Raw genomic sequence first — 115,343 nt, 5'->3', positions numbered from 1 at the left:
GCAGCAGCAAGGCATCTGCACCAAGGTTGCTTGCAAGTAGGGCGCTTGCCGCATCTTTGTCGATCACGGCCTCAATGCCAACCAAGCTGCCATCAGCACGCCGGACCACTGGAATGCCGCCACCTCCGGCACAAATCACGATGACCCCTTGGGCGAGGAGTAGCTGCAATACGCGCATGTCGGGGATTTCTATAGGCTTTGGTGAGGCCACGACGCGTCGCCAATGGTCCCCGTCTTTAGCGATTGACCATCCCGCTGATTTGGCCCGTTCTTCGATGTCTTGTCGCTCATATATAGGGCCAACAAACTTGGTCGGGGACTGAAATGCAGGATCCTGGGCATCAACTACCACTTGGGTCAAAAGAGTTGCGACAGCATGGTCGTGACCCAAGACATTTTCGAGTTCCTGTTCGATCAGGTAACCGATCATACCTTCAGTCTCGGCGCCAAGAATGTCGAGCGGATAGGCTTCTTCTGGTTTATAGGCAGCGCCCTGCAAGGCCAATAGACCAACTTGGGGTCCATTGCCGTGCGTGACAATCAATTGATGTCCCGCACGTACGATTTGGGCCAATGCCGCGGCCGCTGTTGCGACATTGGCGCGTTGCGCTTGGGCCGTTAACGGTTGACCTCGTTGCAGCAGCGCGTTGCCACCAATGGCTGCGACGACCAGCATTTTATGCTCCCAAACTGGCGACAAGAACCGCCTTGATGGTGTGCATTCTGTTTTCTGCCTGATCAAAAACGATTGAAGCGTCGCTCTCAAAAACTTCTTCGGTGACCTCCATCGCGTCGATGCCAAATTTTGACTTTATATCAGCGCCGACTGACGTCTCAGTGTTGTGGAAGGCCGGTAGGCAATGCATAAAGCGCGCGCGCGGATTACCTGTTTTTTGCATGACCGCTGCATTGACCTGATAGGGCATGAGAAGCTCAATGCGCTCAGCCCATTTTTCGTCTGGTTCGCCCATTGAAACCCAGACGTCGGTATAGACAAAATCGACGCCTTTCACGGCGAGGTCCAGATCTTCAGTTATGGTGATCCGCGCGCCTGTTTGTTCGGCGATTTTTTTGGCGTCGTCGATAATCTCCGGCGCCGGCCAGCAGGCTTTTGGGGCACAAAGGCGGACGTCCATACCCATTTTTGCGCCGCCGATGAGAAGGCTGTCGCCCATATTGTTGCCCGCATCTCCTAAAAATGCGTAGGCAACCTCACGCAAGGGCTTATCAACATGCTCTTGCATGGTGAGAAAATCCGCCAAGATTTGCGTTGGATGAAATTCGTTTGTTAAGCCGTTGAAAACTGGTACCCCGGCGTGCGCGGCGAGTTCTTCGACGATATTCTGGCCAAAACCACGATATTCTATGGCGTCGTAAACGCGCCCGAGAACGCGTGCAGTGTCCTTGACGGATTCTTTGTGACCAATGTGCGAGCCGGTTGGTCCCAAATAGGTCACGCGCGCCCCTTGATCATAAGCTGCAACCTCAAAACCGACGCGCGTGCGGGTGCTGTCTTTTTCAAAGATCAGTGCGATGTCCTTGTCTTGCAGTCTTCGTACCTCTGTGCCTGCATATTTGGCCGCTTTTAAGTCAGCCGCAAGCTTTAAGAGGAAAGAGATCTCCCGCGGTGAAAAATCGCGCAGGGTTAAAAAACTTCGATTTCTAAGATTGAATGACACAAGTGTCTCCTTCGCTAAATTGCATCACGGATGGTTGGGCAGCTCATGCACCGCCCGCCGCCGCGTCCACGACCCAACTCGGCTCCAGGCACTTCAAGGACTTCAATCCCGTTGGCGCGCAGGGCCGCATTGGTGTCGTCATTTCGATCATAACCAACGACTACGCCGGGCCGTAGCGCGAGCACGTTGTTGCCATCGTTCCATTGTTCGCGTTCTTGTTCGGCAAGGTTGTTGCCGCCGGTCGGCACGATGTTGAGTTTTGGATAGCCCAAAATTTCAGCAACGATGTCGAACACATTTCGAGAATCCTGATGAAATTTAAATGGTGTGTCGTCGTCACTTGGATAGAGTTCGAAACATGTCATCTCGTCGGCAACTTCTTTGAACGTCGTCACAACGTCCCCGCCGCAAAACGTGAAAACTGTGTCCAAATGCATGGCAGAGCGTGTCTTTGGCATACGACAGGCAACAATTCGATTGGCTTCGCCAGATTGAAACAAAGATTTTGCCAGAAGGCCGACGCCCTGTGGCGATGAGCGTTCTCCCATGCCGATGAGCACGGTGCCATTGCCGACAGGCATGATATCACCGCCTTCCAAGGTTGCATGGCCGTGATCAATAGTTGGATCGCCCCAATGCACATTGACTTGCTTTTCGAATTTTGGATGAAACTTGTAGATGGCTGTTGTTAGGATCGTTTCGGGTTTGCGCGCCGCCCAATACATAGGATTAAGTGTAACACCGCCATAGATCCAGGCACTGTTGTCTCGGGTAAACAAGAAATTTGGCAAGGGAGGTAATATAAAACCGTGCTGACCCAAATAGTTGCCGAATAAGCCGGTTGGCGCGAATGGCAGATCTTCAACTTCGAGACCACCAACCATGTACTCTGCCAGTTTTGCGGATGGAAGTTCTTGCATCCATTGGCGCAGTTGGCGCAGCATACCCACCCCAATTTCGTTCGGGGTGATCCTTTGTTCTAACACCCATTGACGGGCGTCGGGACGTTCAAAAATGTCGGCAAGCAGGGTGTTAACATCGAGTACCTCTACGCCTTCGTGCCGCATTAATTGTGCGAATTCGTCGTGATCTTTTTGCGCCTGTTTGACCCAAAAAACGTCATCGAATAACAGTTCTTGGCAGTTAGAGGGTGTCAATCGCCGATGGGCTAAACCCGGACGGCAAACGATGACTTGTCGCAATTTTCCTGTCTCGGAATGTACGCCGAGTTTTGGGAGTGACATTGGTTGGTTTCCTTGTACGTCTTAAAGTATGGCGGCAATGCTGAGGCCAGCCGATATGAAGAGGGTTAAGATCAACAGAAGTGGCCATATGAAGGCGATCCATTTGTCAAACGAAATGCGCCCGATGGCCAAGCCGCCGATAACCACAGCCGAGGTCGGCGTGATAAGATTTACGAGACCACTGGCAGATTGGTAGGCGGTGACGACAAGGTCGCGGTTGACACCTGCAAAGTCGCCGAGTGGGGCAAGGATAGGCATCGATAAAACGGCGAGACCAGAAGAGGATGGGACGAGAAAGCTCATCGCGATTTCAATCCAAAGCATGACGTTGATAAAGGCAATATTTGACAGCGCGCCCAATGTAGCCGCTGCACTGAACAGAATAGTGTCTGCGATCAATCCTTGTTCCATAACCACAACGATGCCGCGTGCTAAGCCGATGACTAAGGCGACGCCGAGTAGGTCTTTTGCACCGTCAACAAAAGTTGTTGTGAGTTGTTTTTCGCCCATGCGCGCGACAAGGCCTATGACGATCGCCATGCCAAAGAACAATGCACCCATGCGTGCCATCCACCAACCTTGGCTGGAGACGCCCCAAATCATAACCGCGAAGGTTGCAAAGAACAGAACTAAGATTAGTTTTTGAGTGCCAGTCAGAACAGGCGCACTATCTTTGCCATCTGCGTTTTTAAGGAAGATATTGCGGTTCTCTTCGCGCTGTGCGGCTACAATTGACCGGCTGGGATCAGCTTTTACACGTGCGGCGTAGCGCATTACAAACGCGATACTGATAAGGAGGCCGCCGATGAGGAAAATAAACCGTAAGGCCATGCCATCGGTGAAGGGAATGCTCGCAGCGTTTGATGCGATGACCGTTGCAAAAGGGTTGATCGTTGAACCAAGCGTGCCAATACCCGCGCCAATCATAATGATGGCAACGCCCGTGATTGCGTCAAAGTCAGCCGCAAGAACTACCGGGATTAACAATGCGTAGAAAGCCAAGGTTTCTTCTGCCATGCCGTAGGTTGTGCCACCGATAGCAAACAGGGTCATTAAGAGCGGGATCATCCAGATTTCCCGTCCCTTCATGCGCCGCATGGCGGTTTGTATGCCGGTGTCAATGGACTTGGTCGCATTTACGACACCCAAAAAACCACCCAGAAACAGAACAAATAACGAAACATCAATTGCATTGGCTGCATAGCTGTCTGGATCATAAAATCCAGCAACCGGTGCAAGCATGACGTCCATGAAGCCTTGTGGGTTTGGATCGACTGTTTGATATGTGCCAGGGACAGCGATTTCGCGCCCAACACTATCGCTCATCACGCGGTCATATTGTCCGGCCGGGATGATCCAACTCAGCGCGGCAACGATAATGATCAAGAAAAACAGAATGGTATATGCGCTGGGGAACCAGGATGCTATTCCTTTGGCGTCCGATTTGTGAGAAATAGGCTGATTGCTCATGACATTGCTCCTTCGGGAAGCTCCAATGAAAACTCACGCCCTTAAAGGTCGTCTACACATATAGACGCCGCCCTGATCAATTCATTACATTTGAATTGCCTGTAGATTTGCAGACACTTTGTCCCCTGAAACTGAGGACAGGGGAATATGTTGGGTAAAAAAAGATTTGGTGAGATTTTAAATCAGGATGCTATTGCGCAAAAGATTGGCACAAGGTGTGTGCCAAACTACGCGCACGCGATCAAGAATGCGGACAAAATTTGGCCAGAATTGAGAAATGGTGTTCCAGACCTTAATCAATATCGGGGATTTCACCGGATCGGAACAACTCAACTGGTTCACCATATTCGCCAATGGCGGGATCAGCTTCGCGTGACCATGCCAACACACCGTCATGATCTGCTGCCAACAGTTTGGCCCGACTAATGGCCGCGCCTTCGCTGGTCGCCTGGAGGGGTTCCATTGCAGCCAATAGCTCCCCATCTTCATTTCGCTTAAATGCCATGACCACGACTAACTTTGCCATCTCACTCTCCACTTCGTCGATCAAGCATAATAGCAAAATTTGATCAATGTCCATATTGGTTGATCAAGTCGGTTCCCCATGTCTGCCCCGCAACTCTATCCATAGGTTTTATGAGATGTGAACGAACAGTTCAGCAACGCCAAGCTGCTATTGCCGATAGGCTGGCTCGCGCGCGGGTATTTGTTGTTTGGAGCCGAAATTTGCTTTGTTGCCAGAAATAACTATGTTGGTTTTTGCGCTGGATAGGCCGCCTGATTGGCGTACGATGCCCACATTATCACCTGAATTTTCCTGGTTTAACAAGAAGTTTGACCGAAACTGGTCAGACGTCAATTTGCCGTCATTTCCGGACACATCCAAAATCGCACCATAAAATTCGATGGCACCGGCATTGAGCAAAATATCCGCTGTCGTTGGGCCAGAATTGGTTTGGCCAATGTTAGCTGTAAACTCGTGCACGTTTCCATCCCCCGTTAGGGTGATCGCGTTGCCAGATACAATAGATGTGTCAAGCAACAAGGTTCCTTTGCCAACATTGACTGTTGAATAGGCTGTGGCAATGCCAGTTTGTAATTGGGTAATCGTTGCGCCACCATCTTGAAGATCGGCGATGACCTGATTGCCCACCGCCAAGGTGGTGTCCTTGATGTAGGTGCCTGAAAAATCTTCAACATTGATGATATTTTCAGTGAATTGCGTCCCTGTATGCGTTTGGTCTAGCGTCAATTGGCCATTTAAGTCTTGCGCATAGATTGTTGATGACAAGCATATGACTGTCAAAAGTGAGCCGAATAGCCTGATCGAATTTGCGACATTGATCGCCTGTTGCCAACTAGCCACTGAAATAGTCATATTTGCTGTCTGCGAAGTTGAGGCATTGTGCAATTTCAACCTGATAGATTTTGCTGCTCATGTCCAAGACACTACGTTCAATAACCGAGCGAACAGCCCACTGGATTGGCTCCAAGGCGCGATCGCCGCCGCCAATGTCAAATATTTGCTTGCCAAATAGGAAGGCGAAAACGCCGCCTGAAACTTCTCGGCCAAGAATTTGTTTTTGCAATGAAACTGTGTCGACCACGCGCAGCGATTTTGAGTCCACCAGCCGCAGGTCGAGCCCGACATTCATTACGTAAGTTTTGCCTTTAAAGGCGGCTTTGATGCCTTGCACTGAGCTGTCATTGTAAAAGCCATTTATGCCCTGGGACGAAATATTGTAATTGAGCTCGGTGATGCCACCCAAAAGCAAGAAGTCAGAGCCTTCAATCATGCCCGCATTGATCGGGCGATAAGGCGACTTGGCCGCATTAGGGTTCAATCTTGGGTCACCGCCCGCGTCACCGATCAGTTTATTGTTGGCCAGCTTAAGTTCAGCCTCAGGGATGCTCATGTCAAACCGTTCGACAAGATTTGCACCCGCTTTGGAAAACGCGCTCATGGCCATTAATGATGCGCCTTGAGTGACTTTCTTGCCGCCATCTTCGTCGGCTTTTTGCGTGTAGTCTGAAATCGATCCGACCGCGATACGTGGAATGATGGCGCCATTCGCCTTCGCCGCTTCGGCCATACAGGTCAGTGCGCTTGAATAGATTGTGCCGTTCTTTGTAACTTGTGAACCGCCGATGGGTTGGGCATAGCCAAGTTTCGAACTGCCCACTGGGCCAGCACAGCCTGCGACCAGGGTTAATGCTGTGAGTGCTGATATCAGTTTTTTCATGTGTTTACTCAAAATAGAAGGTTGCCGTTCAGCTCAATGGTGCTTGACTGGTCGCCGGTGTTTGTTTGGTCCGCATCCACAATCACAGTGTTGTTGATGCCAGAGGTAATGACATTCATGATGTTGCCGCCAACCGTGACATTGATGCCGCCGCCGGTTGATCCATTGTTGCCATTTTGATCAATTGTGCCGGTAGACAGAACGCCATAATCAAATACAGTGCCGTTCCAAAAGCCGCTAAATGTGTTGGTGAAAGTCACATTGCCGTTGCTGTCGCGAAGGCCAAATTTTGAAATTGATTTTTCTTCATCATCGGTCCAACCAAAATTGTCTTCTGCCCAATCCATGCCCGGACTGGAAAGATCTTCAGCGAAGACTGATTGGTTGGTTGATGCCAGAAGGGCGGCAATCAGAAAGCTGATACTCGTTACTCGCACGTGAGAATCCCTTATTGGAGCTGAGGATTGCAGTTGTTGGCGCTTAAAGTAAACAAGTTTGGTTAATTGAATGCTAAACAAAAAAGGGGCAGCGATCGCTCGCTACCCCCTCTTTGGTCAACCAAATGTGTTGATTAGTCGGTGCTTGGGAACACGTTAGAAATGTTCACTGAGTTGCCGATTGCAGCTGATGTTACTTTAACACCTTGTAGCGCTTCTTGGATATTGACGTTGGCGTTTGACGTTGTGATTGCACCAGCACCTTGAGTTGATGTGATGTCCAAAATGGCACCAGGTGAGGTTACTTTAAACTGGTTGTTTGAAGCCAAGTTTGTGAGTTCAAACGCACCATTTGTCGTGCCAATGTTTATGTTGCTGATCGCGATTGGATCAATCGGACGTGGCGGAACAGCTGGTGGTGGAGTGATGAATGACTGATCGTTGTTGATTGTTACAACGTGAGTTCCCAAGCATTCGCCGCCAAAATCACATGGGTTTGCTGACGTTTTGATGTCAACATTTGAGCCGATTGCAAGGTTCGCGATTTTTGTATCACCCCAAACTTCACCAACGTTAACGTTGACAGTTGAGCGCACGTCAGAACCAAAAGCTTGCGTTGTTTCGATGTTCACATTGCCAAGCAGGTTTGCTTGGAAGTCGTTACCGATTGCCAATCCTGTTACTTCCAAATCCTCTGCAACAGAACCGATATTGATATTGGTGTTTTGCGTTACAAGAGCGGGCGATGTTTGGGTGTTGGTGATGTATGATGTCAACTCCCAAGCTGATGCGCTAATTGTTGTTGTTGCGAGTGCGAATGCTGCTACTGAGATAATTTTTGCTGTGTTATTCATAATAACCTCTATTTGCTTGACCAAATTGGCCGCCCTGTTGCGGTTGCCAAATAGAGTGCAATGAGTATGCCAGTTTTTTTGGGTCATTTTGGTGCACAAATTGGGTATTTAGGTTCCATTAATTATTAACGTAAACCCCAATTTGAAACTGGTGTTCCAAAACAGCCCAGATAGATAAAATTTTATCTATTTGCGTGCCAAATGGATCGCATGAGTTGGGGCGTTATGCATATGGAGAACATTGCGATGGGAATTGCCCGGCAATGCGAGCTTTGAACATCCGAAAAACCTTCAGTGTGGGGTATTTGGCTGCGCAATGATTTTGTGCGAACTAAATGTTTTGAACTTAGTGACCCGTAATGGGATGAGAACTGACCCAAAGTTCAACGGTTTCGGTATCGCTTACTACTTTAGAAAAGTGTTTTTGTGTCGTGTCATGGTGGATGCTGTCGCCAGCAACCATGTGGTGAACCGCATCGCCAAGATGGTATTCAAGTTCCCCTTCGATTAAATAGCAAAACACTTCACCTTTGTGATTCATGTGCTCTGAAACATGTCCGGGAGGTCGATGGATGATGCACGGATAAAACAGTGCGCCTGAAAATCCCGGCCCGAGCTTTTCATACCAACGGCCCGCTTCACCTAAACTATAGCTTTGGCGGTGCTTTGCCTTCGTCAACGGCTCAAAGCTTTCAGAAACGTTTAACAGTTGCTCAAGGCTCGTATTGAGCGATGATGCGATCCGCATAAATGAAGACAGTGAGGGCGCACAAATGCCGCGCTCAACTTGCGAGATAAAGCCAACTGTTAATTCTGCTTCGTCGGCAACTTGGACAAGCGTTTTGCCGAGCGCCTTGCGACGCCGTCTAATTGACTTGCCAATTTGTTCATTGCTCAATTCCGGGCTTTTCTTGGTCAATATTTTCCCGCCCTTCGATTAAACACCAGCCATTGACTCACTTGGTGGGCAATCTGCACCGCGTTGCGATGCAAATCAAGTCCGATTGAATTGTTACTTCAATAAATTATAGTTTGACTTCAATTGTGGATAGTGCAAGTTTCGAAATTGGATACAATCTCCAAAGGCGTTCAGGCGCTTCTCATCTGCAAGGGAGGAAATGCACGATGAAAAAATTTCTTATGGCCACCGTCGCGGTGACGGCAATGATGTCAGCGTTCCCAGCGATTGCGCTGGAGCGAGGCGGGTCACTGACTTTTGCTCGCTATGACGATTCAACTTTGATTGACCCGATCTATGCGGATCGAAATCCTGATATCTGGATGGTCACCAATCTTTACGATACTTTGTTGCGCACTGAGGCGGACGGCAAAACCGTTACAGCGGGCCTCGCATCGGATTACTCGGTTGCCGCAGATGGCATGAGCGTTTCATTGACAATGCGCGACGGCATCAAATTTTCTGACGGTTCGCCGATTGAAGGCAAAGACGTTGTCTTTTCACTTCAACGTGCAGCCAACCCAGACTTGAGCCCTTGGGCAGGACTGCTGGCTTCGGTTGATGAGGTATCGGCTGAGGGCAACAACGTCACGATAAGTCTCAAAAATTCCGATCCAACAATCGTCTTGATGCTCGCAACGTTTAATACAGCCATTGTATCTGCTGATGCGTTTGAAGCGGCGTCCGGGGAAACCGATCAGGACAAAGCCAAAGCGTTGAGCATTGATGGTTTTGTTGGTTCAGGGCCGTTTGTAATGCAGTCGCATCAACGTGGTTCAATGATGCAATTCGCAGCCAATCCACACTATTGGCGTGAAGGCGAAGACGGTAAACCATTGCCTTATATTGACGGCATCAACTTTCTTGTCATTCCTGACGATGCAACGCGCATCTTAAAGCTACAAGCTGGCGAAGTTGATGGGGCTGAATTCATTCCGTTTGCACGGGTCTCAGAGCTGGAAGCAGATCCAAATATCAATATGGAGCTGTTCCCATCAACCCGGATCATTTACTCGCCGATCAATACCCGGAGCGAACGCGCCGATGGTAGTGCAAACCCATTGTCGGATGTAAGACTTCGCCAGGCATTGAACTATGCAACAAACAAAGACGCGCTGGTTCAACTTATATTGCACGGTGCGGGCAAGCCAGTAACCTCTGGTCTGATGGCCTCTACCACGCAGCTTGCGACCGATAATGGGCCGCTTTACCAGTATGATTTGGACAAAGCCAAAGCGCTGATTGCCGAAGCTGGAGTGGCCGCAAACACTGAGATTACACTCACCACATTGGCGGGGTCAGCTGATGATGGGATTATTCTCGCTGCTTTGCAACAAATGTGGTCTGACATCGGCATCAAGCTAAATGTTGCTCAGGTTGACGGCCCAACACGCGGTGCGAAAAACCGATCCGGCGATTTTGACATTCACACCTATGGTTGGGTGAATGATGTCAACGATCCGGCTCAAGTTGCAGGCTGGCTTGGCTATTTCCCGACGGCGAAGGCTGTTGGTACGGGCTGGAACAATGATGAGTTTAACGGCCTTTATGAGGCATCGAATACAGAAATGGATCCGGCAAAACGCGCTGAGCAATATGCGCGTATGCAAGATATCTACGCGCAAGCTGCGCCGCTCTTGTTCATGTACGAAACGCCATTTGCTGTTGCGCTTTCGCAAGACGTGAAAGGCTATTTGCAAACGCCGCTCGGTAACAATGAATTCGCGACTGCGTGGATTGATCGTTAAGTTCTTCCCCTCGACTAACCCTCATACGGGCGCTACGGCGCCCGTATGAAATCGGGATCGCCCATGTCATCAATTTCCTATTTTATCTCCAGAGTGCTGCAGATTATCCCTACATTTCTAATTGTGATGGTCATCATATTTTTGCTGGTCCGGGCCTTGCCGGGCGACCCGGCAATCGCCATGGCAGATGCGAAGGCCACCACAGAGCAGCTTGAACAAATCCGTCAACGGCTTGGTTTGAACGAGCCGATTTGGGTGCAATTTGGCTATTTTGTGAAAAACACCCTCACTGGAAATTTAGGAGACTCTATTCTCCTTAAAGCACCGGTGACCGAAGTGATTTTTGAACGGTTGCCAGCGTCAGGCTTCCTTGCGCTTTATGCTGTGTTGTTCTCTTTGCTGATTGCCGGACCACTGGCATTTGTCGCCGCGCTTAACCGCAACAAATGGCTGGATGTCACCATCCGCTCGGTTTTTCAAATCGGTCTATCAACCCCAGTTTTCTACATTGGGCTGCTGCTCTTGACCTTCTTGGCCGCAAAAATGCGCTGGTTCCCAGTTGGCGGATATGGCGTTACATTTTGGGAACACATGTATCACTTGTTGTTGCCTGCGCTAACTGTGGCTCTTTACACCTCGGCCATTATCATGCGCAATTTGCGGTCTTCGGTGATCGAAGTGATGGACGCCGAATATGTTCAATTTGCCCGCGCAAAGGGATTGCCGGAGCACGTTATCTTAGGCCGCCACATTCTGCGTAATGCGCTTATCTCCACGGTCACCTTGCTTGGGCTTTCCATCGGCAACTTGATGAGCGGAACGCTGGTAACAGAAACTGTTTTTGCGGTGCCCGGCGTCGGACGTTTGATGCTGGATGCGATTTTTGCGCGCGACTATCCGCTTATCCAAGGGCTGACACTTACTTTTGCTGTGCTGGTGTCGATCATCTTTTTGCTCACCGACATGGTTCAAGCGATGCTTGATCCAAGATTGCGGGTGTCATGATGTTTAAAAAACTTATGCCCCATAGTTCTCAATTGTTTGTGTTATTGCGCCCCGGTTTTTTGGTTGGGCTTGCCATTTTGGTTGGTTCACTCGCCCTCGCGCTGTTTCCTACTATATTCGCTCCGTTTGAGCCCAACGTATTCAATTATTCAGCGCTTAAGCAGCCCCCGTCGATGGAACATTGGTTTGGCACAGACAATCTCGGACGGGATACGTTTTCTCGGGTGATTTGGGCCTATTCAGTCAATATGCAAATGGCCTTTGTTGCCACCATTTTCGCGCTTGTGATCGGCGTGACGGTTGGTGCGTTGGTTGGTTATTATGGCGGTATCGCAGATGCGATTTTCGGCCGATGTGTGGATGCAATTATCACCTTCCCATTTTTGGTGCTGGTGATCGCAGTTGTTTCGGTGCTCGGTCCGGGCCTCACCAATATGTATATCGCGATTACCCTTGTGGGTTGGGTCTATTATGCCCGTCTCATGCGCGCAGAAATCATGGGTCAAATGGCCAATGATTATGCCGCGGCCGGCAAGGTGATGGGCTATTCTGATCGCCGCATCATATTCAGGCATCTGTTACCCAACGCGATCACCCCGGTGATTGTTTATTGGATGACGGACATGGCGCTGGCGATTTTGCTCGGCTCCTCGCTCGGTTATCTCGGCTTGGGCGCGCAGCCGCCACAGGCAGAATGGGGTGTGCTAATCGCCGAAGGACGCAATTTTATAACAACCGCATGGTGGCTCAGTTTGATGCCGGGTATTGCTATCGTTCTGACCGGGCTAGGTTTTTCTTTGGTCGGGGATGGCATCGCTGACCTCATGCGGCCTAGGGGGTAGGGATCATGATCAAAAACGCCAAAGAAGCGGATACCTACCCCAACATATTGGAAGTCAAGCAGCTCTCTACCAGTTTTCTGGTTGGCGGCAACCAACTCAAAGCGGTCGATGAAGTCAGCTTTGAAGTCGCGGAAGGTGAAGTGCTCGGCATTGTCGGCGAAAGCGGCTCTGGCAAGTCGATTACTTTGCGGTCCATCATCGGCCTATCGCGGCGTTATGGCGAAGTGTCAGGCGAGGTGAATTGGCACGGGAAAAATCTGGTTACCATGCCGGAGCGCGATCTGCGCAAAATCCGTGGCAAAGACATTGCGATGATTTTCCAAGAACCAATGTCATCGCTCAATCCGCTCCTCACGGTTGGCCTGCAAATCCGCGAGAACCTGGTCGAGCACACCAATTTGGATAAAAGCGGCAGGAAGAACCGTGCCATTGAACTTTTGGAAATGGTCGGTATTCCAGACGCAGCGAACCGCTTGAGCGACTATCCGCATCAATTCTCCGGTGGTATGCGCCAGCGGGTGATGATTGCAATTGCTCTGGCGTCAAATCCAAAGCTTTTACTGGCGGACGAACCCACTACCGCGCTTGACGTGACCATCCAAAAGCAAATCCTGAAGCTGATCTTGGACCTATCCAAAGACCTTGGCATGGCGGTGATTTTGGTAACCCACGATTTGGGCGTTGCTGCGCAAACATGTGATCGGTTAGCCGTGATGTATGGCGGAAAGCTAGTTGAAACCGGCGCGACCCGCGATGTGCTGCGTGATCCGCAACATCGTTACACAATGGGGTTGCTCAAATCGGTTCCCGAAAACATTGCGCCGCGCACGCAGCTCTATTCGTTGCCCGGCACTCCGCCGAGTTTGTTGAACTTACCAAAAGGCTGCGCCTTTGCGCCGCGCTGCGCGCATCGTGTTGCATCCTGTGCAGATGCAAAGCCGCCGCTGGTTGGCGCAACTCATCAAGTGGCGTGCTTTAATCCGGTTGATGACGATCAAAAATCAATGGGGGCTGCGTAAATGTCCGGTCCGGTGCTTAGAACAGATAATCTCGTTCTACATTTCAAGAAAACCCGCTCCTTGCTTGACCTCCTGTCCGGTAAGCCTGCGCAAGCTGTGCAGGCGCTTAATGGCGTTTCTATAGAGTTGCAAAAAGGCGAAACGCTCGGCATCGTTGGCGAAAGCGGTTGCGGCAAATCAACTTTGGCGCGCGCTATCGCTGGGCTATATAAACCACAATCGGGCGATATTGAGTATGACGGGGTTTCCATCGCCAAAAATAAGGGCGCAGCGCAGCGAGAATATAATCGCCGGGTGCAAATGATCTTCCAAGATCCTTACTCGTCGCTTAATCCGCGCCTGCGGGTCGGCGATATGCTGCGCGAAGCGCTAAGCGTGCACAAAATGCGCCCACCTAAGGAAATTGAGAAGCGTATTTACGAGCTGCTTGAATTGGTTCGTCTGCCGCGGGACGCCGCTGATAAGTTGCCGCACGAGTTCTCTGGTGGTCAACGCCAGCGCATCGCCATTGCGCGCGCTTTGAGCGTGGAGCCAGAAGTGTTGATTGCCGATGAACTGGTGTCTGCGCTTGACGTATCCGTGCAAGCCCAAGTGGTCAATTTGTTATTGACCCTGCAAGATGAACTTGGGTTGACCGTTCTGTTTGTCGCCCATGATCTGCGACTTGTGCGTCATGTGTCGCATCGTGTTGCCGTTATTTACTTAGGGTCTGTAGTTGAAGTCGGGTCCGCAAGTGGATTGTTCGCCAACCCTAAACATCCATACTCGCAAGCGCTGTTAAGTGCTGCGCCGTCGCTTGATCCGGATGAAAAAGGCAATCAGATTGTGCTTTCTGGCGAACTGCCCAGCCCCCTCAATATCCCATCTGGCTGTGCATTTCATAGTCGTTGCCCAATCGCTCAAGCTATATGCCGTCAGACGAAGCCAACGCTGCAAGGCAATCCTGAAACCGGACAAGTTGCGTGCCATCTTGTCGATCCAACTTCGAATTAGGCCAATCTATGCTAAAACAGTTCTCCGTTCAAAAAGAGCGGCTCTCAGCCATTCGTCGCGTGCTCAAATCCAACGGGCTTGATGGCCTTATCATTCCGCGGTTTGATGCGCACATGGCCGAGTACATCGCCCCTTGCGATCGACGTTTACAGTGGGCAACCGGGTTCTCCGGTTCTGCGGGTGTTGCGCTGATCACACTGGACGAAGCCATTATTTTTGTTGATGGCCGCTACACTGTGCAAGTCCGTGAACAGTGTCCAGATGATTTGTTCCAATATCGGCATTTGCATGATGAGCCGCTAAAAGACTGGTTTGCTCAATGCCAAGATCGCAACAAAACATTTGCCTTTGATCCGATGCATATTCCGTTCGACTGGCACCAAGCATTCAAAGCGGCAGTCAAAAAATCGCACAATTTCTTGGTGTCGACAGAAGGCAATATCATTGATCAATTGTGGGAAGATCGGCCCGAACCTTCAGAGGTGCTAGCAAGGCCATTTGGCGAAGCGTTCTGTGGTGAGCATTCTCAATCAAAACGCGCGCGCATTGCTAAGCTGCTTGAGCAATCTGGTGCGGATATGCTGGTGGAAAATCAATCGGACAATATCGCGTGGCTGTTAAACATTCGTGGCGATGACATTGCCTATAACCCGTTCGTCAATTCGTTTTTGACCCTAGATAAGACCGGCGAAGTGACATGGTTTGTTGATCATCAAAAAGTGCCGCAGGACCGCTCCGCATTCGAACTGGAGGGCGTGAATATTCGCGCACCAGAAAGCTTTTTGACAGCAGTAGAACAAGCAGCAACGCAAGGGTTGAAGCTAAGTTGTGATCCGGCAATGTTGCCCGTCGCTGTTAAGTTTGCGGCGGGTGATGCGGAAACTATCACATTGCAACCCAGTCCGATCACACTGGCAAAAGCGCAAAAAAACGCCACAGAGCTAGAGGGCATGCGCGACTGTCATATCCAAGACGGCGTTGCTTGGGTGCAGTTGGCGCACTGGCTGCAACAAAATGTTGTACGTCGCGCCGATGCAGGCAACCCGATAACGGAATTGGAAACGGCCGCCAAAATCGAGCAATTGCGCGCCGAAACCGACACGTTTGAACAACTCAGTTTTGATGTGATTTCGGGTTCTGGACCGAACGGCGCCATGTGCCACTATAAGGTCAACGCACAATCAAACCGGCCAATTGCAGCCAATGATATCTATTTGCATGATTCAGGCGGGCAGTTCACAAATGGCACCACAGACGCAACCCGTACGTTTGTTTTCGAGCCGCCCTCGCGCGAATTTTGTGAAAACTACACCGCGGTTCTAAAAGGGTTTATTGCGCTCGCCAATGTGCGGTTCCCAACCAAAACCTATGGCCACCACTTAGACGCCATCGCGCGCGCGCCGCTTTGGGCTATGGGCAAAGACTATGATCACGGCACGGGTCATGGTGTTGGACACAATCTTTCCGTCCATGAACAACCTCAACGCATCGGCCGCGCAATAAACGAGATTGAACTTGTACCCGGCATGGTGATCAGCATTGAGCCGGGGTTTTATGTGGCGGGCGAATATGGCATCCGCATCGAGAACTTGTTCGAGGTGACAAAGGCAAAAGATGGCTACTTGCAGTTTGAAACACTGTCGATGATCCCGATTGCAAAAGCGCCAATCGTGGGTGAAATGTTGACCAAAGATGAGATCAATTGGTTGAACAATTATCACCGCTTGGTCGAGGGAAAACTTGCAGATTTGGTGCCGCCCGAGTTGAAAGGCTATTTGGCACAAGCAACCGCTCAGATTTAGTTCTGCATAAATGTATGAAAGAGGGCGTATCGCATTTGACGCCGTTCCTTTTTACTCACCGTATCGGCTTTATTACCGCAAAGCTGTTTATGTTTGTGGAGGACGGCGGAACGGCGTGCTGAAATGGTAAATGCAGCTGCTACATCGTTCCGAACCTCTTCTAAAGATTTGCAATCGCAAGGAAATTCTGTACGCTGAATGTATGAGTATGCAAAAACAGCACTTCAGCGAGATGTCTTCTGAAAACGGCGTAAGACCAACTTACCGTCATTACGACGCATGGTTTTCCGAACAAGATCATGGGCGACTTGCCAAAAAAGCGGCGCAGGCTGAGGCGTTTTTTAGGCGGAGCGGTATCACCTTCAATGTTTACGGGCAAACAGATGCAGAGGAGCGTTTGATCCCGTTTGATTTGGTGCCAAGGATTGTTTCAAACACCGAATGGAGCAAGTTAGCAAAGGGTATTGATCAGCGTGTAAGAGCAATCAACGCGTTTTTGCACGACATATATAATCGCCAGGAAATTTTACGCGCTGGTGTGGTGCCGAAACAATTGATTGCACAGAACGACGCTTTTTTGCCGCAGATGATGGATTTTAGCCCCCCGGGGGACGTTTATACGCACATTGTTGGTACGGATATCGTGCGCACCGGCGAAGATGATTTTTTTGTACTTGAGGACAATGCGCGTACGCCCTCTGGCGTCAGCTATATGCTGGAAAACCGCGAAACAATGTTGCAAATGTTTCCAGAACTATTCAGCAAGATCAAAGTGCAATCGGTCAGCAACTACCCAAAGGACTTGCGCCGCTCGCTTGAAGCTTGCGCACCAAAGTCATGTGAGGGGCGGCCATGTGTGGTTATTCTAACGCCGGGTATTCACAACTCAGCCTATTACGAGCATAGCTTTTTAGCAGATCAAATGGGCGTTGAGTTGGTAGAGGGGCATGATTTGCGCGTGGTTGATGGTCATGTGGCCATGCGCACCACACGCGGTTATCGGGTTATCGATGTTATTTATCGCCGGGTAGATGATGAATATCTTGACCCGCTGACCTTCAACCCAAATTCGACATTGGGTGTGCCGGGCATTATGGACATTTATCGTGCGGGCAATGTAACGATTGCCAATGCGCCTGGAACTGGGGTGGCTGATGACAAAGCCGTCTACAGCTATATTCCTGAAATCATTGAGTTCTATACGGGCGAAAAAGCTATTCTAAAAAACGTCGAAACTTACCGTTGTTCGGAACCAGATGCCTTGAAATATGTGCTGAGCAATCTAGCTGAATTGGTTGTGAAAGAAGTGCATGGGTCTGGCGGATACGGGATGTTGGTTGGCCCTGCTGCCAGCAAACGTGAATTGGCTGAATTTGAAGCGAAGTTGAAAGCGCGACCAGACAATTATATCGCGCAACCCACACTTTCCTTGTCCACGGTTCCCATTTTTACCAAAAAAGGTTTGGCACCACGCCACGTTGATTTGCGGCCGTTTGCGCTGGTCTCTCCGAACGGGGTCGACATTACGCCGGGCGGTTTAACGCGTGTTGCATTGAAAGCTGGCAGTTTGGTGGTTAATTCGAGTCAAGGCGGCGGCACAAAAGACACTTGGGTATTGGAAGACTGATATGTTGGGGAAAACCGCAGGTGGCCTTTATTGGATGTTCCGTTTTCTTGAGCGTGCTGAGAACACGGCTCGATTGATTGAGGCTGGATTTCGAATTGCGTTGACGCGATCAAATGACACCGAGTCTGAATGGAAATCTGTGATTGTCACATTGGCAGCGCAGCGGGGATTTGAGGCAAAACACGACACCTATGACAGTACGCAGGTCATCAATTATTTGCTTCGGGACGCTGATAATCCGAGCTCGGTTTTGTCGGTTATAAAATCGGCGCGCGACAATGCACGGCTGGTGCGCACTGCGCTGACGACTGAAGTTTGGATGTCTGTCAACGAAACGTGGATGCTCTTGTCCGATATTTTGAAAAATCAGGTGCGTGACGTCGATTTGCCAGAAGTATTGTCAACCATCAGGCAGCAGACCGCGCTGGTTCGTGGAGCACTTATTGGCACGATGCTTCGAAAAGATACTTATCATTTTTGTCAGATTGGTATCCATATTGAGCGTATCGACAACACGGCGCGTATTATTGACGTTAAGTATTTTTCTTTGCTTCCTGCGTCTTCGTTTGTCGGTGGTCGGCTCGACAATGTGCAATGGGAGACATTGCTTCGATCTGTCTCGGCGCATAGGTCGTTTCGATGGGCGGTCGAGGACGGTTTTACAGGACCCGCAATTGCCAAATTTTTGATATTGGATCGACGATTACCGCGTTCACTGTCGTTCTGTATTGATGAAATTGTTGCCAATCTTGGCCAACTTGAACAAACCTACGGGGAAAGAGCCGCATGTCATGACCAAGCTGATGCCTTGTTGATGCGATTTCGAAATCGTGACATTTCAACAATATTTGATGAAGGACTGCACGAATTCATCAGCTCCATTATCCAAGATACAGCAAATCTTGGATATCAGATTGAACAAGATTTTAGGTTTAACATCTAAATGCAACTCCAGATATCTCATACCACACTCTATCGCTATGATCAGCCGGTTGACTATGCTCTGCAACGTGTGCATTTGCGGCCACTGAGTACCAATAACCAAGATGTTGGTTCTTGGGACCTTATTGTAGATGGCGGTCAGATTGAAGCTAGCTATCAAGACCATTATGGCAATCACACTGACCTGGTGAGCACTTTGCCCGGCACGCAAACATTGTCGGTTACCGCGACAGGTTCAGTGACAACCCATGATTCAAACGGCATTATCGGCAAAGTTTATGGTCGCGCGCCGCTTTGGCATTTTTTGCAAGCCACGTCCTTAACAAGTCCAGGGCCCAAAATTCGGGCTCTATCGAAAATCATTGATCAGAGCAGCGATCCGCTGTCTGGGCTGCACGCACTGTCCGCTGCTCTTTTGGAAGCGGCACCTTATAAAGTCGGTGCAACAGACGCTGAAACGAAAGCTGAAGACGCTTTGGTGATGGGGAATGGCGTCTGCCAAGATCATGCGCACATTTTTGCATCCGCTGCTCGATTAGCCGGTATCCCAACGCGGTATGTGAGCGGGTATTTGATGATCAATGAGCAAGTTGATCAGGACGCCAGCCATGCTTGGGCCGAGGTGCATGTGGACGATTTGGGCTGGGTTGGCTTTGATGTATCGAACGGGGTTGCGCCGGACGAAAAATATGTTCGCCTTGCTGTGGGACGCGATGCCCGCGATGCGGCTCCAATCAAAGGGATGCGGCTTGGGAACTCGGATGAATCAATGATTGTATCTTTGCAAGTGCAGCAGTAGATAGAGGTGAAGAAACCTTTTTGGATTGAGTAGATGACATATTGTGTTGGCATGCGGTTAAACCATGGCCTGGTTTTGATGGCCGACACGCGCACCAGTGCTGGGGTAGATAATTTTTCGGTGAGCAGAAAAATGTTCACCTGGTTTGTTCCGGGCGAATGCGCCTTCACAATTATGACTGCCGGTAATCTTGCAACGACACAGGCGATGATTAGTCTGTTGGAAGAGCGCTCGAAAACGGTTGAAGAGCGTGATCCTAGCATTCTGCGTCAGCCCTCAATGTTTCAGGTTGCCCGACTTGTTGGCGAAACTTTGAAAGAAGTTATCGCGGATAGCAGCCCAAACGGGCAGACATCTGATGATCAATTTCGAGCGTCGGTAATTCTTGCGGGTCAGGTGAAGGATGGTAAACCGACGATTTTTCTGATTTACCCAGAGGGTAACTTTATCGAAGTTACTGAGGACACCCCATTTTTTCAAATTGGCGAAACGAAATATGGCAAGCCCATTCTTGTGCGGGCATATGATGCGGACATGAGCTTTGATGATGCTGTAAAACTGTTGCTGGTTTCGTTTGACTCAACAATTAAATCCAATCTTTCGGTCGGGTTGCCAATTGATATTCTTGTTTATGAGAATGACAGTTTTGACCTGGGTCGACAAAAACGTGTTGAGGTGGGTGATGCGATATATCAAAGCATTTCAACCGGCTGGGGTGCTGCGCTAAAAGAGGCTTTTCATAAGCTGCCACGCTATTCAGTGTAGGAAGTTTGCAAGGTTTTTGTCGTAGCGGCGCTTCATTTTATGGCTAATTGTTGAACATCGCATTTGGCAGTAAAAGTGCGATTTCTGGGAAGATCACGATCAGTGCCAGTGTGACGATCATTGCAAGCCAAAAGGGCATGATACCGGCAAAAATTGTCTCAATCTTTACATCAGCGACAACGCTTTTTACAATAAAGACATTGACCCCGACGGGCGGTGAAATAAGCCCCATTTCCAATACGATAACCATAACGACGCCGAGCCATATCGGGTCAAAACCCATGCCGACGACCAATGGAAACACAATTGGCAGCGTTATGACGAGCAGCGAAAGCCCTTCGATGAACATGCCCAAAATCACGTAACCAAGCAAAATAATGGCCAGTGTGCCGTAGGTGCCTAGCGCCAAACCCGTCATGCCATTGGCTATTGTTTCAGGCAAGTGCGATAGCGAAACGAACGGGCTGAACACATTTGCGCCGACCAAGATGAAGAAGGCCATGCCTGTGGTTTTTAGCGTTTCCGCACTCACATCGTATAGCGTTTTGGCGTCGCACTTGCCACGGATGATCAGCATGACCAACGCGAAGAACGCGCCTACGCCAGCCGCCTCCACAGGCGTGAAAAAGCCCGTATAAATGCCGCCGATAGTGATGAATATGATGATGCCGATTCCGGTTGCCCGCACCAAGCTTGTTAGTTTTTCCCTGGTGCTGAATTTGGGGCCGCGTGGCCCCTCTTCGGGCCAAAAGAATGTGACAATCGAAATGGCGACCAAAAACATCGTCGTGAGCAAAATGCCCGGCAATACGCCTGCCATAAACAAGCGTCCAATCGATTCCTCGGTCAGTACGGCGTAGATTACAAAGCCAGTGGATGGTGGAATGAGAATGCCAAGTGTCCCGCCCGCAGCGATTGATCCGGTGGCCAAACGTGCGCCATAATTGAAACGCCGCATCTCTGGATATGCCACTTTACCCATCGTGATTGCTGAGGCTATTGAAGAGCCGGACAGAGCTGCAAATCCTGCGCAACCGACAATTGTTGCGGCGGCTAGACCGCCTTTGAAGTGGCCAATGATCTTGTGCGCGGCTTCGAACAAATCGCGGCTCAACCCAGCGGATGAAGCCAAGTTTCCCATCAGAATGAACAGCGGAATAATCGTCAATTCATAAACGGTAACGGTTGCAAATGCCTGCCCACTTAGGGTGAATGCAGCGGCTTGAAATCCAGACAGCAAAATCGTGCCAACAAAACCAACAATGAGCAAAGCAACAGCAACAGGTGTGCCTATCGCCAAAAATATGAATAGGGCGGCGAAGCCCAAGACGCCATAGAGTTCCGGGCTCATCGCAATACTCTTTCTAAAACAACAAGGACCGCGGATACGCCACAGCCTGCAGCTACCGCATAATATGAAGGGCCATAGGGCAGCTGCAAAAGCAGGGTTGCCTCGCCAAACGTTGCCGCCTCTAACGCATTAAAAAAAGCGCGCCAAGCCACGTAACCCAGCATGATTGCCCCGAGAGCTGTTACCAGCCAATCAAGCCAATATTGCACGGGTTTAGGCATCATCAGCACCAAAGTATCAATGGCAATCAATCTGCCCGCGATCACGCACAATGGGAAACTTGCTGCTACCGCGAACGACAGCAATATCTGGGCGTAATCGTTCGCCCCGAAAACCGGTTTGTTGAAAAACGACCGAAGTAATGCGTCTGAAACGGACAGTCCCATCAAGGCGAAAATGATCAAGGCGCCGCTTATGACAAGCGGCACCTCGACCCAGTTGCGCCAGCCAGAGCTTTTCTGGATTGACGCGCCAAAGTCTTGCTTTGACATATTTATTTACTGCCAAGCGCGGCAACGATCGCGTGGGCGTCAACGCCGTTTTCGGAGCCGATTTTGTCAATGAATGCGTTCAGCGTATCTTCCATTTGTGCACGGAATTCCGCGTCTGCTGCTGCGTCAATTTCAATCATTTCAACGCCGCTGTCTTTCGCCAGTTGAAGGCCAGCCTGGCCTGCATCATAAAAAGCTTTTGCGCCACGCAAGCTCATTGCACGTCCGGTAAGGGCGTCCAGTTTTGCTTTGTGGTCGTCACTCAGGTTGTCCCAGCTAGATTTGTTCATCAAGAGATAGAAACTATCCAAAGCTGATGGGATATTTGTTGTGACATACTTTGCGGTTTCGTTGAGTTTGTATGATCGAATGCCTGATGGACCAATCATGACTGCATCTATAACGCCTGTATTCATCGCGTTATATGTTTCGGTTGTTGGCATGGATACTGGAACGCCGCCCCAGGCTTTGACCAGCTCAGCCATCACAGGGTTTGGTGTGCGAATTTTCATGCCTTGCATGTCGGCCAGCGTGCGCACGGCTTTATTGCTGGTGATCAAAACAGATGGGTTATTTGCCCAAAGGCCAAGCAGTTTGGTTTGCGCGTACTCATCTTCGATAAGGCCGATATTGTCCCACAATGCGTTGGTGGCCTCGGTGCCATTGGCGAATAGGCCCGGAATATGCACCATGCCGGTTTTTGCGAATTGCTGCGGCGTGTAATCTGGAATGCCGAACACGATGTCGGCAACGCCGGTTACGACCCGCTTATACTGTTGAACTGGTCCCTTTCCCAATTCACCAGACGGGTAAATGCGCATGGTCAATTCACCGCCAGTGGCGGCATTGATTTCCTCGGCCAGTGGCGACATTACGCCTTGGTCCATTGGATGCATGGCTGGCATAAAGTGCGCGATTTTTAGCTCGGCTGCGTTGGCCGCTGTCGCCCCAAATGTCACACTTGCGGCCAGAATTGTTGCCGACGCTACAGCGCCAAATACGTTTCTTACTGTTTTCATTGGTCTCCCCCCTCAAAAAAATAACGATATGTACTTAACATAGATAGTTATCCATGTTAACCGTCTATTTGAATATGTTATAATGCTTGTCAGCTCAATTCTTGGAGGCATGCATTGGCGGAAGAATATACGTTACATAATCGCGTCGGTTTTAAGGTGACGCGGTTGGCAAGAATTATGGAGGCGCGGCTAGAAAAGCAGCTATCAGTACACGGCGTTACGCGCCTCATGTGGTGCGTTTTGCGTGGCGTTGGGATGGAAGATGTGAATACTCCCTCGGGCTTGGCGGACTATATCTGCATTGCGCGACCTGCGGTCTCGAGGCTTCTAAAAAGCATGGAGGAGCGGGGGTTTGTGGAGCGCAGCGGTATTTATGATGACAAGCGTTTTACCGAGGTTGTGCTGACAGAATTGGGCGAAGAAAAAATGAAAGCTTGCCACATTTTGGTGCGTGCATTGAACGATCATTTCGCCCAAAAATTGGATGTTGAAACCTATAGGGTTTTGATGAGCGCCATAGATGTTCTGACAGAGGGAGAAGACGTGAAACTGATGCGTCTCTAGTCGCGAATCGATTTGGGGGATGAGTGAAAAAAGCCAAAAATTTAATTGATCTGCGCTCAGATGCTGTCGCCAAGCCCTGCGTCAATATGTTGGCTGGGATGATGGCTGCTGAAGTGGGCGACGACCAATACCAGGATGATCGCGAAACCAATTTGTTGCAGGAAGAAATTGCCCAAGAGCTAGGCAAAGAGTCCGCGCTTTGGGTGCCCTCTGGAACAATGGCCAATCAAATTGCGCTGCGTGTCGCCACCAACCCGGGCGACGATGTTATCGTTTCGACGCAAAGCCACGCGGTTTGGCACGAGGCTGGCGCAGGTGCAGCAAATGCTAGTGTGCAGTTCACCGAAATCGGTAGTGCTGGTCGGTTTGCGGCAAGTGATTTTGAAGATGCCATCAAACCGCGTAATCACCACATATATCCGCCAACAACGATGGTTCAAGTTGAAAATACGCACAATCGGTGTGGAGGTGGAGTTTTTGATTTTGAGGTGCTCATCGCAATTTGCGATTTGGCAAAAAGCGCTGGCGTTTTCAGTTACCTTGATGGTGCGCGTTTGTGGAACGCTGCAATATTTGGCGGGCAAAGTGTTGCCGCGTTGGCAGCGCCGTTTGATGCTGTGATGGTCTCAATGTCAAAAGGACTTGGCGCGCCGGGTGGTTCCGTTTTGGCGGGGAATGCTGATTTTATTCAGTCCGCCATTCGGCAAAGACGAATGTTGGGCGGCGCGATGCGGCAAACTGGCTATTACGCCGCTGCCGGGCGCTTTGCGTTGAAGAACAATATCGCGCGGCTATTTGAAGATCATGCCCATGCAGGGCAAATGGCAAGGCTTGTAAATGAAAGTCAATATATCGAGTTGGACGTGAGCTCAGTGTGCACCAACATTGTGGTTTTTAAGCTCAATGAATGGGCAATTAGTGCTTTCAGTTTGGTGGCAGCCCTTAAAGAACATGGTGTCTTGGTGAATGCTTTGGACAACAGAACTATACGGCTGGTTAGCCACCTTGGGGTTGATGAAAAAGACTGTATCTTTGCGGCAAACGCCGTTGTTCGGCTTGTCGAAGAAATGAGTGCGAACACTGCTTCGCTGTAAATGGAACTTTGAGTATGAAGTATTTCTCCGACAAACATCGTCCAGTACATTTAGGTCCATTCCCACTGGAACGGCTTGAACGTGCTGCTTCTGGTGTAACAGATTTTTCGAATGTTCCTGTTTGTGAACAGTTGAATTTTGTCGATGAGAATTCGCCAGAAAACATTGTCAATGCCATGAGCGAAGCGCAAGCCATGCTGGACGCCATTCGTGACGGGCTGATCAACAAGGCCAAAGCGGAAGTGCCGAATGATCTGAGAGAGCGGCAAAACCACATGAAGGCGTTCGGGTATTTTTGTGATGTTTCGATGGCGGCAACCTGTTCATTTGGCCCGGAACTGTTGCTCGCTCAGCCGTTTCGCAATCCCGACATTGATGCGCTCGCAGAAAAACTAAGAACAAACCAAACCAAATCCTTAGCTTCTGGCGTTGACGTCATCATGGCAGATTTGCGTGACGCAATGAACGCGCCACCCAAGGAGATGTTGGGGCATAAACACGCGCTGGTATTTTTGGTCGAGCAACCGCGTGAAGTCCGTCAAGATGAACCTGGAAGCGTATGGTTGAAGGGGGCGGGCCATGCCAGATCCGCATTGCGGAGCATGGAAACGGCAGTCATTTTGGCGCAGTATTTGCGCTTGTTAGGCTATGAAGCGCGGGCGCATGGCCATTCAACATCTGATGTGGACCTCAACCGACTGGCAGTTGCATCCGGTTTAGCGACGATTGAAAATGGAGAACTCTACAATCCATATCTTGGTACGCGGTTTTCAATTGCGGCGGTAACCACCGAGTTTGAGTTTGCGCATGATTTGCCTTTGGTGCCATTTGCGGAGCAGCCGAAATCCAAAACCCATGGGTTTGCCTGGAAATTTGGGGTAGGGACCGCAAAAAGCGCCGCCAATCTTGATCCGTACAAAAATCGACGGTTTGTTGATGGAATGCATCCGTTTGAAACGTTAAAACGCCAAGACAAGCCGACAACCTTTATCGATGAAGACCGTGTGCCGCGGGTACCCAAACGGACAGATATGTTTGCGCGCTCATTGTTCGGCGATATGGGAAAGAAAAACCAGCAGGCGTCGCGCAACGGCCATTATGTTCGCAAAACAGCCCCGTCGATGGCGCAGCGGCGCGGGCTTGGCGCATTTGTTTTGTTGCAGGATGGCGGCCAAGAGGCAACGGCCACTGCGGCTACGAAAAACCCGAACACCAATGCCGAAAATATCAAAGCGATGTCATACTTTTTGGGGGTCGACGCGGTTGGGGTGTCTCGCTGTCCAGAATGGACGTGGTATTCCCACGATGCGACGGGCGAGCCAATAATCCCCCCGCATGATCAAGCGATTTCAATGGTGATTGATCAGGGCTATGAAACCATGGAAGGCGCATCGGGCGATGATTGGATTGCGGTTTCGCAGTCCATGCGAGCCTATCTGCGGTTTTCGATTTTCGGCAGCATTGTTGCCAAACAAATTCGTCGACTTGGTTACAAAGCCAAAGCCCATTCTGTGATGGATGGCGAGGTGTTGCAACCGCCGCTTTTGCTGTTGTCCGGGCTTGGTGAGGTTAGCCGGATCGGCGAGGTTATTCTTAACCCGTTTCTGGGGCCGCGCTTGAAGTCAGGCGTTGTTACGACCGACATGCCGATGGCGCATGACAAACCGATTTCGTTTGGGTTGCAGCAGTTCTGCGAGAGTTGCAACAAATGTGCGCGCGAATGTCCGGCTGGGGCGATTACTGCGGGGCCAAAATTGATGTTTAATGGCTATGAGACGTGGAAGTCTGACAGCCAAAAATGCACGACCTACCGGATCACCAACGAAGGGGGCGCGATGTGTGGGCGCTGTATGAAAACCTGTCCTTGGAATTTAGAAGGCATATTTGCTGAGGCTCCTTTTCGCTGGGTCGCAATGAACGTGCCAAAGGCTGCGCCCGCTTTGGCCAAGCTTGACGATTTTGTTGGCAATGGTGAGCGCAATGAGATTAAAAAATGGTGGTGGGACCTCGAAATTCAGGACGATGGTGGCTACCGGCCCACCGCCCATAAGGTGAATAAACGGGACTTGCAAAAAGATCTCGATCTGAAATTTGAAGATCAAACCTTGGCGGTATATCCCGCCAATCTTGCGCCTCACCCTTGGCCGTTTCCGTTCCCGATGGATCGCGAAAAGGGGATCGAAGCCTATCAAGCCATGATTACCGCAAAGCAATACCAAGCCAAACTGGCAGTGGGCGAAACGGATGGTTTGGCACACGAGTATAAGATTGAAGGTGATGCGCCAGTTGTTCGGGTTGAAATTACTAAAGCTGAGAAAATGACCGACGGCGTTACCAAATATGAGTTCTCGTCGATCATTGGCGACGATTTGCCTGAATGGACTGCGGGCGCGCATTTGGACATTGTGGTCGCACCAGAGTTTTTGCGACAATATTCTATGTCGGGTGATCCAAGTGATCGTTCCAAATATCAAATCGGCGTTTTACGAGAGGATGAGGGTCGCGGCGGTTCTGCTTTACTCCACCGAATTTTCACAGTTGGACGCAAGATTTTTGTTTCAAAACCAATCAATCATTTTCCATTGGATGAGACGGCCAACAAAACCTATTTGATGGGCGGTGGCATTGGCATCACGCCGATGATTGCAATGGCGCATCGGCTGCATGCAATTGGAGCAGATTTTGTTGTCCATTATTCCTGCTCATCTCGCTCCACTGCAGGATACCTAGCGGATTTGGCGGCAGCGGACTGGGCAGATCGTGTCAATCTCCATTTTAGCGACGAAGGCAGTCGTGCGGACTTGGATGCGGAGCTTGGCGAATATGTTGTGGGCGCACATGTTTATACATGCGGGCCCGAGCGCTACATGCAATCGGTGATGGAAGCGGCCGAGCGGCAAGGCTTTGCAGAAGAAGAGCGGCATATCGAATATTTCAACGTGCCTGAATTGCCGGATTATGAAAACCATCCATTCACGCTAAAACTTGTGAAATCAGGCAAAAGCTTTGAGGTGCCTGCGGACAAAACCGCAACCGATGTTTTGGCCGAAAATGGCATCCATGTGGATGTGAAATGTTCGGATGGCATTTGCGGCGTGTGCAAATGCGGTTTGGTGTCGGGTGAGGTGGAACATAGAGATTTTGTGCTGTCGAAGAAACAAAAAGAGACCTCGATAATTCTCTGCCAATCGCGCGCGGCGGCTGCAAATGGTGAGATCGAAGTGGATCTGTAATCATGTATCTGTGCCCAAAATTTCTTCATTGAAGGGTTAGGTTTGTCCACGCGACGTGCTATTGGCGATAGTCAACGAGTTTGAATGTCGGGAATGGCGTGAGATGGTTACGATCAAAGACGTGTCAACACGGGCAGGTGTTTCCAAGTCCACGGTGTCGCGATTTATTGCGGATAACGGATATGTTTCGGATGAGAAGCGCAAAGCAATCGAAACAGCGATAAACGAGCTCAATTATCGCCCAAACAAAATGGCACGTGGGCTGCGTTCCAATAGATCAGATATTATCGGCTTGGTTGTGGTTGATGTGGCGAGCCCGTTTTATGCGCAATTGGCTGGCGGTGTTCAATCTGCTTGCCGCGAAGCAGGTAAAAGCCTTTTGGTCACCAGTGGCTATGCGGAACAAGAGAGTGAAAGCCGGGCAATAATTGAACTTGTCGATCGCTCGTGTGACGGTCTTATCCTTTACCTTGAAAATCCAATGGACGATGCGGTCGCCGAGCTGGTGCAAAAAGCCAAGCTGCCTGTGGTGGTGATTGGCAGTGATCCATATGTTGTGGCGCAGGCCAGCGTCTCGGTTGATAATAAAGCTGGCGCCTATCAATCCATGAAAATGCTACTTGATAAAGGGCATCGCGAAATCGTCCATTTCAATGGGCCATTGGATTTTCGAGATGCGCGTGATCGGTTGGACGGTGTAGCGCTGGCATTGGGTGAAGTTGGTTTGCAACTAAGCGATATTATTGTGCGGCACGGGGCGTTTTCAGATCAATTTGGCTATGACGCCACAATGGATTTGCTGCAATCAACCCGGAAGTTTACCGCAATTGTTGCGGGTGACGACGATATAGCCGCTGGGTGCATGCTTGCGCTCAAACACAACAACATAAATGTGCCGAATGAGGTTTCGATAATCGGGTTTGACGATAACTTCCATGCCCGACATTTGACCCCTAGTCTAACGACAAATCGCCAACCCATTGTAAAGATGGGACAAGTTGCAGTTGAAATGTTGCTGCAGCTTTTGTTGAAAATGCCTGTTGCAGATCAAAATGTGGTTTTAAAGACTGAATTGATTGAGCGGGAAAGCGTCGCGCGCATATCAAGTTAGCGGTTTCTCCTGATCCCAGCGACCAAATCCCAAAAATCCAAATTTCTAGTTGCGCCTATGGGATCGTTCCCATAAAGTCGCAATTGCAATACTCTCGTGAGGGCGAGATGTTGCGTGATGTGGGAACGATCCCATATCATATAGCGAGGAGGAAATCATGAATAAACTGGCTATAAGATTGGCCGTTATTGCTATGTGTGGCACGTCGATAGGCGGCGCGGCTCTAGCCGAAGAAACATTGCTGCGTATGTTGCCACGGCACACGGACGCGCATGTGCAAAACTTTAATCCCTACAATTACGGTGGGCCGTCTGCTTATGTGCAGGACTTTGCCTATGAACCATTGTGGATTTACAACATTTTCCACCCGGAGAAGCCTTTCCCGGCGCTTGCCACTTCTTATGATGTCGCTGACGACCTGATGAGCGTGACCTACCATTTACGTGAAGGCGTGAAATGGTCGGACGGTGAAGCATTTACGGCAGACGATGTGGTGTTTACGTTTAACTACGATAAGGCAAACCCAGAATTTCCAATTGGCTATGACATTTTCGATGCGGCTAATGACAGCGGCAATATTGTGTCGGTTGAAGCATTGGATGATTTGACGGTCCGCTTTAACTTGGATCATGCTGACAGCTTGGCACATTTGACAATTGGCACGGTTTATCCGCTTCCAGAGCACATTTGGAGTTCTGTGGAAGATCCTCGCAACTATGATAATAAAAGCGTTGTGGGGACCGGCCCTTGGACCGAGGTGACAGATTTTAGCCGATCTTCGTATAAGCTGTGCCGCAATCAATATTTCCGAGGTGATGCGGAGAATAAGATTGATTGTTTGTTGTACCCACAATTGTCTGGCAACGAGCAAGTTATTGCCGCTTTGAGCCGTGGTGATTTGGATTGGTCGGGCGATGGCATGACTGATCCAGAAATTACTTTCACGCCGAAGAGCGAGTACAACAATTATTGGTTGCCTGCTGCTGGCAATACCAACTTGCAACTGAATACAACAAAAGCGCCGTTTAACAATCTTGAATTCCGCAAAGCGATGAGCCAAGCGATTGATCGGCAAACGATTTTGGAAATCTCAACGTTTGGGCTGACCACAGAATCCAAATACCCAATTGGCACGGGTGAGTTTTATGCTGGCTGGTACAATGAAGAAGAGTTGGCGCCCTACAAATATCTCATGGAATATAATCCAGAAGCGGCAGCAAAACGGCTTGATGATGCTGGTTTTGTTGATGCAGATGGCGACGGCTGGCGCGACAACCCAGATGGAACCGCGATTGATTTCAAAATGTCTGTGCCTTCAGGTTGGACCGATTGGGTCAATACCCTGCAAACAGTGTCTGAAAACCTTCAAGACATTGGCGTGAATGCAAATCTGCACACGCCAGAAGAAGGTTCATGGTTCGATACAATCCCAACCGGCGATTACGATGTGTTCATCATGTGGGTTGAGAGCTACACAACACCTTGGCGCACATATAAGGGCATGTTTAATCCACGCTCTATGGTTCCAGGACAGATCCGTGAACCGGCGATGCACCAAATGCGCATTCCAGCCATTGAAGAAGCATTAGAAGTCGTGGCTGCAACGTCGGACGAGGCTGTACAGCGCGCCAAAATCCAAGAGGTTGAATTATTGGTGGCGCAAAATCTGCCAGTGATTTCCCTGTTTGCGAACCCAAGCTGGTACCAATATTCAACCCGTCGATTTGAGGGTTGGGTATCAAAAGACAACCCTTACGTGCGGCCAATGCTGCATCAGGGTACCCCTGAGCGTGTTATCCACGCTTTGTCTTTGAAGCCAGTAAACTAAGCTTTTAAGTAGCAATCTGGGTGGGCGCGCAATAGGTGCCCACCCATTTGACAGGGGTTTACTATGCAGTTTTTGCTCAGGCGATTGGCGTTTTATTGCGCAGCGTTTTTTGTTGCCATCACGCTCAACTTCTTCATTCCCCGGTGGATGCCGGGTGATCCGACAACTCGGATATTTGCGTCATTGCGCGGCAAGTTACGGCCTGAACAAATGGACGCCATCCGTAAATCTTATGGGTTCGATGGATCACTTTGGGATCAGTATGTGGCCTATCTGGGCAAGCTGGCGCAGTTTGACTTTGGCATTTCAACGATCAATTTCCCTGAGCCAACTTCTGCCCTGCTGTACTATTCCGCTGTTTGGACATTGCTGCTCGTCGGCATGGCCACAGCGATATCCTTCGTCATTGGCATTGTTATGGGCATCTATGCGGCGTCACATCGCGGCGGATTTTTCGACAGTGTTTTCACACCAGTCAATGTGATGTTGAACGCGTTTACCCCAGCAATTGTGGCATTGATCTTGTTTTATGCGTTCTCGTTTCAACTCGAATGGTTTCCGCTGGGGCGCGCACATTCGTTAAGCGTTCAGCCGGGTTGGGATTGGGCGTTCATTTTGAGCGTCGCCCACCATGCTGTGCTGCCGGTGCTCTCCATTGTCATTGTGACCTTTGGGTCGTGGCACCTTGGTATGCGCAACACGATGATCAATTTATTGAACGAAGACTTTGTGGTGCTCGCAAAAGCCAAGGGCTTGAGCGCCAGCCGCGTCCAGTATCGCTATGTGGCACGCAACGCGATTTTGCCGCAAATTACGTCGCTCGCCCTTTCGATTGGATTTGTGCTCGGTGGAGCCTTGATCACGGAGGTGGTGTTCAACTATCCCGGGCTCGGCAAGTTCACGCTGACGGCGATCCAGTCGCGCGACTATTCATTTGTTCAAGCACAGATGTTGTTGTTAACGGCCAGCGTGCTGGTCGCCAATCTTTTTTCAGACATTTTGAATGTCATTTTTGATCCGCGTTTGCGCTCGCATAGCCGCGTTTGACGGGGAGGAAACCAAATGAACGGTCAAACTCATATGCCCAATATTGCGCCAACGCCTGAAGAGGTGGCGCGTGAACTCGGGTTAAAACCGCAGCAAAATTGGCTACGTAAATTGCCACCCATGCTGGGCGGCTTAATCACCAACAAAAAGGGGCTTGCGGGTGTCATTTTGCTGCTGGTGCTTATTCTGAGTGCTGTGTTCGCGCCAGCCTTGTCTGAGTATAATCCAAACCGCAGGGCGGGTGGTCCGCACGTTTCGCCAAATGCAGAACATGTTTTGGGCACCACCCGGGTGGGCAAAGATGTGTGGACGCAACTGCTTTATGGCGGGCGAACCAGCTTAGCCGTGGGCTTTATCGCGGGCATAGTGGCGACAGTCATTGGTTTGTTTGTTGGCATTGCGTCTGGTTACTTTGGCGGCAAAGTCGACGAAATCCTCAGTTTCTTCGTCAATGTGGTCCTTGTCTTGCCCGCCTTGCCGCTGATCATCGTTATTGCTGCCTTTATTGAAGAAGCCAGTCCGCCTGTCATAGGCCTGGTCTTGGCGCTCACAGGTTGGGGGTGGAGCGCCCGCACCATTCGCACCGTGACGCTTTCGCTCAGAACCAAAGAGTTCATTTTGGCCGCTGAATTGTTGGGCGAAAAGAAATGGCGCATCATCATTATGGAACTGTTCCCCAACATGCTCAGCTTCGTGGTTGGCGGGTTTGTGCTGGCAACGATTTACGCCATTCTCGCGGAGGCTGGGTTGGAGTTTATTGGGCTAGGGGATCCTAGTTCGGTGACATGGGGGACGATGCTTTTTTGGGCGCAGAAAAACTCCGCACTTCAAACCGGCGCGTGGTGGGAAGTTTGGCCCGAATGTATCGCCATCATGGTGACGGGCGCGGCACTTGTTCTCGTCAATTTTGCGGTCGACGAAATCACCAGCCCACAGCTCAGGGCAGGCAGGCACATTCCAGCGATCAGAAAATTCTTGGCAAAACGGGGGAGGTCCACCGATGTTTTTTGATCCAAGCGCTTTGATGGAAGTGCGAAACTTAGCCATCGACTATGTTGGCGACAATGAAGTCTTGCGTGCCGTAAATGGCATTAGTTTTAACATTAAGCGCGGCGAAATATTTGGTCTTGCTGGTGAAAGTGGGTGCGGCAAGTCAACCGTTGCATTCGGGCTAGCGCGGCTGACCAGATTGCCGGGGTTGGTGAGCGGTGGGTCAGTTTCTTTTAACGGCGAAGAAGTCCTGAATTTTGATGGGGATCGGCTGCGCCAATATAGATGGGGCGAAGTTAGTTTTGTCTTTCAAAGCGCGATGAACGCGCTCAACCCGGTCATTCGGGTCAGCGAGCAGCTGACAGACGTCATTCAAACCCACAAGAGTTGCTCCCTGCAGGTCGCCCGAGAACGTGCTGCGGAAATGTTTGAACTGGTGGGCATACATCCCGATCGGCTTGAAGATTTCCCGCATCAATTCTCGGGCGGGATGCGGCAACGGATTTGTATTGCGATTGCGCTTTGTCTTGAGCCCAAACTGATCATCATGGATGAGCCCACGACGGCCCTTGATGTGGTTGTGCAACGGGACATCATCGAGCAGATAAGAGCGTTGCAAGAGCAGCTCGGGTTTTCCGTGCTGTTCATCACGCACGATCTTGGCTTGATGATTGAGTTTTGTGATCGGATTGGCATCATGTATTCGGGTGAACTTGTTGAAGTGGGGCCTTCAGCCACGATTTTTGAAAATCCACTTCACCCCTATACCGAAGCGCTAGGGCAATCATTTCCGCCGCTAACGGGGCCAAGAGTGAGGCTTGAGGGCATTGAAGGCTCACCGCCCCGGCTTTCGGAAATTCCATTGGGCTGTCGGTTCTCACCAAGATGCAGCAAAGCAATTGCGGTTTGCAAAAACCAGTCGCCCCACCTGATCGACTATCCAAAACAGGAAAGTAGGGCCGCATGCCATCTTCTTCAACTATGATGACAACTGCTCAGCCTGTGGCAAAGATACCTGACAGCTTGCTGAAACTGGTTGATGCGACGTTAGATTTTGCTATCGGCGGTAACATGTTTAAGCCCAAAGTGCTGCGCGCACTTTCTGGGGTTTCGTTCGAGCTGCATGCGGGGCGCTCATTGGCGCTGGTTGGTGAATCAGGTTCCGGCAAGAGCACAATTGCGCGAGTCTTGTCGCGCATTTATCAGCCCAGTTCAGGCAAAGTCGAATTTGGCGGCCAAGATATATCGACCTTGCGCAAATCCGAACTGGCGCATTTCCGCGAAGACGTGCAAATGATCTTTCAAGACCCATTTGGTTCGCTCAACCAAACCCACACGGTTGGGTATATTTTGGAGCGCCCAATAAAGCTCCATCGGCGCGAGCTGAAAGGGGCCGACGTTCAAAATCATATCGTTGAATTGCTCGAACAAGTTGGCCTAACACCCGCAAAAGATTTTGTGCGGCGGCGTCCGCACGAATTGTCCGGCGGGCAGCGCCAACGGGTGGCGATTGCGCGCGCCCTGTCTGTGCAACCAAAGGTATTGCTGGCGGATGAACCAACCTCAATGCTTGATGTTTCGGTTCGGTTGGGCATTTTGAACTTATTGGAAGAGCAAAAACTTCAGAAAAATCTAGCAACCCTGTTTATCACGCATGACATTGCCACGGCGCGGTATTTTGCTGAGGACACTGCTGTACTATATGCGGGGCATTTGGTGGAACAGGGGCCCAGCGAGCACATTACGTCCCGCCCGCAGCACCCATACACCAAGCTGTTGATCGATTCAGTTCCCAATCCAGACCGTCGTGTCGCTGTTTCTACAGAGCGCAAAGCCGCAGATATCCCATTGTGGACATCGGACAAAATCGGCTGCCCGTTTGCTGCCCGTTGTCCGCGGGCTACGTCTATTTGCAGCCACGAAATGCCAGAGCCGCAATCCGCCCAAACCGGGCATTTTGTGCGCTGCCACCATGTTTGATAGGTCAATTATGAATGAGTTATTCCCCGCTTTGCGGGACGGTATTGGCATTGCGATCAATCATGTTGGATATGAAGCCGCCAGCGCTAAGCACGCTGTGATTTCTTTGGGCGATCAGGCGGCGTTTGATAAATGTGAGATTTGGCAAGTCGGCGGCTTGACGCCAACGGATGCGGTGCAATTAGGGTCTGTGTGCACAGTGGACGGTTGGGACGGGTTAAGCTTTCAACAAGTTGATTTCACGAGCGTTCAGGATGAAGGGCGCTACTATTTGCGCGCCAAGCGGGCTGATGGATCGGAACTGTTGTCGGAGCAATTTGGCATTCAAGATTGCCTGTTCACCCCTGAATTGGTGCCGCTGGTGTTGAGCTACTTCAAAAGTCAAAGATGCGCTGACCAATATGATGAGGCGGACAAATCGGTTCCATTTGTGGGCAATAAGAAGAACAGCCGAGCCGATGTTCATGGCGGTTGGTATGATGCGTCAGGTGATGTGAGTAAGTATCTGAGCCATTTGTCATACGCCAACTATATGAACCCACAGCAAACGCCACTGGTTGTTTGGTCGCTTGCAAGAGCAAGCCAGAATGTGGGTTTGTCAAAAGATGTTGCTAGCGGCTTGGCCAACGAAGCTGCATATGGCGCAGATTTTTTGGTGCGCATGTGTGACGTGACTGGTGCCTTTTATATGACCGTGTTTGACAAATGGACCGGGGACATCAACCAGCGAGAAATTTGTGCGTACGCGACGCAATTGGGTCACAAGTCAGATGATTGGCAGGCTGGATACCGGCAAGGTGGGGGCATGGCGATTGCTGCATTGGCGCTCGCCGCGCGGCTAGATTTTTGTGGTGAATTCGGTGCCGCAAAATACTTGAACACGGCAAAGCGCGCGTTTGAGCATCTTGAAATCCACAATGTCGACTATTTGGATGATGGTGAAGAAAACATCATCGACGACTATTGCGCATTGCTTGCAGCCATTGAGTTGTTCAAGGCAACGCACGATCTTGCTTATCACAATCGTGCGCAATATCGCGCCGTGCGGTTGCTTGAAAGGTTGCAAAGTGGTCATGGATATGACGGTTGGTTCCGAGCGGACGATGATGGCAATAGGCCGTTCTCGCATGCGGCAGATGAGGGTATGCCGCTGATGGGTTTGGTGGAATATCTATCGATTGCTGACGAAAACGAGGCGCGCGATATCGTGGGCGTTCTGGAAAAGGCGGTCACCCACATATTGAACATAACGAATGAGGTAAATAACCCTTTTGCTTATCCGCGACAATTGGCCAACTCGATTGATGGCGAGATCAAATCTCAGTTCTTCTATCCGCATGTGAATGAAAGTGGGTATTGGTGGCAGGGTGAAAACGCGCGCCTGGCAAGCCTAGCATATGGTTTGCGACGTGTTGAGCCATACCTTGAAGCAGAACTCGCTGAAAAGGCCGAACAGCAGGCGCAGCGCATGCTGGATTGGATATTGGGGGCCAACCCCTATCATTCATGCATGATGCAGGGCGTGGGCCGCAACGTGGCACAATATGAGATTGCAAAGTTTCCCAATGTTGATGGGGGCATTTGTAATGGCATCACATCGGGCATGGCACACGAGAATGATATTGCGTTCTGTGAGACGGAAGACCCTTACCAATCATGGCGCTGGGGCGAGCAATGGTTGCCGCACGCGGCTTGGTTTTTATTAGCGATAACGGCGTGACATTTTAATTTTCAGGCAAAAAACGCACCTTGCCAATATAGGGCAGGTTGCGGTTGCGCTGCGCGTAGTCGATGCCATAGCCGACCACAAATTCATCCGGAATTTCAAAGCCAGTCCAAGTGGCTTTGATATCAACTTCACGACGGGATGGCTTGTCGAGCAACGCACAAACTTCAAGGCGTTTGGGATTGCGAGATTTCAAAAGGTTCGTCACATGGGTGAGCGTATAACCGGTGTCCACAATGTCTTCGACCACCAGCACGTCGCGCCCGCCAATTTCGCCGCGCAAATCCTTTAAAATTCGCACCTCGCGTGACGAATGTGTGCTGTCGCCATACGAAGAAGCTTCAAGGAAATCGACCTCGACAGGCAATTCCAATTCGCGCACAAGGTCAGAAATAAATACGAACGAGCCACGCAGCAAACCGACAACAATCAATTTGTCCGTGTCTGCAAACTTTTCAGAAATTTCAACCGCCAAATCTTCCACGCGTGCAGCGATGGATTTGGCCGAAATCATTTGGTCGATAACGTAATTTGAATGGTCCATGCTTACTCTCCAGCCTGAAGGGGAAACTTAACAGTAAAAATACGGATGCCACGAGGGCTGTTTTGTCGCAAACTGACAGTTGCTCACAGATCGTTCGTTTGGGTGAGCCAATTGTGGGCGCCCAGCCCAGCAGCCCGACCCGTGGCAAGACATGCGGTTATAAGATACCCCCCGGTGGGCGCTTCCCAGTCAATCATTTCCCCGGCGACGAAAACTGAAGGCAATTTTCTCAGCATAAAATTGCTGTCAATGTCATCCCATGCAATGCCACCGGCAACGGAAATCGCTTCGTCAATTGGTCGCGTGCCGACCAGTGGGATTTGCAGGGATTTTATGGTCTGTGCCAGGACTTGTGGCGTGGCTTTTCCTGCTTCTGGATGAAGCTCCCGCACAAGTGCTGCTTTGACGCCTGTAAGTTTTGCCCCCTTGCGCAAACGATTAGACAGGCTTTGTTTCGGGTTCTGTCGCTCAAGCGAACTTGTCAGCTGGTCAATGGTTTTGTCGGGCAAAAGGTCGAGGTTGAGGGTGGCAAAGCTGTCTGTTTCCAGTTGGTCCCGGAGCGCTGCTGAATGGGTGTAAATCAAGCTGCCTTCAATGCCGAAAGATGTGAAAACAAATTCGCCTTTTATGGCCGCATCATGGACTGAGCCGACCACGGTTTTTATCGGGTCGCCTGCGTGTTTTTTGACAAAGTGAGTAGACCAGTCCACCTCGAAACCGCAATTGGCCGGGCGCAAAGGTGTCACGCTAATGTGTTGTTCTTTCAGCCACGGCACCCATTGTGCGTTGGCACCAAGCCGTTTGTAAGACGCACCACCCAATGCCAAAATCACCGCATCTGGCTTGATGATGAGCGAGCCGTTAGGCGTTTCAAATTTTAGTTTTTCGCCATCAAACCCGCGCCAATTGTGTCGGGTTTTCAGTTGGACGCCGGCATTCTCAAGCTTGGCGAGCCACGCCCGAAGCAGAGGCGATGCCTTCATGGCTTTGGGGAAGATGCGCCCCGACGTGCCGACAAATGTTTCAACGCCTAACGTCGCCGACCAGGTTTGAATGGCTGCTGGTGGGAAGTCTAACAGCGCTTTTGACAAGCGATCAGATGCGCTGCCAAACCGCGTTCTAAAGGTTTCAAATTTTTCGGCATGCGTAATGTTGAGCCCAGACTTCCCGGCCCATAATAATTTGCGCGCTGGGGTTGGCATCGCCTCATAAATCGTGATGGCATATCCGCGCCCCATCAGGGCCTCTGCCGCAGCAAGTCCTGCTGGTCCGCCGCCGATGATAGCAATTTGCTTTGTGGTCATAGGTTAGGTGGTGCCATAGATCGGGAGCATGAGCAATTATTGGTTGCGGCCTTTAAGTGAATTTCCTAAAGAACCTTGTGCGGTCAAACATCACTTCAAGCTCTTCCATGCGCTGACGGGTTTCGGGCCACGTGCGTTGTTGCACATCAGCGATGATGGTTTCGACCAACAACATGGTGGTCACCGAACTATCCCAAGCCGACGGCACGACGATTTTCAGACTGAACGTATGGTCGGCGAGTTTGCTGATTGGCGACAACCATTGGTCAGTAAACAGAATGATTTTGGCACCGGCTTCAGCTGCCATTTCAGCGAGCTTAAGGGTCGAGTTTTCATATCTACGGACGTCAAAAATAACGATGACGTCATCTTTCTTGATGTCCAAAAGATAATGCGGCCATGCGTTTGAGATGGACTGGATGTGAGTTACATCCTTGCGCAACACCTGCATGTGCAAAAAGAAATAGTCGGCCAAAGCGCGCGTTATGCGGCCGCCCACGACAAACAGTGAGCGGTTGGTGTCGGCCATCAATTCACATGATTGTTCAAATGTGTTGATGTCCAATAGGCCAAGTGATCTGCGGATATTGTCGATTACAGCATCAGTGAATTGGTTGACGATATGGCCGTCTGGCGCATGCTCCGCCCAAGTGTCATGCTTGGCAATCGGGCCTGAAATTGTTGCCTCAACTTCCTTGCGCAATGCTGCTTGGAAATCAGGGAAACCCTTAAAGCCGATTTTTTGCACCATGCGGGCCACAGTTGGTGTCGACACACTTGCAGCATGGGCTACAGCTGTGATCGAGCCGAGCCCAGACACAGGGTAATTTTCCATGATCGAGTGCGACAATTGTCGCTCGGCGCGTGTGAGGTTGTCAAAATTGCTTTGCAGCAATTCCGCAACGGTGCTGGCGTTTTCGGACAATGTCTGGTCTCCACTTTATCTCGGTTTACCAACAATTTGAACAAATATGAAGAAAAAGTTTCAAAAATCATATTGACAGGTCGGTCCATTCTGAAGAAATATGTACAAAACGGGAGAGGTTGTGAATATTTCTACAGAACAGTCAAAAATGCAGAGCGAAAAGTTCGCCGCTGTTGAGTTGCTCAACCAAAGCGGTGCCTCGTCTGTTCTGTTGATTTGTGAGCATGCCTCAAACTTTATTCCAGATGAGTTTGGCTCTCTTGGGCTGAACGAAGACGTTAAAAAAAGCCATATCGCGTGGGACCCTGGTGCGCTTGGTGTGACGCAGCATCTAAGTGAAATGCTTGATGCGCAGGCAATTGTTGGTTGCGTTTCGCGGCTGGTTTATGATTGCAATCGCCCACCGCAAGCCGTCGATGCCGTACCTGTGCGCAGTGAAATTTTTGACGTGCCTGGCAACCAAAATCTATCACCACTTGACTATCAAAACCGCGTTGATTTGTGTTTTGCCCCGTTTGCAGAAATGGTTGAAAAAACCATCAAATGGAGCAAAATGCCGCGCATCGTTGTGACCATCCATAGCTTCACGCCGGTTTATCAGGGTGAAATTCGCGACACTGATATCGGTATTTTGCATGACGTAGATCGCAAATTGGCTGACGCAATGCTGGCGCTAGCACCACATCTTTCACCGATGAAGATTGAACGCAACAGCCCCTATGGACCTGAAGACGGTGTCACATATACGCTGAAAGAGCATGGCATTGCGAACGGGTTGCTCAACGTTATGATTGAGGTGCGCAATGACTTGGTCGCCACTGCGGATCAGCAGTGCAAGATTGCGCAACTGCTTTGTGAGTTGCTCACTCGATCGCTTACCATGCTTGGTGCAACCAGCGGCGCGGAGGGGAACTAGTGCTTTCATTTGCAGGAAAATTTGTTCGAACAGTGGATGCGGTCAATTATCGGATGGGCCGGATCATGATGTATTTTATCTTTGTGATGGTGGCGATCCTGTTATGGTCTTCGATCTCAAAGACATTTCTTCTGCCCTCGCTCTGGACGCTGGAATTGGCGCAATTTGCAATGGTTGCCTATTACATTTTGGGCGGGCCTTACTCGATGCAGCAAGGTGCGCACGTGCGCATGGATCTGTTCTATGGCGACTGGTCAGCTCGAAAAAAAGCACAAATTGATGCGATAACCGTGCTGTTCTTGATCTTCTATCTTGGGGTGATGCTGTATGGCGCCTACGACAGCACCAGTTACTCATTTCAATATGGGGAACGCAGCCCAACGGCTTGGCGGCCCTATCTGTGGCCCATAAAAGTCGTCATGTTTTTCGGCATCTTCATGATGCTCCTGCAATCGATCTCTGAATTGTTCAAAGACATTGCCACACTCAAAGGGGTGGACCTGTAAATGTCTTATGAATTGATCGCTATCTTTATGTTTGCCTCGATGATGCTGATGTTGTTTACCGGACAGCGTGTGTTTGGTGCCATCGGTGCTGTGGCTGCTGTTGCTGCTATTTTCCTGTGGGGAACTGGCGGGTCTGACATTCCGTTTTCGTCCGCTATGAAGCTGATGAAATGGTATCCGCTTTTGACGCTGCCAATGTTCATTTTCATGGGTTATATCCTGTCGGAAAGCAAGATCGCCGACGATCTTTATAAGATGTTCCATGTGTGGATGGGGCCTGTGCATGGTGGCTTGGCCATCGGCACCATCGGGCTGATGGTGCTCGTGTCAGCTATGAATGGTTTGTCGGTGGCTGGCATGGCAATTGGCGCAACCATCGCGCTGCCAGAATTGCTGCGTCGTGGTTACGACAAGCGTATGGTCACAGGCGTCATCCAAGCAGGCTCGTCGCTGGGGATATTAGTGCCCCCTTCTGTGGTGCTGGTGCTTTACGCAATGATTGCGCGCCAACCTGTGGGCCAGCTGTGGTTGGCGGGGGTTTTCCCGGGGCTCATGATGGCGGCGTTGTTTATCCTATACATCTATATCCGGTGCAGAATTCAGCCTGAACTCGGGCCGGTGCTGCCCAAAGAAGAGCGCAACGTGCCGATGGGCGAAAAAATCCGTCTGCTTGGCGCTGGACTTTTGCCGCTGACTATTTTTGCTGCGATGATGGTGCCGTTCATCAATGGCTGGACTTCGCTTGTTGAAAGCTCGGCCATTGGTGCAATGACAGCCTTTGTCGCCGCTATTCTAAAAGGCCGCATGAACCGCAAAGTGTTTGAAATTTCGGTTCGTCAGACACTTTTGATCTCATGTATGTTTATGTGGATTATCTTGGCCGCCCTTGGATTTGGTGCGGTGTTTGATGGGCTGGGTGCGGTGCGTGCCATCGATAATTTGTTTACCGAGCAGTTGGGGTTGAACCCGTGGCTGATCCTAATTTTGATGCAGCTTTCGTTTTTGCTCATGGGTACATTTTTGGATGATACCGCCATGTTGGTGATTGTCGCTCCGCTTTATGTGCCTTTGGTTGGGGCGCTTGGATTTGATCTGATTTGGTACGGGGTGCTTTATACGATCACCACACAGATCGCCTATATGACCCCGCCATTTGGCTATAACCTATTTTTGATGCGTGCGATGGCACCACCAGAAATCACCTTGAAAGATATTTACGGCTCTATTCTGCCATTCGTTCTGGTGATGCTCTTGGCGCTAACATTGATCATTCTATTCCCTCAGATTGCGCTCTGGCTTCCCAACACAGTCTACGGAAAATAATCTCAAAACCAGACCCAAGCCAATTGGGCACACAACAAAGCTTAGACAAGGAGAAGGAAATGACCACTAGACGTAAGTTTTTAACCGGGGCAGCGCTTGCACCGGCTGCGGCACTCGCCACACCGGCACTTGCCCAATCAAAAATCCGCTGGCGGATGCAAACATATGCAGGTTCGGCTTTGGGCGAACATGTGATTAAACCGGCCATTGACAGCTTTAACAAAATTGCTGGCGATGAAATGGAAATCGAACTGTTCTATGCCGATCAGTTGGTGCCAACTGGCGAATTGTTCCGGGCGATGCAAAAGGGCACAATTGATGCTGTGCAGTCAGATGATGATTCAATGGCATCACCGACCGAAGTTACGGTTTTTGGCGGCTACTTTCCGTTTGCCAGCCGCTACTCGCTCGACGTGCCAGTGTTGTTCAACCAATATGGTTTGAATGAGATTTGGGACAGAGAGTATTCAAAAGTTGGCGTCAAACATTTGTCAGCTGGCGCATGGGACCCATGCCACTTTGCAACCAAAGATCCAATTCGCAGCCTTGCAGATCTTAAAGGTAAACGCATCTTTACCTTCCCAACTGCGGGTCGTTTCTTGACCCAATTCGGCGTTGTTCCTGTAACATTGCCTTGGGAAGATATTGAGGTTGCAGTTCAAACTGGCGAACTCGACGGTATCGCTTGGTCAGGCATCACAGAAGACTATACTGTGGGCTGGGCTGATGTGACCAACTACTTCCTCACCAACAATATCTCCGGTGCGTGGGCTGGTTCGTTCTTTGCCAATATGGATCGCTACAACGAGCTTCCAGAACATCTTAAAGAATTGCTTCAGTTCGCTATGGACAGCTCTCATTACTATCGTCAGTGGTGGTACTGGGGTGGAGAAGCTTCATTGCGGGTTAATGGTTCTAAGATGGAACTGACAACAATTCCAGATGCAGAATGGGCAACAGTAGAAGATGCTGCTCATAAATTCTGGGATGAGATCGCTGCAGAATCTGACACCAAAGCTGAAGTTGTAAACATCTTCAAAAAGTACAATGCGGACATGCAAAAAGCTGGCCGCCCGTACCGATACAGCTAAACAAGTGCACACCATCAGATGATGGTGTGCAAACGATAAATCCATGCGCCCCCGGTTTTTGGGGCGCATGTGAGTTTTAAGTTCCTTTGCATCGCAAATTCAACCGCCAACTGACAGGAGCAGGAAATGGCCGTTCTGATTTTTCTACTTAACCTGTCCGGCGCGACGATGTTGCTGCTGTTCGCTGTTCGCATGGTTCAAACCGGCATCGAGCGTTCTATTGGACAGAATTTTAAGCGCATCATCACCACCCACAGCAATAGCCATATTCGAATGGGTTTGGTTGGCGTGATGCTTGCGCTGGTTTTGCAAAGCGCTACGGCTGCATCGCTTTTGACTGCTGGTTTTTTGGCTTCAGCGCTAATCTCATTTTCTGGCGGCCTAGCCGTAGTTTTGGGCGCAGATATTGGCTCGGCCCTGGTCATTCAGTTGTTGAGTATCCGGCCCGATTGGCTAATTCCAGTTTTACTGACAGTTGGTGGTTATTTATTCCTGAAAACTGAAACGCGCTCTGTGCGACAAGCTGGGCGTGTTTTGCTCGGTATTGCTCTGATATTGTTGGCGCTTCGCCTCATTAGTGCGTCAGTTGATCCGATCCGCGAAAGTTCGTTTTTACCGGCAGTCTCATTCTATTTGGAGCGTGATTTCATTGTTGCCTTTATTGTTGGCGCGGTTATTGCGTTTGCCATGCATTCAAGTGTTGCTGCGATTTTAATGTGCGTAACATTTGTGTCGATCGGCATTCTTTCAACTCAAGTTGGACTCGCCGTCGTGCTTGGGGCAAATCTTGGCTCTTCTGTTCTGCTGATCTGGCTTTCGCGCGGCATGTCGCCTGTTGCGCGCCGTTTGCCTTATGCAAACCTGTTGCTTCGCGGCACAGGTTCAGTTTTGGCATTATTGTTCGTCACCTATATTCCGGTTCTTTCATGGATGCGTGGGCTGCCGGACGGACAGGTTTTGGTTCTTACGCACGTCTTATTCAATCTAACGGTTTTCATTCTGTCTTTGCCGCTTCTAAAGCCTCTGGGCAATTTGATGGCCACGGCGCTTCCCGACAATAACGCTATGGACACTGAGGGGCAGCTGAAAGCACCTTCAGCGCTTGATCTTACTGTTTTGAATAAGCCTGCATTAGCGATTGCCAGTTTGACCCGCGAAACCCTTCGCATGAGTGAAACCGTGTTGGCCATGAGTATGCCGATCATGGACTTATACGAAAATGGTGACAAAACTGCCATTAAAGCCGTGCGGGCGATGGATCATGATGTGAACAAGGCGCTGGATGGCATTCGTCGATATGTCGCCGATATGCCGCAGGAGAACATGTCTAAAGATCTTGTGCGCCGTGTGCGGGACTTGGGCGAATATGCGATCAATTTGGAAGCAGCGGGCGATGTTGTTTCGAAGAACCTAATGGTTCTAGCCTCGGCAAAACGGCGACAAAGGTTAGAGTTTTCGCCCGAAGGACAACAGGAATTGATCGCGCTTCATGATCGTGTTCTGGCGAACATGGCATTGGCATTTAATGTTGTTGTGTCTGAAGATATTGAAAGTGCTCGCCTTCTTATGGCAGAGAAATCTAGCGTCGCTGCGGCGGAACGAAATAGCCGAAAATGGCACCTCAAGCGATTGCGAGAGGGCAGTACCCGGAGTTTTGACACGAGTGATATTCATCTTGAGACGTTGCGGGCGCTCAAAGATTTGAACTCACGAATTTCATCAATTGCCTATCCAATCTTGTATCGTAATGGTCAATTGCTTGAAACACGTCTTGTGGAAAATGTTGAAGAACATGAAAGTGAAAGCCAGGGTCCTGCATTTGGTTGATGGCACGAAGAAGCTGATCAAACCAGGCCCACTTTTTATCTGAGAGGAAGATTCATGCCAGGTAATCTGACATTGGACGAATTGAAAGACCTGACGAAATCAGGCCAAATTGACACCGTTTTGGTGACCTTTCCTGACATGCAGGGTCGTCTGATGGGGAAGCGTTTTCATGCGCAGCACTTTGTCGACAGTGCTTGGGAAGAAACCCATTGCTGCAATTATCTGCTGGCAACAGATTTAGAAATGCACACGGTTGAGGGTTATGCGTCAACCAGCTGGCAGTCTGGCTATGGCGACTATGTGATGAAGCCAGACCTTTCAACGTTGCGGCCCGTGCCGTGGCTTGAAGGCACGGTGATGGTGATGTGTGATGTGTTGGATCATCATACTTATGAAGAAATCCCGCATTCGCCGCGCGCCATGCTGAAAAAGCAAATCGCGCGTTTGGCGGCGATGGGTTTAACCGCGATGATGGCAACGGAATTGGAGTTCTTTTTGTTTGAAAAGAGCTTTGATGCGGTGCGCAAATCTGGCTTTCGTGATTTGGAGCCAATCAGCGGCTACAACGAAGATTACAATATTTTGCAAACCACCAAGGAAGAGGACGTGATGCGCCCGTTGCGCAACCACCTCTATGCGGCGGGTATCCCGATTGAGAACTCCAAAGGGGAAGCAGAAGCGGGTCAAGAAGAATTAAACATCCGCTATGCGGGTGCGTTGGATTGTGCGGATAACCACACGATTGCCAAACATGCGACCAAAGAAATTGCTTGGCAGCAGGGCCGTGCGGCGACGTTTTTGCCCAAATGGCATAAGGATCGCGTTGGTAGCTCTTCGCACGTGCATCAGTCTTTGTGGCAAGACGGCAAAAACGTATTTTTTGACCCCAAAGCCGAGCTGGGGATGACCGATTTGATGCGCCATTATATGGCCGGTCTGATCCATTATGCGCCGGACTATACCTACTTTTTAGCGCCCTATATCAACAGTTATAAGCGCTTCCAAAAAGGCACGTTTGCGCCCACCAAAACCGTTTGGTCGGTGGACAATCGCACGGCTGGATTTAGGCTTTGTGGGGATGGCACCAAAGCGGTGCGGGTGGAATGCCGAATTGGTGGGTCTGACCTTAATCCATATCTGGCGCTGGCCGTACAATTGGCCGCAGGCATCAAAGGCATGGAAGAAAAGATGGAGCTGGCGCCGCCCACCACGGGGGACATTTATGCCGACAAAGATGCCCGTCAAATTCCACAAACTTTGCGTGACGCTGCGGTAACGCTGCGCGGATCTAATCTATTGCGCGAAGCGTTTGGCGACAAAGTTGTCGACCACTATGTGCATGCGGCCGAGTGGGAACAAGAAGAATTTGACCGGGTTGTGACCGATTATGAAATCGCCCGGGGATTTGAAAGAGCATAAAAATGACAAACAGTGTGAAATGTATCTCGCCCATTGATGGCACCCTTTATGCTGAGCGCGAAACGCTAAGCGAAGTGAATGCCAAAGCCGCAGTTGAGCGCGCCAAATCGGCGCAAGTGGCATGGGCTGCACGACCGTTGGACGAGCGTGTTGCCTTGGTGCGGGCTGGCGTTGAAAAAGTCGGCCAGATGAACGAGCAGATCGTTGAAGAACTGGCGTGGCAGATGGGTCGCCCGGTGCGTTATGGTGGTGAGTTTGGTGGTTTTAATCAGCGTGCCTCACATATGGCGGACATTGCTGCAAGCTCGCTTGCCCCAATTGAAGTTGAAGACAGTGATGCGTTTAATCGCTATATCAAACGCGTGCCACATGGCGTCGTGTTGGTGGTTGCGCCTTGGAACTACCCCTATATGACCGCGATTAACACAGTTGCCCCTGCACTGATTGCGGGCAATGCAGTATTGCTTAAACACGCGTCGCAAACTCTGCTTGTGGGTGAGCGCATGGCTGAAGCCTTTCATGCGGCGGGTATTCCGGCGGACGTGTTCCAAAATGTGTTTTTGGACCATGACACGACATCTTCTTTGATTGCTTCAGGCGCGTTTGGCTTTGTCAATTTCACTGGCTCTGTTGGTGGCGGGCAGGCGATGGAGCGCGCAGCGGCGGGCACCTTTACCGGCGTTGGCACAGAATTAGGCGGCAAAGACCCCGGCTATGTGATGGACGACGCGGATGTAGACGCTGCCGTTGAAACGCTGATCGACGGCGCCATGTTCAACTCGGGCCAATGTTGTTGCGGCATCGAGCGCATCTATGTGGCTGAAAGCCTGTTCGACGAGTTTGTCGCAAAGGCTGTGAAGATTGTTGAGGGGTATAAACTGGGCAATCCACTGGATAAAGAAACCACTATTGGCCCCATGGCGCATGTGCGCTTTGCCAATGAAGTTCGGGCGCAAACCAATGAAGCAATTGCCGCTGGTGCCAAAGCTTTGATCGACCCTTCATTGTTCCCCCAAGATGATGGCGGCGCTTATTTGATGCCACAGATTTTGGTCAATGTTGATCATTCCATGCGGGTAATGCGAGACGAAAGCTTTGGCCCAGTTGTCGGGATCATGAAGGTCAAGGACGATGCTGAAGCTGTTCAACTGATGAACGACAGTGAGTTCGGTCTTACTGCTTCGCTTTGGACCAAGGACACAGCGCGGGCGCAGTGCGTCGGCGATCAAATTGAAACCGGCACCGTGTTTATGAACCGCGCAGATTATCTTGACCCGGCCTTGTGCTGGACCGGATGCAAAAATACCGGCAAGGGCGGTGGCCTGTCCGTGATCGGCTATCACAACCTGACCCGACCAAAATCATATCATTTGAAAAAGGCGTGACGACGATGTTGTTGCAAGGAAACTGGAACTACCCAACCCCGATCCGTTTTGGCGCGGGCCGTATCTCAGAAATCGCGGACGCATGTGCTGCGGTGGGCATCAAGAAACCGTTGCTCGTGAGCGACAAAGGCTTGGCGACGCTGCCGATTACCACCAAAACATTGGATTTGCTGGAAGCTGAGGGCCTTGGCCGCGCGATGTTCTTTGAAGTTGATCCGAACCCAAACGAGTTGAACGCTGAGGCGGGCCTTAAGCAATATCGCGAAGGCGGCCATGATGGGGTGATCGCGTTCGGTGGCGGCTCTGCGCTTGATTTGGGCAAAGTGATTGCCTTCATGTCCGGCCAAACCCGCCCGCTATGGGACTTTGAAGATGTGGGCGATTGGTGGACACGCGCCGACGTGAACGGCATTGCGCCTATCGTTGCCGTGCCAACAACCGCAGGCACTGGATCAGAGGTTGGCCGCGCGTCGATCATCACCAATTCGGTGACGCACGAAAAGAAAATCATCTTCCATCCGAAGATTTTACCTTCTGTCGTGATTTGCGATCCAGAACTGACCACTGGCATGCCAAAGTTTATTACGGCAGGCACCGGCATGGATGCGTTTGCCCATTGTTTGGAAGCGTTTTGCTCACCCCATTATCACCCGATGAGCCAAGGCATTGCGCTTGAAGGTATGCGGTTGGTCAAGGACTATTTGCCACGCGCCTATGCCGATGGCTCAGACATTGAAGCGCGGGCGCACATGATGTCAGCCGCTGCAATGGGCTCAACCGCATTCCAAAAAGGTCTCGGGGCGATCCATGCGCTATCGCATCCGATTGGTGCAGTTCACAACACCCATCATGGCACGACGAACGCTGTGGTGATGCAACCGGTTTTGACCTTCAACCGATCAGCTGTTGAAGATCGCCTGACAATGGCAGCGAACTATCTCGGTATTGCCGGGGGCTATGAGGGTTTTTACGCCTATGTGGGCGATCTAAATGACAGCCTTGGCATTGCGAAAAACCTCACCGAACTTGGTGTGACCAACCCCGACTTGGACCAGCTCACAAAATCAGCGCTGCAAGACCCAAGCACTGGCGGTAATCCGGTTGAGATGACTTACGAAAACACGCTCGAGCTTCTGAAAGCCTGTTTCTAATTTTTGAACCCTAGTCGTTTCCCTTTAACGACAAACTTGAGCCGGTCCGAAAGGATCGGCTTTTTTTGTGCGTGCCCAGGAATTGCTGTTTGGCGTCGTTCGTGTTTGATTGATCTTAGGAGGTGAACGCCTATGCGTAGTTTGATGAGATCGATCATGCACGCCGAGATTGGCTTCGGATCGCAAGTGCGTTGAACTAGACGGTGCCGATTTAACGCGTTAGTTTTTTTCTTTCTTCTGGAACAACAACGACGCCACGCCAAGCAACGCAGAAACGACGATCAGCAACAATGAAACCGAATTGAGCACCGGCGTTGAGCCCTGTTTCAATCGATCAAACATGGTGATGGTCAGCGGCGCATCGGAACCCACCAGCATGAGCGTGGTGTTGAAGTTCTCAAAGCTCATCAACACAGCAACTACACCTGCGCCCGCGATTGCTGGCATTAGGAATGGGAGCGTGATCTGGCGCACCGCGCCCCATTTGCTGGCACCCAAATTAAGGGCGGCTTCTTCCAGTGAGCGGTCAAATTTTTCGAGCCTTGCCGAAATGACCAGCGTTGCGAAGGTGGCGATAAAGCTGAATTGTCCAAGGATAACCAATGGCAATCCGGGGCGAAGCCCATCGAACCACATGCCTGTCGCATCTTCAAGGTTATTGGCGACAGTGTTGGAAAACACCAAGATCGAGATGCCCAAAATGATGCCGGGAATGATCAGCGGCAATAACATCAAGATGTATAGAAACTCTTTGAACTTGAATTGGTAGCGCACAAACAAAAAGGCGTTTGATGTGCCAACCGCAATCGACAATAGCGACACCCAGAAGGCGACAAATAGTGATGTGCCGATGGATTTGATGATCGAGCGCTCGTTAAACACGCCGATATAGGGCGCTTCATCGCCGAAGAACCAGGCCCACGTGAACCCCTCCCAGGGTAGGGATGGGAAGACACTATCGTTGAACGCGAAGGCGCTCACAACAGCCAGTGGCAAAGCCAGATAGATGAAGAACAGCGTGACGTAAACGCGGTAAGTCCATTTGAAGGTTTTGGATTGTGGGATTGTTGCGATCATATTAGGTCATAGTCCTACTAATAGGCTGGAAATGGCACCAAAATGGCAAAACTATACGAGGAAGCTGCCGATAGGTGGCCTTGTTGGCCAGTTGGCGGGGGATGACGAAGGAGAATGAAGCCATTTCACGTCCACAGGATGATGGGAATTTTACGTCCAAATGCGTTGCACCCTTTTGAAAACCAGAAGGTTTACTGCAAGATTGCGCCTGTTTGGTCAAAAAATTTCTCATCACCATTTTCCTCCTATTTGTACGACTATGACCTAGCGCCCCACTGTATCGGTTAGGGATTGGCGCGAAAGCTTTAGGCCAAGCCAAACAATGGTCGACGACAGAATAAGCAACAAGAAGCCAAACGCAGACCCCAACTCCCAATTGAAACGTGTGATAAACTGGCTATAGATCAGGCCGGTGAACCACAGGCTGTCCTTGCCGCCCAACAGAATTGGGGTGAGGTAGTTTCCAAGCGAAAGCATGAACACCACAATGGAACCTGAAACGATGCCAGGCATTGCGTGGGGGATGATAATTTCGCGCAAAATTGAAATGCCGTTGCCACCCAGATCATATCCTGCTTCGATAAGGCTATCATCAAGGCTATCGAGCGTTGTGACCAGTGGCACCACCATAAACAGCATCGAAGTATAGACAAGGCCGATCATAATTGCGGTGTCATTGTAAAGGAACTCAACCGGCCCAGACAGGATACCGATATATTGCAAGAAGCTGGAAAAAACGCCGGTTTCGCGCAGCAGAATCATCCAGCCAAATGTGCGGACTAATTCGCTCACCCAAAACGGGATTAGGCACATCAGAAATAGGGTGGTTTTGGTGCGGCCGCGCGTTAGTTTTGCGATGTAGTAAGCTACTGGAAAGCCGATCAACAAGGTGAGAAAAGTTGCCGCAATGGACATGAAAGCTGTGCGGGCAAATGTGTTCCAATATAAAGGTTCTGTGAAGAACACCATATAGTTGCCCAAGCCCGTCACATATTGTCGGACACCGGTTTTAACGCTGATGGAGACAAGGAACATGCCGATATGGGGTACAATAATCAGCAGGATGAGCCAAAGCATTAAGGGTGCCAAGAGCAAATAGAGGCCGAGGCGGGATTGGGCTTGGTTCATCTTAGGCTCCTGCCGCATAGCAGCGGGTCTGCGCTGCTTCCCAGCCAATAAAGATTTTGTCGCCCTTGTTGAGGTCTCTAAATTCACCGGTTTGCGGAATGGCGACATTCATCTCGCCGCCAGATTTCTCTTCACGCAATATGATGTGGCTGTTGGCACCGTTAAACAGGATTTTTTCAACAATCCCGGTGTTCAGGTTTTCAATGCCGCCGAATTGGTCGGCCTGTGTTGCAAGGCGCACCGCTTCGGGCCGCACAAACACTTCGGCTTTATCACCTTTTGCCATTGTTGAAATCGGGCTAATGCCTTTTAGTTCCATGCCCTCTTGGGTGACCAAGGTTACCGCATCGCCGTGGGCTGCATCAACGGTTGCATTATATTTGTTTGCTTCGCCCACAAAACCCGCAACAAAGGCGGTGTTTGGTTCGTGGTAAAGCTCGCGGGCTGTGCCCACTTGTTCAAACTCACCATGGTTCATCACCGCGATTTGGTCGCTCATCACAAGCGCCTCGGATTGGTCGTGGGTGATGTAAACAAACGTGGTGCCAAATTCTGATTGCAGTGTTTTCAGCTCAATTTTCATGTGCTCGCGCAGCTTGAGGTCGAGCGCACCCAGCGGTTCGTCGAGCAGCAAAACGTCAGGTTCCAAAACCATGCAGCGGGCAATGGCCACACGCTGTTTTTGCCCACCTGACAGTTGGTTGATTTGCCGCGATCCCACACCAGGCAGGCCGACACGCTCAAGTACTGTTTCAACGCGTTTGGCAATATCTTCGCGCGCGAAGCCGCGCTGACGAAGACCGAAGCCGACATTGGCCGCAATATCCATCATCGGAAAAAGTGCCAAATGTTGAAACACCATCGATACCGGGCGTTTATTTGGCGCCACACCGATCATCGAATTGCCTTTAATCAGCAAGTCGCCGCTGGTTGCCTCTTGAAAGCCAGCAATCATGCGCAACAGGGTGGTTTTGCCGCAGCCGGATGGTCCCAGAATGGAGAAGAACGTGCCGTTAGGTACGCCAAAGCTCACATCGTTTACGGCTTTGAACCCGCCAAAGTCTTTATTGATCTTGCGGCATTCAAGGTCGAATTGCGCGGCTGAATTGGTCTGGCTCATCTATCCCCCCAAAGGATGGCAGAAGAGGCGCGAAATCGCGCCCCTTCAATTTGGTTTGCCTTAAGAAGCTAAGTTTACTTGGCTGCGTTTACGCGATCAAGTACTGCGCCCTCAAGGGTTTCAAGATTTGCTGGAACCGTTGGGTACCATTTGATGTTGTCGATAGCCGCTTGTGGGAAGCTCGCTTGGTAACGGGCTTTAAGGGCATCATCAACACCAGCGTCGCCACCTTGTGAAGCGGTGAAGTTGCCAGCAGCTGTTGTGATCATCGCCGCGATTTCAGGACGCATCACGAAGTTGATCCAAGCATATGCAGCTTCATCTGCACGGCCACGTTTTGGCATTGCAAATGTATCGATCCAGCCCAAAGCACCAGCTGTTGGGGCCACAAAAGTGATGTCAGCATTGTCTTCGTTCAAAGACCAACCGCCTGTATCCCAAGCCATTGCAGCAACAACTTCGCCTGAACGAAGGAGGTTCTTAATTTCGTCGCCGCCACCCCAATAGGTTTTGACGTTCGATTTACATTCAACCAATTTGGCTTCTACCTGTGCCAAAATGTCTGCATAAGCTGCTTCATCATTGTAAGCTGCGAATGGATCTAGGCCCATTGAGAAAGCAAAACCAATCAAAGTTGGGCGTTTCAAACGGTAAGACACTTTGCCTGCAACTGATGGGTCACAAAGGTCCAAATAATCTTTGACTTGACCTGCTTCAGCCGTGTTGACCACCAAACCAGATGTGCCCCAAACGTGCGGCACGCCATATACATCGCTACCAATCATGGTGTTGCCTTTTGTGGCTTCCAACATGGAGGGGATGAATTGGCTTGCGTCGATTTTTGACATGTCGATTGGTTTGTAGATATCAAACTCGGCCTGTGCGCCCGCGATACGGTCTTGGCTCGGTTGAGCAAGGTCAAAACCGCCGCCATTTGTTGCGCGAAGTTTGGCAACCATTTCTTCGTTGTTTGATTTGGTCACTTCAACGATGTGGCCTGTTTCTTTTTCAAACAATTCAACAACGTTCTCAGGTGCGTAGCCGCCCCATGTGAGCAAACGCAATGTTTCAGCTTGAGCCGCTGATGCGCTCAAAACACCTGCTGCAAGCAGCGCGATGCCTGATGATAGAATCTTGTTCATGATTTCACTCCACTTGTGAAGGGCTTTCAACCGCGAAGCAGAATTGCCGCGTGAGCCCCTTTTTATTTTCGTTGCGCCACTTGAAGCGCTGGTGAAGAGATAAACATCAACCATAGCACTTTTGTGACAATCTGAAGATGTTCCTTCAAGTCACTAGCTGCTGTCAAGAATTTTTCACAATTATCTGTACAGAACCTGCGGTTGTGTGAATTTCGTTTCGGAAAGTTGAGTGATTGGACAAAATTTTGTGGCGCAGAATAGGTTTTGAGGCGTTGGGGGTGTTAGATAATCCGTTGCCCGCTGTCTTTGTCAAACAAGCTAATCGCGTCATGATCAAACTGGATATTGAAATGGTCGCCAACATTGACCTGTTTGCGCGCCGCCTCGCGGATGGTGAATTTCTGTTCGCCGATCAGAGCTGTAATATAAGTGTCTGAGCCGGTGCGCTCAATGGCGGTTGCTGTCACGGATTGGTCAAGAAGTCCCTGATCCTCTGCAACAACGCGAATTTCCTCTGGGCGGATACCCAACAGGGCATCGCCTTTAATGTTCAAACCAGCGTTTTTGAGGGTGCGCTTGTCATTGGCAATGGAAATCGAACCATCATTGTTTGCGCAAACAGGCAAAATATTCATCGGCGGTGAGCCCATGAAGCCCGCAACATAGGTGTTGGCGGGTTTGTAATAAACCTCGTCGGGGGTGCCGATTTGTTGGATATGTCCGTCTTTTAGGATGCAAATGCGCGTGGCTAAAGTCATGGCTTCGATTTGATCGTGGGTCACATAAACAATTGACGCGTTGACCCGCTGATGCAGGCTTTTAATCTCGGCGCGCATTTCCACACGCAGTTTTGCATCAAGGTTCGAAAGGGGCTCGTCGAACAAATAGAGTTGTGGATCACGCACGAGTGCGCGGCCCATGGCCACCCGTTGTCGTTGGCCGCCGGAGAGGGCGCTGGGTTTGCGGTCAAGCAATTGATCGAGCTGTAAAATCTCAGCGACCCGTTGCAGCTGTTTTTTCTGCTCTGCTTTGGCGGTGCCGCGCACTTTCAATCCAAAGGTGATGTTTTCGCCCACACTCATGGTCGGGTAGAGCGCGTAAGACTGAAACACCATGGCAATATCCCGGTCGCCGGGCGGTGTTTGCGTCATGTCTTTGCCGCCAATTTTGATCGCGCCATCATTGATGGTTTCAAGGCCCGCAATGCAATTTAAAAGGGTGGATTTGCCGCAACCAGAAGGACCGAGCAAAACCAAAAACTCGGCTTCGTCCATATCGATGTTGATGTCGTGCAGAACCTCAACCGAACCATAGTTCTTTTTGAGGTTGCTGATTTCCAAGACCTTTTTGGCTTTGCTCACGATTTCTTCCTTCTTGGGGCGCTGGTTGATGTTCTCACGATCAGGTCAACCGGGACGATTTTTTGCAATTGGTCTATTGGTGTGCCGCGGACCAGTTCCACGACCATTTTGGCGATCTCAGTACCCGCATTGCGGATCGGCGCACGGGTGACGGTGAGGGCGACCGAAAAGTTTTCGGTTTTAAGGGACGATAATCCATCGTCGTGGGTGATGATCGAGATATCTTTGCCGATCGCAAGCCCCATTTCACGAATGCGGCGCTGCGCGCCAACCGTGATCAGGGTTGAGGAACACAAGAACGCCGTTGGCCGATCATCGAGTTCGAGCAACGCTTGGGCATGGCGGTAGCCATATTCTTCGGTCATGTGATCATGATGAACGAGTTGCGGTGCGGTTTTTAGGCCAAAGTCCTTATGCGCACGGTTATAACCATCCAACCGTTGCTTGGCGAACATAAGGTCTGCCGCGCCGTTCAAAAGGCCAATGCGCGTATGGCCTAATTCCAGCAATAGTTTCGTCGCGTCATAGAACGCGCCCTCATTGTCGATATCGTAAAAGCCGTAAGGCAGATTGGTTTCGCAACGGCCATGCACGATGAAAGGGAAGTTGAGTTTGGACAAAACCGCTATGCGTTCATCATGGGCTTTGGGGGCGGAAATCACAAACCCGTCGACTTTGCCGATTTGGGCAAAGCGCTGATAGGTCTGGGGATTATCGGCAGCGGTGAGCACCACATCATTGTCGTAGGTCGCAAGCTTTTTGGTGAAGGCGGCGAGAAAGTCAGCAAAGTGCGGATCAACAAGCAGGTCGTCGTCATGCGGCAACACAATGCCGATGGCATCGGCGCGCCCGGTGGCCAAACGGCGGGCGCTTGAATTGGGCCTATAGTTCAATTTTTGTGCCGCTTCCAAGACCCTTGTGCGGGTGGCTTGATTGACGGTTGAATAATTGTTGAGCGCACGAGAAACCGTGGCCTGCGAAAGGCCGAGATGCTCTGCAAGTGATTTTAGATTTGCCACAGCGTCCTCCTTCTTCCACGACTCCCATTTGGCAGCAATTTGCGCAATCATTGAAAGCGCTTTCTTATCTTTTTCATATTGGTGAAATGGGTTTTTGGCAAGTCCTGCAAAACCATGTTGGCGAAAATATCTAGGTTTTTTGGTGTAAAATCATATGATAACAACCATTTAACATAGATATCCAAATTTCATTGTTCTCATGCGAAGTTTTTTTCTTAATTTTGTTTCTTGACAAAACCAGTTGTATTTACAATTGTTGAAAGCGCTTTCAATGAATTTGTTGCCGAATCCGATAGGTGGGTCGGTAAATGGGGTAGGGACGAGAATGAGCGAAGCACTTGCTGTCAAACAGTTGGATTTAGGCGCTGCAAAGAATTTGCAGACGCAACAGGATTGGTGGCGCGGTGCGGTGATCTATCAGATTTACCCGCGTTCGTTTCAAGACAGCAATGGCGATGGTATTGGCGATCTGCGCGGCATAACACAGCGTTTGCCCTATATAGCTGACCTTGGCGCTGATGCGATTTGGCTGTCGCCGTTCTTTACCTCGCCTATGAAAGACATGGGTTATGATGTTTCTGATTATTGCGACGTTGATCCAAGTTTTGGCACGTTAGAAGATTTTGACGCGATGACCGCTCGGGCGCACGCGCTTGGTCTTAAAGTGATGATCGATCAGGTTTTGTCACATTCGTCAGATCAACATCTGTGGTTTACCGAGAGTCGCCAAAGCCGCAATAGCGACAAAGCGGATTGGTATGTTTGGTCAGACGCGCGGCCAGATGGCACACCGCCGACCAATTGGCAGTCGGTATTTGGCGGAGCTGCGTGGAGCTGGGACCCAAAACGGCGCCAATATTATTTACACAACTTCCTCCCGAGCCAGCCGGACCTCAACTTCCATAATGGTGATGTGCAAGATGCCTTGTTGGAAACGGTTCGGTTTTGGCTTGAGCGTGGGGTAGATGGTTTCCGTTTGGACACAGTGAACTTTTACGTGCATGACCAGCAATTGCGCGACAATCCGCCCGTTGTGGGCGGTGGGTCAAACGATGTGCCTGATCTCAACCCATATGGATTTCAAGAACACATTTACGACAAAACCCGACCCGAAAACATCGGCTTCTTAGAGAAGTTCCGCGCGCTGCTTGATCAATATCCCGGTGCTTCTTCGGTGGGTGAAGTTGGCGACGGTGATCGCTCTTTGCGCACGATGGCCGAATATACGGCGGGCGATGATCGCTTACATATGTGTTATTCGTTTGATATGCTTGGGCCAGATTTTTCGGCCGCCCATTTCAAAAAATGCATCACAAAGTTTGAAGATGCGTCTGACGAGTTTGCGGGCGGAAAAAGCTGGCCATGCTGGGCATTTTCCAACCATGATGTGAACCGTCACATGACCCGTTGGGCTGACTTGGCCAACGACAAAACCCAATTCGCAAAACTCGCCGGTGCATTATTGCTCAGCCTTAAAGGCTCGGTTTGCCTTTATCAGGGCGACGAACTTGGCTTTACAGAAGCTGATGTTCGGTTTGAAGATTTGACCGATCCATATGGTATTCGCTTTTGGCCAGAGTTTAAGGGCCGCGATGGATGTCGCACGCCATTTGCTTGGTCAGCTAATGAGAACAATGCTGGATTTTCAACTTCTGCAAAAACATGGTTGCCGGTTGCGCCAGAGCATATGGCCACTGCAGCCGATGTACAGGTAGCGGACAACAATTCCATTCACGCGCAGTTCAAGCGGTTCTTAGCGTTCCGCAAGCAACTGCCAGCGCTGATCACGGGAGACATTCGTTTCCTTGATTGGGATCGCGAGGGCCTAGCCTTTGTGCGTGGTGAGGGGGCAGACGCGGTGCTGTGCGTCATCAATTTAAGCAATGACGAGGTGGCGTTTGAGCTGCCCGCCAGCATGGCAGCAACAGCATTAGATAACCACGGATTTGAATTTGGGTATGACGGCAAAACCGTCACCCTTGGTGGCCATCAGGCCTTTTTCGCTGCTTTGAAATAAGCGGTTAATCGGTAGTCGGGAGGATTACGACATGAAGAAACTACTCACCCTAGCAGTAAGCGCAATTGCGATTTCTGCGGCATCCATTTTGCCAACTTATGCGTTGGAAGAAGGCAAGCTTGTCATTTGGATCAATGGCGATAAAGGCTTTAACGGTCTTGCAGAACTTGGCAAAAAGTTCACCGAAGAACTTGGCGTTGAAGTTGTTGTTGAGCACCCAGAAGGTGTGACAGACAAGTTCCAGCAAGCTGCAGCCAACGGCCAAGGCCCAGACATTTTCATCTGGGCGCACGACCGTTTTGGCGAGTGGGCAGCTGGCGGCTTGATTGCGCCAGTTGATCCAAGCGATGCGGTTAAAGCCAACACATTTGATTTTGCTTGGGATGCAGTAACTTCTGACGGTAAAATCTGGGGTTACCCGATTGCCGTTGAAGCTGTTGGCTTGATCTATAATAAAGATTTGGTGCCAACACCACCAACAACATTTGAAGAAATTGCTGATCTGAAAATTGACGGCGTCGAATTCCCGATCATGTGGGATTACAACAACACCTATTTCTCATTCCCATTGCTTATGGCTGGCGGCGGTTACGCGTTTGAGAAAAAAGATGGCGCATATGATGCAACCACAACGGGCGTCGCAAATGCTGGCTCTATTGCTGGCGCGTCCATGATCAAATCTTTGATCGACGGTGGCGTAATGCCAAAAGGCGCTGACTATGGCGTGATGGATGCAGCGATCAACAAAGGCGAAACCGCCATGGTGATCAATGGTCCTTGGGCTTGGTCAAACCTTCAAACATCTGGCATCAATTTCGGTGTGGCCCCAATTCCTTCAGTTGATGGCAAACCTTCAAAATCATTCGTTGGTGTTTTGGCGGCAACTGTTAATGCGGCTAGCCCGAACAAAGACATCGCCAAAGAATTCATCGAAAGCTACATGCTATCTGACGATGGCCTAAAAACAGTGAATGATGATGTGCCTTTGGGTGCGGTGACTTCTATCTCGTTTGCAAAACAAGTTGAAGCGGATGCAAATATCGCGGCGACTTTGGCCAATGCGCAAACAGGTGTTCCAATGCCTTCAATCCCTGCAATGGGTAAATTCTGGGCCGCTATGGAGCCAGCACTTCGTTCAATCACCAATGGTCAGTCGTCTGTTGAAGACGCTTTGGCTGGTGCTGAAACACGTATCTTGGCAGAATAGTCAAAATGGGGGCATCGCCATTAAGGCGGTGCCTCACCTAACCTGCAAAGGTCAACGCCATGTCCGTTACGACTGAAGATCACAATCCGCAACCAAACCGTGCGGCAACCTCGATGATCTCCTTGCTTGTTCAAACGCTTAAACCGTTTTTGCGGCTTGCCAGTTTAACGGCTATCGCCTTGGCTTTTTTGTATGTCATTTGGGGCCTGTATCTTGCCGGTGAACCCATATTTGCCGTGGTTGCCTTCGCCCTTGGCATTTCTATTGTCATTCTGTTTGGCTGGGCGCGTTTTTATACCTGGCGATTTGTGTTCCCCGGTGTAGCCGCCATCGCAGTCTTTATCGTGTTGCCGGTGCTCTACACGTCTGGCATTGGCTTCACCAACTATAGCGCCTCCAATATTTTGCCGTTTGAGCGGGTGCAACAAATTCACCTTGATAAGATGGTCAAAGCGCCAGACAGCGGGCGTCCATTTGCGTTGACCGAAGATTTGCGACTGTATTTTGCGCAAGACGATGGTCGACCCGCGTTGATCACCGGGCCACTTGGCGCGGCTGAAGATGACCGCCTAATTGCTACGCCCTATGAAGGTGATGCGCCTGAAACGCAGAACGTAAAAGCGGTTTTGCAAAACCGGGCGGCGCTGCAAAAACTCATCGTTGAATTGCCGGACGGAGGCGAATTGACCATGGACGGCTTGCGCGAGTTCGCAACTTCCGCGCCCTTTTATACTCTCGACGAGAATGAAAATTTGAACGGGGTGGACGGTACGGTGCTGGTGCCAAATCACGAAAAAGGCTTTTACCAAAACGAAGCCGATGAAATGGTCACCCCCGGTTGGCCCGTGGGTGTTGGCTGGGCGAATTTTACCAAAGTTTTGTTTGCAGATGGCATCCGCCAACCGATGCTTGAAATCTTCATCTGGACCTGTGCCTTTGCGTTCCTGTCGATGGTTTTCACGTCGGGCCTTGGCACCATGTTGGCTGTGGTTTTGGAGTGGGAGCACCTTGCGTATAAGGCCATCTATAAGATCTTTTTGATCCTGCCTTATGCCGTGCCAGCCTTTATTTCGATCCTGGTCTTTCGCGGCCTGTTCAATCAAAATTTCGGCGAAATCAACTTGATTTTGGGGGCGCTGTTTGGTTTGGAGCCGGACTGGTTCACCAACCCAACCTTGACCCGATCAATGCTGTTGCTGGTCAATACGTGGCTTGGCTTCCCCTATTGGATGCTCATCTCAGCGGGCTTTTTGCAAAGTGTGCCGCGTGACCACTTTAAAGCCGCAGCACTTGAAAATTCAGGCCCTGTCCGTAATTTCTTCGCTATTACTTTGCCGCAGATTATGCCGCCGATGGTGCCGTTGTTGATTGCCAATTTCGCGTTTAACTTCAACAATATCGTTTTGGTCTTGCTCCTCACCCGCGGTGGACCGGATATTCCAGGCACGATCATTCCAGCAGGCTCAACCGACTTGCTTGGCTCGTTCACGTTCCGCATCGCGTTTCAAAATTCGGGTCAAGATTTCGGCTTAGCAGGCGCCATTTCAACGCTGATCTTCATCATCACAGGCATCATTGCCTATGTGAATTATCGCGCCATGCAAAGATTGGCCGCCAAACGGAGTGCCCGCTCATGATGGTTGAAAATCGCCGTTCGCTGTTTTGGCGCAAAGTCGCCGCGCATGTTTTCCTGGTCGGATTTATCGCCCTGATCATGTTTCCATTTCTGATGGTTTTGTCGATCTCGTTCCGGGAAGGCAACTTTTCGACGGGAAGCATTTTCCCTGAACGCCCAACGCTTGAACATTGGGCTTTAGCGCTTGGGTTTGAGTTTACCCGCGCCGATGGCACCGTGATGATCCCGCCATATCCGGTGCTGTTGTGGCTCTGGAATTCGGTCAAAATCTCGATGATTGCTTCCATCGGCATTTTGGTTTTGGCGACCACGTCTGCCTATGCGTTTGCGCGGATGCAATTCAAAGGACGCGTCGGGCTGCTCGATACATTGCTGATCGTGCAAATGTTCCCCGCCGCGCTCACGGTGATTGCGGCCTATGCGATATTTGATGCGCTTGGTCGCGTGGTGCCTTGGCTGGGCATTGATAGCCACCCGGCATTGATCCTGTCTTACTTGTCCGCAATCACTTTACATATCTGGACCATCAAGGGCTATTTCGACAGCGTCGATCCGGCGTTGGACAAAGCCGCCATGATTGATGGCGCGACGCCCTGGCAAGCGTTCCGCTTTATCTTTTTGCCACTCTCAGTGCCCATTTTGGCGGTGGTGTTCGTTTTGTCATTTATCTTTTTGATCAATGAATATCCGGTTGCGTCGGTCTTGCTGCGCAATACAGACCAGATGACGTTGGCGGTTGGTGCGCGGCAATATCTTTATGAGCAGAAATATCTCTGGGGTGACTTTGCTGCAGCGGCGGTTCTTTCCGGCCTGCCGATCACTGTTATCTTTTTGTTTGCGCAACGGTTTTTGGTTTCCGACCTCGGTGACGGTGCGGTTAAGGGATAGAAGTGTTGCCGCACATCGACGCCACGTGTAGATATGGTTTGATCTGCATCTTTGGGGAGCGAACATGCCGGACGAGAAGCAACGCAGCACATTTAACGCGCGTCGAAACTTCCTTGCGAATGGCGCAAAAGGCACCGCCATAATGGCAGCGATTGGTCCGTTCACGGCTTTTGCTGCGCAGGGTGAGACAGGTAGTATGCCGCAACCGATTGGCTATCAGATTACCCGTTGGCGGCAGGACCCGTTTGCGCTTGGCTCATACTCGTATTTGGCCAAAGGCTCAAAGAGTTCGCAGCGAAAAGACCTTGCAAAACATGTAGATGAGCGGATCAATTTTTGCGGAGAAGCGACAGATCGCGAAGCCCCCGCCACCGTACATGGCGCGTTGAATTCGGGTATTCGTGCGGCTGAAGAAGTCATGCGAAGCGATGCTGAAACCGTTGCGATTATTGGCGCTGGTATTGCTGGTTTGGCCGCGGCGCGGGCGCTTGCAGATGAGGGCTATAACGTGACCGTTTTTGAAGCACGAAACCGGATTGGTGGGCGCGTGTGGACGGAGCAAAGCCTTGGTATTCCTTTGGATTTGGGCGCGAGCTGGATCCATGGGCTCAAGGGTAACCCACTGACAAAAATCGCCAAAGACATTGGCGCAGAATTGCTGCCGACTGATTATGAAAACTACATCACGCGCAACGGCAATGGCATAATTGACGATGAAGACCAGTTGCCAGACTGGTTTGAGCAAGTCACAGCACTTGAACATGAATATGCGGCCGATATCGATCAGCTATCAAAGGATGCCACCGAAGAAGGCGAAGATTTGCGCGGCGGAGACGCGATTTTTGCTAATGGTTACAGTCAGATAGCTGAAGCATTGATAGGTGGGTTTGAGGTTAAACTTTCGCAACCTGTCGATAAAATCGCCTACGGCAAACAAGGTGTTGAGATTGGTGTAAAAGGTAAGTTTGAAGCATTTGACGTGGCGATTATCAGCGTGCCTTTAGGCGTTTTGAAAGCTGGAACAATTGATTTTCAGCCTGCCTTGCCAAAGAAAAAGCTGAAAGCGATCAATGATTTAGGCATGGGTTTGCTCAACAAAGTCTATTTGAAGTTTGATGATGTTTTTTGGGATAAACAAGCTGATATGCTCGGCATGGAGGGCGAAAAACGCGGCCATTTCACTGAATGGTTGAATATTTACAAATATACCGGGGAGCCGATCCTTTTGGGTTTTAATGCGGGCAGTGTGGCCGATAGCATTGAGCAGTTGAGCGACACGGAAACTGTTGCCGCGGCGATGGAAATGCTGGACCATATTTACGGTAAAAACCGTTTTTAAGGGCGGGTTTTGCCTCGTCGGAACGTGCCGATTTGTCCCGCTTTGGTCCCGGGGTTTGTGCCGGGAACGTTTCAAAATTGATGACATTTGAATTTCGTTGATTTTCCCTGCCTTTGCAGACAGTTGGGCAAATATCTTGTCACATTTGTGGTGGGACTGTTCCTGCATGTGTCAGTTAGGTGCCAAAATGTGTGTTTGCGTACCAATTAACTGAGTATTTTGCGAAGAGATTGATGGAATTTAGTGCAGAAAATGTCTTTGGCTTCAAAATGCCCCGCGTCGAGATTTGACGCGGGGTTCTGATTTCGAATTTAACCCAGCCGCTCTACTTCAGCGGCCACATCCTGGTGGAATTGTTTGTTGATGGAGCGGCCGATATAGGCAAACAAAATGCTGCCAAGGCCGACAAAGCCGAACACAAGACCGATCAGCCAACCAATGAACGGGATAAGCCCGAGGATGAAGGCGAGGATAATGCCTGCAACCATGGCGATGGCGCGTTTGATGAGAGTGTCGCCTTCAAAGCCAAACGCTTCAAGTACCCGCGCGGCAAGAAACCATGCGCCCGCAATATATCCCAATAGTACCGCGACGATGAGCACCACAATGGCCACTGGGATCAGCGGAATGCCGATCAGCGTCATGCCCAATACGGGGATGAGGCCGATGAACATCGCCACACCCAGCAATCCAATGAATATACTTTTGAACGGTCTGGCGATGGCCACTTCGTAGGCGATTTGGCTGCGTTTTGGGAACAGTGCCAACCAGATTACGCCGATGATGGGTAAAACCAACAGTAACAGCAGTGCGGACGCCCATGCAACCCACAGGCCTTGTGTGGTTTGTTTGGCGATGTCGCCCATGCCCGACACCATGTCGGGGGTTGAGACTTTTTGAATGGTGACCCGGTCGGGGGGTGCGACAGCGGCTGGGACTTGAATGTCGTCTCTGTTTGAGCGGATCAGCACTTGCCCGTCAATTTTTGCCCCTTCACCAAATTCAATGCGGTCGCCTGAGAAACTGAGGTCGCCTGAAACAGCTGCGTTTAGGTTGAAGGAGGCCGCGCCAATAAGCACTGAACCTGAAATGGGTGCATTGATGGTTACATCGGCGCCTGCGGCCCGTACATTGCCACCAACGGCGCCATTAATGATGACTGAGCTGCCAGAGCTTGTGACGTCTTTGCCGGTTGTGCCGTTGATCCGCACCATGTTGCCAAAGGCGTACACATTGCCTGCAACAGGGCCTTCTATAGATACTTCAAACCCGGCAGCATGAACATCGCCCGCCACATCGGTATTGACCAGTGGCTTGTAGCCAGCGGCAAAAACATCGTTTGGGACGGAGGTGAGTATTTCGGGTCGATCCGCGCCGATAAATACATCGCCGCCGAATTTCAATGATTGTGTTTTTTGCTCTTGAGCAAATATTGGGCTTACCAATATTGCTGTTATTGCCAGTATTAAGGAAATCACACGCATGTTCGTCTTCCCTATTTTCCAAAAGATCCAGAGTACAGACTAATGATGGTGTCATTTATTGCCTTGATCAAGGTCAGGTTGGTTAATAAGTTCTTAAGAGTTTATTTTAACCTCCATCTTTTGCCATTTCTTGCTTTAAATGTGCGGGTTGCACTTTGTGCATTTTGAAAAGGCAGAAGAGTTGGCGCATTTTGAAAAGGCAGAAGAGTTGGCGCAAGCACGCGGGCAGTTTTTGCGGTGATGCTCCAAAATATCGCATCAGCTATGCAGTCTTGACCTTCCAATTACTGTAAGGTTCATATATATTGTTCTATTCAACCTAAGCCAGTGGATCGGCGTTTGGACTTGCAAGTGCGATTTGGCTGCGTGGCCTGCAAGTCAAGATATACGGAGAAAGATACGAACATGTGTCCTGTAGAGAAAAAGGAATTCGAGCATATGATCGAATTGGCAGAAAAAATTGGTTTTACCGAAGAGGATATTGCTGATCTGGTGGCCACCTATGGTTGTCGGGAAAAGGCAAAACGATGAATATCGGGCAAGCAGCTGAAAAGTCTGGTTTACCAGCGAAGACCATTCGTTATTATGAAGAAATTCAACTTGTTCGTCCGGGTCGGGCGGACAATGGCTATCGAGATTATTGCGACGCGGACATTCACAGATTGTGCTTCTTGCAGCGATCCAGAAGCCTAGGTTTTACAATTGAAGAGTGCCGCACTTTGTTGTCACTTTATGATGATGAGCAACGCGCCAGTTCTGACGTAAAGAAGATCGCAAAGAAAAAAATTGATCTGATTGAGCAAAAAATCGTCGAGTTGAATTCCTTAAAATCGACCCTGTCCGTGCTCATCAAAAACTGTCAAGGTGATCACCGCCCGGATTGTCCGATATTGGATGATTTGGCGGGCAAGCGTGCAAAGGCAAATGCTGCCTAGCGTCCAATCAGCGTGCGACCCGCAGCATATAGGCCGTGGGTCAGCACAGAACCGGTTTCATAATATAGGCCTGCGGTTTTGGTGAGGTTCTCTGCGTAGGCGTTAATGGGTTCAACAGGTAAGTGTGATGTGTCGTTATTGGCGATCATTTTCGCCAAAGATGTGCCAAACACAGTGCCCGGGCCAATTCCACGACCAGAATATCCAAACACAGAATAGGCGTTGGGGCCGAACTCAACCACTTTGGGCAAATGATCTTTGGTCATTGCGATGCGGCCATGCCAAGCATGGTCAAGCTTTTTGCGCGCCAATTGTGGGTAGATCGCGGCCAGTTTCTTTTGCGCCCAAAATTCATGGGTTGGCGATGTTGCGTGGTCAAGTGAGCCGACTGAGCCCACCAGCAAACGACCATCACTGTCATATCGGAATGAGGACATAACCAGGGCTGTGTCCCAACACCCTTCCAGATTCGGCAAGATGCTTGTGCGCTCCGATTTAGTGAGCGGTTCAGTTGCGAACTGGAAGTAGTGCACAAGGGTAAAGCGGGACTGTTGGCCCAAGAGTTGATCGTTTGAATAGGCGTTGGTGGCGACGATGAGGTGCGGTGCACATGCTTGGCCGTTTTGGGTTTTGACTGTCCATTGCTCTGCGTTTCGGGCAATTGCAAGGGCTGGGCTGTTTTCGAACAGTTTAGCGCCCGCGTTGATGGCCGCTTGGGCAAGCCCTTGGCAATAGCTTAGGGGCTGGATGGTGCCGGCGCGCGGGTCAAATAACGCGCCTTTGAACGCGGCGGTGCCGGTGCGGTGTGCGGTTTGTTCTTGGTTGATCAGTGCAACGGGCGCATTGCGCTTTTGGTGTTGGGTAAACCGGGTGTGTAAATTTTTCAAACCGGCAGCTGAATGTGCGCAATGTAGGGTGCCGTTGCGCACCGCGTCGCAATTGATCTGGTGGCGTTCAATTAGTGAGAAAACAAGATCGGGGGCAGCGGCGAGGGCTTTGTTGAGCTTTTTCCCAGCAGCCAGTCCGATTGTGTTTTCTACGTCGTCAGGTGGGGTCCAAAGCCCGGCATTGACCAAACCGACATTTCGGCCAGAGCCGCCAAAGCCGATTGTTTCAGCCTCCAGTAAAATGACCAAAAGCCCAGACTGTGCCGCTTCAAGCGCGGCCGCACAACCGGTAAAGCCGCCACCAATGATGATCAGGTCAGCTGAATGTTCACCTTCTATTTGGGCGCGGCCAAGGGCGCTTGGTGCGGTTTTGGTCCAAAGGTTATTGTCGTATTTGTGCGCGATCATATGTGGTCTCGAAAATGGTTAGGGTCTGGACAGCAGTTCAATTGAGTTCAGACCCTAGCTATAATAGCTTTTGAACCCATCAATAATCCGCGTCAATCCATCATCGTCAATGTCCAGATGTGTCGCGATGCGAATGGAACTGCCGCCCGCCATATTGATTGCCCGTTCGCCCAAATGTTGGCGCAATGGCTCGATGTCTTTTGGCGCGGGTTCGATGAAGAGCATGTTGGTTTGATTGTCTTGATAGGTGACGTTAAACTTGGTGAGCGCGGTCAATTCCTTGGCTAGAATTGCTGCCCGATCGTGGTCGTCTTGCAAGCGCGTGATGTGATGGTCAAGGGCGTAAATGCCAGCCGCTGCAATCATTCCGGCCTGGCGCATGCCACCGCCCAGCATTTTGCGCCAGCGCCGGGCGGCGGTTATGGTTTTTTGGGACCCGACAAGCACCGCGCCAACTGGCGCGCCAAGGCCTTTTGAAAGACAAATATTGATGCTGTCAAAACGGTTTACCAAGTCGGTTGGCGCAACACCTAGTTTGGTGATGGCGTTGAAAAACCGCGCGCCATCCAGATGTTTAACCAAGCCGTGTTTGTCGGCAACATCAAGACAAGCGTTCATCCGGCTTAGCGACACAGCTTGACCCGAATGGGTGTTTTCAAGGCTTAAAAGGCGCGAGATTGGAAAATGGGAATCGTCAGGTTTGATCGCAGCTTCTATGTCTTTGGGTGCCAAGCCGCCATCTGGTCCCGCTTCTAACGGATAAGGAAATGCGCCACCCAAAACAGAAGAGCCCCCGGCTTCATATTTGAAAATATGATAGTTGCGCCCAACAATGATTTCTTCGCCACGTTGGGTGTGGGCCATCATTGCGGCAAGGTTTGACATGGTGCTGGAGGGCAGGAATAAGCCCGCTTCTTTGTTCAAAAGCGTCGCCATTTTTTCTTCCAAAGCATTGATGGTGGTGTCATCGCCATACACATCATCGCCAACTTTGGCGTCCATCATATAGGCGCGCATTTGTGCGGTTGGCTGGGTTACTGTGTCGGAACGTAAATCCAAAACAGGAAGGTCGCTTTGGGCCGCAAGGCTGGTCATATTTTGGTACATTGGGGCACCTTTGTGGGTGTTTGTGCGTAAGGTGGGCAGTGCAGAATTGCATATAATGAAATTCCCGCCAAGCCGCAAGTTTTCACGGAATTGGACAATTTTGGCCTTGTCCGGCAGCCCAATTGAGCATAGCATTTAAAGACTTAACTCGTTCAGGCTTGCCAATCGTCCCACACATGTTCGGCACTAGCGAGTTCGCGTTCGAACAGTTTGTGGTGAAAAATATGACAGATTTCGCATTGTGGCGGAAAACCGTGCTTGCGCTTGTGATTGGCAGCGTTGGTGCGATGGTTGCTATTTGGATTAACCTGCCCGCTCCGGCGCTAACGGGGCCTTCGATTGCGGTGACCGTTGCCGGGCTTTTAGGGCTCGATTTAGCGTTTGAAACGCGGGTGCGGGATGTCTCATTTTTGGTGATCGGCCTGTCGATGGGCACCAGCGTAACGCCAGAAGTTTATCAATCGGCGAAACAGTGGCCTTTGAGTTTGATCGCAATCGTTGTGACCGTGACCGTGGGATTCTTTTTTGGCCAATTGGTCCTGAAACGGTTTTGGAAATATGACGCTAAAACCGCTGTGCTCAGCGCATCGCCCGGGCATTTGAGTTTTGTGATCGGGCTGGGGATGGACACAGACGCGGACATTCGAACCGTGTCGATTGTGCAAAGTATTCGTGTGCTGGCGCTGACCTTGGTCGTGCCGATGTTGATCGTTTGGTCTGGAATGGCGGTGAATGGATTTGCTGTGCCGAGCGCGTTTATGACCTTGCCGTGGTTGGCTTTCAGCTTGGCGTTGGCGGCGCTTATTGGTTTAGCGTTCAAGAAAATTCGCATCCCAGCCGCTTTCGTTTTGTCTGGCATGCTGGTGTCTATTGTTACGCACTTGTCGGGCTTGATTTCGGGGCATATGCCGCAATGGCTTGCCTTGCCTGCGCTCACCATTTTGGGCTCGATGATCGGGACCCGGTTTTCCGGGGTTACGATGGCTGAATTGCGCAAGGCATTTGGTGCGGGCATGGCGATTACATTTGTTGGGATTTCGGCCGCATTGTTGTTTGCTGGATTACTGACATTGGTTGTTGATTTGCCGCTCGCCCAATTGCTGGTGGCTTTTGCGCCAGGTGGGGTAGAAGCGATGGCGGCGATGGCATTTGCGCTCAATCTTGATCCAACCTTTGTTGCAACGCACCATATTGCGCGGATTTTCTATCTGAGCTTTTTTGTGCCTTTGGCCCTGATGTGGTGGGGTAAGGACTAACAAGCGATTGCATGTGGCCGTTCAATTCAAGGAATAAATGGTATGAAGCTATATGGACTGAAGAACTGCGATACGTGTCGCAAGGCAAGAAAAGCGTTGCAAGCGTTCGGCAATGATGTTGAGTTTATTGACGTGCGCCAAAGCCCGCTGGATGCGACGACACTTGCAAAATTCTTGGACACTTTTGGCGACGACAAGCTGCTGAACAAAAAGTCCACTACTTGGCGACAGCTCGATGCGGCGGCGCGCGCCCTTCCGGCCCTTGCTTTGCTTCGTGACCATCCATCGTTGATGAAACGACCCGTTATTCAAACTGATGATGGGTTGTTTTTGGGGTGGGCAAAGGATGTGCAGACCCATTTTGGTTGCGACGTGTAGTTGGTCTTTGTGTGTGACAAGTCAAAGATTGAAAAATCTTTCCAAGGAATGTGATCTTGCAATCGTCTTATAGTTGTTTGATACCCAATGGGTGCGCAATTGGATGTTTGTTTGGAACGGGTTTTGACAAAAGACCAAATGGAAAATGACCCACCGATCGGCGAGCTGGTGAAGCTTGCCGCTGCGGGTGATCGCGATGCCTTTGCCACCATTGTTGACGCGCAATATGATTTTATTTTCCGGGTCGCATATAAATGGTTGGGCGACCGCAGCGACGCCGAAGATGTCACCCAAAATGTGGTGATTAAACTCGCCAAATCAATTCGACAATTTGACGGCCGCGCGCAATTTTCCAGTTGGCTTTATCGGATCGCGCTTAATGCGGTGCGCGACCATCAACGCCAATCCATTCGTCAGGGTCGCAATGTTGCGGCATTGAGCTTGGTCAGTCCAACTGCAGCGCCATCAAACCAAGAAGATGATGTGACGATGAATGAAGTATGGGCCGCGGTGCGGCAACTGCCCGAAAAACAACGCGATGCCGTTTTGATGATCTATGGCGAAGATATGAGCCATGCCGAATGCGCAGCCATTATGGACTGCAAAGAAAAGACGGTGTCTTGGTATGTGCATGAAGCGAAAAAAACACTGAAGGGGCTTTTGTAATCCGATGGATGACATGGAAAAGAAATTAGAGCGCCTGAAAAAAGTCGAAACCCCAGCTGCGGACAGCGAAGCAAAGAAGCGCGCTGCTGCTTTGGCGATGGCAGCTTTTGATGAGAGCGCAGAAAATAGTTCAAAAACTTTCCAAGGAATGTCCTGGTCGATGCGTCTTATGTCCATCTTTACGCCTTTGAAAGGGATTAGACTGATGGATATTCGCATTCCGGCCACCGCTGCAATTGCTGCCCTGTTGATCGTGCCGATTAGCTGGCAGTTGATGAACAATACGTCGCTGACGCCACCGCCAATTAGCGATGGGCGTGCCTTGCAAACTGAGAAAAAAGATAAAGATGAAACTTTAAGCCCGTTGAAAAATGAACCGGCTCCGTTGGTTTCGAGAGAGCTTGCAATTGCGGAGCCTGAAATGATGATGGAAGCGGCTGACATGGCCATGGAAGCGCCCGCAGCGGCCCCCCCCGCAGGCGCAATGGCGAAGTTGGCGACGCGCACGATGAGCGCCCCAGGTTTGATGCAAGACCAAGTTGTTGGTTATATGCAAAGCGGTGATCAATTTGAAAGCTTTGATGACGCCAACATCAAATTGACGGGCGATCAGCCGGTTTCCACGTTCTCGATTGATGTGGACACAGCCTCATATGCCTATGTGCGCCGGGCAATTGTAAATGGTCGTTTGCCGCAAAAGGATGCGGTACGTACCGAAGAGCTGATCAATTATTTTGATTATGATTATGCAACGCCACCAAGTGCCGATGTGCCGTTTGCACCGCAAATATCGGTTTACCCTGCACCATGGAATAGTGCCCGTCAGCTCATGCATGTGGCGATTAAGGGGTATTTTCCAGAGAACGTGATGGCCCAGCCTTCAAATCTTGTGTTCTTGATCGATACGTCCGGGTCGATGAATGACACCGACAAATTGCCGTTGCTCAAACGGGCGTTCAAATTGCTGGTTGAGCAAATGGATGAACAAGACACCGTGTCGATTGTGACTTATGCGGGTGCTGCTGGGGTTGTGCTTGAACCAACAAATGGCAACGAAAAACGCAAGATTTTGGATGCGCTGGATAATCTGTCGCCGGGCGGTTCAACGGCTGGCGCGGCGGGTATAGAAACCGCTTATCGATTGGCGAATGAAGCAAAGAATAATGGCGGCGTAAACCGCGTTATCTTGGCCACGGATGGCGATTTCAATGTGGGGATTTCAGAACCTGAGGCGTTAAAGGACTTCATCAAGCAAAAGCGCGACAAGGGCATATCACTTTCTGTGCTCGGGTTTGGCGAAGGCAACTACAATGATGCTTTGATGCAGGCGCTGGCACAAAATGGTGATGGCAATGCCAGCTACATTGATAGCTTCACCGAAGCGCGCAAAGTGCTGGTCAATGAGGTTGGTGGGACGCTGCAAACCATTGCCCGCGACGTAAAAATTCAAGTTGAGTTTAACCCAGCGCAAATTTCTGCCTATCGTTTGATCGGGTATGAAACCCGCGCGCTGAACCGCGAAGACTTTAACAACGATAAAGTTGATGCAGGGGATGTTGGTGCTGGCCATACAGTGACCGCGATTTATGAGCTAACGCCAGTTGGCGCTGAGCAACCTGTGGACCCCTTGCGTTATGGCGAAAACACGCAGGTAAACGCAACGCTAGAATCTGATGAGTTGGCATTCTTCAAACTGCGCTACAAATTGCCCGGTGCGGATGAAAGCACGTTGCTGGAAATGCCTGTCAATCAGGCCAATGTGGCTGCTGATTTGAATGCGCTTTCCGCGGATATTCAGTTTGGAACAGCAGTGGCTGGATATGGACAGAAGCTGCGCGGAAATGATGTGGTTAGCGACTTCTCATTTGACGATATTGCCGCGCTTGCCCGATCCGGTCGAGGTGTAGACAAGTTCGGTTATCGAGCTGAATTCATCAATCTAGTAGAGGCTGCAAAGTCACTCGCTACGAACTAGATCGCAATGCCTGTGGAATAAAGAGCGGCGGCTTGTCCCGTCGCTTTTTGCCGTTAATATGTAAGTTCCCACCAATCGAGATTCTCTTCATGACTGACTATCGCCAAATATCTCAAGCCGAATTGGATCAGTTGCTGGAGGATCGTTCGCCGTTGATCGAGCTTGTCATTGAGGGCTTGGAGTTTGATCCTGAAAATGTGGAAGAGCTGCACGCAAGCCGCGTCCTGTTCAAGAACGCGCGCTTCATAGAGAGCGATATCACTGGCGGGCTGTTTACGGATTGCCAATTTGTCGGGTGTTCGTTTTCCAGTTCGCAGATGAGCGAAGTGAAATTTGATCACTGCGTGTTCTTTGATCCTGATTTGGGTAAAGGCACAGACTTTTCTTTTGCAAATCTGCGCGAAGCCAGTTTTATAAATTGCAATCTGGCGGCATCCAAATTTGTTGGCGCGGATATGTACGACGTCACAATCAAAGATTGCAAAGCCAATGGGTCTGATTTTGGCACCGCCACATTTACCCGGACTTATGGCCGCCGGCAGCAAGTTACGCGCGCAAACCTTCAATCAACGATTTTTGATGATTGCAACCTGTCGGGGTTGGATCTGGAAGGCTGCAATTTGGTTTGTTCAAGCCTTCGATATGCAGACCTACGTTCATCGCATTTGATTGGTGCTGATATGAGTGAATGTGATTTGGCGGGCGCGCAGTTGCAGCGGGCGAATTTTGAACGCACCGACTTGCGTGGTGCAAAGCTGGAAGGTTTCTCCATTGGTTCATTGTCGGGTTATGACGGCATGAAGATCAGCAAGGATGAACAACAAACGATTTTGGTCGGTTTAGGCATTCACGTTTATCCGTAGCAAAATTTAGTCGTCGATTTGGATTTGTGTTGCTTCGGGTGACATGGTTGACGTCATTGGCACAATATCGCGCCCATCGACCACCTTTTTGTCGGAGAGCAGAACCCGATAAATGCCGGTGCCAGCCAAAACGGCGGCGACCACAATATACATTATAAACATGCCGTTTGGCCCTGCTTGATCCAATGCCAAAGACCCAACGATTGGCCCCAGCACCATGCCGGCGGCAAATACGAGCACCAATGTGCTGGAAGCTGCGACCATTTGATTGGGTTTCAGGTAGTCATTCATGTGCGCCATACAGATTGAATAAATCGGAAATGTGAAGCCGCCGATGAGCAAAAACCCACCAAAGAGGATGTATGCGTTTGTTTGGGCGCTGGGCATGACGATCATCAAAATACAGACAATAAGCGTAATGGTTGCAGATCCGGTAATCACTAAGCGTCGGTCGATTGCATCAGAAAGCGCGCCGAGCGGGAACTGCAAGAGTAGGCCGCCAAGTGTTGTCGCTGCCAACAAATAGCCGGTTGTGCTGATGCTCAAACCAATGCTGCGGGCATAAAGCGCGGTGATAAACACCAAGCCGCCATTGGCAATGCCAGTGGCAAAGCCACCAATGAGGGCCATTGGGGAGAAATTAAACAGTTCGAGCACAGTTACGCGCTGGGGTTCCTCGTTTGTCGGCTGGGTGGTCGCGGCGATAAGGATCGGCACGAGGGCAATCGACAAGAGGACCGAAACAAAGATGAATAAGCTAATGTCGCCCGGACGGGACAGGACAAGCATCAATTGGCCAACCATATAGCCCGCTGTTTGGATCACGAAATAGGTTGAAAGCAGCGAACCACGGTTTTTGTTGTCTGACAAGGAGTTGAGCCAGCTTTCAGCAACGATATAAATCCCGGAAAAGCAAAACCCTGATAGAATGCGCATTGCGCCCCAGCTAAGGGGATCATTGGTGATCAGGTGCACCAGCGCCGAAGTGCTTGCAATGGACACGAGTGCGGCGAACACGCGGACATGGCCTGATTGGGAAATAAGGTGAGGGGTGATGAAACAGGAAAAAATGAAGCCAATCGGGTAGCCCGATTGCATGAAACCAATCACGGTCTCAGAGAACCCAATTTCTTGCGCGCGTATGGTGAGGATGGTCGACAATAGGCCATTAGAGACCATCAACAGGATCATGCCAACGAATAGCGGCCATGCCGACCTAATTGTGCGCCACATAAACTAACCTTGTTCGATTTTAAAATCACCAACCAGATGGCGACCCTAACGAGGTGCTGTGGCAGATGCAAACTTCATTTCGATGTGGTTTTAATCCGACAATCTTGACAGTTTGAAGGCAGATAGGTCGATATTAGAAGTTGCGTTGATTATTTGTTGCGCGACGGCTTCGCCAATGGCCGCGCTATGCTTGAAACCGTGACCAGAGCATGCCGAAACAACAAAAGTATTTTTGTGTTTAGGGTGCCAGTCGATTATGAAATCGCTATCGGATGTAACGGTGTAAATGCATGTCACCGATTTTTGGGCGGTTGGCTCTATACCCACAAGTCGGCCCTTTACATGGGTGGCGAACATTTCGCGTTGTTCGGATGTGCTGACTTGACGCTCGACTTTGTCGGGATGGGTTGTTTGCCCATAATTGGCATTTGCGACTTTGAGCAAAGTTGGGTCAGCGAGCGAGGGGAGGCCGTAATATCCTTCACCGTCGCCATGTATCCAAATGAAGACAGGATGGTCATGCCATTTGTCTTTGGCACCAGCAGCAATCGGATACCAGTGCAAAACCTGGCGTGTGGTTGAAAGCTTGGTTGCATATGGCGCACCCAAGAGTTCCTTCACCCACGCTCCCGCACACACGACAAGCTTTTTGGCGAGAAAGTTTTTGTCGTTGGTGATGAGTTCAACGTGATTGGTATGGTGCTTTATTGATATGATTTTGGTGTTCTGCAGCATTTTTGCGCCCAGTTCGGCGGCGCGCCTTAGTTGCTGCTCTACACATTCTTCGACCTTGAGGTAACCGGCACCTGGTTCAAAATAGGCAAAGTCCTGATCATTTACGTTGAAGGCTGGGAAACGGTTTCGGATTTGAGCACCCTTGAGCACTTCATGTGGAATGCTAAATTTTTTGGCAGCGGAAATGGTGGTGTCCAAAAAGTGTTTGCTGCCGTGCACGTCGCCTTGGCTAGTAGCACTTTCAATCATCAACCCACCCACCTCGAACAATAATTGCTCACCGGTTTCGGCCGCCAGCTCTTTCCAAATTTCATGCGACCTGATCGCCAGTGGCACATATTGATGACCTTCGCCGATGGCACAGCGCGTGACGCGGGTTTCGCCATGGGTGGAGCCATGTGTGTGCGGCGGGGTGAATTGATCAAAACCAATCGCATCAATCCCGCGCTTGGCGAGCTGATAAAGCGTGGCGCTGCCCATTGCGCCCAGACCCAAAACTGCGACGTCGTATGTTTTTTGCTGTTGGGTCATTTCCCCTCCATCAATTTCAGCGCGCGACTTTGTTATACGGACTGGTCGTCAATCAGTTTGCTTGGTTTGGCAAAGTTGGCAAGTGCTTCAATGTCGGTGAGCGCTATTTTGTTGCCATCGACTTTGACGCCATAGGGTTTCAACGTGTTGAAAGCGCGCGATAAGTTTTCGGGTGTCATGCCCAAGTTCGACGCCAATATCTTTTTGTCATAGGGCAGGGTGATCTGGTCAGAACGTTGATTTTGTCGGTAGCGCAACAATCTGTTGGCCAGCCGTTCAACCGAAGTGCGCAGTTTGAGGTTCTTGTGTTCTTTGACGACGCCTCGATAACAGTTAGAAAGTTCGATCACCATGGCTTTTGAAAATGCAGGGTCTTTGTCGAACACGTCACGCACGCTCTCAGCCGGGATCATCAAGATGCGAGATTTTTTGTTGGTGCGCGCCGACATCAAATAGACAGCGTCTTTTAAAATTGCTGCCAAAATAAACGAGCTGACCGGGTAAACCATAGCCATTGTGCTTTCGCGGCCATTGGATTGAGCGAACAGTTCGACGCAACCGTCCACCACAATGTGCAAAAAGTCGGCGGGCTCGCCTTCGTCTATCAACTCCATTTGGACTGGGAATGTTTGCAAGAAGGACGCTGTCATCAGCTCGTCAAAGCTTTGGTCTGAGATGCCCTTAAAGATGGTGAGGTCGCGAATCTTTGGCAGATCGTCTTGTCGCATATGCGAATTCTCTTATTATTGATAATTATCAAGGGGTCATTTGATCATTTTTGTGCGTGTCTTGCAACCTCTTAGTTACAGCATAACAATTGTTTCAATGATGCACAAACAATGGGTTTTTTTGCCTTGTTTTGTCCACAAACTCACTCGTTTTGATCTGGATCAAGGGAGCCAAGGGGGCGAACAGAGAGTTTGCTGCCAGTTGTTTAATTGTCCGCTGTTCGGGCAACTAAAAGGGGCTAGATAGATGAATAATTTACTTGGGGTAACATCAGGCCAACTGACTGGGGCAGGACGGGACGCTGATTTTTTAACGGTTGCGCTATCGTGGTTAGCACAAAAATCACAGCCGCTCCGTATTCGTCTTTGAAGACTTTCAGCAAATAAGTGAACCAAAATTTCGCGTGAGAGATCGGTATCTGCTGCTACGCGAATTGGGCCGTCGATAAAATAGAGGACAGGTTTAATGGAAATACAAAATAAGGCTACCAGCCTTTGGGCCAACTTCTTCAAGGTCAACATGGTACAAATTCGAACGTTCCATATGACGTGGTTTGCGTTCTTTGCATGCTTTTTTGCATGGTTTGGTATCGCGCCGTTGATGATCATCGTGCGCGAAGAATTAATGCTGACTAAAGAGCAAGTAGGTTGGACGATTATCGGCTCAGTGACGATGACAATCTTTGCGCGGTTTTTGGTCGGCTGGATGGTTGATCGGTTTGGCCCACGTTTAACTTACACGTGGCTGCTCATTCTAGGTTCATTCCCGGTAGCCTTTATAGGTATGGCAGACAGCTTCGAAAGTTTTCTGCTGTTTCGTTTGGGCATTGGTATGATCGGTGCATCATTCGTGATCACTCAATATCATACATCCGTCATGTTTGCGCCCAACGTAGTGGGAACAGCTAACGCGACCAGCGCTGGTTGGGGCAACCTTGGTGGTGGCGTGACCCAGTTGATGATGCCGCTTGTTTTTAGTGCTTTCGTAGTCGGATTTGGGTTCACAAATGCTGAAGGTTGGCGTTTGTCAATGGTCGTCGTTGGGATCGTCATTTTTGTCATTGGTATTGCCTATTTTTTCCTAACTCAGGATGCGCCAGACGGCAATTTCAAGGAGTTACGCGCGCAGGGGAAGATGCTTCAAAAGGAAAATGTCACCGGAGCATACTGGCAAGCAATGCGGGATTACCGGGTCTGGATACTGTTTCTAATTTACGGTGCAAGTTTTGGTATCGAACTGACCGTTAACAACGTGGCCGCGCTTTACTTCTTCGACTATTTTGATGTTGATTTGATCACAGCCGGTGCAATCGCTGCATCATTTGGTTTGATGAATATCTTCGCCCGGACATTAGGCGGCATATTCGGGGACAACTTTGGTTCATTATGGGGTCTAAAGGGGCGTTCATTCTGGTTGTTCATCGTTTTGCTCGCTGAAGGCCTAGCATTGATGTTGTTTAGTCAAATGAATGTGCTGTTCTTGGCCATTCCAACTCTGATCCTATTCTCCTTGTTCACACAAATGGCTGAAGGTGCCACATATTCAGTGGTTCCGTTCATCAACAAAAAGGCCTTGGGTGCAGTAGCTGGGGTCGTTGGTGCGGGCGGAAACGCCGGGGCTGTTGCTGCAGGGTTCCTGTTCAAGGGCGCTATGGATTGGAACGACGTCTTTTTCACCATTGGTGTTGTCGTAGTGATCGCCTCATTCCTTTCATTCTTGGTGCGTTTTTCACCACAACGTGAAGCCGAGGAACGGATTGCATTTGAACAGGCGCAAATGGATGTGTTGGTTTACAAAGCAGAAAACGCAAAAGCTGCTGTTATGAACTCTCAAAAAATGATTGCCGAAGCAACAGCAATTCTTGAAAAAAAATAAACGAGCAACGAAGCAACCTGCACTGGGTTGCTTCATCCAATTTGATCTTAAAAAGGAGAAATGTCGTGGGTCAAGACCTTCGCGATTGGAACCCGGACGATGAAGCGCAGTGGAAATCCACTGGCAAAGCCATCGCAACCCGGAACTTATGGATATCAATCCCATCTCTATTATGTGGGTTTGCTGTTTGGTTGTATTGGGGCATCATCACCGTGCAAATGGTGAACCTAGATTTTGGGTTCGCTTCATCTGAACTATTTACTTTGGGCGCGATCGCCGGTCTTACCGGTGCGACGCTTCGTATTCCATCAACCTTCTTCATCCGCATTGCGGGTGGGCGAAACACCATCGTGTTTACAACAGCTTTGTTGATGATCCCGGCTATTGGCGCTGGGTTTGCGCTTCAGGACCCAGGCACACCGCTTTGGTACTTCCAAATGCTGGCTTTCTTGTCTGGCATCGGTGGCGGTAACTTCTCATCTTCAATGTCTAACATTTCGTTCTTCTATCCGAAGAAAATTCAGGGCTACGCACTCGGGATGAACGCTGGTTTGGGTAACTTTGGTGTAACCACCATGCAAATCCTGATCCCGTTGGCGATGACAATGGGCCTGTTCGGTGGTGTCAGCCGTACATTGGTGAACACTTCAGGTACGCTGATTGGCAAAATCCCTGCAGGGACTGAAACATATATTCAGAACGCTGGATTTATTTGGTTGGTGTTCTTGGTGCCGCTTGCGTTCCTTGGTTGGTTCTTCATGAACAACATTCGTGATGAGCATGTTTCGCCAAAGATCCCGAACTTTTTTGGTTCAGCAGGCATTATCCTTGGCATGCTGGCGATTGGTCTTTTGACATCGGCGCTCGGTATTTGGTTGTTGTTGCCTGGCGTTGAGGGTGGAATGCCCACATCAGGCTTGGCCCTATCTAAATGGATCGTTCTGCCTATCGTTATCGTGCTGACTGTTTTGGGTCTTAAAATGATCCCTGGGGCAGTTGGACAGAACCTGAACCGTCAATACAAGATATTTGGCAACAAGCACACTTGGGCGATGACCATCATCTACACCATGACATTTGGTTCGTTCATTGGCTTTTCAGCAGCTCTACCGTTGACCATCAAAGTTGTGTTTGGCTTTAGCCACATTGAAGTCGATGGTGTTATGACCCACGATTTGGCCAACCCGAATGGTCCATCTGCTTTGATGTTTGCATGGATGGGCGCATTTATTGGCGCTTTGATCCGTCCGATCGGCGGCATGTGGGCTGACAAAATGGGTGGCGCAAAAGTGACCCAGATCATCTCGGTCGTCATGGTTGCGAGCGCGTTGGGCGTTGCCTACTTCATCCAGCAGGCCTATTCCTCTGCAACCCCAGAAATCTACTTCTGGCCGTTCCTTGGACTGTTCCTGATCTTGTTCGCTGCCACTGGTATTGGTAACGGTTCGACTTTCCGGACCATTGCGATGGTGTTCGATAAGGAACAAACCGGCCCAGCATTGGGTTGGACTGCAGCTGTCGCCGCATATGGTGCCTTCATTATCCCGAAGGTGTTTGGTGAGCAGTTGGGTGCAGGACATCCGGAGTACGCTTTGTACGGTTTCGCGATCTTTTATGCGGTCTGCATTGTGATCAACTGGTGGTTCTACCTCCGGCCGAACGCCTACGTTCAAAATCCATAAGATCTGAGTGAACAATTTGTCGGGGTGTCGGCAGGGCACCCCGCACTGTCCTAATTTTAGGGGGAAATGAAATGAGTAATTTACTTGATCGTCTCAACTTCTTGGCACCGAAGGAAAAGTTTTCCAACGGCCATGGTGTGACGACAACCGAAAATCGGGGCTGGGAAGACGCTTATCGCAAGCGTTGGCAGCACGATAAAATTGTGCGATCCACACATGGCGTGAACTGTACGGGTTCATGTTCGTGGAAGATCTACGTTAAAGGTGGCATTGTTACCTGGGAAACCCAACAAACGGATTACCCACGTACACGGCCGGACCTTCCAAACCACGAACCCCGTGGTTGCGCGCGTGGCGCGAGTTATTCCTGGTACATGTATTCTGCCAACCGCGTGAAGCATCCTTTGATCCGCTCACGATTGGTCAAACTTTGGCGCGACGCCCGCGTTATGCGCGAGCCAGTGGCTGCCTGGGAACATATCCAACAGAATGAAGAGGCCAGAAAATCCTACCAAGAAGTGCGGGGCCATGGCGGCTTTGTTCGTGCGGATTGGGAAGAAGTAAACGAAATTATTGCAGCGGCGAACGCCTATACTGCAAAGAAATATGGCCCGGATCGGATATTTGGCTTTTCGCCAATTCCAGCCATGTCGATGGTGTCTTATGCGGCCGGTTCTCGTTACCTTTCATTGATGGGCGGCACATGTATGTCGTTCTATGATTGGTATTGCGATTTGCCACCAGCGTCTCCGATGACGTGGGGCGAGCAAACTGACGTGCCTGAAAGTGCTGATTGGTATAATGCCGGGTTCTTGATGCTTTGGGGCTCAAACGTTCCTCAAACACGTACACCAGATGCGCACTTCTATACAGAAGCACGTTACAAAGGCACCAAGTCTGTAGTTGTTTGTCCAGATTATTCAGAAGCTGCAAAGTTTGGCGATTTGTGGCTGCACCCAAAACAGGGCACAGATGCCGCGTTGGCTATGGCCATGGGTCACGTTATCCTGCGTGAGTTCCATTTGGATCGCCAAGCTGAATATTTTGAAGATTATTGCCGTCGTTACACAGACATGCCGAACCTTGTTCGCTTGGTCGAAAAAGACGGCAATATGATCCCTGAGCGCTTGCTGCGTTCCTCTGACTTTGAAGACAATCTGGGTGAAAAAGAAAATACAGAATGGAAAACTGTTGCGGTTGACGGCAAAACCAAAAAGATCGTTGTGCCGCACGGCTCTGCGGGTTTCCGTTGGGACGATAGCAAACAGTGGAACCTTGAGCCCAAAGACAGCAAGGGCAATGATACCGAGCTGGATATGAGCTTTGTGCTTGATGATGAACATGATCAAGTTGCAGACGTGGCCTTCCCCTATTTCGGCAATCGTGAGCACGATCATTTCCAAGGCACAGACCATGCGAGCGTTTTGGTGCGGTCAGTTCCTGCGAAAAAGGTTAAGCTGAAAGACGGCGAAGCACTTGTTGCGACAGTGTTTGATTTGTTCGTGGCAAACTACGGCCTAGATCGTGGTTTGGGCGGCGAAAATGTTGCCACCAGCTATGATGATGAAACCCCTTACACACCAGCATGGGCTGAAAAGATCACGGGTGTGCCAAGAGAACAAATTATCACTGTTGCTCGTGAGTTCGCGGACAATGCCGAGAAAACAAATGGCCGCTCCATGGTCATTCTGGGCGCTGGTCTGAACCACTGGTACCATATGGACATGAATTATCGCGGCATCATCAATATGTTGGTGATGTGCGGTTGTATCGGTCAATCTGGCGGTGGGTGGAGCCACTATGTGGGGCAAGAAAAATTGCGCCCACAAACCGGTTGGCAACCTTTGGCGTTCGGTCTGGATTGGAGCCGTCCACCACGTCACATGAACTCAACCAGTGCATGGTATGCGCACACTGATCAGTGGCGCTATGAAACTGTGAAAGTTGATGAAATCTTGTCGCCAACGGCACCAGATGGTCCGTGGGACGGCACCATGATCGACTATAACATTCGTGCTGAACGGATGGGTTGGTTGCCTTCTGCGCCACAGCTTAAGACAAATCCATTGACCATTGCTGCTGAAGCAAAAGAAGCTGGCATGGACCCCAAAGACTATGTTGTTCAACAACTCAAGTCTGGTGATTTGGAAATGTCATGTGAGGATCCTGATGATCCTGCGAACTGGCCACGTAACCTATTTGTGTGGCGGTCAAACTTGCTCGGATCATCCGGTAAGGGCCACGAATACTTCCTCAAGCACCTTCTCGGCACTTCACACGGTGTGATGGGCAAAGATTTGGGCGAAGAAGGCCGTGCACGTTCAACTGAAGCCAAATGGCACGACAAAGCGCCTGAAGGTAAGTTGGACTTGTTGGTCACCATCGATTTTAGGATGTCAACGACTTGTGTTTATTCGGACATCGTGTTGCCAACAGCCACATGGTACGAAAAAGACGATTTGAACACGTCTGATATGCACCCCTTTATCCACCCGCTGTCAACAGCGGCGGATCCTGCATGGGAAGCAAAATCTGACTGGAACATCTTTAAGGGTTTGGCGAAAAAGTTCTCTGAGATCGCGCCAGAAGTTCTGGGCGTTGAAACAGATATCGTCACCGTTCCTATACTTCACGACACCGCTGCCGAAATGGGCCAGGCGATGGATGTGCAAGATTGGAAAAAAGGCGAAATCGACGCCATTCCGAACAAAACCATGCCGAACATCGTTGCGGTTGAGCGGGATTATCCGAACCTTTACAAAAAGTTCTGCTCTGTGGGGCCATTGCTCGACAAAATTGGCAATGGCGGCAAAGGGATTGCTTGGGATACCAAGCACGAAGTGCACTTGCTCAAAGAACTCAATGGCGTTGTGTTGGATGAGGGCATTTCTAAAGGTCTTGCGAAAATCGACACCGCAATTGACGCTTGCGAAATGATCTTGAGCCTTGCCCCTGAGACCAACGGCGAAGTTGCCGTAAAAGCTTGGGAAGCTCTTGAGCAAATCACTGGCCGCGAGCATCAACATCTGGCGCTGCCAAAAGAAGATGAAAAGATCAGGTTCCGTGACGTTGTTGCGCAGCCAAGAAAGATCATTTCTTCTCCAACATGGTCGGGTATTGAAAGCGAGAAGGTTTGCTACAATGCGGGTTATACCAACGTGCATGAGCTTATCCCTTGGCGGACATTGACGGGTCGTCAGCAGCTTTATCAAGATCATCTTTGGATGCGGGCATTCGGTGAAGGCTTCTGCGTCTATCGCCCTCCAATCGATACAAAAACGATCACACCGGAACTCGACAAGCGGTCAAACGGCAACAAGCAAGTGGTGTTGAACTTCATCACGCCGCACCAGAAATGGGGGATTCACTCCACCTATTCTGACAACTTGATGATGTTGACGCTAAACCGTGGTGGTCCTGTTGTTTGGGTGTCTGAAACAGATGCACAAAAAGCGGACCTTGAAGACAATGATTGGGTGGAAGTTTACAACTCCAACGGCGCGCTTACAGCTCGTGTGGTGGTGTCTCAGCGGATGAAAGAAGGCACTGTCTTCATGTATCATGCGCAAGAGAAAATTGTGAACACACCGGGTGCGGAAACCACAGGCCTACGTGGTGGTATCCATAACTCAGTGACCCGCGTCATAACTAAACCGACCCACATGATTGGCGGCTATGTGCAGCAATCATATGGTTTCAACTATTACGGCACTGTTGGCTCCAACCGCGATGAGTTTGTGGTTGTGCGCAAAATGGACAAGGTCGAATGGCTCGAAGGGCCATACAAAGGCAAGCAGGAGGCGAAATAATGCGGATTCGTGCACAAGTCGGCATGGTGTTGAACCTTGATAAATGTATCGGGTGTCACACATGTTCTGTCACCTGTAAAAACGTTTGGACGAACCGCGAGGGCGTTGAATACGCTTGGTTCAACAACGTGGAAACCAAACCAGGTATTGGTTACCCCAAAGACTGGGAAAACCAAAAGAAATGGAATGGTGGTTGGACACGCAACTCAAACGGCAAGATTACGCCGAAAATGGGTGCAAAATGGCGGATTTTGGCGAAGATTTTCGCCAACCCTGATCTGCCGGAAATCGACGACTATTATGAGCCGTTCGATTTCGATTATGGGCATTTGCAAACCGCCAAAGAAAGTGAAGCGTTCCCAACGGCACGTCCACGGTCTTTGATTTCCGGTGAGCGGATGGAAAAGATCAATTGGGGTCCAAACTGGGAAGAAATTCTTGGTGGTGAATTCTCCAAGCGCGGCAAAGACTATAATTTTGAAGGCATCGAAAAAGAAATTTACGGTGAGTTTGAAAACACCTTCATGATGTATCTGCCCCGGTTGTGTGAGCACTGCTTGAACCCAACCTGTGTGGCTGCATGTCCATCTGGCGCGATCTATAAGCGTGAAGACGATGGTATTGTGTTGATCGACCAAGAAAAATGTCGCGGTTGGCGGATGTGTGTTTCTGGCTGTCCTTATAAAAAGATCTATTACAACTGGTCTTCAGGCAAATCAGAAAAATGCACATTCTGTTACCCACGGATTGAAGCAGGTCTGCCAACCGTTTGTTCAGAAACATGCGTTGGCCGGATCCGCTATTTGGGCGTGATGCTTTATGATGCAGACAAGATCGAAGAGATTGCATCAACACCAGACACCAAGGATTTGTACGAAAAACAACTCAAAGTGTTCCTTGATCCAAGTGATCCGGCAATCATTGCTGAAGCGCGTAAGCAAGGCATTCCTGAGGATTGGTTGGAAAGCGCTCAAAAATCACCGGTTTACAAAATGGCGATGGACTGGAAAGTGGCGTTCCCACTTCACCCAGAATACCGGACCCTGCCGATGGTTTGGTACATTCCACCATTGTCACCGCTACAAAATGCGGCGGCTGTTGGCAAAATTGGTGTTGATAAAAACAACATGCCAGACGTGGACAGCATGCGCATTCCGGTTCGCTACCTCGCCAACCTTTTGACAGGTGGTAAGGATGAGCCAATTGCGCTGGCCTTGAAACGGATGTTGGCGATGCGTGGTTATATGCGCACCAAAACCATTGATGGGGTGATCGACGACAAGTTTGCGACCGATGTGGGGCTTACCCCTGAATTGATCGAAGACATGTACAAGATCATGGCGATCGCAAACTATGAAGATCGGTTTGTTATTCCAACTTCACACCGTGAAGAAGCCGAAGATGCGTATGACCTTCGTGGTTCATGTGGCTTTAGCTTTGGCAATGGTTGCTCAGGTGGCAATTCAGAAGTTGATCTGTTTGGGGCGAAAAAGACCAAAACAGTGACCACACCAACTGACGTAATGATGGGGGAATGAAAATGGCGAATGCATTGAAAATCATCTCAACGCTGCTTTCTTATCCGTCAAAGGAGTTGAAAGACGCTGCGTTGGAACTGAAAGCCGCTGTGCTTAATGATAGTATGACTGGGGAGCCTGAGAAGGCTCTCCTTAATGGGCTGATCGACGACATTGCTTCGCGTGATGTTTATGAAGCACAAGAGCGTTATGTGGAATTGTTTGACCGCACACGCACTTTGTCCCTGCACTTGTTTGAACATGTGCATGGCGAAAGTCGTGACCGTGGCCAAGCAATGGTTGACCTCAAGCAAATGTATGAAGAACAAGGTTTTGAGTTGGCGGTAAGTGACCTGCCAGATTTCTTGCCCATGTTCATCGAATTCGCGTCCATTCAGATTGAGAATGAGCGTGAAGAATTGCTTGGGCAAACCGTGCATATTCTGTCGGCATTGCGTCAGCGCTTGGAGAAAAAGAAAAGCATTTACGCAAATGCGTTTCAGGCTCTTGAGGCAATCATTTCAACCCAAGCCGATCCTGCAGTTGTTGCAGAGATTTTGAGCGTACCGGATGATGATCCGAACGATTTGGAAGCGCTTGATGCGGTGTGGGAAGAAGAAGCAATTACCTTTGGCGGTGGTCAAGGTGAAGAAGATTGTGGACCTGATCGGCTTGGCCGTCAGTTGCGTGCTGCAAAGCGCCCAGCCCCACAACCAACGATACAATAGGGAGAAGAGAGATGACGGAATTTCTCAATTTTGCAGTGTTTGGGATTTACCCCTATATCGCATTGGCGACCCTGATTGTGGGCAGCGTGTTGCGTTATGATAAAGACCCTTACACCTGGAGAGCTGGTTCGAGCCAATTGCTGCGGCGCAAGCAATTAATGTGGGGTTCGGTCTTGTTCCACCTCGGCGTGCTGGTTATTTTTGTTGGCCATTTTGTTGGTCTTTTAACCCCCATTGCGGTGTTTGATGCCCTTGGTGTGACCCACACAGCTAAGCAATTGATGGCGATTATTGGTGGTGGTATTGCCGGTGTTATTGGAATTATTGGAGCCACGTTGCTGATCCATCGTCGCTTCTTTGATGCGCGGGTGCGCGCCGCGTCCAGCTTTGCTGACAATATGATCATTTTGATCTTGTGGGTGCAATTGGCGCTTGGTCTAGGCACGATCCCAGTGTCATTAAGGCACCTGGATGGGGCAGAAATGGTGAATTTCATGAACTATAGTCAGGGCATATTCACCTTCAACTTTGAAGCATCAAACTTCATCATTGAAGCCAGCCCGATCTTTAAGACGCACATGTTCTTGGGTCTGACAATTCTATTGTTGTTCCCGTTTACGCGCCTTGTGCACATGCTTAGTGCGCCGGTTCGCTATATGTGGCGTTCAGGTTACCAAATCGTGCGGACAAAGAAAAAACGCATATAATTTGGCTTAAATGGTGAGGCGGGCTACGCCTCACCACCCACAGAATTTGATAGGGAAAAATCATGGCAACACTCATCGATAATACTATGCCCAAACTGGCAAGTGGCGAGACTGTGAAAGTTGACCCAAAACCGAAATCGCCTGAAATATTCGTAAATGGCGTTGAAATTACGCTCGAGGCTATTCAGCAAGAGGTGCAAAACCACGAAGCTGACACGGCCAAAGATGCATATCTTTCTGCGGCGCGCGCGCTGGTGATCCGCGAGTTGCTTTTGCAAAAAGCAAACGCATTGGGTTTGGATGCCGAGCCAATGGAAGACGCACAAGGCCGCCGCGAGACGGACGAAGACGCAAAGGTGCGCCAGCTCTTAGAACAAGAAGTTGACGTGCCACGCGCTGGTGAAGAAGAATGCCAGCGTTACTTTGATCAACACCGCGATAAGTTTTCGTCTGAGACAATTTATGAAACCCGGCATATCCTGTTGGCAGGGGCGTTGGAAGACCCGGTTGCACGTCGCAAAGGCATGGTGAAAGCCGCACAGATCATTGAATCCATCAAGAAGAACCCTGAGCGCTTTAGTGAATTTGCGCGTGAATTCTCGCAGTGCCCTTCTGCTAAAGAAGGTGGCAATTTGGGCCAATTGACCAAGGGTCAGACTGTGCCAGAATTTGAAACCGTTCTGTTTGAACTTGAAGAAGGGCAGATGAGCCCAACGCCAGTGCCAACCCCTTTTGGCTATCACATTATTCAGCTTGACCGGAAAATTGAAGGTCGGCAACTGCCATTTGATCATGTGAAAGCTAAAATTGCAGCGTTCTTAGAGGCTTCAAGTTGGAGCCGCGCGGTTGCGCAATATATTGGCATTCTGGCCGGGGAAGCCAAGATCAAGGGCATTCAAATCGACGGTGCTGACAGCCCATTGGTGCAATAGCTTTATGCAGGACCAAACCAGTTCCCAATTGACAGACCAGTATGGTCGGCAAGCGAGTTACCTGCGTTTGTCGATCACTGATCGATGTGATTTGCGCTGCACCTATTGCATGTCGGAGCAGATGACGTTTTTGCCACGCAAAGAAGTGCTGTCGCTCGAGGAATTGGAGCGGTTGGTTACAGCCTTTGTGGATAATGGGGTGCGCAAAGTTCGGCTGACGGGCGGTGAACCGCTTGTGCGGCGTAATGTGATGAGCCTTTTTGAGGGCCTGTCGCGACACCTTGCCAGCGGCGCGTTGGATGAATTGACCCTAACCACAAACGGTACTCTGCTGGGCAAATATGCGAAGCAGTTGGTGGATTGTGGTGTGAAGCGTGTGAACGTTTCTCTTGATACACTTTGCCCAGACAAGTACGCGGCGATTACCCGTTGGGGGCGTTTGGAGCGGGTGCTTGAGAGCATCGAAAAAGCGCAAGAAGCGGGTCTGCACATCAAGATCAACACGGTGGCGGTGAAAGGCAAGATCGAAAGTGAGATCGACCAGCTCATTCGTTTCACGCATGGCCGTGGGATGGACCTCACGCTGATCGAAACGATGCCTTTGGGTGACGTTGGCATTGACAGGAATGATCAATATGTTTCGCTGACGGACTTCCGGCAAGAACTGGCGCAACGCTGGAGCATGGCGGACATCAAAGACAGTACGGGCGGTCCATCGCGCTATGTTCGGATTGGTGAAACCGGTGGGCGTTTAGGCTTTATCACCCCGATGTCGCATAATTTTTGTTCGACCTGCAATCGTGTGCGGGTTTCGTGCACGGGTACGCTTTTCACCTGCATGGGAGCAGAAGGGTCGGTTGATCTGCGGGAAGCGCTGCGCTCATCAGAAAGCAACGCCGCTGTTGAAGGCTTGATCCGCGAAACAGTGTTTGCAAAACCCGAATGTCACAATTTCTCGATTGATGAGAACGGCACATCTGGTATCAAGCGGCACATGTCGTTTTTGGGTGGATAGAATTATGAGTGTTAAAATTGGGATCGTCACCATTTCGGACCGTGCAAGCCGCGGCGAATATGAGGACAAAAGTGGGCCTGCGCTTGAGGCATGGTTGAACGACATTATCTCATCTGAGTGGCAACCCGAAAAACGGGTGATTGAAGACGGTATTGCTTCGGTTGAAGCTTGTTTGAAAGACCTGTGCGACAATGTTGAAGTTGATCTGATTTTAACGACGGGCGGCACGGGTCCTTCACCGCGTGACCTGACACCCGAAGCGATGGCTTTGGTGATGGAAAAAGAGCTTTTGGGCTTTGGCGAGTTGATGCGCAAAGTGAGCCTTGAACACGTACCAACCGCTATCCTGTCCCGTCAAACAGCGGGCATACGCGGCAAAACGTTGATCATCAATGTGCCGGGCAAACCGTCCGCGATTGATGTGTGCCTTTCCGCCGTTTTCCCAGCCGTGCCCTATTGCCTTGATTTGATCGGCGCTGGCCGCATTGAAACTGAAAATGGCAAACTCGACAGTTTCCGACCGAAGAAATAGTCGCTAACTTGCTAAATCCAACTAATGGATTTGCCGTGTGGATGGGTCCACGCTTTTGGCACGCCGCTGACGCTGAGCAGGAAACGTCCTGTTTTTGCGAGGTTGGTTTTGGGTGGACGAATCCGGTCAAAAATCTGTGCAGCTTCATTGCTGATCCAGAAATCGGATCGACTTTGGGCAGTTTCTGCAAAACTTTCTCGGTCTCCTTGTTCAGCAATGTAGCTCAACACCGCCGTGTGGAAAATTATCAGGGTGGTGTTTTTTGGCGCTTGATCGACGAGGTCATTCAAGTCAGTAAGCAAATTACCTTTTTGGACAATCGGCGGTTCTTGTTTGGCAGTATGGATCGCCATCTTGAGATTGCACATCCGTTGTTCATGCTCCGGCCAGATAAGGGTTTCTAACCATCGAATGTCTTCTTCGTTTCTAACGTCGAGCGGATTGAGATCTAGCCCACGTCGCCAAACGATATTTGGCAGTTTTTCTGGGATTGGCGTGTTGGCTGTCGCGTGACAGTGAAACAGTGGTGTGGTTTGATCGTCAAAATCTGGCGGCTTTAATGTCTTTTCGCCATAAATGTAGCCATATTTGTCCGGCAACAAGCACAGACCAGCGGATGCGCCGACTTCAATCAATGCTATCGGGCCATCAATTTGCGCCAAAATGGGCAGCAAAACAGCACAACGGGCTGGTTCGTTCGTTTGGGTCGAACGTGTCAGCATAGTGGTGCGTACTGCATCTTCGTTTTCTATAAGCGCGCGCTCAAACCCAGCTGCTGTTGCCTGTAGCCCGGCAATATGGCGAACGGCGGCGAACAGCAGGTTTGGTTGTTGCTTTTCATCTGGCATTGTCTCGAGAAACGCTAAAAGCTTATGATTTTGAGCGACGTGTCGTGCCAAAATTTCGTATAATGGAGAGGAGCCTTGTGCTTCAATATCTGCGAAGCGTTGGTATCGCTGTGCCAGTATATGCATAAAAATTCCAAATTAATCTGGGTCGTCAATGGGGCCAAATTGGCAGATTAGTACTTGCGACTTTAGTCTAACACAGACTAGATGGCGAAAATAAATTTGTGATGCGCGGGAGTGGGCAAGATGATCGTTTGTTGTGGTGAAGCGCTGATTGATATGTTGCCGCGCGAGATTGCGGGTGAGGGCGCTGGTTATCTTCCGGTCTCTGGCGGTGCGGTTTTTAACACAGCGATCACGCTGGGACGTTTGGGCGAAAAGGTTGGCTTTTTCACGGGGCTTTCGACTGATCTGTTCGGGCAACAAATTGATCAGAGCCTGGCACAATCTAATGTTGATGCATCCTTTTGCAAACGGCTCGATTTGCCGACGACTTTGGCTTTTGTGAAGCTTGACAATGGTCACGCGGAATATGCATTTTATGATGAGAATAGCGCCGGGCGCATGATCACAGAAGCGGATTTGCAGACATTGGGGGATGATGTTTCAGCTTTGCACTTTGGGGCGATCAGTCTCATCCCGGACCCTTGTGGATCAACTTATGAAGCTTTGATGGTGCGGGAAGCCAAAAAACGGGTGATCTCGTTTGACCCGAACATTCGCCCAACCTTCATCAAGGAAGAGGCGACCTATCGGGCGCGGATGCAGCGGATGCTCAAGCTTGCCGATATCATCAAAGTCTCGGACGAAGATTTGGCATGGTTGATGCCGGGTGTGGCGTTTGAAGAAGCTGCGGCGCAGTTTATTGGTGATGGCGCGTCGATTGTGTTGATGACGAAAGGGTCTGCGGGCGTTGACGCGGTGACCCGAGCTGGTGAATTGACTGTACCGGCGGCAACAGCAACTGTTGTCGACACTGTTGGGGCTGGCGATAGTTTTAATGGTGGTTTATTGACCGGGCTTAGCCAACAAGGATTATTGAGCAAAACAGCGCTTGCAAATATTGAGAGTACCGCCCTGCAAACGGCTTTGCGTCTGGCAGCAGACGTTGCTGCCATAACCGTATCGCGCGCTGGTGCAAATCCGCCATGGGCTGAAGAACTCTAAACACTTATTCTGTCGACAAAACATGCAGGTTTGAGCTTTAGCCTTTGAAACCCGACGCCAGATAAAAATGGCGTTCTTCGACCAAATAGCCATTTTGCTCAATTCGCAAACTGTCGAGATGCTCGACAGTTTCAAAACGGTTGGCCAAAGACGAGGATAGGCCGTTTGCCGTTTCCGTGACAATTAGGGCGTTTTGTCCAAGATATTTGGTTGGCTCAAACCAATAGCGATATTGTGAGCGCAGTGGGCCAAGATCAGTGACGTCTGGGTTTTTCAGCGCAAAGCCAAGTGGCGCAGAAATCGTGTAGTGGGTGCCCGCGATAAAACCGATATCATTCTTCGCCAAAAAAACTTGCGCCTTCTGTGCGGTTTGTTGCCAACCATAGGCGCGGGCAGAGAAATAGTCCGCAGAACTGAAATAGGTTCGCAACGGGAGCACAGAGAAATTGAACGCAATCAGCCCCGCGACCAAAATACCGAATAGGCTATGGGCGATCAGCGTCCAGCCTGCGCGCATATAAAGTGCGATGAAAGGCAAAATTGCCACATAGGCCACAAGGTTCCAGTGGAACATGATTTCTGTCGTCAAGGAGAGGGTCAGAAATAGCAAGCTGGACGCCCAGAATATCGCGCGCGCCAACTTGATTCCGTCGCCGTGCAGGGTCGTGCGTCTGCCAAACAGCGTTTGGAGCAGTGGCCAAATTAGGAACGGCGAAAGAAAGGCGACCATCCCGCCAACATAACCCTTCACGCCGTCAAAATTGTTGTCTGTTGGTAAGCCTGCATGTCGGTCCTGCAAGACGAATGTGACAGAGGACGCTTTGGTGGCGATGTTCCAATAAATTTCAGGCGATACGACCGCCAAAAACAAGGTAAATGCAAAATAGCTTTGCCAGTGGGAAAAAATGGTGCGGGCTCGCGCATTGGTGATGGCGAATATGAATATGCCAGCCCCAAACAGCACCGCATTATATTTTGCAAGTGTTGCAAAACCTAAGAACACACAAGCAAGATACAGGGAAGACCATTGCCACGCAGTGGTTGTTTTTTTGGGGCTGAAGAATTTCAAAAAGAAAAACAAACTGAGCAACAGGAATAGGATCAACAAGTGATCTGGCAGTGCCAACATGCTCATGGTGAGGAATATCGGGGTGCTCAGGAACAAAATCAACGTGACAAAAAAGTGCTGTTTTGGTTTTTCACTCAACAGGTTTGATATGGACCATAACAGCCAAATGTCGGCGATAAATGTGAGAATTGGAACAATGCGCAGCGCGAAAATGTTCCAGCCAAATAGTTTTGAGGATACCCACATTGCCCATGCATTCAGCGGGGGATGGTCGTAATAAGAAATGGCGGGATGTTGCGACCACATCCAATAATAAGCTTCATCGGGAAGGCTGGTGCCACTGAGCCAAAAAAATAAGCGCAGCGCAATCAGCAGCGCCGCGCCCATCCAAAGAACTTTGACAATCGGCTTTTTTGCAAATGCGACATCTGAATGGTTTTTCACATGTCGCACTGCCGTCATTTCATTGCCTTTTTATTGGGTGGCGCGCACCGCGATTTCGCCTGCGATTTTAGCGTTGTTGATCAATAGCGCAATGTTTGTGTGAAGTGAACGCCCGTTCGTCAGTTCAACCACTTTTCCCAAAACATAAGGCGTTACCGCTGCGCCATGAATGTTGTCAGCGTCGGCCGCTGCAATGGCGCTGTTGATGACTGTTTCCATTTCGGCATTTGATAGCGCGGCCTCTTGAGGGACGGGTACTGTAAACAACATACCATTGTCGCCCAAGAGTTTGCGCCAAGCGGTCAGGATTTGCGCTGCCTCTTCTGTGTTGGCTGCAGTGTGAGGCACACCAATGCCACTATCGCGGGTATAAAAGGCGGGCAGGTTTTTGCAGCCGAACCCGATTACGGGAACGCCTTGGGTTTCTAAAACCTCCATTGTCAGGGGCAGGTCCAAAATGGATTTGGCGCCAGCACAAACAACCGTCACTGGTGTTTTGCCCAACTCCAACAGATCTGCAGAAACATCAAATGGATGACCGCGATGCACGCCCCCGATGCCGCCTGTTGCAAACACGTCAATGGACGCCGCGGCTGCTAAAATCATTGTGCCGGCAACGGTCAAAGACCCGGATTTGCCTAAGCCAATAAGCGCTGGGAAATCGCGTCGAGAGCATTTTGCAATTGATCCGCGTGGTGATTTGGCAAAGTCGCGCAGCTGTTCTTCGCTCATGCCGATGATGGGTTGTCCATCAACTATGCCCAAGCTTGCAGGACATGCCCCTGCGTCCCGCACAGCCTGCTCCATTGCCAGAGCGGTGTCGATATTGTGAGGATAGTCCATGCCATGTGTGACAACTGTTGTTTCCAACGCCACAATCGGTTGGCCAGACATTTTGGCGTTGAGTACATGTTCGCCAAATTGCAAGTCGAATTTCATTCTAAGTCCTTTGAATATTAATCGTTGGCGCCCTTTGGGCAACAATTTGTGCGGTAAGGTCAGGGCTGTTGCGCAACTCGCTTTGCACGGTCAATCCGGCGGCAACAATGCCCGCTTGGGTGGCTTCAATTGGTGTTTTCTCTTCCAAAATAGCGTGGAGGAACCCGGCAATAAACGCATCACCGGCACCAGATACGTCAACAATATCGGTTTTGGGCGTTTCAACCAACGTAATCCCTTCGGCAGAAAGACAGGTGACCGGGCCTGCGCCATTGGTGATCACAACGTTTTTTGCACCCCGCAAATGGAGTTGCTTCGCCAATGTTGGTGGCGGCAATTCGCCGTGCACGGACTGCGCTTCATCGATGTTGCAGAATAAATATTCAATTCCTTTGAGATTGTTTGGCAGTCGTTTGAATTTTGGAATTGATACGGCATCAATTGCTAGCGGTAGGTTATTGTTTAGACATCGTTTAATTAGAACAGATAGTAAGCTCGCAGAGCAATTCGTGTCAGCGAAGACCAGCCGTGAAGAGACGATATGTTGCCAATCGCGGTCGATGACCTCGGCATTCAAGTGGTCGATTATGTCCATCTCAGCAACACCCAGATAGAGCTCGCCAGTTGGTTGCATAATTGCCGTATAGGTGCCAGTTGCGCCGCCATTTTTGCGCTCGACAAGCGCTGTATCAACCCCAATTGCGGCTGTGGCATCAATTATGGAGCGCCCAGCTTCATCATTGCCAACAACTGAAATCAATTTTACGTTTTCACCCAGCTGCGCGAGGTTTTCTGCAACGTTTCTGGCGACGCCGCCGCGTGTTTCGCTGCTTGTGCCAGGTTGCGATGTTTGCGGAATGCCTGCAGCTTGCAACCGCAAAATTCGATCAAGCACGGCACCGCCAATGCAGGTGACAGCTGGCGTCTCTGCAAAGACGTAGGCACGACCCAAGATCAGTCCTTTGGATTGTAGGCGCTCCACATAGTTTGCAACGCTTGCGCGCGATATGCCAACGGCGTTACCCAGCTCTTTTTGGGTTGCAAATGGTTGGGACTTTATTTGGGCAAGAAGGCGTGCTTCAAGATTGGTAAGGGTCATATGTTGCACATGTTGATTGGCTGAACAATTGCAATATATTCATTTTATCGACTGGTCAACTCTATTCAATTGGTGTGTCAGCTAAACTGCCCCACTCTGCCCATGATCCATCATATAGGCGTGTGTCGGTCTTGCCGATAAGTTCAAGCGCGAGCAAAATAATGGCGGCGGTGACGCCAGACCCACAGGTTGTGATGGTGGACCCTTCCAAATTGATGTCCTGTGCCGCAAACAATGCGCGCAGTTCAGCCTTAGATTTAAAGGTTCCGTTTGCGTTCAATAGGGTGGAATAGGGTATATTTGTCGCGCCGGGCATATGGCCGGCTCGCATGCCGGCGCGCGGTTCTGCCGCTTGTCCCAAGAACCGCGCCGCGCCGCGTGCGTCTAAGATTTGAGCATCATTGTTCTTTACGCGCTGCCGCATTTCGGCCAGCGAAACGATGCGGGTAGCGTCTAGCGACGTTTTGAATTGCGCAACATTTGGGCTTGGCTTTTTGTCTGTTACCTCAAAGCCCGCGCTTTTCCATGCGGGCATTCCACCGTCCAACACGCGCACATTCTTTGCACCAAATATTTTGAACATCCACCATACTCGAGCAGCGGAAAACATGCCTGCGGTATCATAGACAACAATTTGGCTATTGATCGAAATGCCCATCTCACCCACTGCGGATGCAAATTGATCTGGTGTGGGGATGGTATGCGGTAGCCCCGAGCTTTGATCCGAAATGGCGTCAATATCGAAAAATTGTGCGCCTTCAATATGGCCGCTCACATATTCGGCTTTGGCGTCGCGGTTGGCATTTGGTAGATGCCAGGAACCATCAATGACGATCAGGTTCTTGTCTTGAAGTTTGGCGTGTAAATCGCTTGCGCTGATGAGAATTGAACGATTTGTCATCTGCTTACACCATCTAATTGATTGACCTTTTGCATGACAATGCTAAAGCCAAGCGCATATCTAATCCAGTTCAAAGATGAGACCCGATGGCCGCAGCGCTTTTAAGCCTAAGAGATGTTCAACTGACCTTTGGCGGCACACCGCTTTTGCAGGGTGCTGAGTTGTATGTGGCACCCGGCGAGCGCATCGCATTGGTCGGGCGCAACGGCTCTGGCAAATCGACATTGCTCAAAATTGCGTCTGGCGATGTGGAAGCTGACAAAGTTGAACGGTTTGTGCAACCGGGTGTTACGGTGCGTTATTTGCAGCAAGAGCCTGATCTGTCGGCTTTCAACACAGTACTTGAATATGTGGAAGCTGGACTAACGGACGGCGACGACGAATATCGAGCACCGTATTTATTGGCGCAATTGGGATTGTCCCCAGATGCAAATCCGAAATCTTTGTCCGGCGGTGAAACCCGCCGCGCGGCGCTGGCCCGTGCACTTGCCCCAAATCCTGATATTTTGTTGTTAGACGAGCCAACCAACCACTTGGATTTGCCAGCCATTGAATGGTTGCAGGCCGAATTGTCGTCCATGAAATCGGCAATGCTGATCATTTCGCACGATAGGCGGTTCTTATCAGATTTAACACGCTCCACCGTTTGGCTTGATCGGGGCGTGACGCGGCAAACAGATAAGGGGTTTGCCCATTTTGAAGAATGGCGCGACGAGATTTTGGCGCTTGAAGAACTTGAGCAACACAAACTTGACCGGCAAATCGTGCGCGAAGAACATTGGGTGCGCTACGGGGTAACCGCGCGGCGCAAACGCAATGTGCGCAGAATGTCAGAGCTGGCGGATTTGCGGCAAAAACGTGACGATCATCGTGGGCCAACCGGCAGTGTAAAGCTCAGCGTTTCGGACGGTCAAAAGTCCGGGGCAATTGTTGCGGATATTGACCAAATCTCAAAAGCCTTTGGTGATAATCTAATCGTCAGTGAATTCTCTGGTCGCATCTTGCGCGGCGACCGTATTGGTATCGTTGGCCCCAATGGTGCTGGCAAAACCACGCTGATCAAAATGATCATTGGCGAACTCGCACCTGATCGCGGTGCGGTCAAACTTGGCACAAAACTGGAAGTCGCGACGCTTGATCAAAAGCGGACACAACTTGACCCCGCCATGACGCTAAGGGACGCGTTGACGGGTGGGGGAGGCGACAATGTTGTCATCAATGGACAGACACGCCATGTTGTCGGCTATATGAAAGACTTTTTGTTCTTGCCTGAGCAAGCAAACACGAGTGTGGGTAAGCTTTCAGGCGGCGAACGTGCGCGGGTGATGATTGCCCGTGCGATGTCGTTGCCGTCAAACTTCCTGATTTTGGATGAACCGACCAACGATCTGGATTTAGAAACCCTTGATTTGCTGCAAGAAATGGTTGCCGAATATGATGGCACCGTTCTCGTGGTCAGCCACGATCGTGAGTTTTTGGACCGGGTGGTGACCTCCACAATTATTGCCGATGGCGACGGCGTTTGGACTGAATATCCTGGAGGATATTCTGATATGGTGCGCCAGCGCGGGTACGGGGTGACTAAACCTCAACGGGCAGTAAAACCAGCCAAATCAAAGTCTTTAAAGCAGAATTTTGGTGGTCGTTCACAAACGAAAAAACTCTCTTTCAAGCACAAACATGCACTTGAAACTTTGCCGGGTGAAATCGAGAAACTCGGGGAGCAAATCAAGGTTTTGCAGCGCCAGTTGGCTGATCCCAAACTTTATGCTCAAGACCCTGAAAAATTTCAGGCCGTTAGTGATCAATTGTCCAAAGCGCAGACCAAATTGGATGCGAAAGAAGAGAAGTGGTTGGAAATCGAGATGTTAAGAGAAGAGATCGAGAGCATTTGATCTGAGGGTGCTCAGCACAGTTCGATGAATTCAGACTTATCGTTTACGGGTAATAAATTGCACGGCTTTTGCCATATTTTTAGCGTTTGGCCTTATGGTCATTGGCAATTGGCCTGTATTTTGAGGTATATATGCCTAACTATTCTAACCTACAGATCGTTATTGTGGCCGAGCAGCGCCTGATTATTGACTGCGTTCGTAGCGCATTGCGCGCGTTGGATATTTCCAATGTTGCCCTGTTCGGCAAGCCCGATGATGCCATGAAGTTTTTGAGAACCAAACCTGTTGATGTGGTGGTCATTGATGACAGCCTGACAGGGTATAATCCCCTTGAATTTGTCGCTAAGTTGAGAATGGATAGCGCGATCATATCTCGGCTTGTACCTGTTATTTTGATTGCAGATAATGGCATGCCAAAAACCATTATGCGGGCGATAAAGGCCGGAGTTGACGACGTGCTGGTTAAACCTGTTGCAGAGAAAGCGGTGCGTTTGCGGATTGAAAAATCAATTAACTCTCCCCGAGAATGCATATCTGTGCCATCTGGATATGTTGGTCCTGATCGCCGCAGATCAATCAAAGAGTTCATGAAGGGGGACGAACGTCGCGCTGAAAATAAAGCAAGTGTTCTGGCGCGCGATGTTGGCAATACACCCGAAAAATAGATGTGTTTTGTTTGCCGTTTCTCTCCTCAAATCAGACTATTTTGCATCCAATCCAGACCTTTTCTCAATTGAATATAGACCCTAGACGTTAAATGCCCTCAACCTCCAATTTGAACTCAACCGTTTTGTCGCGGGCCGCATAATGCCCTGTGCCTTTGATGGTCGCGAAATCTTCTTGCCCGGAACCAGCAATAATCGTCCAGTTTGTGCTGGCGACACTGTCCTTGAAGTTGCCGGTTTCTTGCACAAAAAACGAACCCTGTTGTTCGCCGATGGTGCCAACGAATTGCAGCGCGCCGCAATATTGTGCTTGGGCGTCGTTTTGGTAAATCATCACATATCTGCCTGACAGTTTGCCGTTGAGATCGCCGCTGACGTCATAAACGATGTCTGCGGTGTGCGCCTTGGCGGGGGCATTTACCTCCATGAAGCTCTCTTCTTCCCATTTGGCGATTGTGAATTCACCTGCTAAAATGCGCATATAGTCTCCTTTTTGCCCATGTTTACACATGTGCGGGGTGCGGACTTGTAATTTTACGACAGGGAACGATTTAAAGTGGGTCGTGCAAAACCCAATCTTGCCAAAGGCTTGATTGAAAAACATATCAGTTTGCAACATTTTGACCTGACTTTGGTGATGCCAAGTGAGGCACTGGCCCATGTGGTGGCCAATTACTGGATAATTGAGTGGGATTTGCCTGCGGGCCGTGGCCATGCACAAGAAAACCTGCCGCATCCCAGTCAACATTTGGTGCTTGACCCACAATATCAGTCTGGCGTTTTTGGGCTGACCAGCGGCGCCTTTACCTATAATTTGCAGGGAAAGGGTCGGATATTTGGTGTGAAATTCCACCCTGGACAATTCAAACGCTTTGCGACACATGACATGCGCCATTTGACGGACAATTCGGTGCCAATTGCATCCTATTTCGACATTGATGACCACGAGTTGCTGCAGCAGTTCAGCTCAATTGAGCATTGTTCTGATTTTGCACCAGAGATTGAACAGGTTTTGCTGGCTTGCGAGATTGTTGATGATCCAAAGGCCAACTTAGCACGAGAAGTTGTGGCGTTTATCGAGCAGAACAGGGAAATATACGAAGTCGCAGTGGTGGCGCAACATTTTCATGTTTCCCCGCGCGGACTGCAACGGCTGTTTGCTGAATATGTTGGCATTGGCCCCAAATGGGTGATCGAGCGCTATCGTATGATCGAAGCCATTGAGGCGCTTAATAATTCTGCGAACATCTCACTGACTGAATTGTCGCATTTGCTTGGCTATTTTGACCAAGCGCATTTTTCAAAAGCGTTTAAACGGTTGACGGGCCGGAGCCCGTCAGAGATCGGTTTGCCGCGAAACTAGGACAGGGCTTCTTTGAGGTCGCCGATAAGGTCGTCAATATGTTCGATGCCAACAGAAAGTCGGATCAGGTTTTCAGGCACACCGGTTGCATTGCCTTCAACTGAGTGGCGATGTTCAACTAAGCTTTCAACGCCACCAAGAGATGTGGCGCGCTTAAACGTTTCAAGTTTGGCGCAAACTTCGAGCGCGTCTTTGGCAGAACCTTTGACGAGGAAACTCAGCAACGGGCCAAAACCGTTCGGCATTTGTTTTACAGCTAAATCGTGGCTTGGGTGAGATTTGAGACCCGGATAGAGAACGGCTTCTACCTTGGGGTGCGCTTCAAGAAATTTAGCAACCAACATGGCATTTTCGCACATGCGTTCCATACGCAAGGGCAATGTGCGCATGCCGCGTATCAACAGCCACGCTTCAAAACTGCCGAGCACAGCCCCCGCATCGTGCCGGTCCATGGCGATGGCTTGCCACATGGCGCTTTGGGCGTCGTTGGTGGCGAGAAAACCTGCCAACACATCCGAATGGCCGTTAATCGCCTTGGTGGCGGAGTGCATCACAATGTCTGCACCAAAGCTTAGCGGGTTGCTCAAAACGGGGCTGGCGGCGGTTGAATCAACAACCAATTTGCCACCCGCCGCTTGTGTCAGTTCTGCTGCTTTTGTAATATCTGTTATGCGCAGCCATGGGTTTGACGGGGTTTCAACAAACACGAGATCTGGCTTGTTGGCGACAATCGCTGCCGACAATGTTTCGTTGTCGCTGCACTCGATTTCGAGCAGCGTGATTTCGCGCCGTTTGCAAAAGTCGCGCACCCATTTGGTCGTGCCCCAATAAATCTGAGTTTGTAAAATGATGGTGCCACGGTTTGGTACGGTGCGCATGACGGCCGCAATCGCCGCCATGCCTGAAGGAAAGAGCAGACCCGCTTCAGCGTTCTCGGCTTTTGCAAGAATGTCCTCTCCCAAACGGACCAAATCGTCGTCGTCACGCGCGTAGAGATGGTTAGGGCTGATTAGTGAATAGTCAGCATTGCGCGCGAATGTGGTGGACGATTGGATGGGCGGCACGACGCCGCCAGTTTGTGGGTCAATTGCACCATTGGCTTGCACCATGCGCGTGACGATATGTTGGTTTGAACGCTTTTGCTGGTCAGCCATTGGTGCCTCGAATGTTTATTTTGATAATGATCGCGGATGGCGACCCGGCCACAATAATGAAAGCAAAAGTTTGGTACAAGCCAAATAGATATGCTGCGTACCAGTAGTTACATTGTTCAACGAAAGTAAACAGGCTGACGTAAAGGTAAATTAGGGGTGGAATTGGTTTTGAATATGTGATTAACAACGCTGCTAAGTATTGCGTGCCATGGTGAAATGGCAAAAAAAATAGATTGCATGGCGATAAAGGCCCCTTAAATGAAAAATCAAATTCTGCTCAACGCGCTTTCGCGCGTGGAGACCCAATCGCTTTATTCTCCGTCTGGAGAAGAAATGCTGGTGATAAGCCGACGTGACTATGAACAACTTGTCAATATTCTTGAAGGCGTTGAATTCTTAATCAAAGATGAATACGCGGCGGGCTAAGTTGTTGGAAATAAATAATTAACCATAATAGACTTAAATAACCTACGATTTCATTGTTGTAGGTTTTATGCATGTTGCGCGTACGGGTTGTGTTGGCGTTTGTCTGTCTTGTTGCTTTGCTCACTGGTTGCGCAAAGCCTCCACAAAGACTTGATCAATCAGCAACCCAAAACGCCCAACAGTTAGCCTATGCAGCTGCAAATCCGCCGGCAGCGGCGTTGGTCGTAAGTTCGGCAAATCCCAAAATTGATCAGACCATTAGAACCGCTTCGATAAACGATGATGCTGGTTTGAACTTTAATTTGCGCCGGAGCCTGAGCGGACGCGATCTTGTTATTGAACAACAAAGCGACATCAAACTTGCCAAGGGCGAGGTCGTTATCACGTTTGACGATGGTCCGCGCCCGGGCAAAACGGGCAAAATTTTGGATATCTTGGATCGTTATGATGTCAAAGCGACTTTCCTCATGCTCGGTCAAGCGGCCAAAAACAACCCCGCTCTGGTGCGCGAAGTCGCAAACCGTGGGCACACGATTGGTATGCATACACAATCGCATGGCGATTTGACCAAACTCAACTTAGTTGCTGCTTTGGCTGAAATAGAGCGGGGGCGTCAGCCACTGGCCGCGGCACTTTCTTCGATTAATAAGACGCCAGCGCCGTTTTTCCGTTTCCCCTATTTGGCGCAAAACAAAAAGCTGCGCCGGGCGGTACACAATGCCGGTCTTGTGATCATGGACGTGCAAATTGACAGCAAGGATTATTACAGTTCGAGTTCTGACGATGTACTAAAGCGCACATTGGCGCGGTTGGATACGGAAGGTAAAGGCATTGTTTTGTTTCATGATATTCATCAGCGCACGGTAAGCATGTTGCCAGACTTTTTGGCCGCGTTGCAGCAACGCGGCTACAAAGTTGTGTCCTTGGTGCCTGAGCGTGGTTCGCAGAAGCGTAGCATGACCCAGCTTGCCCAATCCAATTAGGGTCTGGACTGAATTGAGAAAAGGTCTGGATTGGGTGCAAAATAAACTGATTTGAGGAGAGAAACGAAAGCGATTTTCATATCGGTGAGGCTTTTCGACGCTGAAGCAGCCTGTTTTGCACATAACCCGAAAGGCAGCATTCAATTTTGCCAGTTTGTCGTTGAAATATCCTCATTGACAGCAAGTCAATTCGGCCGATTTCGCCTAAATCTGATCAAAACTGAACTGCTGTCCAGATCATTTTTCAATTGAGTTCAGACCCTAATCCCAGTATACCGCGCCTCCATACTTTGTTGATACTGGAGTGCCGCTAATGAAACGTATTCTCATCGTTGGATGTTCTGGCTCAGGTAAATCTACGCTTGGGCGGCGATTGGGTAATTTACTTGGCTTGCCAATTGTTCACATGGATACGCATTACTTTAATCCCGGGTGGGTGATCAAAGACGATGAGGAATGGAATTCCATTGTTGATGATCTGATTGCGCAAGAAAGCTGGGTGATGGACGGCAATTACTCAAAAACGCTCGACAAACGTATCAAACGCGCTGATACCGTCATTTTCTTAGATTTTCCAACTTGGTTTTGTCTCTATCGCGTGATCAAGCGCTTTATCACGACCTACGGCAAAGTGCGCCAAGATGTTGCACCCGGCTGTCCTGAAAAAATTGATGCTGAGTTTTTTGGCTATGTCTTGAACTACAATCGTCGTTCACGTCCCAAAATGCTCAAGATCATGCAATCATTCACAGGTGACTTTGTACGTCTAAAATCTGTTAATGAGATTGATGCGTTTGTGGCAAAGTTGGGCGCTGCGACCATTCGCTAAAACGGCAACTCGGCTTCAAATGTTAGGCGCGCGCCACCATCGGGGTGATGGACGGTAAGGGATTGGGCATGCAGACGCAATCGGTCTGCGGCAACAAGCGCTTTGCCCGTCGCATAAAATCGATCACCCAATATTGGATGTCCAAGCTCGAGCATGTGCACCCGCAATTGGTGGGACCGTCCGGTGATGGGTTTGAGCTCCACGCGGGTCCAAGTGGTGTGACGTTCTAACACAAGCCAGTTGGTTTGGGCGCTGCGCCCCTGATCGTGATCGACCATTTGTTTTGGACGGTTTGGCCAATCGCAACGCAAGGGCAGGTCGATAGTGCCTTCACTATTTTCAATGTTTCCAAACACATCTGCAATATATGTTTTTGCCGTGTGACGGCGCTCGAATTGCAGACCCAAATGCCGATGGGCTTGTGCATTCATTGCCATGATCACCACCCCGGATGTGTCCATGTCCAATCGATGCACGGTGCGCGAAGTTGGAAATTGCTGTTGTGCACGTGTTTCCAAACAATCAGCATGCTCGGCTGCTTTGCCCGGAACGCTCAACAAACCTGAGGGTTTGTTGAGCACCAAAATGTCTTGGTCTTGGTGAATGACTTCTACGTAAGGATCGGTGGGTGGCGCATAGACGAAATCGCCGATCATGCGCCCGTTTTTTCAATCAAGTGGCCAAAGCCAGATTTATGCAGCAGCATTTCCGCTTCCAGTTTGCCTTCACGTTGATCATGTGGATCAGGCATATGTGGATGGTCTGCCAATAATTTTTGGTGATGTTCGGGCAAACCGTTTTCAATTGCGCCGGACAGACACAGCGCCCAATACCAATGATATGGCGCAGGAGGGGCCGGGTGTGGTTCCACCATATAGGTGATCGAACTGATCATTTCGCCGGATGATGTGAGCACATTAAGGTTTGGCTCCCGCGTGTATTTCATGGGGCGGTCCCAGTCCAAGCCCTCAAACTTATCAAGTACCGGGGCATCGCCCAACGCCATTTCGTAGACAACGCCATGCACTTCATCATCGCCACTGTCGGTAGCGAACATGGCCATCTTTCCCGATGCGCCATGATCATCATCCGCAACCATGCCGTAATTAATGGCGTGGCCTTTTACACTGCCGATGGCAATCGGTTTTGCAGAAGCGCAGCGGTTTTGCAGGCGGGCATTTAATAGATTGGACCCATAAGCGAAATAGTAGAACGTGCTCATGCTTCTCCTGAAGGGTAAAAGATTGTCAGTTGTGATCTGCACCAAATTCAGCAAGATTTGTCAATTCAGTATATGCTTATCTCGCTTAGTAATTTGGAGCGTAGTTATGCCTGAAAACCGAACAATTCACAAATATCAATCGCGAATGGATCGGGTGATCAACTATATTTATGCGCATTTGGACGATGAAATTGATCTTAACCACCTCGCTGAGGTGGCGTGCATGTCGCCTTATCATTGGCATCGGATCTATCGCGGGTTTAGCGGCGAAACCATTGCGGCAACTGTGAGAAGACTGCGGTTGCACCGGGGTGCAAATCAATTGATCAACACGAATTTGTCGTTATCCGAAATTGTTGCGCAATCTGGGTATGGCAGTCTTTCCGCATTTTCGCGCGCGTTTTCTGCCAGCTATCAAGTTCCTCCGGCGCGGTACCGGGAGAACGGAAATGCCGCCTCGTTGGTTGCAAAAACAATTGAGGGAAACGCAGAAATGTATGACGTAACAATTGTTGAAACAGATACGATGATTATGGTTGGACTATTCCATGAGGGACCTTACGCCCAAATTGGCAAAGCATTTGAAAAGCTGAATATCTTTGCCAAAAAGATGGGCATGGAAAACCCAAATACGAAGACGATGGCGCTTTATTACGATGACCCGGACATATTACCCGCCGGAGAATTGAACTCGTTTGCAGGTTTGGTTGAGCAAAACCCATCAGATCCAGACGAGCCTTTTGAGCGAATTGAAGTAAAAGGTGGCCGATTTGCTGTCATGCGGTTTAAGGGGGCCTACGCCGCACTACCAAAAGCCTATGATTGGCTTTATGGCAGTTGGCTAGTTCAATCTGGGCAGAATTTACGTGACGCGCCGTGTTTAGAAGCTTATCTAAACAATCCTCGCGAGGTTTCCCCTTCCGATTTATTGACCGACATTTATATGCCAATAGAGTGAGAATGATGAGCAAGAAGAACAAGATTGATTTTAAGCGCCAAGATTCAAAGCTTTACACGGGTAAAGTTGAACGATTTGACCTCATCAAAGTACCGCCGCTGAACTATCTTATGATTGATGGTGATGGTGGTCCTGTTGGCGAAAGCTACCCCCCCGCAATTGCAGCGCTTTATGGCCTAAGCTATGGGTTGAAGTTTTTTTCAAAAATTGAATTGGAAAAAGATTATGTGGTTGGTCCATTAGAAGGCCTTTGGTGGGCTGATGATATGGCTACATTTGTGACCCGCGAAAAATCTGCGTGGAAATGGACAATGATGATCCGCCAGCCAGATTGGTTGCATGGTGAACATCTTGACCAGGTGCTGGAAACATCAATCGCCAAGAATGGTGATAAATCTGACGCGCCAACGGATGAGGCAACCTTGCGTTCTGTGCGGCTTGAAACCTTTGATGAAGGCGACTGTGTGCAAGTTTTGCATGTGGGTTCTTATGATGATGAGGGACCGATTTTGGCCCAAATGCATAATGAGTACATTCCGCAAAACAAAATGAAGATGATTGGCAAGCACCACGAGATTTATCTGAACGATCCGCGCAAGGTAACGCCTGATAAGTTGAAAACCATTTTGCGGCAACCCGTGCATCTTCAATAATTCTTAGACGGTTTGAAGATTTTCGCTTGGCGGGACAATAGCCCCGTGCATTTCTGCCAAGCGCAGCACGGCTATGTTGACGTGTTTTGCTGTGATATTTTGCGAACTGTTACGCGCCCCAAGTATCTTCCAGCACTCTTAGCCAGTTGCCATGACAAATTTTGTTGAGGGCATCATCGTCGTAGCCAGCTTCGCGCAGGGCATTTGTTAAGGCTGGCAGTTTGGCCGTGCTGTCCAAATCGGAAGGCGGGGGCGCACCATCATAGTCAGAACCGATGCCGACGTGATCAATGCCCATTATGTCCACCATATAATCTACATGTTCTACTAAGACTGAGAGCGGCACGTTGACATCCTTTGCACCGTCTTTACGCAAGAACGATACCGCAAAGTTGAGACCCGCAATACCATTGCTGTCTTTGATGGCTTTGAGCTGACCATCGGTGAGATTGCGCGTTGTGGGGCAAAGTGTGTGGACATTTGAATGGCTGGCGATTAACGGCTTGGTGGATATCCGCGCAACATCCCAAAAGCCTTTTTCGTTCAGGTGTGACAAGTCGACGGCAATGCCCATTTCATTGCAGGCTTTCACCAGCTTCATGCCCTCATTCGTCAGGCCCGGTCCGGTATCGGGGGAAGCGGGGAACTTAAACGGCACGCCATGTGCAAACGCGTTTGAACGGCTCCATACCGGGCCAATTGAGCGCAAGCCATCATTGTAGAATGCTTCAAGGTTTGAAAGGTCGGGCAGGATCGCTTCTGCGCCCTCAATGTGCAGCACTGGGGCCATTATGCCGGCGGCCATAGCTTTACGTATGTCGCCAACGGACCGACATATTTCGACTTTTCCGTCGGACGCTGCGGCGATGTCGCGGAGCAAAGTGATCATATTCATGGTGTAATCGCGGGCAAATTCTTGGCTTGGCGTTTTGCGAAATGATCTGCCGTCTTCGGGTGGGATAAACATTGCAAATAACCCGCCTGCAAATCCGCCTTTTTGGGCAGATAGCAAATCAATATGCTGACCTTTGCGGGGTTGAAAAAACGCTTCAACTGCATTGTCTGCGCATTCTTCAATGAGTTTGAGCAAGATGTCGTTATGGCCGTCAAAAATTGGAACGAGTTGGGTGTTTGTCATAAAAGTCCGGAAAGGGAATAAGGTGATTTGCTGGTTATTGTTGCACGGTGCTGACCCAATGCCAATGCGCCAAAGCGTTGATTTCGATCAAGGTGAGAATTGCCCTGATTGATAAAGTGCTGCCATCAGATATGGGGATGTTGATGGATCACGCTACAATCGAACGACATGCGGCGCCCGTGCCGCGTTACACAAGCTACCCGACCGCGCCGCATTTCACGCGTAACGTGGACAATGCAACCTATACGTCTTGGATTAAGGCGCTGGGGCAAGGTGATCGGTTATCGCTCTACGTGCACATCCCATTTTGTGATCGCCTATGTTGGTTTTGTGGATGCAACACCAAGCAAACGCTGAAATATGCCCCGGTCAAATCTTATATGAAACGGGTGCATAAAGAGATTGAAATGATCGCCGCGAAGGTGAAGCCCGGCGCTCTGGTCACGGCGGTGCATTTGGGCGGAGGGTCGCCAACCCTGCTTGAGCCCGACGATTTGGCGTTGCTGGGCAAAAACTTACGCGCTGCATTTGAATTTGCAGATGATGCAGAGATTTCCATTGAAATTGACCCGAGCGATGTCACCCCTGCAAAGATCGACGGTATGGTGGCCTTTGGCATGACGCGTGCCAGCATCGGCGTGCAAGATTTTAGCGAAAAAGTACAAGAAGCGATCAACCGCCCGCAGAGTTTCGAAATTACGCGTGACGTGGTTTTTGCGCTGCGTGATGCCGGGATTAAATCTGTCAATCTGGACGTGCTTTATGGCTTGCCGTTCCAAACAACTGAGCGGTTGATGGAAACGGTTGATAAGACGTTGTCGTTGCGACCTGACCGTATTGCATTGTTTGGTTACGCCCATGTGCCGTGGATGAAAACACATCAAAAGCTGATCGATGAGGCTGCGCTTCCCGACACGATTGAGCGCTTTGAACATGCAGTAATGGCTGGCGATAGACTTGCAGCGGCTGGTTATGATCGGATCGGGTTTGACCATTTTGCCCTGCCTTCTGACAGCATGGCGAAAGCCGCTGCAGATGGAACATTGCGCCGCAATTTTCAGGGCTACACTGTTGATAATTCAGATGCACTGATTGGTTTTGGCGGGTCCGCAATAGGGCAAACCAAAAACGGTTATGTGCAAAACATTGTTGCCACCGGACAATATCAAGCCGCAATTGATAATGGTGAGTTGGCGATTGCCAAGGGGTTTGAGTTGGCTGAGGTTGACCGCGCTCGGGGTTGGGTGATCGAAAAATTGATGTGTGATTTTCAGTTCGACAAAGGCGAACTGGTTGCCAAGTTTGGTGATCTGGCCGGGCCGATTTTGGACGATGTTGGGTATATCGCAGCTGCGGACGTGGACGGGTTTGTCATCAACGATGAACGTGTTTTTGGCGCTTCTGAGCAAGGCAAATTGTTTGTGCGTGGAATCGCTGCTCAGTTTGACACCTATTTCGGGCAAGGCTCCGCCCGACATTCCAAAGCGGTTTGATCTGACATTTAAGTGATCGCGGTCCCTCTTGCTACCCATCACCTACAGGCGCAACAATACCCAGACGTAAATGTGGTCGTCAGGGGAAATAATGGGCACGATTGAATCAGATAAAATATCAGTAAGTTTTGATGGCAAGAAGTGTATTCACGCACGTCGTTGCGTCTTGGGGTTGCCACAAGTGTTTCGTCCGGGCGCGAAGGGGCAATGGATATTCCCTGAAAATGCGGACGCAAATGACGTGGCTAAGTTGGTGCGTGATTGCCCCTCGGGTGCTTTGACCTACGAATTCAAAGATAATTCTGACATTGAAACCGTTCCAAATGTGAACACGGCCCGGCTTTGGGAAAATGGTCCCACTGAATATCGCGGTGACTTGCGTATTGAAGGTCAAGAGCCACGGGTACGGGCTGTGTTGTGTCGCTGCGGACAATCAAAGAATAAACCATTTTGCGATAACTCGCATTTGGATGCGGGTTTTGTTGCGACGAGCGATGTGCCATCCAAAGATGAGCCTGTAGCCTTGGAAGCCCGCGACGGCGAGTTGACCATAAAGCCGATCAAAGATGGTCCGTTGATGGTGATGGGTAATTTGGAGATTGTTGCTGGTTCAGGCCGCAAAATTGCCACTGGCAAGCGGTTTGCCATGTGTCGGTGCGGTGCATCGAAAAATAAACCGTTTTGCGATGGCAGCCACAAAGAAATTGGTTTTGAGGCTGATTGATGCGTGACATTGAGATCATCAAGGAAGACGAACAAAACCGTGGACGCTATGTGACAGTGGTTGATGGGGTTGAAGCGGAATTGACTTATTCTCGCATGAGCCCGCACTCTATTATTGCGGACCATACGGGCGTTCCTGACGCGTTAAAAGGCAAGGGGGTTGGCAAAGCACTGGTTGAGTTTCTGATTGCAGACGCCCGGCAGAGCGGAACTAAAATCATTCCGCTGTGCCCGTTTGTGAAAGGGCAATATCAGCGGCATCCAGAATGGTCGGATGTGATGAATTAGGCCCCTTTGCGGCAAAGGGCGGGCTGATTTGAATTGCGCCTAAATTGCAACAGATGCTTTGTGAAGAAATTAGGGGTGCCCTTTTTAAAGGGGCACCCCAAATCACGACTTAGAGGTTGTGGGGACGGGTCTAAGTCGATCGGTTTTGGCGGTTCTCTATCAGCTTTTCGACCACGGATGGGTCTGCAAGCGTTGAGATGTCGCCCAAGTTTGAGAATTCATCCTCCGCGATTTTACGCAGGATGCGCCGCATGATCTTGCCCGAGCGAGTTTTGGGTAGATCAGGTGCGAATTGGAGGAGGTCTGGCGTGGCGATTGGGCCAATTTCCTTGCGCACCCAGGCGCGCAATTCTTTGTGCAACTCTTCGCTTGGTTGATTGCCAGCCATCAAGGTGACATAGACATAAATGCCTTGGCCCTTGATGTCGTGCGGGTAACCCACAACCGCGGCTTCTGACACTTTGTCGTGCGAGACGAGGGCGCTTTCCACTTCAGCAGTGCCCATGCGATGCCCAGAGACGTTTAGAACATCATCGACGCGACCGGTGATCCAATAGGCCCCGTCCGCATCGCGTTTGCAGCCGTCTGAGGTGAAGTATTTGCCTTTGTACGTGGTGAAGTAGGTGTCCACAAAGCGCTGGTGATCACCATAGATGGTGCGCGCTTGTGCGGGCCAACTGTCCAAAATGCAAAGATTGCCTTCCGCTGCGCCTTCCAAGACACCGCCGTCATTATCGACCAATTGTGGTTGGATGCCAAAAAATGGTGCTGTTGCTGCACCGGGCTTCAATGTGTGAGCGCCGGGCAGTGGGGTCAACATGCAGCCGCCGGTTTCAGTTTGCCACCACGTATCGACAATCGGGCAGCGTGCTTCGCCAACCACATGATAGTACCATTCCCAAGCTTCCGGGTTAATCGGTTCGCCCGCTGTGCCCAACAGCTTCAGTGATGAGCGGCTGGTCTTGGTGACAAATTCATCGCCAGCCCCCATCAACGCGCGAATGGCCGTTGGGGCGGTATAGAACTGGTTGACTTGATATTTGTCGATAATCTGCCAGAAACGAGAGGCATCGGGGAAGTTTGGTACGCCTTCAAACATCACAGATGTGGCACCATTTGAGAGGGGTGCGTAAAGCGTGAAGCTGTGGCCGGTGATCCAACCCAAATCGGCACCGCACCAGAAGATGTCGCCATCTTCATAGTTGAACACGGCACGATGGGCGAAATTGATGTAAGTGAGGTAACCGCCTGACGTGTGTACCACCCCTTTTGGCTGACCGGTGGAGCCAGACGTGTAAAGGATGAACAATGGGTCTTCGGCGTTCATGGGTTCGCATTCGCAGAAATCATCGACCCCCGCCGCTGCTTCATGCCACCAGACGTCGCGGCCACCTTTCATATCGATCTGAGCGCCGGTATGTTCGACGACCAAAATCTTTTCAACGCCAAGCGCGTGCGGCATGGCGTCGTCGACATTTTTCTTTAACGGAACTGACCTGCCGCCACGACGACCTTCGTCTGCAGTGATCACAACTGTGCTGTCGCAGTCGTTGATACGGCCTGCAAGTGCCTCAGGAGAAAAGCCAGCAAACACAACCGAGTGGGCCGCCCCAATGCGTGCGCAGGCAAGCATTGCATAGGTGATCTCTGGGATCATTGGCAAATAGATGGTGACGCGGTCGCCTTTTGTAACGCCTAGAGATTTTAAGACATTGGCAAAACGGCAAACCCGTTCATGCAGCTGCGTGTAAGTTATCGTCTGCCCAGGTTGATCAGGGTGATCGGGTTCCCAATGGAAGGCGACGCGGTCGCCATTTTCTTCCAGGTGGCGGTCGATGCAATTGTAGGCGACATTTAACACGCCGTCTTCAAACCATTTGATTGAAACAGGGTCAAAGCTGGTGTTTTTGATGATGGTTGGCTCTTTGATCCAGTCCAACCGCTTCGCCTGCTCAGCCCAAAATCCATCTGGATCATTGATCGAGCGCTCATACATGTCTTTATAGTTGCCCGCATCAACTAAGGCGTTTTTTGCCCAATCGGTAGGGACTTGATAGATTTTCCCGGACATAATTCTCCTTTTGCCCACCAACACAATTTAATGCACAGGCGAACCCTTTTGAAACCTCAATGTTTAAGTGGCCGGTCCCTACCGTGCCCGGTTTCTTTAAAGGCCGAAGCCCTTACAAACTAAATCGCGAGATATTCGTGACGTAGCTCTTCGTTATCCAAGACCTCTTGCGCAGAGCCAGTGAAGGCAATTTCGCCGGTGTCCATGATAACTGCCTTATCGGCGAGCCGAAGCGCGGCAACCGCGTTTTGCTCAACGATAATGGTCGTGATCCCCAACAGTTTTATCTCTTTGAGGATCTTTTCAATCTCTTGCACAATTACCGGAGCAAGCCCTTCATAAGGCTCATCCAGCAGCAAGAGTTTGACGTCCCGAACCAATGCACGGCCAATGGCCAACATTTGCTGCTCACCGCCAGAAAGGGTCACGCCTTCCTGATTGCGACGTTCAGCGAGGCGTGGGAAACGCTCGTAAACTTGTTCAATTGCCCAACCGTGGCCCGGTGCAACTTGTGCAAGGGTCAAGTTTTCTTCAACGGTCAAACCTTGAATGATGCGTCGATCTTCGGGCACCAGTTGCAGGCCTGCCATAGCGGCCTCATGGGAACGCATTTTGTGCAATGGCTGTCCATCAAGCCAGATTTCGCCCTGTTTTAATTGTGGGTCCTCGGTGCGCGCAAATGTCCGCAACGCCGAAGTTTTGCCTGCACCGTTACGGCCCAACAGCGCAAGAATTTCGCCTTTTGGCAATTCAAGGGAAATGCCTTGAACGATATAGCTTTCGCCATAATATGCATGCAAATCAGTGACCGAAAAGAATGGTCTTTCTTTGTCAGCATTGCTTGCATTTTGTGTGAGTTCAGTTGTTGTTGTCATGGCGTTCATTCTTGTGCGCCCCCCAAATATGCTTCTTGCACTTTCGGGTTGTTACGCACTTCCTCCGGTGTTCCCTCGGCGATGATGCGGCCGCCCGCCAGAACCGAGATTTTGTCGGCCAATGAAAACACAACATGCATGTCGTGCTCAATGATGACCTTGGTCATCCCACGTTCCTTGATCTTCTTGAGTAAGTCAATTGTGGTATTTGTGTCATGCCGCGACATGCCCGCAGTTGGTTCGTCCAATAACAAGAGACGTGGATGCTGGATGAGGCACATGGCCAATTCCATCCGGCGTTTGTCGCCGCGTGACAAAGACCCGGCAAGCATATCTTTGCTCGCAGTCATGCCCACATCTTCCAGCATGTGCTCAGCTTCTTCGCGGATTTCGGTTTCGTCGTCTATCGACCTAAAGAAATTGAGCGTGAAAGAGCCGTCGCGTCGGGCAAAGGCAGGTGCCATTACATTCTGCAAAACGGTGAGGTCAGGAAAGATCTCCGGTGTTTGAAACACACGAGCAACACCGGCTTGGTTGATTTCATGCGGTTGTTTGCCCGTAAGAACTTGACCATCAAACACCACAGCACCGCGGGTAGGGGCCAAGCGACCCACCACTACGTTGAGTAGTGTAGATTTGCCAGCCCCATTGGGGCCGATAATCGCATGGGTTTTGCCCTCTTCGATTTGCAAGTCGATGTCACTTAGTGCGTGCAGTCCACCAAAGGTTTTGTGCACATCCGCGACGTGAAGAACAATATTGTCTTTGTTTGTCGTCATTCCAAATGTCCTTTCTAAACCTATTCGGCGGGTGCCGGTGATGGGACTGTTTTATCGGGTTTTGCTTTATCGCCGCCATCTCGATTGAACATTGATCCGATCCGTCTAAAGCCTTCCATCATGCCGCCGGGCAAGAAAGTCACCACCAGAACAAAGATCAGGCCCAAGGTGAGGTGCCAGCCTTCGCCAACGAACATTGAGGTCACGCCAACAACGAAATTTTCGACGCCGTCTGGCATGAAGCCAAACAAGTCATGCAACACGCTTTCGTTGAATGAAGAGAAGATGTTTTCGAAATATTTGATCAACCAAGCACCAACAACTGGCCCAACGAGTGTGCCCACGCCACCAAGAATGGTCATAAGGACAATCTCGCCAGACGCTGTCCACTGCATGCGCTCAGCACCTGCAAGCGGATCAGTGACCGCCATCAGACCACCGGCCAAGCCAGCGAACATGCCAGAGATCACAAATGCGGTCAGCGTATAAGGACGTGTGTTGAAACCCGTATAGTTCATCCGGGTTTGGTTTGATTTGATCGCACGTAACATCATCCCAAATGGTGAAGCAAAAATGCGCTGGGTGATGAAAAATCCAATGATTAGGAACACGGCTGTGAAGTAGAAACCGGGTATGCCATTCATATCAATGAGGCCGAACAAGTTGGAAACGGGCAGTGAGCCATCGCTGACGCTCCCGAACGCACTATCAACTATTCGAGGGTCATCTAGTGTCAGTTGCAAACCTGTTTCGCCATTTGTGATCGGCGTTAGGACAGAATAGGCAAGGTTATAAGACATTTGCGCGAACGCCAGTGTCAAGATTGAGAAATATATCCCTGAACGGCGTAGGCTGACATATCCGATTGCCAGAGCGAAGACACCAGACATGAGCACCGCAAAGATGAGAGCGGGGATGGGGTTCATTGAGAACAGTTTGAATGTCCAAACTGCCGTGTATGAACCCACACCAAGAAATGCGGCGTGGCCAAAGCTGAGATAACCCGTGAGGCCAAACAAAATGTTGAAGCCAATGGCAAGAATGCCAAAGATCGCGAATTTTTGCATCAGATCTGGGTAAGCTGCGCCAAATGGTTGTAACCAAATTGGCATCAGCAGAACAACTGCCGAGAATACAACAAATGTGATGACGTCTTTGCGTGACATTGAGAATAGGGCGTTCATGTTCTTAACTCTCCATCACGCCACGGCGACCAAACAGACCGCGTGGACGAACCAACAGAATAATCACAGCGACCAGATAGATAATGATTTGGTCGATGCCGGGTACAATGGCTTTGATTTCCGTCATTGAGGCAAGGCTTTGTAGAATGCCGAGCAGGAAGCCAGCGGCAACCGCGCCGGGCAGGGAGCCCATGCCGCCAACAACCACCACCACAAAACTAAGCACCAAGAAATCCATGCCCAGAGTGTAATCAGGCGGCAACAGCGGCGTATACATCACGCCAGCCATGCCAGCGACAACGGCGGCTAAGCCAAACATGGCCGTGAAACGCTTGTCGATATCAATACCAATAAGCCCAACGGTTTCGCGGTCAGCCATACCGGCGCGCACCACCATACCAAAGGTTGTGAATTGCAAGAATGCAAACACGCCACCAATAACCACGACAGAGAAGGCAAAATAGATCAAGCGCCACCAAGGGTAGACGATGATGTTTGGATCCATGCCAAGGGCTGCGCCAATATCTGCGGCACCGCCAACAGTGTCAGGCATAGGCTGTGGAATAGGGTTCGCGCCAAAATAGTAGCGGATGATTTCCTGGATGACGATCGCAAGTCCGAACGTCACAAGAATTTGCTCCGCATGTGGGCGGCGATAAAAGTGCTTGATCAAGCCGCGTTCCATCAAAATGCCGATGGCCAGCATAATTGGAATTGAGAACAAGACAGCTGCGGGAACGGAGTAATCCACTAAGAATACACCGAATTCGCCAAACCATGATTCAACGTACGGTGTACGGATTTCAAGCGGCGCGCCCCACGCTGTGAGGTTTTCTGGGTCCAAGACAACCTGCTCAAGGGTGAGCAGTTTTCTGAGCGTCACTGCGCAAAACGCGCCGAGCATAAACAATGCACCATGCGCAAAATTTACAACGCCCAAAGTGCCAAAAACGAGGGTTAGCCCCAATGCGATCAGCGCGTAGGCGCCACCTTTGTCCAGCCCGTTC

General features: G+C 50.2%; 103 protein-coding genes (1 of these 103 running past the window's edge). 60 read left to right on the top strand and 43 right to left on the bottom strand.

Features of this window, described 5'->3' with window-relative positions; translation table 11 throughout:
* The 10 genes from arcC to ACJAZW_RS02725 all read right to left on the bottom strand — a co-directional run.
* Nucleotides 1–676, bottom strand: partial view of a carbamate kinase gene (arcC, locus tag ACJAZW_RS02770; RefSeq protein WP_415155339.1) — the 5' portion only. Its footprint begins 236 nt before the window's first position; the window shows 676 of its 912 coding nt (coding positions 1–676); the start codon lies at nucleotides 674–676; its stop codon lies off the left edge, out of view.
* A 1-nt stretch (nucleotide 677) separates the two neighbouring features.
* Nucleotides 678–1,679, bottom strand: a complete 1,002-nt coding sequence (argF, locus tag ACJAZW_RS02765) for an ornithine carbamoyltransferase (RefSeq protein ID WP_415155338.1) — start codon at nucleotides 1,677–1,679, stop codon at nucleotides 678–680.
* A 14-nt stretch (nucleotides 1,680–1,693) separates the two neighbouring features.
* Complete coding sequence (locus ACJAZW_RS02760) at nucleotides 1,694–2,923, bottom strand: arginine deiminase (RefSeq protein WP_415155337.1); 1,230 nt, start codon at nucleotides 2,921–2,923, stop codon at nucleotides 1,694–1,696.
* Nucleotides 2,924–2,944: 21 nt separating this feature from the next.
* Entirely contained in the window at nucleotides 2,945–4,393 is a 1,449-nt protein-coding gene (locus ACJAZW_RS02755; protein ID WP_415155336.1) for a YfcC family protein, read from the bottom strand.
* A gap of 292 nt (nucleotides 4,394–4,685) precedes the next feature.
* A complete protein-coding gene (locus ACJAZW_RS02750; protein WP_415155335.1) occupies nucleotides 4,686–4,919 on the bottom strand; it encodes a hypothetical protein in 234 nt (77 codons plus the stop codon).
* A 147-nt stretch (nucleotides 4,920–5,066) separates the two neighbouring features.
* Nucleotides 5,067–5,771: a hypothetical protein gene (locus ACJAZW_RS02745; protein ID WP_415155334.1), complete on the bottom strand. Its 705-nt coding sequence runs from the start codon at nucleotides 5,769–5,771 to the stop codon at nucleotides 5,067–5,069.
* Nucleotides 5,752–6,636 carry a holdfast anchoring protein HfaB gene (gene hfaB / locus ACJAZW_RS02740; protein ID WP_415155333.1) on the bottom strand — a complete coding sequence of 295 codons (885 nt, stop codon included), beginning with the start codon at nucleotides 6,634–6,636 and terminating at the stop codon, nucleotides 5,752–5,754. The genes ACJAZW_RS02745 and hfaB overlap by 20 nt, the downstream gene beginning before the upstream one ends.
* Nucleotides 6,637–6,644: 8 nt before the next feature.
* Nucleotides 6,645–7,073, bottom strand: a complete 429-nt coding sequence (locus tag ACJAZW_RS02735) for a hypothetical protein (RefSeq protein WP_415155332.1) — start codon at nucleotides 7,071–7,073, stop codon at nucleotides 6,645–6,647.
* Nucleotides 7,074–7,207: 134 nt separating this feature from the next.
* The gene (locus ACJAZW_RS02730) at nucleotides 7,208–7,927 is read right to left on the bottom strand and encodes a hypothetical protein (RefSeq protein ID WP_415155331.1); all 720 of its coding nucleotides are present in this window, start codon (nucleotides 7,925–7,927) and stop codon (nucleotides 7,208–7,210) included.
* Nucleotides 7,928–8,273: 346 nt separating this feature from the next.
* Nucleotides 8,274–8,846, bottom strand: coding sequence for a helix-turn-helix domain-containing protein (locus ACJAZW_RS02725; RefSeq protein WP_415155330.1), 573 nt, complete (start codon nucleotides 8,844–8,846; stop codon nucleotides 8,274–8,276).
* Nucleotides 8,847–9,052: 206 nt separating this feature from the next.
* Here ACJAZW_RS02725 and ACJAZW_RS02720 point away from each other — a divergent pair, with 206 nt between their 5' ends.
* The 10 genes from ACJAZW_RS02720 to ACJAZW_RS02675 all read left to right on the top strand — a co-directional run bounded on the left by ACJAZW_RS02720 (nucleotide 9,053) and on the right by ACJAZW_RS02675 (nucleotide 20,427).
* On the top strand, nucleotides 9,053–10,633 hold the full coding sequence (locus ACJAZW_RS02720; protein WP_415155329.1) for an ABC transporter substrate-binding protein: 1,581 nt from the start codon (nucleotides 9,053–9,055) through the stop codon (nucleotides 10,631–10,633).
* A gap of 63 nt (nucleotides 10,634–10,696) precedes the next feature.
* Nucleotides 10,697–11,638: an ABC transporter permease gene (locus tag ACJAZW_RS02715; protein ID WP_415155328.1), complete on the top strand. Its 942-nt coding sequence runs from the start codon at nucleotides 10,697–10,699 to the stop codon at nucleotides 11,636–11,638.
* Nucleotides 11,635–12,480, top strand: a complete 846-nt coding sequence (locus tag ACJAZW_RS02710) for an ABC transporter permease (protein ID WP_415155327.1) — start codon at nucleotides 11,635–11,637, stop codon at nucleotides 12,478–12,480. Before ACJAZW_RS02715 ends, ACJAZW_RS02710 begins: the two co-directional genes overlap by 4 nt.
* Before the next feature lie 5 nt (nucleotides 12,481–12,485).
* Nucleotides 12,486–13,499 (top strand): ABC transporter ATP-binding protein, encoded by a 1,014-nt coding sequence (locus tag ACJAZW_RS02705; protein WP_415155326.1) that lies wholly within the window; start codon nucleotides 12,486–12,488, stop codon nucleotides 13,497–13,499.
* Nucleotides 13,500–14,492, top strand: coding sequence for an ABC transporter ATP-binding protein (locus ACJAZW_RS02700; RefSeq protein WP_415155325.1), 993 nt, complete (start codon nucleotides 13,500–13,502; stop codon nucleotides 14,490–14,492).
* An 8-nt stretch (nucleotides 14,493–14,500) separates the two neighbouring features.
* On the top strand, nucleotides 14,501–16,294 hold the full coding sequence (locus ACJAZW_RS02695) for an aminopeptidase P family protein (protein ID WP_415155324.1): 1,794 nt from the start codon (nucleotides 14,501–14,503) through the stop codon (nucleotides 16,292–16,294).
* Between the two features lie 202 nt (nucleotides 16,295–16,496).
* Nucleotides 16,497–17,921, top strand: coding sequence for a circularly permuted type 2 ATP-grasp protein (locus tag ACJAZW_RS02690; RefSeq protein WP_415155323.1), 1,425 nt, complete (start codon nucleotides 16,497–16,499; stop codon nucleotides 17,919–17,921).
* 1 nt (nucleotide 17,922) lies between these two features.
* Complete coding sequence (locus tag ACJAZW_RS02685) at nucleotides 17,923–18,864, top strand: alpha-E domain-containing protein (RefSeq protein WP_415155322.1); 942 nt, start codon at nucleotides 17,923–17,925, stop codon at nucleotides 18,862–18,864.
* Complete coding sequence (locus ACJAZW_RS02680; RefSeq protein WP_415155321.1) at nucleotides 18,865–19,662, top strand: transglutaminase family protein; 798 nt, start codon at nucleotides 18,865–18,867, stop codon at nucleotides 19,660–19,662.
* Between the two features lie 33 nt (nucleotides 19,663–19,695).
* The gene (locus ACJAZW_RS02675; RefSeq protein WP_415155320.1) at nucleotides 19,696–20,427 is read left to right on the top strand and encodes a peptidase; all 732 of its coding nucleotides are present in this window, start codon (nucleotides 19,696–19,698) and stop codon (nucleotides 20,425–20,427) included.
* A 43-nt stretch (nucleotides 20,428–20,470) separates the two neighbouring features.
* Here the strand turns inward: ACJAZW_RS02675 and ACJAZW_RS02670 are convergent, their stop codons facing one another.
* The 3 genes from ACJAZW_RS02670 to ACJAZW_RS02660 are packed head-to-tail and all read right to left on the bottom strand — an operon-like array spanning nucleotide 20,471 to nucleotide 23,288.
* Nucleotides 20,471–21,778, bottom strand: a complete 1,308-nt coding sequence (locus ACJAZW_RS02670) for a TRAP transporter large permease (protein WP_415155319.1) — start codon at nucleotides 21,776–21,778, stop codon at nucleotides 20,471–20,473.
* Entirely contained in the window at nucleotides 21,775–22,269 is a 495-nt protein-coding gene (locus tag ACJAZW_RS02665) for a TRAP transporter small permease (protein ID WP_415155318.1), read from the bottom strand. Before ACJAZW_RS02665 ends, ACJAZW_RS02670 begins: the two co-directional genes overlap by 4 nt.
* A 2-nt stretch (nucleotides 22,270–22,271) precedes the next feature.
* A complete protein-coding gene (locus ACJAZW_RS02660) occupies nucleotides 22,272–23,288 on the bottom strand; it encodes a TRAP transporter substrate-binding protein (RefSeq protein ID WP_415155317.1) in 1,017 nt (338 codons plus the stop codon).
* 114 nt (nucleotides 23,289–23,402) lie between these two features.
* Here ACJAZW_RS02660 and ACJAZW_RS02655 point away from each other — a divergent pair, with 114 nt between their 5' ends.
* The 10 genes from ACJAZW_RS02655 (at nucleotide 23,403) to ACJAZW_RS02610 (ending at nucleotide 36,855) form a co-directional block, all read left to right on the top strand.
* Nucleotides 23,403–23,852, top strand: coding sequence for a MarR family winged helix-turn-helix transcriptional regulator (locus ACJAZW_RS02655; RefSeq protein WP_415155316.1), 450 nt, complete (start codon nucleotides 23,403–23,405; stop codon nucleotides 23,850–23,852).
* 23 nt (nucleotides 23,853–23,875) lie between these two features.
* Nucleotides 23,876–24,946, top strand: coding sequence for a threonine aldolase family protein (locus ACJAZW_RS02650; RefSeq protein WP_415155315.1), 1,071 nt, complete (start codon nucleotides 23,876–23,878; stop codon nucleotides 24,944–24,946).
* A 14-nt stretch (nucleotides 24,947–24,960) separates the two neighbouring features.
* Complete coding sequence (locus tag ACJAZW_RS02645) at nucleotides 24,961–28,179, top strand: reductive dehalogenase (protein ID WP_415155314.1); 3,219 nt, start codon at nucleotides 24,961–24,963, stop codon at nucleotides 28,177–28,179.
* A gap of 103 nt (nucleotides 28,180–28,282) precedes the next feature.
* Nucleotides 28,283–29,290 carry a LacI family DNA-binding transcriptional regulator gene (locus ACJAZW_RS02640; RefSeq protein WP_415155313.1) on the top strand — a complete coding sequence of 336 codons (1,008 nt, stop codon included), beginning with the start codon at nucleotides 28,283–28,285 and terminating at the stop codon, nucleotides 29,288–29,290.
* A 157-nt stretch (nucleotides 29,291–29,447) separates the two neighbouring features.
* The gene (locus ACJAZW_RS02635; RefSeq protein WP_415155312.1) at nucleotides 29,448–31,118 is read left to right on the top strand and encodes an ABC transporter substrate-binding protein; all 1,671 of its coding nucleotides are present in this window, start codon (nucleotides 29,448–29,450) and stop codon (nucleotides 31,116–31,118) included.
* A gap of 63 nt (nucleotides 31,119–31,181) precedes the next feature.
* Complete coding sequence (locus ACJAZW_RS02630) at nucleotides 31,182–32,165, top strand: ABC transporter permease (protein ID WP_415155311.1); 984 nt, start codon at nucleotides 31,182–31,184, stop codon at nucleotides 32,163–32,165.
* A 120-nt stretch (nucleotides 32,166–32,285) separates the two neighbouring features.
* A complete protein-coding gene (locus ACJAZW_RS02625; protein WP_415155351.1) occupies nucleotides 32,286–33,176 on the top strand; it encodes an ABC transporter permease in 891 nt (296 codons plus the stop codon).
* Nucleotides 33,166–34,140, top strand: coding sequence for an ABC transporter ATP-binding protein (locus tag ACJAZW_RS02620; RefSeq protein WP_415155310.1), 975 nt, complete (start codon nucleotides 33,166–33,168; stop codon nucleotides 34,138–34,140). The genes ACJAZW_RS02625 and ACJAZW_RS02620 overlap by 11 nt, the downstream gene beginning before the upstream one ends.
* On the top strand, nucleotides 34,119–35,135 hold the full coding sequence (locus ACJAZW_RS02615) for an ABC transporter ATP-binding protein (protein ID WP_415155309.1): 1,017 nt from the start codon (nucleotides 34,119–34,121) through the stop codon (nucleotides 35,133–35,135). Before ACJAZW_RS02620 ends, ACJAZW_RS02615 begins: the two co-directional genes overlap by 22 nt.
* Nucleotides 35,136–35,145: 10 nt before the next feature.
* A complete protein-coding gene (locus tag ACJAZW_RS02610; protein ID WP_415155308.1) occupies nucleotides 35,146–36,855 on the top strand; it encodes a glycoside hydrolase family 9 protein in 1,710 nt (569 codons plus the stop codon).
* A gap of 4 nt (nucleotides 36,856–36,859) precedes the next feature.
* On the opposite strand, the gene hpt is transcribed toward ACJAZW_RS02610, so the two are convergent.
* The 3 genes from hpt to ACJAZW_RS02595 all read right to left on the bottom strand — a co-directional run bounded on the left by hpt (nucleotide 36,860) and on the right by ACJAZW_RS02595 (nucleotide 39,634).
* On the bottom strand, nucleotides 36,860–37,405 hold the full coding sequence (gene hpt, locus ACJAZW_RS02605; protein ID WP_415155307.1) for a hypoxanthine phosphoribosyltransferase: 546 nt from the start codon (nucleotides 37,403–37,405) through the stop codon (nucleotides 36,860–36,862).
* An 83-nt stretch (nucleotides 37,406–37,488) separates the two neighbouring features.
* Nucleotides 37,489–38,709 (bottom strand): TIGR03862 family flavoprotein, encoded by a 1,221-nt coding sequence (locus tag ACJAZW_RS02600; protein ID WP_415155306.1) that lies wholly within the window; start codon nucleotides 38,707–38,709, stop codon nucleotides 37,489–37,491.
* A 52-nt stretch (nucleotides 38,710–38,761) separates the two neighbouring features.
* The gene (locus ACJAZW_RS02595) at nucleotides 38,762–39,634 is read right to left on the bottom strand and encodes a MurR/RpiR family transcriptional regulator (protein WP_415155305.1); all 873 of its coding nucleotides are present in this window, start codon (nucleotides 39,632–39,634) and stop codon (nucleotides 38,762–38,764) included.
* A 121-nt stretch (nucleotides 39,635–39,755) separates the two neighbouring features.
* On the opposite strand from ACJAZW_RS02595, the gene ACJAZW_RS02590 reads away from it, so the two are divergent.
* From ACJAZW_RS02590 to ACJAZW_RS02555, 8 genes are all read left to right on the top strand, one after another.
* Complete coding sequence (locus ACJAZW_RS02590) at nucleotides 39,756–40,550, top strand: N-formylglutamate amidohydrolase (RefSeq protein WP_415155304.1); 795 nt, start codon at nucleotides 39,756–39,758, stop codon at nucleotides 40,548–40,550.
* Nucleotides 40,550–41,056: a TRAP transporter small permease subunit gene (locus ACJAZW_RS02585; protein ID WP_415155302.1), complete on the top strand. Its 507-nt coding sequence runs from the start codon at nucleotides 40,550–40,552 to the stop codon at nucleotides 41,054–41,056. The genes ACJAZW_RS02590 and ACJAZW_RS02585 overlap by 1 nt, the downstream gene beginning before the upstream one ends.
* Nucleotides 41,057–42,379, top strand: a complete 1,323-nt coding sequence (locus tag ACJAZW_RS02580; RefSeq protein ID WP_415155301.1) for a TRAP transporter large permease — start codon at nucleotides 41,057–41,059, stop codon at nucleotides 42,377–42,379.
* 59 nt (nucleotides 42,380–42,438) lie between these two features.
* Nucleotides 42,439–43,470, top strand: coding sequence for a TRAP transporter substrate-binding protein (locus tag ACJAZW_RS02575; RefSeq protein WP_415155300.1), 1,032 nt, complete (start codon nucleotides 42,439–42,441; stop codon nucleotides 43,468–43,470).
* A gap of 126 nt (nucleotides 43,471–43,596) precedes the next feature.
* Nucleotides 43,597–45,297, top strand: coding sequence for a Na/Pi cotransporter family protein (locus ACJAZW_RS02570; RefSeq protein WP_415155299.1), 1,701 nt, complete (start codon nucleotides 43,597–43,599; stop codon nucleotides 45,295–45,297).
* A 54-nt stretch (nucleotides 45,298–45,351) separates the two neighbouring features.
* Entirely contained in the window at nucleotides 45,352–46,716 is a 1,365-nt protein-coding gene (locus ACJAZW_RS02565; protein WP_415155298.1) for a glutamine synthetase family protein, read from the top strand.
* A 2-nt stretch (nucleotides 46,717–46,718) separates the two neighbouring features.
* A complete protein-coding gene (locus tag ACJAZW_RS02560) occupies nucleotides 46,719–48,101 on the top strand; it encodes an aldehyde dehydrogenase family protein (protein WP_415155297.1) in 1,383 nt (460 codons plus the stop codon).
* Between the two features lie 5 nt (nucleotides 48,102–48,106).
* Complete coding sequence (locus ACJAZW_RS02555; protein ID WP_415155296.1) at nucleotides 48,107–49,252, top strand: iron-containing alcohol dehydrogenase; 1,146 nt, start codon at nucleotides 48,107–48,109, stop codon at nucleotides 49,250–49,252.
* A gap of 219 nt (nucleotides 49,253–49,471) precedes the next feature.
* Here the strand turns inward: ACJAZW_RS02555 and ACJAZW_RS02550 are convergent, their stop codons facing one another.
* The 6 genes from ACJAZW_RS02550 to ACJAZW_RS02525 form a co-directional block, all read right to left on the bottom strand.
* The gene (locus tag ACJAZW_RS02550; RefSeq protein ID WP_415155295.1) at nucleotides 49,472–50,329 is read right to left on the bottom strand and encodes an ABC transporter permease; all 858 of its coding nucleotides are present in this window, start codon (nucleotides 50,327–50,329) and stop codon (nucleotides 49,472–49,474) included.
* A gap of 264 nt (nucleotides 50,330–50,593) precedes the next feature.
* The gene (locus ACJAZW_RS02545) at nucleotides 50,594–51,457 is read right to left on the bottom strand and encodes an ABC transporter permease (RefSeq protein WP_415155294.1); all 864 of its coding nucleotides are present in this window, start codon (nucleotides 51,455–51,457) and stop codon (nucleotides 50,594–50,596) included.
* A gap of 1 nt (nucleotide 51,458) precedes the next feature.
* Complete coding sequence (locus ACJAZW_RS02540) at nucleotides 51,459–52,577, bottom strand: ABC transporter ATP-binding protein (protein WP_415155293.1); 1,119 nt, start codon at nucleotides 52,575–52,577, stop codon at nucleotides 51,459–51,461.
* A gap of 74 nt (nucleotides 52,578–52,651) precedes the next feature.
* Nucleotides 52,652–53,719, bottom strand: a complete 1,068-nt coding sequence (locus ACJAZW_RS02535; protein WP_415155292.1) for an extracellular solute-binding protein — start codon at nucleotides 53,717–53,719, stop codon at nucleotides 52,652–52,654.
* A gap of 281 nt (nucleotides 53,720–54,000) precedes the next feature.
* Nucleotides 54,001–55,080 carry an ABC transporter ATP-binding protein gene (locus ACJAZW_RS02530; protein ID WP_415155291.1) on the bottom strand — a complete coding sequence of 360 codons (1,080 nt, stop codon included), beginning with the start codon at nucleotides 55,078–55,080 and terminating at the stop codon, nucleotides 54,001–54,003.
* Nucleotides 55,077–56,099, bottom strand: coding sequence for a substrate-binding domain-containing protein (locus ACJAZW_RS02525; protein WP_415155290.1), 1,023 nt, complete (start codon nucleotides 56,097–56,099; stop codon nucleotides 55,077–55,079). Before ACJAZW_RS02525 ends, ACJAZW_RS02530 begins: the two co-directional genes overlap by 4 nt.
* Before the next feature lie 325 nt (nucleotides 56,100–56,424).
* On the opposite strand from ACJAZW_RS02525, the gene ACJAZW_RS02520 reads away from it, so the two are divergent.
* The 5 genes from ACJAZW_RS02520 to ACJAZW_RS02500 all read left to right on the top strand — a co-directional run bounded on the left by ACJAZW_RS02520 (nucleotide 56,425) and on the right by ACJAZW_RS02500 (nucleotide 63,186).
* Nucleotides 56,425–58,116: an alpha-glucosidase family protein gene (locus ACJAZW_RS02520; RefSeq protein WP_415155289.1), complete on the top strand. Its 1,692-nt coding sequence runs from the start codon at nucleotides 56,425–56,427 to the stop codon at nucleotides 58,114–58,116.
* A gap of 31 nt (nucleotides 58,117–58,147) precedes the next feature.
* Nucleotides 58,148–59,323 (top strand): maltose/maltodextrin ABC transporter substrate-binding protein MalE, encoded by a 1,176-nt coding sequence (malE, locus tag ACJAZW_RS02515; protein WP_415155288.1) that lies wholly within the window; start codon nucleotides 58,148–58,150, stop codon nucleotides 59,321–59,323.
* A 59-nt stretch (nucleotides 59,324–59,382) separates the two neighbouring features.
* On the top strand, nucleotides 59,383–60,960 hold the full coding sequence (malF, locus tag ACJAZW_RS02510; RefSeq protein ID WP_415155287.1) for a maltose ABC transporter permease MalF: 1,578 nt from the start codon (nucleotides 59,383–59,385) through the stop codon (nucleotides 60,958–60,960).
* Nucleotides 60,957–61,847, top strand: coding sequence for a maltose ABC transporter permease MalG (gene malG / locus ACJAZW_RS02505; RefSeq protein ID WP_415155286.1), 891 nt, complete (start codon nucleotides 60,957–60,959; stop codon nucleotides 61,845–61,847). The genes malF and malG overlap by 4 nt, the downstream gene beginning before the upstream one ends.
* 64 nt (nucleotides 61,848–61,911) lie before the next feature.
* Entirely contained in the window at nucleotides 61,912–63,186 is a 1,275-nt protein-coding gene (locus ACJAZW_RS02500; RefSeq protein ID WP_415155285.1) for an FAD-dependent oxidoreductase, read from the top strand.
* Between the two features lie 311 nt (nucleotides 63,187–63,497).
* Here ACJAZW_RS02500 and ACJAZW_RS02495 read toward each other — a convergent pair whose 3' ends face one another.
* The gene (locus ACJAZW_RS02495) at nucleotides 63,498–64,670 is read right to left on the bottom strand and encodes a hypothetical protein (RefSeq protein WP_415155284.1); all 1,173 of its coding nucleotides are present in this window, start codon (nucleotides 64,668–64,670) and stop codon (nucleotides 63,498–63,500) included.
* 527 nt (nucleotides 64,671–65,197) lie between these two features.
* Between ACJAZW_RS02495 and cueR the strand changes: the two genes are divergently transcribed.
* Nucleotides 65,198–65,605: a Cu(I)-responsive transcriptional regulator gene (gene cueR, locus ACJAZW_RS02490; RefSeq protein WP_415155283.1), complete on the top strand. Its 408-nt coding sequence runs from the start codon at nucleotides 65,198–65,200 to the stop codon at nucleotides 65,603–65,605.
* On the opposite strand, the gene ACJAZW_RS02485 is transcribed toward cueR, so the two are convergent.
* Both ACJAZW_RS02485 and ltaE read right to left on the bottom strand, forming a co-directional pair.
* A complete protein-coding gene (locus ACJAZW_RS02485) occupies nucleotides 65,602–66,900 on the bottom strand; it encodes an NAD(P)/FAD-dependent oxidoreductase (RefSeq protein WP_415155282.1) in 1,299 nt (432 codons plus the stop codon). The two genes, cueR and ACJAZW_RS02485, sit on opposite strands and share 4 nt — an antisense overlap.
* Nucleotides 66,901–66,954: 54 nt before the next feature.
* Nucleotides 66,955–68,007 carry a low-specificity L-threonine aldolase gene (gene ltaE / locus ACJAZW_RS02480; protein WP_415155281.1) on the bottom strand — a complete coding sequence of 351 codons (1,053 nt, stop codon included), beginning with the start codon at nucleotides 68,005–68,007 and terminating at the stop codon, nucleotides 66,955–66,957.
* Nucleotides 68,008–68,231: 224 nt separating this feature from the next.
* On the opposite strand from ltaE, the gene ACJAZW_RS02475 reads away from it, so the two are divergent.
* The 5 genes from ACJAZW_RS02475 (at nucleotide 68,232) to ACJAZW_RS02455 (ending at nucleotide 73,145) form a co-directional block, all read left to right on the top strand.
* Complete coding sequence (locus ACJAZW_RS02475) at nucleotides 68,232–69,263, top strand: AbrB family transcriptional regulator (protein ID WP_415155280.1); 1,032 nt, start codon at nucleotides 68,232–68,234, stop codon at nucleotides 69,261–69,263.
* A gap of 42 nt (nucleotides 69,264–69,305) precedes the next feature.
* The gene (locus ACJAZW_RS02470; protein WP_415155279.1) at nucleotides 69,306–69,641 is read left to right on the top strand and encodes an ArsC/Spx/MgsR family protein; all 336 of its coding nucleotides are present in this window, start codon (nucleotides 69,306–69,308) and stop codon (nucleotides 69,639–69,641) included.
* Nucleotides 69,642–69,764: 123 nt separating this feature from the next.
* Nucleotides 69,765–70,307, top strand: coding sequence for an RNA polymerase sigma factor (locus ACJAZW_RS02465; RefSeq protein ID WP_415155278.1), 543 nt, complete (start codon nucleotides 69,765–69,767; stop codon nucleotides 70,305–70,307).
* Nucleotides 70,308–70,320: 13 nt separating this feature from the next.
* Nucleotides 70,321–72,282, top strand: a complete 1,962-nt coding sequence (locus tag ACJAZW_RS02460; RefSeq protein ID WP_415155277.1) for a vWA domain-containing protein — start codon at nucleotides 70,321–70,323, stop codon at nucleotides 72,280–72,282.
* An 89-nt stretch (nucleotides 72,283–72,371) separates the two neighbouring features.
* Nucleotides 72,372–73,145: a pentapeptide repeat-containing protein gene (locus tag ACJAZW_RS02455; protein WP_415155276.1), complete on the top strand. Its 774-nt coding sequence runs from the start codon at nucleotides 72,372–72,374 to the stop codon at nucleotides 73,143–73,145.
* Nucleotides 73,146–73,151: 6 nt separating this feature from the next.
* Here the strand turns inward: ACJAZW_RS02455 and ACJAZW_RS02450 are convergent, their stop codons facing one another.
* The 3 genes from ACJAZW_RS02450 to ACJAZW_RS02440 all read right to left on the bottom strand — a co-directional run bounded on the left by ACJAZW_RS02450 (nucleotide 73,152) and on the right by ACJAZW_RS02440 (nucleotide 76,372).
* Complete coding sequence (locus ACJAZW_RS02450; RefSeq protein ID WP_415155275.1) at nucleotides 73,152–74,378, bottom strand: MFS transporter; 1,227 nt, start codon at nucleotides 74,376–74,378, stop codon at nucleotides 73,152–73,154.
* A gap of 90 nt (nucleotides 74,379–74,468) precedes the next feature.
* A complete protein-coding gene (gene solA / locus ACJAZW_RS02445) occupies nucleotides 74,469–75,644 on the bottom strand; it encodes an N-methyl-L-tryptophan oxidase (protein WP_415155274.1) in 1,176 nt (391 codons plus the stop codon).
* Between the two features lie 32 nt (nucleotides 75,645–75,676).
* On the bottom strand, nucleotides 75,677–76,372 hold the full coding sequence (locus ACJAZW_RS02440; RefSeq protein ID WP_415155273.1) for a cyclic nucleotide-binding domain-containing protein: 696 nt from the start codon (nucleotides 76,370–76,372) through the stop codon (nucleotides 75,677–75,679).
* 466 nt (nucleotides 76,373–76,838) lie between these two features.
* Here ACJAZW_RS02440 and ACJAZW_RS02435 point away from each other — a divergent pair, with 466 nt between their 5' ends.
* The 9 genes from ACJAZW_RS02435 (at nucleotide 76,839) to mog (ending at nucleotide 89,170) form a co-directional block, all read left to right on the top strand.
* Nucleotides 76,839–78,248, top strand: coding sequence for an MFS transporter (locus ACJAZW_RS02435; protein WP_415155272.1), 1,410 nt, complete (start codon nucleotides 76,839–76,841; stop codon nucleotides 78,246–78,248).
* Nucleotides 78,249–78,313: 65 nt separating this feature from the next.
* Nucleotides 78,314–79,930, top strand: coding sequence for an MFS transporter (locus ACJAZW_RS02430; protein WP_415155271.1), 1,617 nt, complete (start codon nucleotides 78,314–78,316; stop codon nucleotides 79,928–79,930).
* Between the two features lie 71 nt (nucleotides 79,931–80,001).
* Nucleotides 80,002–83,739, top strand: a complete 3,738-nt coding sequence (locus ACJAZW_RS02425) for a nitrate reductase subunit alpha (protein ID WP_415155270.1) — start codon at nucleotides 80,002–80,004, stop codon at nucleotides 83,737–83,739.
* Nucleotides 83,739–85,277: a nitrate reductase subunit beta gene (narH, locus tag ACJAZW_RS02420; RefSeq protein WP_415155269.1), complete on the top strand. Its 1,539-nt coding sequence runs from the start codon at nucleotides 83,739–83,741 to the stop codon at nucleotides 85,275–85,277. The genes ACJAZW_RS02425 and narH overlap by 1 nt, the downstream gene beginning before the upstream one ends.
* Nucleotides 85,278–85,279: 2 nt before the next feature.
* The gene (gene narJ, locus ACJAZW_RS02415) at nucleotides 85,280–85,984 is read left to right on the top strand and encodes a nitrate reductase molybdenum cofactor assembly chaperone (protein WP_415155268.1); all 705 of its coding nucleotides are present in this window, start codon (nucleotides 85,280–85,282) and stop codon (nucleotides 85,982–85,984) included.
* A gap of 11 nt (nucleotides 85,985–85,995) precedes the next feature.
* Nucleotides 85,996–86,691: a respiratory nitrate reductase subunit gamma gene (narI, locus tag ACJAZW_RS02410; protein WP_415155267.1), complete on the top strand. Its 696-nt coding sequence runs from the start codon at nucleotides 85,996–85,998 to the stop codon at nucleotides 86,689–86,691.
* A gap of 62 nt (nucleotides 86,692–86,753) precedes the next feature.
* Nucleotides 86,754–87,623 carry a peptidylprolyl isomerase gene (locus ACJAZW_RS02405; RefSeq protein WP_415155266.1) on the top strand — a complete coding sequence of 290 codons (870 nt, stop codon included), beginning with the start codon at nucleotides 86,754–86,756 and terminating at the stop codon, nucleotides 87,621–87,623.
* Nucleotides 87,624–87,627: 4 nt separating this feature from the next.
* The gene (moaA, locus tag ACJAZW_RS02400; RefSeq protein WP_415155265.1) at nucleotides 87,628–88,638 is read left to right on the top strand and encodes a GTP 3',8-cyclase MoaA; all 1,011 of its coding nucleotides are present in this window, start codon (nucleotides 87,628–87,630) and stop codon (nucleotides 88,636–88,638) included.
* Nucleotides 88,639–88,642: 4 nt separating this feature from the next.
* Nucleotides 88,643–89,170, top strand: coding sequence for a molybdopterin adenylyltransferase (gene mog / locus ACJAZW_RS02395; protein ID WP_415155264.1), 528 nt, complete (start codon nucleotides 88,643–88,645; stop codon nucleotides 89,168–89,170).
* Nucleotides 89,171–89,181: 11 nt separating this feature from the next.
* Here mog and ACJAZW_RS02390 read toward each other — a convergent pair whose 3' ends face one another.
* Nucleotides 89,182–90,144 carry a DUF2332 domain-containing protein gene (locus ACJAZW_RS02390; RefSeq protein WP_415155263.1) on the bottom strand — a complete coding sequence of 321 codons (963 nt, stop codon included), beginning with the start codon at nucleotides 90,142–90,144 and terminating at the stop codon, nucleotides 89,182–89,184.
* A 120-nt stretch (nucleotides 90,145–90,264) separates the two neighbouring features.
* Here ACJAZW_RS02390 and ACJAZW_RS02385 point away from each other — a divergent pair, with 120 nt between their 5' ends.
* The gene (locus ACJAZW_RS02385) at nucleotides 90,265–91,185 is read left to right on the top strand and encodes a carbohydrate kinase family protein (RefSeq protein WP_415155262.1); all 921 of its coding nucleotides are present in this window, start codon (nucleotides 90,265–90,267) and stop codon (nucleotides 91,183–91,185) included.
* A gap of 37 nt (nucleotides 91,186–91,222) precedes the next feature.
* Here ACJAZW_RS02385 and ACJAZW_RS02380 read toward each other — a convergent pair whose 3' ends face one another.
* The 4 genes from ACJAZW_RS02380 to sseA form a co-directional block, all read right to left on the bottom strand.
* Nucleotides 91,223–92,716: an ArnT family glycosyltransferase gene (locus tag ACJAZW_RS02380; RefSeq protein ID WP_415155261.1), complete on the bottom strand. Its 1,494-nt coding sequence runs from the start codon at nucleotides 92,714–92,716 to the stop codon at nucleotides 91,223–91,225.
* Nucleotides 92,717–92,728: 12 nt separating this feature from the next.
* Nucleotides 92,729–93,637, bottom strand: coding sequence for a pseudouridine-5'-phosphate glycosidase (locus ACJAZW_RS02375; RefSeq protein WP_415155260.1), 909 nt, complete (start codon nucleotides 93,635–93,637; stop codon nucleotides 92,729–92,731).
* A gap of 1 nt (nucleotide 93,638) precedes the next feature.
* Nucleotides 93,639–94,736 (bottom strand): PfkB family carbohydrate kinase, encoded by a 1,098-nt coding sequence (locus tag ACJAZW_RS02370; RefSeq protein ID WP_415155259.1) that lies wholly within the window; start codon nucleotides 94,734–94,736, stop codon nucleotides 93,639–93,641.
* A 61-nt stretch (nucleotides 94,737–94,797) separates the two neighbouring features.
* Nucleotides 94,798–95,637 (bottom strand): 3-mercaptopyruvate sulfurtransferase, encoded by an 840-nt coding sequence (gene sseA, locus ACJAZW_RS02365; protein ID WP_415155258.1) that lies wholly within the window; start codon nucleotides 95,635–95,637, stop codon nucleotides 94,798–94,800.
* A gap of 86 nt (nucleotides 95,638–95,723) precedes the next feature.
* On the opposite strand from sseA, the gene ACJAZW_RS02360 reads away from it, so the two are divergent.
* On the top strand, nucleotides 95,724–97,532 hold the full coding sequence (locus ACJAZW_RS02360) for an ATP-binding cassette domain-containing protein (protein ID WP_415155257.1): 1,809 nt from the start codon (nucleotides 95,724–95,726) through the stop codon (nucleotides 97,530–97,532).
* Between the two features lie 131 nt (nucleotides 97,533–97,663).
* Nucleotides 97,664–98,197: a response regulator gene (locus ACJAZW_RS02355; protein WP_415155256.1), complete on the top strand. Its 534-nt coding sequence runs from the start codon at nucleotides 97,664–97,666 to the stop codon at nucleotides 98,195–98,197.
* An 88-nt stretch (nucleotides 98,198–98,285) separates the two neighbouring features.
* On the opposite strand, the gene ACJAZW_RS02350 is transcribed toward ACJAZW_RS02355, so the two are convergent.
* A complete protein-coding gene (locus ACJAZW_RS02350) occupies nucleotides 98,286–98,678 on the bottom strand; it encodes a DUF3224 domain-containing protein (protein ID WP_415155255.1) in 393 nt (130 codons plus the stop codon).
* Between the two features lie 75 nt (nucleotides 98,679–98,753).
* On the opposite strand from ACJAZW_RS02350, the gene ACJAZW_RS02345 reads away from it, so the two are divergent.
* Nucleotides 98,754–99,560 (top strand): AraC family transcriptional regulator, encoded by an 807-nt coding sequence (locus tag ACJAZW_RS02345; protein ID WP_415155254.1) that lies wholly within the window; start codon nucleotides 98,754–98,756, stop codon nucleotides 99,558–99,560.
* Here ACJAZW_RS02345 and ACJAZW_RS02340 read toward each other — a convergent pair.
* Nucleotides 99,557–100,714 (bottom strand): trans-sulfuration enzyme family protein, encoded by a 1,158-nt coding sequence (locus tag ACJAZW_RS02340; protein WP_415155253.1) that lies wholly within the window; start codon nucleotides 100,712–100,714, stop codon nucleotides 99,557–99,559. The two genes, ACJAZW_RS02345 and ACJAZW_RS02340, sit on opposite strands and share 4 nt — an antisense overlap.
* A 258-nt stretch (nucleotides 100,715–100,972) precedes the next feature.
* Between ACJAZW_RS02340 and ACJAZW_RS02335 the strand changes: the two genes are divergently transcribed.
* The 3 genes from ACJAZW_RS02335 to ACJAZW_RS02325 all read left to right on the top strand — a co-directional run bounded on the left by ACJAZW_RS02335 (nucleotide 100,973) and on the right by ACJAZW_RS02325 (nucleotide 102,952).
* Complete coding sequence (locus tag ACJAZW_RS02335) at nucleotides 100,973–101,140, top strand: hypothetical protein (protein WP_415155252.1); 168 nt, start codon at nucleotides 100,973–100,975, stop codon at nucleotides 101,138–101,140.
* A gap of 71 nt (nucleotides 101,141–101,211) precedes the next feature.
* A complete protein-coding gene (locus tag ACJAZW_RS02330; RefSeq protein ID WP_415155251.1) occupies nucleotides 101,212–102,123 on the top strand; it encodes a polysaccharide deacetylase family protein in 912 nt (303 codons plus the stop codon).
* A 313-nt stretch (nucleotides 102,124–102,436) separates the two neighbouring features.
* Entirely contained in the window at nucleotides 102,437–102,952 is a 516-nt protein-coding gene (locus ACJAZW_RS02325) for an adenylate kinase (protein WP_415155250.1), read from the top strand.
* Here ACJAZW_RS02325 and ACJAZW_RS02320 read toward each other — a convergent pair.
* A complete protein-coding gene (locus ACJAZW_RS02320) occupies nucleotides 102,949–103,608 on the bottom strand; it encodes a pseudouridine synthase (protein ID WP_415155249.1) in 660 nt (219 codons plus the stop codon). The two genes, ACJAZW_RS02325 and ACJAZW_RS02320, sit on opposite strands and share 4 nt — an antisense overlap.
* Nucleotides 103,605–104,174, bottom strand: a complete 570-nt coding sequence (locus tag ACJAZW_RS02315; RefSeq protein WP_415155248.1) for a gamma-glutamylcyclotransferase family protein — start codon at nucleotides 104,172–104,174, stop codon at nucleotides 103,605–103,607. Before ACJAZW_RS02315 ends, ACJAZW_RS02320 begins: the two co-directional genes overlap by 4 nt.
* 106 nt (nucleotides 104,175–104,280) lie before the next feature.
* Here ACJAZW_RS02315 and ACJAZW_RS02310 point away from each other — a divergent pair, with 106 nt between their 5' ends.
* Nucleotides 104,281–105,132, top strand: coding sequence for an AraC family transcriptional regulator (locus ACJAZW_RS02310; protein WP_415155247.1), 852 nt, complete (start codon nucleotides 104,281–104,283; stop codon nucleotides 105,130–105,132).
* Nucleotides 105,133–105,134: 2 nt separating this feature from the next.
* Nucleotides 105,135–105,785, top strand: coding sequence for a GyrI-like domain-containing protein (locus tag ACJAZW_RS02305; RefSeq protein WP_415155246.1), 651 nt, complete (start codon nucleotides 105,135–105,137; stop codon nucleotides 105,783–105,785).
* 109 nt (nucleotides 105,786–105,894) lie between these two features.
* Here the strand turns inward: ACJAZW_RS02305 and ACJAZW_RS02300 are convergent, their stop codons facing one another.
* Nucleotides 105,895–106,923, bottom strand: coding sequence for a dipeptidase (locus ACJAZW_RS02300; protein ID WP_415155245.1), 1,029 nt, complete (start codon nucleotides 106,921–106,923; stop codon nucleotides 105,895–105,897).
* A gap of 143 nt (nucleotides 106,924–107,066) precedes the next feature.
* Between ACJAZW_RS02300 and hemN the strand changes: the two genes are divergently transcribed.
* From hemN to ACJAZW_RS02285, 3 genes are all read left to right on the top strand, one after another.
* Nucleotides 107,067–108,416, top strand: coding sequence for an oxygen-independent coproporphyrinogen III oxidase (hemN, locus tag ACJAZW_RS02295; RefSeq protein ID WP_415155244.1), 1,350 nt, complete (start codon nucleotides 107,067–107,069; stop codon nucleotides 108,414–108,416).
* 91 nt (nucleotides 108,417–108,507) lie between these two features.
* Nucleotides 108,508–109,140 (top strand): CDGSH iron-sulfur domain-containing protein, encoded by a 633-nt coding sequence (locus ACJAZW_RS02290; RefSeq protein WP_415155243.1) that lies wholly within the window; start codon nucleotides 108,508–108,510, stop codon nucleotides 109,138–109,140.
* An 8-nt stretch (nucleotides 109,141–109,148) separates the two neighbouring features.
* Nucleotides 109,149–109,427: a GNAT family N-acetyltransferase gene (locus ACJAZW_RS02285; protein WP_415155350.1), complete on the top strand. Its 279-nt coding sequence runs from the start codon at nucleotides 109,149–109,151 to the stop codon at nucleotides 109,425–109,427.
* Nucleotides 109,428–109,557: 130 nt separating this feature from the next.
* On the opposite strand, the gene acs is transcribed toward ACJAZW_RS02285, so the two are convergent.
* The 5 genes from acs to ACJAZW_RS02260 form a co-directional block, all read right to left on the bottom strand.
* Nucleotides 109,558–111,498, bottom strand: coding sequence for an acetate--CoA ligase (acs, locus tag ACJAZW_RS02280; RefSeq protein WP_415155242.1), 1,941 nt, complete (start codon nucleotides 111,496–111,498; stop codon nucleotides 109,558–109,560).
* Between the two features lie 119 nt (nucleotides 111,499–111,617).
* Nucleotides 111,618–112,373 carry an ABC transporter ATP-binding protein gene (locus ACJAZW_RS02275; RefSeq protein WP_415155349.1) on the bottom strand — a complete coding sequence of 252 codons (756 nt, stop codon included), beginning with the start codon at nucleotides 112,371–112,373 and terminating at the stop codon, nucleotides 111,618–111,620.
* Nucleotides 112,374–112,378: 5 nt separating this feature from the next.
* Nucleotides 112,379–113,152, bottom strand: a complete 774-nt coding sequence (locus ACJAZW_RS02270) for an ABC transporter ATP-binding protein (protein WP_415155241.1) — start codon at nucleotides 113,150–113,152, stop codon at nucleotides 112,379–112,381.
* Between the two features lie 20 nt (nucleotides 113,153–113,172).
* A complete protein-coding gene (locus ACJAZW_RS02265; RefSeq protein ID WP_415155240.1) occupies nucleotides 113,173–114,336 on the bottom strand; it encodes a branched-chain amino acid ABC transporter permease in 1,164 nt (387 codons plus the stop codon).
* A 4-nt stretch (nucleotides 114,337–114,340) separates the two neighbouring features.
* The coding region (locus ACJAZW_RS02260) for a branched-chain amino acid ABC transporter permease (RefSeq protein WP_415155239.1) at nucleotides 114,341–115,343 on the bottom strand (1,003 nt) is incomplete at its 5' end.

It is taken from the genome of Maritalea sp. (genome assembly GCF_047634455.1).
In the GTDB taxonomy this organism is placed as follows: domain Bacteria; phylum Pseudomonadota; class Alphaproteobacteria; order Rhizobiales; family Devosiaceae; genus Maritalea.
Note: the sequence above shows the minus strand (reverse complement) of the source record. Positions and strands in the feature narration are given on the sequence as shown.

Excerpts from the sequence above, each read along its gene's own strand:
- ACJAZW_RS02385 (WP_415155262.1), top strand. The coding sequence starts at position 90,265 with ATGATCGTTTGTTGTGGTGAAGCGCTGATTGATATGTTGCCGCGCGAG.
- acs (WP_415155242.1), bottom strand. The coding sequence starts at position 111,498 with ATGTCCGGGAAAATCTATCAAGTCCCTACCGATTGGGCAAAAAACGCC.
- ACJAZW_RS02305 (WP_415155246.1), top strand. The coding sequence starts at position 105,135 with ATGATGAGCAAGAAGAACAAGATTGATTTTAAGCGCCAAGATTCAAAG.
- ACJAZW_RS02460 (WP_415155277.1), top strand. The coding sequence starts at position 70,321 with ATGGAAAAGAAATTAGAGCGCCTGAAAAAAGTCGAAACCCCAGCTGCG.
- ACJAZW_RS02370 (WP_415155259.1), bottom strand. The coding sequence starts at position 94,736 with ATGACCCTTACCAATCTTGAAGCACGCCTTCTTGCCCAAATAAAGTCC.
- ACJAZW_RS02575 (WP_415155300.1), top strand. The coding sequence starts at position 42,439 with ATGACCACTAGACGTAAGTTTTTAACCGGGGCAGCGCTTGCACCGGCT.
- ACJAZW_RS02720 (WP_415155329.1), top strand. The coding sequence starts at position 9,053 with ATGAAAAAATTTCTTATGGCCACCGTCGCGGTGACGGCAATGATGTCA.
- ACJAZW_RS02500 (WP_415155285.1), top strand. The coding sequence starts at position 61,912 with ATGCCGGACGAGAAGCAACGCAGCACATTTAACGCGCGTCGAAACTTC.
- ACJAZW_RS02690 (WP_415155323.1), top strand. The coding sequence starts at position 16,497 with ATGAGTATGCAAAAACAGCACTTCAGCGAGATGTCTTCTGAAAACGGC.
- ACJAZW_RS02630 (WP_415155311.1), top strand. The coding sequence starts at position 31,182 with ATGCAGTTTTTGCTCAGGCGATTGGCGTTTTATTGCGCAGCGTTTTTT.
- ACJAZW_RS02495 (WP_415155284.1), bottom strand. The coding sequence starts at position 64,670 with ATGCGTGTGATTTCCTTAATACTGGCAATAACAGCAATATTGGTAAGC.
- ACJAZW_RS02600 (WP_415155306.1), bottom strand. The coding sequence starts at position 38,709 with ATGACCACAAAGCAAATTGCTATCATCGGCGGCGGACCAGCAGGACTT.
- narJ (WP_415155268.1), top strand. The coding sequence starts at position 85,280 with ATGGCGAATGCATTGAAAATCATCTCAACGCTGCTTTCTTATCCGTCA.
- ACJAZW_RS02560 (WP_415155297.1), top strand. The coding sequence starts at position 46,719 with ATGACAAACAGTGTGAAATGTATCTCGCCCATTGATGGCACCCTTTAT.
- ACJAZW_RS02550 (WP_415155295.1), bottom strand. The coding sequence starts at position 50,329 with ATGATCGCAACAATCCCACAATCCAAAACCTTCAAATGGACTTACCGC.
- hpt (WP_415155307.1), bottom strand. The coding sequence starts at position 37,405 with ATGGACCATTCAAATTACGTTATCGACCAAATGATTTCGGCCAAATCC.
- narI (WP_415155267.1), top strand. The coding sequence starts at position 85,996 with ATGACGGAATTTCTCAATTTTGCAGTGTTTGGGATTTACCCCTATATC.
- ACJAZW_RS02760 (WP_415155337.1), bottom strand. The coding sequence starts at position 2,923 with ATGTCACTCCCAAAACTCGGCGTACATTCCGAGACAGGAAAATTGCGA.
- ACJAZW_RS02625 (WP_415155351.1), top strand. The coding sequence starts at position 32,286 with ATGCTGGGCGGCTTAATCACCAACAAAAAGGGGCTTGCGGGTGTCATT.
- ACJAZW_RS02640 (WP_415155313.1), top strand. The coding sequence starts at position 28,283 with ATGGTTACGATCAAAGACGTGTCAACACGGGCAGGTGTTTCCAAGTCC.
- malG (WP_415155286.1), top strand. The coding sequence starts at position 60,957 with ATGATGGTTGAAAATCGCCGTTCGCTGTTTTGGCGCAAAGTCGCCGCG.
- ACJAZW_RS02425 (WP_415155270.1), top strand. The coding sequence starts at position 80,002 with ATGAGTAATTTACTTGATCGTCTCAACTTCTTGGCACCGAAGGAAAAG.
- ACJAZW_RS02330 (WP_415155251.1), top strand. The coding sequence starts at position 101,212 with ATGTTGCGCGTACGGGTTGTGTTGGCGTTTGTCTGTCTTGTTGCTTTG.
- hemN (WP_415155244.1), top strand. The coding sequence starts at position 107,067 with ATGGATCACGCTACAATCGAACGACATGCGGCGCCCGTGCCGCGTTAC.
- ACJAZW_RS02675 (WP_415155320.1), top strand. The coding sequence starts at position 19,696 with ATGACATATTGTGTTGGCATGCGGTTAAACCATGGCCTGGTTTTGATG.
- ACJAZW_RS02565 (WP_415155298.1), top strand. The coding sequence starts at position 45,352 with ATGCCAGGTAATCTGACATTGGACGAATTGAAAGACCTGACGAAATCA.
- ACJAZW_RS02405 (WP_415155266.1), top strand. The coding sequence starts at position 86,754 with ATGGCAACACTCATCGATAATACTATGCCCAAACTGGCAAGTGGCGAG.
- ACJAZW_RS02730 (WP_415155331.1), bottom strand. The coding sequence starts at position 7,927 with ATGAATAACACAGCAAAAATTATCTCAGTAGCAGCATTCGCACTCGCA.
- ACJAZW_RS02715 (WP_415155328.1), top strand. The coding sequence starts at position 10,697 with ATGTCATCAATTTCCTATTTTATCTCCAGAGTGCTGCAGATTATCCCT.
- hfaB (WP_415155333.1), bottom strand. The coding sequence starts at position 6,636 with ATGAAAAAACTGATATCAGCACTCACAGCATTAACCCTGGTCGCAGGC.
- ACJAZW_RS02450 (WP_415155275.1), bottom strand. The coding sequence starts at position 74,378 with ATGTGGCGCACAATTAGGTCGGCATGGCCGCTATTCGTTGGCATGATC.
- ACJAZW_RS02360 (WP_415155257.1), top strand. The coding sequence starts at position 95,724 with ATGGCCGCAGCGCTTTTAAGCCTAAGAGATGTTCAACTGACCTTTGGC.
- ltaE (WP_415155281.1), bottom strand. The coding sequence starts at position 68,007 with ATGTACCAAAATATGACCAGCCTTGCGGCCCAAAGCGACCTTCCTGTT.
- ACJAZW_RS02705 (WP_415155326.1), top strand. The coding sequence starts at position 12,486 with ATGATCAAAAACGCCAAAGAAGCGGATACCTACCCCAACATATTGGAA.
- ACJAZW_RS02660 (WP_415155317.1), bottom strand. The coding sequence starts at position 23,288 with ATGAAAACAGTAAGAAACGTATTTGGCGCTGTAGCGTCGGCAACAATT.
- mog (WP_415155264.1), top strand. The coding sequence starts at position 88,643 with ATGAGTGTTAAAATTGGGATCGTCACCATTTCGGACCGTGCAAGCCGC.
- ACJAZW_RS02455 (WP_415155276.1), top strand. The coding sequence starts at position 72,372 with ATGACTGACTATCGCCAAATATCTCAAGCCGAATTGGATCAGTTGCTG.
- ACJAZW_RS02670 (WP_415155319.1), bottom strand. The coding sequence starts at position 21,778 with ATGAGCCCGGAACTCTATGGCGTCTTGGGCTTCGCCGCCCTATTCATA.
- ACJAZW_RS02310 (WP_415155247.1), top strand. The coding sequence starts at position 104,281 with ATGCCTGAAAACCGAACAATTCACAAATATCAATCGCGAATGGATCGG.
- ACJAZW_RS02710 (WP_415155327.1), top strand. The coding sequence starts at position 11,635 with ATGATGTTTAAAAAACTTATGCCCCATAGTTCTCAATTGTTTGTGTTA.
- ACJAZW_RS02300 (WP_415155245.1), bottom strand. The coding sequence starts at position 106,923 with ATGACAAACACCCAACTCGTTCCAATTTTTGACGGCCATAACGACATC.
- ACJAZW_RS02390 (WP_415155263.1), bottom strand. The coding sequence starts at position 90,144 with ATGCATATACTGGCACAGCGATACCAACGCTTCGCAGATATTGAAGCA.
- ACJAZW_RS02520 (WP_415155289.1), top strand. The coding sequence starts at position 56,425 with ATGAGCGAAGCACTTGCTGTCAAACAGTTGGATTTAGGCGCTGCAAAG.
- ACJAZW_RS02475 (WP_415155280.1), top strand. The coding sequence starts at position 68,232 with ATGACAGATTTCGCATTGTGGCGGAAAACCGTGCTTGCGCTTGTGATT.
- malF (WP_415155287.1), top strand. The coding sequence starts at position 59,383 with ATGTCCGTTACGACTGAAGATCACAATCCGCAACCAAACCGTGCGGCA.
- ACJAZW_RS02700 (WP_415155325.1), top strand. The coding sequence starts at position 13,500 with ATGTCCGGTCCGGTGCTTAGAACAGATAATCTCGTTCTACATTTCAAG.
- ACJAZW_RS02680 (WP_415155321.1), top strand. The coding sequence starts at position 18,865 with ATGCAACTCCAGATATCTCATACCACACTCTATCGCTATGATCAGCCG.
- ACJAZW_RS02580 (WP_415155301.1), top strand. The coding sequence starts at position 41,057 with ATGTCTTATGAATTGATCGCTATCTTTATGTTTGCCTCGATGATGCTG.
- ACJAZW_RS02570 (WP_415155299.1), top strand. The coding sequence starts at position 43,597 with ATGGCCGTTCTGATTTTTCTACTTAACCTGTCCGGCGCGACGATGTTG.
- ACJAZW_RS02470 (WP_415155279.1), top strand. The coding sequence starts at position 69,306 with ATGAAGCTATATGGACTGAAGAACTGCGATACGTGTCGCAAGGCAAGA.
- ACJAZW_RS02325 (WP_415155250.1), top strand. The coding sequence starts at position 102,437 with ATGAAACGTATTCTCATCGTTGGATGTTCTGGCTCAGGTAAATCTACG.
- narH (WP_415155269.1), top strand. The coding sequence starts at position 83,739 with ATGCGGATTCGTGCACAAGTCGGCATGGTGTTGAACCTTGATAAATGT.
- ACJAZW_RS02275 (WP_415155349.1), bottom strand. The coding sequence starts at position 112,373 with ATGACAACAACAACTGAACTCACACAAAATGCAAGCAATGCTGACAAA.
- ACJAZW_RS02355 (WP_415155256.1), top strand. The coding sequence starts at position 97,664 with ATGCCTAACTATTCTAACCTACAGATCGTTATTGTGGCCGAGCAGCGC.
- ACJAZW_RS02615 (WP_415155309.1), top strand. The coding sequence starts at position 34,119 with ATGCCATCTTCTTCAACTATGATGACAACTGCTCAGCCTGTGGCAAAG.
- ACJAZW_RS02535 (WP_415155292.1), bottom strand. The coding sequence starts at position 53,719 with ATGAACAAGATTCTATCATCAGGCATCGCGCTGCTTGCAGCAGGTGTT.
- ACJAZW_RS02340 (WP_415155253.1), bottom strand. The coding sequence starts at position 100,714 with ATGGCTGACCAGCAAAAGCGTTCAAACCAACATATCGTCACGCGCATG.
- ACJAZW_RS02270 (WP_415155241.1), bottom strand. The coding sequence starts at position 113,152 with ATGACGACAAACAAAGACAATATTGTTCTTCACGTCGCGGATGTGCAC.
- ACJAZW_RS02750 (WP_415155335.1), bottom strand. The coding sequence starts at position 4,919 with ATGGCAAAGTTAGTCGTGGTCATGGCATTTAAGCGAAATGAAGATGGG.
- ACJAZW_RS02320 (WP_415155249.1), bottom strand. The coding sequence starts at position 103,608 with ATGATCGGCGATTTCGTCTATGCGCCACCCACCGATCCTTACGTAGAA.
- ACJAZW_RS02375 (WP_415155260.1), bottom strand. The coding sequence starts at position 93,637 with ATGAAATTCGACTTGCAATTTGGCGAACATGTACTCAACGCCAAAATG.
- ACJAZW_RS02380 (WP_415155261.1), bottom strand. The coding sequence starts at position 92,716 with ATGACGGCAGTGCGACATGTGAAAAACCATTCAGATGTCGCATTTGCA.
- malE (WP_415155288.1), top strand. The coding sequence starts at position 58,148 with ATGAAGAAACTACTCACCCTAGCAGTAAGCGCAATTGCGATTTCTGCG.
- ACJAZW_RS02290 (WP_415155243.1), top strand. The coding sequence starts at position 108,508 with ATGGGCACGATTGAATCAGATAAAATATCAGTAAGTTTTGATGGCAAG.
- ACJAZW_RS02755 (WP_415155336.1), bottom strand. The coding sequence starts at position 4,393 with ATGAGCAATCAGCCTATTTCTCACAAATCGGACGCCAAAGGAATAGCA.
- ACJAZW_RS02335 (WP_415155252.1), top strand. The coding sequence starts at position 100,973 with ATGAAAAATCAAATTCTGCTCAACGCGCTTTCGCGCGTGGAGACCCAA.
- ACJAZW_RS02620 (WP_415155310.1), top strand. The coding sequence starts at position 33,166 with ATGTTTTTTGATCCAAGCGCTTTGATGGAAGTGCGAAACTTAGCCATC.
- ACJAZW_RS02610 (WP_415155308.1), top strand. The coding sequence starts at position 35,146 with ATGAATGAGTTATTCCCCGCTTTGCGGGACGGTATTGGCATTGCGATC.
- ACJAZW_RS02540 (WP_415155293.1), bottom strand. The coding sequence starts at position 52,577 with ATGAGCCAGACCAATTCAGCCGCGCAATTCGACCTTGAATGCCGCAAG.
- ACJAZW_RS02665 (WP_415155318.1), bottom strand. The coding sequence starts at position 22,269 with ATGTCAAAGCAAGACTTTGGCGCGTCAATCCAGAAAAGCTCTGGCTGG.
- sseA (WP_415155258.1), bottom strand. The coding sequence starts at position 95,637 with ATGACAAATCGTTCAATTCTCATCAGCGCAAGCGATTTACACGCCAAA.
- ACJAZW_RS02485 (WP_415155282.1), bottom strand. The coding sequence starts at position 66,900 with ATGATCGCGCACAAATACGACAATAACCTTTGGACCAAAACCGCACCA.
- ACJAZW_RS02555 (WP_415155296.1), top strand. The coding sequence starts at position 48,107 with ATGTTGTTGCAAGGAAACTGGAACTACCCAACCCCGATCCGTTTTGGC.
- ACJAZW_RS02435 (WP_415155272.1), top strand. The coding sequence starts at position 76,839 with ATGGAAATACAAAATAAGGCTACCAGCCTTTGGGCCAACTTCTTCAAG.
- ACJAZW_RS02545 (WP_415155294.1), bottom strand. The coding sequence starts at position 51,457 with ATGAACCAAGCCCAATCCCGCCTCGGCCTCTATTTGCTCTTGGCACCC.
- ACJAZW_RS02635 (WP_415155312.1), top strand. The coding sequence starts at position 29,448 with ATGAATAAACTGGCTATAAGATTGGCCGTTATTGCTATGTGTGGCACG.
- ACJAZW_RS02440 (WP_415155273.1), bottom strand. The coding sequence starts at position 76,372 with ATGCGACAAGACGATCTGCCAAAGATTCGCGACCTCACCATCTTTAAG.
- ACJAZW_RS02265 (WP_415155240.1), bottom strand. The coding sequence starts at position 114,336 with ATGAACGCCCTATTCTCAATGTCACGCAAAGACGTCATCACATTTGTT.
- ACJAZW_RS02745 (WP_415155334.1), bottom strand. The coding sequence starts at position 5,771 with ATGACTATTTCAGTGGCTAGTTGGCAACAGGCGATCAATGTCGCAAAT.
- cueR (WP_415155283.1), top strand. The coding sequence starts at position 65,198 with ATGAATATCGGGCAAGCAGCTGAAAAGTCTGGTTTACCAGCGAAGACC.
- moaA (WP_415155265.1), top strand. The coding sequence starts at position 87,628 with ATGCAGGACCAAACCAGTTCCCAATTGACAGACCAGTATGGTCGGCAA.
- ACJAZW_RS02350 (WP_415155255.1), bottom strand. The coding sequence starts at position 98,678 with ATGCGCATTTTAGCAGGTGAATTCACAATCGCCAAATGGGAAGAAGAG.
- ACJAZW_RS02685 (WP_415155322.1), top strand. The coding sequence starts at position 17,923 with ATGTTGGGGAAAACCGCAGGTGGCCTTTATTGGATGTTCCGTTTTCTT.
- solA (WP_415155274.1), bottom strand. The coding sequence starts at position 75,644 with ATGACCCAACAGCAAAAAACATACGACGTCGCAGTTTTGGGTCTGGGC.
- ACJAZW_RS02645 (WP_415155314.1), top strand. The coding sequence starts at position 24,961 with ATGAAGTATTTCTCCGACAAACATCGTCCAGTACATTTAGGTCCATTC.
- ACJAZW_RS02315 (WP_415155248.1), bottom strand. The coding sequence starts at position 104,174 with ATGAGCACGTTCTACTATTTCGCTTATGGGTCCAATCTATTAAATGCC.
- ACJAZW_RS02695 (WP_415155324.1), top strand. The coding sequence starts at position 14,501 with ATGCTAAAACAGTTCTCCGTTCAAAAAGAGCGGCTCTCAGCCATTCGT.